Consider the following 115343-nt stretch of genomic DNA (forward strand, 5'->3'; position numbering starts at 1 on the left):
CATGCAGGGTTCATTCTCGACTACAAGGAACGGGAGGACATGCATATCTGGTTGGCAGATCACCAACAAGGAGTACCCACCGAAATCACCATTCCCTATTTTGATTCACCGCATTGGAACAGTTACCTCGAAGCAAAAGCCAAAGGAGAATCTTTTTTTGCCAACCTGCTCCCCTTTGAAGTAAAGAACAAATTCTACAGTGATCTTTTCGAATTGATTCCGGAATTGACGGAAGAAGCGCAGCAAGTCATTTTCAGCAAACCGGCACTTGCCATCTCCACCGTGTTGCTGGACAATGTGGGATTGTATATCGAGCATTATTCAGAGACACCGTTTACAGCCGAAGAGAATGCTGTGTTGATGCGCTTTGGTAAAGTATTTCAACAGACCTACACCCGCTTCCTCGATCTGCAAAAAGCCGAAGCCCTGGCAAGGGAAGCCAGGATCGAAGCGGCTTTGGAGCGTGTAAGGTCACGTTCCATGGCGATGCACAAGACTGATGAATTACAGGAAGTAGTGCGGGTAGTGGCCGAAGAGTTGAAACACACAGGTGTGATCCTCGATACATGGGGCGCTGTGATCTGTACCTATTTCCAGGATTCCAAAGATGTATTACACTGGACAGCAAGCGAGGATCCTGCTAACCCTTCAATTGCTTTTTTATTGCCCTATTTCAAAGATGAATTGTTCGATGAAGCCTGGGAATCAAAAGAAAGGGGCGATAGCTATTTTGCTAAAGTGTTTTCGTTTGAAGTCAAAAATGCCTTCTTCAATCATGCCTTTGAGCATTCCGATTACCGGCAACTCCCAGACGATTACAAAAAACAAATTTTAGAAAGCGAAACTCATGGAATAGCCTGGGCCTGGGCAAAAAATTCTGCTATTATGATACCTTCCATTCAGGGTGATCTGCCATCCGAAGATGAAAAAGAAATCCTGATTCGTTTTGCAAGAGTTTTTGAACAGTCCTTTATCCGCTTTCTCGATCTTCAAAAAGCAGAAGCCCAGGCAAGGGAAGCACAGATAGAAGCCGCATTGGAAAGGGTGCGCAGCAGGTCCATGGCCATGCATAAAAGTGAAGACCTCCTAAAAGTCATCACAGTTGTTTCAGAACAATTACAGCATCTCAATTTTAAATTCAATACTGTAAGCTTTGCCATCAATAGCCAAAAACATGACTATACTTTTTGGTTTGCGATCCTAGGAGATCCTACTCCAATTTATATTCAGGTTCCCTACATAGAAAGCCCAATGTTTGACCGCATGAAGGATGTATTGGCAAGTGGACTTGAATTCTACGCGGACACACTCACCCCAGAAGAAAATAGGAGGTGGCATGAACATGTCTTTCAACATGCAGTCCTGCCTTCCCTGACTGAGGATACTAAGGCATATATTTTACGAAGTGGTTATGCCCGGTCTATCGCAATTAAGCCCAGTATCATGTTAATCGTTAGCAACTATGCCGGCACACCATATTCAGATATTGAGAACGAAATACTCAAAAGATTTGGGACAGTATTCGAGCAATCTTACACTCGTTTTCTTGATCTTAAAAAAGCAGAAGCGCAGGCAAGAGAAGCGCAGATTGAAGCGGCTTTAGAGAAAGTCCGTGGCCGCTCAATGGCCATGCAAAAAAGTGAAGAGTTACCGGATGCAGCCAATCTGTTGTTCCGGCAGATTCAGACGTTGGGTATGCCAGCCTGGAGTGCAGGGTATTGTCTCTGGGACAAGGACAAACAAGGAATTACGGCCTGGATGTCAAGCGAAGGAGTAATGCAGCCACCTTTTCATGCCCCGCTTAACGAAGACCCTACTTTCATTCACATGAGAGAATCTTATGAACATGGAGAATCGTTGCACGTGGAGGCAGTGGGGGGTGAGGAACTCGTAACCCACTATGAGTATATGCGAACCTTGCCGGTAGTTGGCGATATTTTGGATTCCATTATTAGTGCAGGTCATCCATTGCCAACGCTTCAAGTTAATCATGCTGCTTACTTCTCACATGGATACCTGCTTTTCATTACGTATCAACCAGTACCTGAAGCGCATGATATTTTTAAACGATTTGCCAAAGTATTCGAACAAACCTACACCCGTTTTCTTGATCTTAAAAAAGCAGAAGCTCAGGCAAGAGAAGCTACCAAGCAGGCTTCTTTGGACCGTGTCCGTGGGATAATTGCCAGCATGAGATCGGCTAATGATTTGGAATTAATTACGCCCTTGATATTCAGGGAACTGACAATACTAGGTGTTCCCTTCATTCGCTGTGGGATATTTATCATTCAAGAAAAGCAAGAGATAGTCGAAGCCTATCTTTCCTCACCGGATGGCAATTCGCTTGGTCTTTTGCGGCTTCCCTATCAGGCTAGCGAACTTACTAATCAGACTGTGGAGGCCTGGCGAAAGGGTGTGGTTTACAGACAGCATTGGAATAAGGAGGATTTTGTCCATTGGATCAAACTGATGATGGATCAAGATCAGATCCAGGACAGCAGTACTTATCAGGGAGCTGCAGCACCTCCGGAATCTCTGGACCTCCATTTTATTCCTTTTACCCAAGGGATGCTTTACGTGGGTGCCGAGAACCCTTTGGATGTAAAGGAATTAGAATTGGTGCAGGCTCTGGCCAAGGCTTTTTCCATCGCTTATGCCCGATACGAGGATTTTGTGAAACTGGAGCAAGCCAAAGCCGAAGTAGAATCCGCCATGAGCGAACTCAAAGCCACCCAATTCCAACTCATCCAACAGGAAAAACTCGCCTCTCTCGGCCAACTCACCGCCGGCATCGCACACGAGATTAAGAATCCGCTGAATTTTGTGAATAACTTTTCGGAAGTGTCTATTGAGATGATAGAGGAAGCAAAAGAAGAAAGGAGCAAGAGCCAAGAATCAAGAGACGAGACCTTGGTGGATGAAATACTGGAGGATATCAAGTCTAATCTTGAAAAAATACACCAACACGGCTCACGGGCCAACGGCATAGTGACCTCCATGCTACAGCACTCCAGAGGTGGATCAGGGAAAATGGAACCCACAGACTTAAATGCCCTTGTCAAGGAATACGTCAACCTCAGCTTTCATGGGATGCGGGCCGGAAAGAATCCGATCGATGTGGATATCCAATTGGATTTGGATACTGATTTGGGCATGGTATCCTTGATCAAAGAAGACTTCACTAGGGTAGTGATCAATCTTTGTAATAATGCTTTTGATGCATTGCGGCAGAAAACCTTCCAAGGGTTGGAAGTTTACCATCCCAAACTAACCGTTCGAACCAAATCTGAAAATGGCACAATCCTCATCGAAATCGAAGACAACGGACCGGGCATTCCTGATGAGATCAAAGACAAAATCCTACAGCCCTTCTTCACCACCAAAAAAGGAACGGAGGGAACGGGATTGGGGCTAAGCATTACCCATGATATCATCAAGGCTCACGGGGGAGAATTAGAAATCGAAACTTCTATCAACAAAGGGACAACTTTTATAATCAAACTAAACAAATGAAACAATACAAACTGACATACACTAGACGAAAGATAATTAGGGGATTCCATTCCGCTAAGGCGGAACAAGTCGTGACAATTAAAAACTATAATAATGAACACCTGAAATCGAGCCTGACGCAAGCGACACACGGAGGAATGATTATAAACCATGCGAGATTCCATGTGACCAATAAAAATCAATTATAAACACATGAAAGCAAAAAGCATACACGTCCAATCGCCGGAGAACCTCAATGAATTCTTATAATCGCTTAATTGGAGATATTTTAGAGACGATTCATTATTGCATAAATTCATCTTCATATATAATTATTCAGATACCTATAATTTTTCAAGATTATTTTATACCTTATATAACCTCTTTTGAGGCAAAAAATTTGCATTTTGTTCTTTTTAAAAAATTTAGTCTGCGCTAAAAACGATTAAATTTTTGTATTTTATCAAGATACTTTCACTTTTAAATATTTATCAACCTTTTGAAGATTAAATAGACTTCCAATGCGTACACTTTTCACATTCGGCAACAGGCTGGTATTAGCAATACTACTAGTTGCAAATTTTTCTTTTGCCCAGACGGTTAAACTGGAGCAAGGCCAGAACGGCGGGGTTGATAAAGACCCTGTAAGTCCTGTCACCTGGGCTTCAGGAAATTCTAATTCCGGCAACAGCCATTTTTATGAAGGTCAATCAATTCCTTATCGATTGACCATTTCAAAGCTGCGGTCTGGAAACCATACAGTTGAAATTGAATGGGATACTCGGAAAAACAACAAAAGCGCTATCGACTACATTACAAATTTCAATAGAATCTGTGAGGATGTAATTCCAAGTTCTGGCACTCCAAGTTTTGGGACCTTATTACCACCTAATGGAATACCCCAACCATCCACTAGCTTCAATAAACTAACGGGTGATGAAAGAAAAATCGCGATCTACGGCGGTACCTTAGGCGAAATAAAATATGTACTTCAGGAAGACATTTCAACGACCAGCGCAGTCACAAGATTAAGTATATCATTTACAGCCAGCGGTAACAACGGACCAAATAACACGGTTGTAATTGCATGGGGAGGTCACATTGCCAGTTCACAGGATTGGGGTCAAGGCAATTCTGCTTCAAGTATCACCGGATCACCCTACCATACCAGGGTAGTTTCACTAAATGGAAAATCTGTTGGAAGTCAGAGTCGTTCGGTGCAGGCTGCTTCTGAAGTCATTGACCTCGATACAGATTGTAATATAGTGGGCGAAAGTGAAGTGTGTGCTGGTTCTTTGGCATCTTATTCTGTACCTGCCGGAGCATCCGCATACACATGGTCAGTTACTGGCGAAGGAGAAATAACTTCCGGACAAGGTACTAATTCAATCATAGTGAACTGGACAAGCTCTGGAACAGTATCAGTGAATATAGACAACCAGGCGGCTTGTTTTCCTACTCAATGTAACCTAAATGTTACCCTTAACACCCCACCAACTTTGTCAGTGGAAGATGCAATACTTTGCAGTAGGGAGAATGGCGGGACAACAGCCATAGCGGATTTGACTCAATTTGTTAATGTTAGTTTTGGAGACCTGATTTTTAAACGAGGAGGTGTAATAATAGATACTCCCGAGTCCATTCTGGTTACTGATGGCGATGTGATTGAGGTTTCCCCAGCAGGTAGTTGTGGCAGTTTAGAAACATTTACAGTTACTGTCAATGACCGCCAGATTTTTGGTATATGCTCCCAAGGTAAAGTATATGAAATCATTGGTTCTGAATTAACATCTCTACATGAAATCTTCGAGCAGGGTCAAACAGTTGAATCCAACGAAGTATTTTATATCAGTGGAAACGAGGTACTCGTCGAAGTCATATACATTAAAGATAAGTTTGCTGAAGCCAAAGCAATACTGGTAGGTTTAGGATTTGTAACACCTACAGTAGAAGAATTAAAACAAGATCCAAATTCATTGATAATTGCAGGTTTTCTTCCAATAGAAAAATTATTGGATTTAAATCAGTACCCAGAAGTAATAAATTACGTCCGCCCGGCAATTCCCGGTGTCCCCAATAAAGGTGCAACTACTACACAAGGTGATCGTGTCATGCGTTCCAACCTTGTAAGAGCCGGATATTCTCATTTTGAAGGCGACCAACCCATTGACGGAACCGGGATTAAAATAGGTGTGCTTTCTGACAGCTATGCAACACGTACCGATGCCGGAGTCAACACATTGGCAACAGATATTTCCAATGGAGATTTGCCTGAAAGCCTCTATTTTTTCCGGGACTTGCCTAGCCGATTTGGAATTGGTACTGATGAAGGACGTGCGATGCTACAGATTGTTCATGATGTAGCACCGGGTGCCGAACTTAGTTTTCGAACAGGAGTAGTAACAGCCGGAGATTTTGCACAAGGGATCCGCGACTTAGCTGCCGCAGGCAGTGATATTATAGTAGATGATATTACCTACATCACAGAACCTTTCTTTAGTGATGGAAAGGTGGCAAATGCGGTAAATGAGGTTGCGGCAGCTGGTGTTTCATATTTTACCTCCGCTGGAAATTTTGGAAGCAAATCTTTTGAAGGTGTATTTACTCCCGTTGATGATCCTTCCATTGACTTACCTCTGAATAGCGGTGAATGGACAGAAAGTGGCCGTGTACATCGATTTAATGACGGTAATACTACGCAATCCATAAAAGTTTTTCCAGGACAAAATGGTCCTGCTGTCTACATGATTGCCCTTCAATGGGATGATCCACTCTATTCTGTAGACCAGACTGGAAGCTTATATGACTTGGACATTTATCTTAAAGACTTCGGTACCCCCCTATTTGGCTTTAACCGTAATAACGCAAATGGTGACCCTATTGAAATTCTTTCATTCACCATTACGGAAGAAACCATTGTTGATCTTTTGATTGCCCGAGAATGTGAAAGCTGTAATGATCTGGATTCCAATATTGGAATTAAGTTTAAATATGTTGTTTTCAGGGGTGAACTTGACCCGAACGATCAGAATTCAATAAATTCCTCTACCATTGTAGGTCACGCCAATGCAATCGGTGCCATGACGGTTGGTGCGATACTTTATGCAAATACATCTGTTTTTGGATTTAACCCTGCACTTGTTCCGGCTGGAACAGAACCTTTTACAGTTGCCACGTTCTCGTCCCGAGGTGGAACACTAACCAATGGAGATCTTCGAAACAAGCCCGATTTCACAGCACCAAATGGTGTGAATACTACGGTCAATCTTGGTGCGCCTGAATTGGAAGGTGATAATTTCCCAAACTTTTATGGTACTTCTGCGGCTGCACCCCATGCTGCTGCACTGGCAGCATTAGTCAAGCAAGCCCGCATAAAGTATTATCCTACATCAAACCCTACAGGTTGGCTGGGCGAGCCCGGCAAAAGTTTACCAGATGACATTCGTAATTTACTAAAAGCAACTGCACAGGATATGCATGAACCCGGAGATGATTTCAAGTCAGGTTCGGGACTTGTTCGGGCTGAAAGGGCATTACTTGAACTCGCCGCACCTAATCCTGATAACATTGAACTGGTTTATGATGATGCTGTTAATCCCGGTGAAGTTGAATTTAAGCTGATTATTAAGGGGACTAATTTATATGAAGGCTCAAATGTTTATTTACGAGAAGAACTGTTGAATTCATCCTATGAAATTGATGAATTCGGATTTGGCTATCTTGAGGTAACGATCCCCCCTTTTATAGGAAATCCAGGTGTAACAGTAGTTAATAATGCCATTTCGGATAGTGGACTGGATGGTGGAATTGCCGGCCCGGAATTTTTCTTTGATATAGTTAAAAAAACCATTGCCATTCGTGCAGATGATCAGATCAAAAAGTATGCTCAGGTCTTAAAACCTTTTACAGCAAGTGTATTCGAAAGAGTTGACAATAACTGGGTGCTGAGTGCCCTGACTTTGGAAGAGGTTGGGCTTACGTTAAATCCCGAAAATGTGGATAATTCATTGGAACCACTTACGCTTTCCAGTCTAATCAGTGGGGATTTAGCCGAAGTTGGTACATATGTTATAACAGCTTCTCATCCTAAAACGGGTTTTGCTTTCTCTGACTTTTACAATTATGTAGGGGTAGTTCAGCAGGATGGAAGTCTCCTGTATGATGGAACAAATGATGCCTTGGGAAACTATGGACCTGGCATTATCACAGTTGAAGCACTGCCCATTACAATCAAACCTATAGACCTTACTGACCAGTCAGCCTTAGTATATGGTGAATCAATTAGCGATGCTTTACAATTTGAAGTAATAATTGCTGATGCGCTAATTGAATTAGAGGGCGAGGTAAAAATAGAGGAAGTTCAGGAACTGAAAGATGCCATTCTTTCACAATATTTCCAGGATCTTAAATTGGCCCAACAACCGGAAGACAACAGTCTGCCATTGGGCATTTTTAATGGTAGGACAATACTCAATAAAGATAATTTCATCAACAAAAGCTTTATGGTAAGTTCTCGTACGATGATCAATGGCCGCACACTCATTAACGGACGTACCCTCATCAATAGCAGACCTATAATCAATACAGCATTTGATGTCCCTGCAGATTCCTTCCTAGAATACCTTGAAGATCAGGATAATCAGGACCTAAAGCCTATAAGCATCAATGGGAGAACAATGATTAATGCACGGACTATGATCAATGCACGTACATTAGTCAATGGACGTACTATTATTAATGGACGTACGATAATAAATGCCAGAACAATCCTAAATGGAAGAACCATCATCAATTCAAGGACAATTATCAATAGCGCTGGTGGTGAACAAGACGAAGTGGAGGATAATAGCTTGGTGATTTTTGGTGAAAAAGATCTGGAATTGGCAGAAGAAGGCGAAAATGCAGAAATCGGAAAATATTATGACTTCGGTGAAGAAATCGGTGAAAATGACGATGACTTCAATCTTGAATTCTTTTCTATCAATATGGTGACAGGAACAGATGTTGGCAGTCATTTTATAATTCCAGGAACCTTTGAATCCAGAAACTTTATTTCGTCCTATCTGCCGGCTGACCTCACTATTACTCCTGCTACACTAATTGCAACAACAACTGCCAATCCTGATGAGATTGAGTTTGGTGATCCTGCACCGGAATTTGCCACGGAATTCGAGGGATTTGAAGTCAGTACAAAGTTCCTGGATAGTGAAGGAGCAGAAGTGACACTTGAGGAAGAAAAGGACTCAGTGGTAAAGGGAATAGAGTACTCACTGATCAAAGAGGGATTAGAATACCCAAGCACCGGAACAATCGCTATTGGAACTTATAGCATCCGTCCTGATGTCACCTTGTTTACTCCTGCCAATTACCTTGTCGATTTGGAAAACTCCACTTTTGGAAGCCTTTCTGTTATAGGATGTGTGAACGAAGCACCGGAAATAGGTGAGTTTGAAACTGCCATGGGCGCAGGTAATACGAGTAATCCAGCGACTATAAAAAGACCTGCTAATACTCAAATCGGAGATTTGTTAATTGTAGGCTTGATGTTTGAAAAAGGTCAATCTCCTTCTATTACTCCACCAGATAAGGATTGGGTACTCATTCAGCGGGTCAATCAGCAAAATCAAGTTGCAATGGCCACCTATTACAAAATAGTGAAAAGCATTAATGAGCCGGAAACCTATGGATTCAGAATCAAGCAAAGTCCTAAATGGACTATGGGGATATCAAGAGTGAGTGGTGCTGACATCAATCATCCTGACGGACCTATCGTTGCATTTAGTGGAGCATCAGGATCCCAGACACAAATTGCGACTGCACCTTCCCTGACCATCACTGATTGCAATACCATGGTGATGCTTTTCTACACCAATAAGAAAAATGCTACGTGGACTCCACCATCAGGAACAATTGAGGTCTATGATGATCCCAATAATCAACAAGGCTTAACTTCTAATATGATGTCATATTACATCCAGAGTGAACCTGGCAAAACAGGGAATTTAAGTGCCATTGCTTCGATTGGTGAAAACTGGGTTGCTCAGTCAATAGCAATAAGACCTATTTCGAACAACTTGGAATCAGCTAGGATTTTGCCATTGTCCTATGAAACCCTGTTAGATTTGTCAAGATTAGAAGGACTTTCTACCCTCCATGGGGAGGAGGTAGCTAGTGAATTAATAGCTTATCCAAATCCAGTAGAAGACAGACTGAATATCAGCCTAAAAAGCTATGTGGAAGAAGTACCAAATGAGTCGACTTTGATCCTTTCAGATGCAATGGGGAGAAACCTTCCTTGGAAAGGAATCTGGCATGAAAATGAAAGCCGCCTGGAGTTGGATTTTTCGCAAATGCCTATCGGGTTTTACCTCATCAATATCAGAACCTTCTATGGTGTGAAAACCATTCGAGTAATCAAAAAATCACAGTAAACGAACAATCCTTTGAATACTAAAAAAGAGTGGACGTGTTTTCCATTCTTTTTTGTTTTACCCCAATTCGGTTATCAGGATATTGTTGCATTTTGTTAAATTTAATCCTTAACGCATTTTCAGCCAATACAATGTGATAGTTGAAGTTTAAGTGATATTGAGTCTAAAACATAAGAATAATAAACATGAATTAGAAAAATCCGTTTTTCGGATACTCTTCAAAAAATAATTGAATTGTTAGAAAATGCCAATGAAATCCAGGTTGATGAAATGGGTAAGTACTTCGCTAAAGGATGATTTTAAGGAAAATTCCCTATCTGACAAAGGCACCGCAACTAGCGTTCACATAGGTATATAAACCGACATATGAATATTTTTAAACACATCCTCTTTTTACCTTTATTCTCTTTTACTCTTTCAAACGGAAGTTTGGCCCAAACTACCAGGGCAGATAGTTTATTGAATGCTATTACCCAATTAAATGACGATAGTGTGAAAGTTTCTCACTATGTAGATTTGGGTCTGGAATATCTTGGTTCTGATACCAAAAGTGCCATTTATTACTTTGATGAAGCCATCTTACTGGGAAATAAAATAAACTTCAAAAATGGGTTGGCAAAAGCTTACAATGCCAAAGGTCGAGCTTATGCCCAACAAGGAAATTTCCAGGAATCGATTTTAAAGTTTCAAGAAGCATTAAAGTTTTTCCGTGAAATAAATGATAAAACGGGTGTAGCTAATATTCTAAGTAACCTTGGTTCTATTTACTATATGTTGGGAAACAATACTAAAGCGTTGGAACTTCATTTTGAATCCCTAAATATTTCAGAAGAACTCAATAACAAGTTAAGAATAGGAACTTCCTTAAATAATATCGGTACTGTTTACCAAAATAACAGAAGCACTACCAATGAAGCTTTGTCTTTTTTCAAGAAATCATTAGAGGTGTTTCAAGGAATAGAAGAGGAACAAGGGATGGCTACTGCATCCATGAATATAGGGGAGGTTTATTTCATAGAATCGAAATATGATTCAGCTATATATTTTCATCAAATGGCATTGGAACTATGTGACGGTACCATTGATGCTACATTTCCTCTTACCCAACTAGGAGAAATTAATGCCGAATTGGGCAATTTCCAAAAAGCAAATAGTTTTCACAGGCGTGCTCTGGAAATATCCGAGAGATTGGATGCCAAATTTGAATTAACACAAAGTCTTATTGGTTTGGCAAAAACCCAAAGAAAACAGATGGAATTTGAAAGCGCGATCAATACATTGGAAAGAGCCAAATTACTGGCAATCGATATTGATGCTAAAAATGAATTGGTGGATGTGTATTTAAATTTGGCAGAGATACAAGCTCTTGTTGGGGATTATAAAGCTGCCTATGAAAATGAAATAAATACTAAATCTGTAAAAGAAGAAATTGCAAAATCCAGCACAGAACAAATGATCCAACAGCTTCAATTTGAGTTTGAATTGAACAAAAAAGAAGCTGAAATAGAACTCCTTCAAAAAGATACCGAATTAAAAAACGCAGCTGTTTTCAACCAACGGATAATCATATTTACTTCTTTGGGAGGATTATTGATGTTTGTTATTATCAGCATTTCTCTTTATAGAAACAACCTAAGTAAGCAAAAAGCAAACAGATTACTCCGGGTGCAAAAAGAAGAAATCCGTGTCCAAAGGGAAAACGTAGAATCTGCTTATGATCAACTGAAATCTACACAGGCACAATTGATACAATCTGAGAAGATGGCAAGCCTTGGAGAACTCACAGCAGGCATAGCACATGAGATCAAGAATCCCCTAAATTTTGTCAATAACTTTTCTGATGTATGCACGGAATTAATTGACGAAATGAAAGTTGAACTGGCCGGAGGTAATCAAACAGTGGCCATCGAGATCGCTGATGATATCAAGCGAAATTTGCAAAAAATCAACCAGCATGGCAAACGGGCGGATTCCATAGTCCAAGGAATGCTAGAACACAGCCGAACCAGTATTGGAGAAAAAGTGGAAACGGACATCAACGGACTAGCAGTTGAGTATCTTCGATTGTCCTATCTTGGACTAAAGTCCAAAGATAGCAGCATCAATGTTGACTTGTTGATGGATTTAGACCCTAATCTCCTTAAAATCAATGTCGTCCCCCAAAAAATTGTAAGAGTTTTACTGAATTTGTTCAACAATGCCTTTTATGCAGTAATCGAAAAAGCTAAAATCGCTTCTTCAGAATATAAACCACAGATAAGTATCAGCACCAAAAAAACGAAAAATGGAATCCAGCTTTCCGTCAAAGACAATGGCAACGGAATCCCCGTCTCAATCAAAGAAAAAATCTTCCAGCCATTCTTTACCACCAAGCCTACCGGACAAGGGACAGGATTGGGGTTGAGCCTGAGTTATGATATTGTTAAAGGACATGGTGGAGAGATAAAAGTGGAAAGCAGGGAAGGCGAAGGGACTGAGTTTATACTATTGTTGCCAGTTTAATCAAACTTTTTCGCCAACCTTAATTACTTAAAAATCAACACGAATACCCGAAAAAATCACGTCTTAACTTTCAAAACCTAGAATCTGCTAACAAGCTTTCCATCAGGGTATAACCTTCGTTATTTAATCCCTGGAAAATAAGATATCAAGAGGTGGTCATAAGAAATACTTTTTGTAATTTGTTTTGAGTTAAAAATTTTTACCAACTATTATCAGGTAATATCCCAATGTCCTGTAGGGGAATTAGGGTTTTTTGGGAACTACCGAATCGATTACCGAATCAGACTCTCGATTAAAACAGATTAATTAATTCTTTTAATGAAATCAGTGGGTTTTCGTCTTAGCTGATAAGTAGCCCAGTCTCTATTTTCAAGGAAATACTAACACAGCCGAGCACCTTTAGGTGAGAAAAAACTAACTGATTAATTTGTCAGACTTTCCTACCAAAGGCTTCGAGCAACAGAAAAAAGTTTTAATTCGGATTTTAGGCTACAGTTAGATGCAGACCTACCAAAGATAAATATCGTCGCTAAGGATATAGGAAGGGTGATTTTGAATTTGGTAAACAATGTTTTTTATGCTGTCAATGAAAAAGCGAAAGAAGGAGCTGTTGATTTTCAGCCCCAGGTAATTTTATCTACTAAAAGATCTCTAAACGGAATAGCACTTTCTGTGAAAGACAACGGTAAAGGAATCCCTGATTCACTGAAAGAAAAAATCTTCCAGCCTTTTTTCACTACCAAGCCAATGGGACAGGAGTAGGGTTGAGGTATGATATTATGAAGGCGCTTAGAGGGGATATTAGATTGGAAAGAGACGCTGGGGAAGGAACTTTATTTAGCATCCATATTCCAATTAACAATAATAAATATGAAACTGACAAAAAAACTAGAAGCAGAACTGAAAGAGCTTTATGTTAAATACTTTGAAAGTTTGTTTAGTGCTAATGTGAAAACATATGAATCTTTTTTTGCTGATAATTTTATACAAATAGGCACAACACTGGAAGAAGTATGGTTTAGCAAAAATGAAGCGGGAAAGTATTTAGAAACACATGTAGAACCTGTAGCGGGAAAGATTGAATTAAGAAACAGGGATATCAGAATGGAAGCTATCGATAAACTCATTCTCATTATAGAGCAGGCAGATTGTTTTGTAAATATTGATGGAGTATGGACCTACTACGATAGAGCGCGGGTATCGTCTCTTTTGAAAAAAACGGTTATAGGCTGGAAATTTGTTCAGCAGCATATTTCTTTTCCCGATAGCAGGACTGAGGAAGGACAAACCGTTGGGCTGGAGAAAATTAAAGTTGAAAACATTCAACTGAGAGATGCTGTAAAAAGAAGAACAGTTGAATTAGAAAATACAAACCTGGAACTTGAAAATGCCATTTTGAAACTCAAATCCACCCAAGCCCAACTCATTCAATCCGAGAAAATGGCAAGTCTTGGGGAATTGACCGCAGGCATCGCCCATGAAATTCAGAATCCTTTGAATTTTGTGAATAATTTTTCTGAGGTAAGCAGCGAGCTCATGGATGAGTTGAATGAAGAGTTGGATAAAGGGGACATTCAGGAAGCAAAAGTCATTTCAACTGACATCAAAGAGAATCTATCCAAAATTACTCTCCATGGCAAGCGGGCGGATGCAATCGTCAAAGGAATGCTGGAGCATAGTCGGGCTAATAAAGGAGAAAAATCTACGACAGACTTGAATGCGTTGGCCGATGAATTTGTGAGGCTTTCCTACCACGGACTTCGAGCCAAAGACAAATCCTTCAATGCCGATTTCCAGCTGGAACTCGATCCGGATCTTCCAAAAGTGAATGTAGTGGCTTCTGATATCGGAAGGGTGATTTTGAACTTGGTAAATAATGCTTTTTACGTGGTAAATGAAAAAGCCAAAGAGGCAATAAAAGGATATAATCCTGAGGTAGTTGTAAGTACCAAAAGGTCTCTAAACGGGATAGAGATTTCTGTGAAAGATAACGGCATGGGCATTCCCGACTCAGCCAAGGATAAAATCTTTCAGCCTTTCTTCACTACTAAGCCAACTGGCTCAGGAACTGGTCTAGGTTTGTCTTTGAGCTATGATATCGTGAAGGCGCATGAAGGAGATTTGCGTGTTAACAGTAAAGTAGGAGAAGGAACAGAAATGACCCTCTTTTTGCCTGTAGAAGAACGAAATTCATAAATTATAGTCGAATTAAACTCCGAACTTCCCTACTAGCTTGAATCCTATTGAGATACTAATTTGAAATGTGATTTTGAACTTCGGCACATCTTCTTTCAGAAACAATAGTAGTATATCGGTAGACTATTCAGCCCCTTTTGTAGAAATGTACTAATCTAATGATGGTCAAATAACTCTACAGATGTTCATTAGTGGCACTTTACCAGAACATCATTTCAAGACAATTTTGCGGGCCTAAACAATGCGATAGGGGAAATTAAACTAATCAAACCCGCTATCTTCAACGCTAACTTATTTACCCAAACCTAATCTATGATTAATCGCCGTGATTTCATCAAGCAATCTGGACTTGCTCTTTCAGCCGCAGGCTTTGCCCTTTCCGGTTTCCGCCTTCCACAACTGAAGTCCTACAAAATGGGTCTGCAGCTATTTACGATTAGAGCCACTATGGCGGAAGATCCCAAGAATGCGCTTCAAACGATAGCAGAATTTGGCTATCAGGACACTGAAACCTACGGATATGATGGTCCCTCAAAGAGCTTTTACGGCATGCCCGCAATTGATTTTAAGAGAGTGTTAGAGGATAATTCCCTTGACAGCACCAGTGGTCATTACGATTTTATCAAATACTTCAGAGCCACCGACGATGAACTTATTCGCTATACAGATCAAAGTATAGAAGGTGCTCATGCCTTGGGACAAAAATACATCACCTGGCCGTGGCTTGATCCAGAGTCCCGCTCTATAGAAAGTTTTAAAATCCTGACCGATAAGCTGAATTTGATCGGAGAGCGCGTGAATAAAGCCGGACTTGGATTTGCCTATCACAACCATGATTTTGAATTTACTGATCATAATGGTGAAAATGGCTATGACATCATTCTTCAGAATACTGATCCAGAACTAGTCAAACTCCAAATAGATCTCTTTTGGGTAGCTCACAGCTCTCAGCGTACAGCGCATGAGCTCTTCATGGAAGCGCCTGGCCGATTTGTCATGTGGCACATCAAAGACATGGATAAGATCAGCAGAGACTATACCGAGATGGGTAATGGCTCTATCGATTATACCAAAATCCTTCCGGACGCATCTCTATCAGGAATGGAATATTACTACATAGAGCAAGGCGGAAATTTCGCTCAGAATCCCATTCAAAGTGTAAAAGACAGCGCAGAATATTTTAAGAAAAACCTGATCAACTTATTTGAATAGCGGTATCATCACACCTCTTTAATTCAGTAGACTAACTTTTCAATTCCCTTAAACCTATTTAAATCCTGTAATGAAAAACAAATTTCCCATACTGCTCGCACTTACTTTTCTGCTATCCCTGAATGTCTTCGCCAGCGTGGACACCGTGGCCACCTTCAGTTCTTCCATGCAAAAGGAAATTAAGGCAGTAGTGATTACTCCAACGGATTATTCTGAATCCAAAGATTATCCAGTCGTCTATTTGCTTCATGGGTATTCAGGAAACTACTCCAACTGGATCACTAAAGTCCCTCAATTAGAATCCTACGCAGATCAATATGACATGATAATCGTAAATCCAGACGGAAATTTCGGAAGTTGGTATTGGGACAGCCCGGAAGTGGAGAGTTCTAAGTATGAGACTTATGTGGCTAAAGAACTTGTAGAATTTATCGATAAAGAATACAGCACGATTCAAGGCCGTGAAGGAAGAGCAATCACGGGTTTGAGCATGGGAGGACATGGAGCGCTTTACCTCGCTTTTCGCAATCAGGATACGTATGGTGCAGCCGGAAGTCTTAGTGGCGGAGTGGACATAGCTCCTTTTCCTGAAAACTGGGAGATGAAAAAATATCTTGGAACCAAAGCTGAAAATCCTGATCGCTGGGAAGAATACTCTGTGATGTACCAAAGCAATAGACTACTACAGAATAAACTGAAGTTAATCATCAGTTGCGGCACTGAGGATTTCTTTTACGATGTGAATGTAAAACTCCACGAAAAACTAACTTACAATAACATCCCACATTCATTTATTACTAGGCCTGGAAGCCATAATTGGGAATATTGGGCAGATGCCGTTCAGTATCAATTACTGTTTTTTGATAATTATTTCCGCTATGAACATAAAAACTGAAAATCCTTTTTTGGTCGAAATTCTAAACTCATTTCTTTCCTAAATCCACCAACGGCGTGGAAATGAGAATAGCAAAGCATATTTTTAGGATTAAACAAACCAAATATGAAAAAGAGATACTTATTAGGCGTAGGGCTGATGCTGCTTCTGGGTAGCAATGTCCAAGCGCAGGACGAAGTGATTGACAAAATTATTAAAGAGGAAACTGAGAACTCTCAGCTGAAGCTGATCGGACATGAATTGATGGACGGCATCGGACCAAGATTAGTAGGATCTCCTCAAATGCAAAAAGCACATGATTGGGCTGTAGCAAAATATAAAGGCTGGGGAATAGAAGCTAGAAATGAGCAATGGGGAGAATGGAGAGGATGGGAAAGAGGAATCACCCACATCGATATGGTAGCTCCTTGGACTAGATCTCTTGCTGGCACTCAACTAGCTTGGAGTCCATCTTCACCACAAGGTGGAGCTCAGGGGGAAGTAGTTGTGATTCCAGATTTGGCTGATTCTTCTGCTTTCGCAACATGGCTTCCATCTGTAAAAGGCAAATACGTAATGATCTCAGCTCCTCAGGTGACTGGTCGTCCAGATTACAACTGGGAAGAATTTGCTACTGAGGAGTCTTTCGCCAAAATGAAAGAAGATCGCATGGCTTTAGGCAGAGCATGGAATGAAAGACTTCAAAAAACAGGTAAAGGAAGAAGAGAATTGCCAACTGCCCTAGAAGATGCAGGTGCTTTGGGCATCATTACTTCCTACTGGTCTCAGGGTTTCGGAGCAAACAAAATCTTCTCAGCATCTACTAAAAAAGTGCCTACTGTAGATCTGTCATTGGAAGACTATGGTTTGCTTTTTAGACTTGCTGAAAGTGGCCAGAAACCAATGATCAATCTAAATGCACAATCCAAAGAAAATGGTATGGTACCGACATTCAATACCATTGCTGAAATCAAAGGGACTGAGAAGCCTGATGAGTATGTAATGCTTTCTGCTCACTTTGATTCATGGGATGGCGGTACAGGTGCTACTGACAACGGTACAGGAACGATCATGATGATGGAAGTGATGCGCGTTTTGAAAGAAGTATATCCAAACCCTAAGAGAACAATCTTGGTGGGTCACTGGGGTTCTGAGGAACAAGGATTGAATGGTTCAAGAGCTTTCGTAGAAGATCATCCGGAAATGATGCCTAAGATCCAAGCGCTTTTCAATCAGGATAACGGTACTGGCCGAGTAGCTAATGTATCTGGACAGGGATTCGTAGACAGCTATGAATACCTTGGAAGATGGATGTCCAAAGTACCAAGAGATATCACGAGAGATATCGAAACTAGTTTCCCTGGTAACCCGGGTGGCGGCGGATCTGACTATGCTTCTTTTGTGGCAGCTGGCGTTCCCGCCTTCTCGTTGAGCTCTTTGAATTGGTCATACTTCAACTACACTTGGCACACCAACTTGGATACTTATGATAAAATTATCTTTGACGATGTGCAAAATAATGTGATCATGGCAGCAATTATGGTCTATATGGCAAGCGAAGAAGATAATATGGTTTCCAGAGAAGTAAGAATTCCAATAGGAAGAAACGGTGAACCGGCAGAATGGCCAGCTGTGCGTTCTCCTACCAGAAAAGGCGGAGTAGAATAATCATAAAACCTTATGCCATATAGTTAAAACCACGGGAATTCCGTGGTTTTTTTATTTGAACGTCTTTTAAATCAATACGTTATTTATATTGCACAAATAACCATGCGTCATAGCATCAAAAATCATGAGAACAACATTAGATATTCCAGCTGAATTATTAGAAGAAATAATGGAGCTCACAGGAGCCGCTACAAAAAATCAGGCAATCAAAGAAGTACTACAAGAACAGATTAAGTTAATTAAACGAAAACGGCTTTTGACTATGAAAGGGACAATTGATTTAGATTTAGATCTCGACAGTTTAAGAGACAGGGATTCATGAACAAGTACAGAGTATTGGTTGATAGCTCCGTGTGGATTCAATATTTCAAGTTTGGAAATATTGAATATCTAGATCAACTAATTGAAAATGACGTTGTCTGTATTAATGAGTTAATTTTAACAGAACTTGGTCCAAAACTTATACACCAAAAAAGGTTAGATATTTGGAATAGCCTAAATTCACTTGAAAAGGTAACGACTCGTATTAATTGGGATGTGATCAGAAACTATCAAGTCATGAATCTTAAAAATGGAATCAATAATGTTGGCATACCTGACTTGATAATCCTACAACAAGTGATTGAAGAAAAAATCGCTCTTTTTACTCTCGATAAGCACTTCAAATTGATGACTGCTTTTTTAAAGTATGAACTAATCCAATTCTAATCCTGTCCTAGCAAGTTTTAATCTCAATTCACCTTTTCATCCCATTAGTGCAAAAGGTTTAGTAATTTCCTCTTAAATCCCCTATGTCATGAACAGATTCCTTTCATTCATCCTTTTGGCTTTTATTTGCTTTCAGATTAATGTGCAAGCTCAGCAGAAAATCCTCAAAGAGGCAGTTGACAGAGCAGAAAACGAAGGTTTTTCCGGAGTAATTCTCATTGCGGAAAAAGGAGAAATACTTTTCGAAGATGCTATGGGAATGCGGACCTATGAAAATCGCATCCTGCTTCATGAAGGTGATATTTTCGAGCTGGCCTCCCTTTCCAAACAGTTCACGGCTATGATGGTGATGATGTGCAAAGAAAAAGGGCTTTTGAATTTTGATGATCAGCTTTCAGAATACATCGAAACGCCTTATCCAGGGATCACAATTCGAAATCTCCTCACACATACCAGTGGGCTTCCGGATTATCAAGCTATCATGGATGAACACTGGGACAAAAGCAAAGTGGCTGGAAATCCCGAAATTCTTGAATACCTAAGAGAATATGCTCCCCCAAAATCCTTCGAGCCAGGTGCAAAATATGAATACAGTAATACCGGTTACGTTTTATTGGCAAGTGTGGTAGAAAAGGTTACTGGTGAAGACTTTGTGAAACTTAGCAAAGCCTGGATCTTTGATCCATTAAAAATGAAGAGTACTGGCATTAGGGCACTGGAAGAAAAAGCCGGGGTCATGACATTCGCAGCAGGGCACCTTAAGAACGAGCAGGGTAAATTTGTAAACGCCAATACATTTCACTCTTCCGATTATACCGTGTGGCTCGGCAATCGTAAAGGCCCAGGTAGAGTCAGCAGCAATGCGGAGGATTTATTGAAATGGGATCAGGCACTTTATGAAGAGAAGCTGGTTTCAAAAGAGACCTTGGAGACTGCTTTCACTCCCTTTAAACTAGATGACGGGTTTTTAAGCTACTACGGCTTTGGCTGGGAAATTAAGCCCCAAAGCCCCTTCGGCAAAATGGTAATGCACACAGGAGATAACCCGGGCTACAAAACAATAATCGTCCGGTATATTGACGAAAATAAAACCATTATCATTTTGAACAACAATGCCTATCCGGACATGATGAGACTCGTAGAAGCAGCAACTCTCTCTCTAGGAAAATGGTGAATGGATTAAAAAATTAGAAGATTTAAAAAATTGAAGGAATCTAATCCTAAAGTTGATTTATAGCTGCCACCGCAGTTTTTAACCTTTTGTTCCGATCTCCGGAAATAATCAAATACTGAAACCCACTGTTCATTGCTAATTGAAGGTATTTTTTGAAAAAATACTGCCGCATTTCCAGTTCAGGATATTCTCTCAGCGGATCCGGTGTCCACGGTAAATCGGTGTCTGTAAGCAAGATCAAATCATACATTCTCCGGTCGATTTCTTCCAATACCCATGGATCGGTATTCCCAAATCGGTGTTCCGACCAAATATGGATAACACGCAGATCAGTATCACAGAAAAGAAATTTTTCGGCAGTTTCCGCTAATCTATCCTCCAAAGCTACTTGCCCTTTACCTATTTCAACCAAATCCTCGAAGCGGTATTCTCGACCCAATTTTTCTAAGTATTCCCGTGCAAATTCCGGAACCCATGGCTCTCCATAATATTCGGCCAAGTCTTCCGCCAACGTACTTTTTCCAGTAGATTCAGGGCCGAGGATTAAAATTCTTTTAGGTTCAGGCATTTTTTCTTGCTGATTTGATCCAGGCAATTAGGCCCATAATTGCCAAAATGGTGAAGAAAAGGTATTGAAATGAGGTTAATATTAAGCCCTTATAAAAGTACAGAGGCACAGCTACCAAATCCGTCAAAATCCAGAATATCCAGTTTTCCACTTTTTTCTTGGCCATCAGCCACATGCCCACAAAAGCCGATGCCGTGGTAAAGGAATCCCAATATGGCACATCGCTATCGGTAAAATTCAAAAGCACATAAACTAAAATGATATAGGAAACCACAAAAATCCCAAGTGAAATTCCCCAGCCGCTTATTTTTAACCAAGTCACTGGCAGCTCCGTCTTTCCTTCCTTGGGATGAGTCCAAACATACCAGCCATAAATAGAAATGCTAAAATAATAGGCATTAATACCCATGTCTGCATAAAGTTTATACTGCAAACAAATCCAGACATATATTAGCGTGGAAACAATTCCGGTAGGATACACCCAAATATTCTCCCTCATGGAATAAAATACCGAGGCAATGCCTAAAACTACTGCAAAAGCTTCTAGCCAAGTCATTTGCTGCAGCCCCTCCGCAAAACCATCAATTAAAAATTGAAAATCCATGGTGCGAAGAAAAGGAATTAAATTTTAAGATTGGAAAATTGAAACAACTTGCCGCTGTGGCAGATTGAAAAATTAATTACTGAAAGGCACAAAGCAGGCTCGTCTTCGAGATTGCTTCTGTCGTTCCTCCTTTGCGTTGCAAGTTCAATGCTTTAAATCAGTCAGCATTCCGAAGAGTTTGGTCAAAGGCAACATTAAATAAACAACCTTCCCAACTTTTTCCAGACTTTGGCTGTTCCTTTCGTAACTTTGCCAGCTATGACTTTGAGCACTTTATCCGCTAAAACAGACATCGATTCTCTCGATCCCAAAGAATTTATAATCATCAAAAACGCCCGGGTGAACAACCTGAAAAGCCTGAGTGTCGCGATTCCCAGAAACAAATTTGTCGTGGTCACGGGACTTTCCGGTTCGGGAAAATCTTCCCTTGCCTTCGATACGCTTTTTGCGGAAGGACAACGGATGTATGTAGAAAGCCTCAGTTCCTATGCCCGCCAGTTCTTGGGCAGGATGGAAAAACCTGATGTAGAATACATCAAAGGCGTAGCTCCCGCTATCGCTATCCAGCAAAAAGTCAATACCAAAAATCCCCGCTCCACAGTAGGAACCACTACAGAAATCTATGATTATCTGAAACTCCTTTTCTCCAGAGTAGGGAAAACCATATCGCCGATTTCCGGCAAGGAAGTAAAACACCACACTGTCACGGATATTGTGGATTATGTTCAGTCTTTTGAAGAAGGATCAAAAGTTATGATCTCCTGTCCTCTGCAAATCGAGCGTGGAAGAAAAATCAATCAAGAACTAGATTTACTTTTGCATAAAGGCTACACAAGGATTTTGATCGACGATGAAGCATATTTTGTAGAAGATTTGCTTCAGGAGAAAAAGATACCCAAAGGAAAGTATGAGATCCTGATCGACCGAGTAGCGGTGCAAAAGGAAGATGAGGACAACCAGTTTAGAATTGCTGATTCTGTACAGACGGCACTTTTCGAAGGTCATGGAGATTGTAAAATCACTGTACCGGGAATAGAGACCAAAAGCTTTTCTGATCGCTTTGAACTCGATGGAATGCAGTTCGAAATTCCATCAGTAAACTTCTTCTCTTTCAATAATCCCTATGGAGCATGTAGAACTTGCGAAGGTTTTGGCAATGTGCTGGGAATCGATCCGGACTTGGTCATCCCTGAGAAAGACCTTTCTGTTTACGAGGGAGCTATTGCACCTTGGCGTGGAGAATCCTCACGCAGTTGGCTTGAGCCTCTTTTGAAAAAAGGAATTGAGTTTGATTTCCCAATCCATCGGGCATATGAAGATTTGAATGATAAGGAAAAATCCCTTCTCTGGACTGGAAACAAGTATTTCAAAGGACTGGATGATTTTTTCCAGGATTTGGAAAGCAAAACATATAAGATCCAATATCGCGTAATGTTGTCTCGCTTTCGCGGTCGTACTACCTGCCCAGATTGTAAGGGAACTCGCTTGCGCAAAGATGCCTCTTACGTCAAAATCGCAGATAAATCCATCATTGACATTGTCTTGATGCCTATTGATGAGGCATTGCCATTTTTCAATACACTTGAACTTCCTCCACATCAGGCGAAGATTGCAAATCGTCTTTTGAAAGAAGTCCAGAGTCGATTGGAATACATGGATCAAGTTGGCTTGGGGTACTTGACTTTGAATCGCTTGACTTCCTCACTTTCCGGGGGCGAATTTCAACGCATCAAACTTGCCACTTCCTTGGGATCAGCGCTGGTTGGATCAATGTATATTTTGGATGAACCCAGCATTGGACTTCACCCTAGAGACACGGATCGTTTGGTGGAAGTATTGAAATCACTTCGTGATATGGGTAATACAGTGATTGTAGTGGAGCATGAGGAAAAAGTGATGAAAGCTGCCGATCAGATCATCGATATCGGACCGGATGCTGGGGTGAATGGCGGAGAATTACTTTTCCAAGGATCTATCGAAGATCTTATGGCTTCAGCACAGACTTATACTGCGAAATACTTACGCGGTGAGGAACAGATTTTCAAAAAAGATGGAAACCGAAAGTGGAAAGATTCCATCAAGGTAAAAGGTGCTAGAGAAAACAACCTTAAAAATATCTCTGTCAAATTTCCGCTTAACACACTTACGGTTGTTACTGGAGTTTCCGGTTCAGGAAAGTCCACCTTGATCAAAAAAGTGCTTTATCCAGCGCTGGGCAAAATGCTGGGAACGGTCATAGATGAAAGTGGAAAATATGACAAAATCGAAGGTGATTACAAGTCCATTTCCCAAGTGGAATTTGTAGATCAAAATCCCATCGGTAAGTCTTCCCGCTCCAATCCTGTGACGTATGTGAAAGCGTATGATGCAATCAGGACTTTGTATTCAGAGCAAACTATTTCCAAACAAAGAGGCTACAAACCTGCATTTTTCTCATTCAACGTAGACGGCGGACGCTGTGAAAATTGCGCCGGAGAAGGAATCACCACGGTAGAAATGCAGTTCATGGCAGATATCCATCTGACTTGTGAATCCTGCAAAGGAAAGCGATTTAAGAATGAGATTTTGGATGTCAAATACAAGGAAAAGGACATCTCGGATGTGCTGGGTATGACTATTGACGAAGCACTGGAATTCTTCAAGGGAAAAACCCAGATCATCAATAAACTGCAGCCGCTGCAGGAAGTTGGTTTGGGCTACATAGGTATGGGACAAAGCTCCAACACACTCTCAGGCGGGGAAGCACAGCGGGTGAAACTGGCATCTTTTCTGGGAAAAGGCGGCACCAAAGTCGGTGATCGCATTCTTTTTATCTTCGATGAACCGACAACGGGACTTCACTTTCATGACATCAAGAAACTCCTCCACTCCATTAATGCACTGATCGACCAAGGTCACTCTGTGATTATCATCGAACATAATACCGAAGTGATCAAATCCGCAGACTGGGTGATTGATCTCGGACCGGAAGGTGGAAATAAGGGCGGATACCTGACTTTTGAAGGGACCCCTGAGGATATGATGAAGGAAGAAGGGAATTATACGGCAAAGTATTTAAGGGAGGCTTTTGTTTAACCTTTGAGGTTTTCCAAACCTCGGTTTACTATATTCGAATTAGATTTTGGGATCTTAGCTCAGTTGGTTTAGAGCGCTGCTTTGACAGAGCAGAGGTCATGGGTTCGAATCCCCTAGGTCCCACATCTTCTCTCCGGATTTTATAACAACTTACCTACTTTTTTCCCCAGAGAGTATAGCAAAGTTACATCACTGAGTAAAATCTTATTTTGTCATCGGTGCAATGAGTCAAGCACAAGTCTTCAGACTTGTGCTTGACTCATTGCAGTCTTTAAGCGGCATTTTTATAAATCCAACTACTAAATGGCCACCTTATTAAAAAAAACATCAACCATTTTTTGATCCTGCGGGAAATTGAAAACCTCAACAATCTTACTATCCTCAATCTTCCATAGCAAGCAAGACATTGCATTCAATACTACAGAGCTGCTGGAAGTGCTCCAGTTTCTGTGACAATCGATTACATAATTGTCATTCACACCCATTACAATCTGCTCAGCTTTGAAGCCAAATTGATTGAGCTTTTCCAAATACTCCATAAGCTCCGTAATTCCATTTTTCGTCCCGCTAAATGGGTGCTTGCCTGGAATGTGCCACTTGATATCTGCAGACATTACCTGCCTCATTCCTTCAAAATCAGCAGTTGAATATGCTTTGAAAAAGCTTTCGATTAATTGAATGTTTGGGTGCTTTCCAGTCATCTTTTCACAGTTAAGTTGAGCAAAACTACATCGGCAAAATCCTGGAAAACTTTAACTAGATTAAGTTTTATGAGATTTCTTTCTCTTATCGATCTGATTGAAATATTCCGGAGAAATCCCTAAAAAAGAAGAAATCCTTTTCTGAGATAAGCGATCTTTGATCACAGAATATTTCTGGCAAAACAACTCATAACGCTGTTCCGCTGATTGTGACAATTGAGTTATAATACGATCATTGGCAGCAATACTTGCATTCTCACTTAGAATCCTAAAATAACTTGCAAATGACTGAGAACTTGCCAATAATTCATCGAGAGAACTTTTTGATATTTCAAGCAAAATAGAATCCTCAAGGGCTTCGATTCGCATAATTGAGGGCGATCTGTTACTAAAACTTTTGAAATCACCAGCCCACCAGTCTTCATGAGGAAAATTCAGTGTATATACTTTTCCTGACTCGTCTAACACTGAACTTTGAAATAGACCGGAAACAACAAAGTTTTCGAAGCGGCAAATATTTCCCGGTTCAAGGAGGTCAGTTTTTCTTCCTATTCTTTTAACAGAAAAGTAGCCGCTAATTACATCCATTTCTGGGTCTCCGATTTTGACATATTTTTCAATATGTAACCTGAATTTCTTAAAATACTTCTCTGCTTCCTTATCCATAAAAGAAATTAACTTGCTTAATTTTAATTACCTGTCTTATGCCGAGAAGATCTACAGCAGGGAAATGGAAAGGTATTCCGGAAGCAATGGGGAAATTAACTGATCTTTTACCATGAAAATCGAAAGTTTGATTTACGATTTTCATGGTAAATAATAAAACATATCTGTCATAAACATCAAGGTATCTGACTGATCCGTAGAGATCTGATGCAAAGAAGCTCCCTTGCAAATTCACTTATAAGAGTTATTGCTCTGTCAAAGTAGTGTTTTAAAGCTGTAGGATTTCCTTATTCCACAGACTTAATGAATTCCTCTAGCTTATATTTTGGCGTTCCGCCTTGCTGAGTGGCAACATATGCTCCCATTTTACAGGAAAAGTCTAAAATTTCCATTGGCTTTTTACCTTCTAAATACATCTTCACAAATCCACTTAAGAAAGCATCTCCTGAACCTAAAGTATCTTCCACCTGTATCTTGTACCCATCATGTTTTGTGATTTCTCCTTGGCAATATATCATAGCCCCATTACTTCCAAGTGTGATACAAATGATTTCAATCGGATATTGCGAAACCATAAAATCACAAAATACTTGTACAGAATCCATGTGGTTTTTACAGCCATTTACGTTCTTGACTTCAAAATAATCAGCTAGAAATGCTAATTCATCTTCATTGATTTTTAAAATATCAGCATAGCCCAACAAGCTTTCTATCTTGATAAAATCAATGAAAGGTTCACGTAGATTTATGTCAAAAATGGTCAACACAGGTTGTTGAACGAGGTGATAGAGTGTTTTCCAAGACAATTCATTTCTTACTGCAAGACTGCCAAACACTAGGGCATCAGCTTCTGAGACGGCCTGTAGATTTTCTTCTGTCAGACATATAAAATCCCAAGCAGATGGAGCTACAATATCATATTTGATATTTTCCTTATTCGCTTTATCGACCATGACCATACCGGTAGGATGTTCCAAATCTTCTTGAATTAAATCCGGTTTCAGGCCATAGCTTTTGACAAAACCAAGAAGTTTACTTCCATACTCATCATTCCCTAATCTTGAGACCATCTGTACTTCCAGCCCCAATTGCTTCAAATGCAAAGCGACATTCATCGGTGCGCCACCTGCTGTTTCACAATCCGGAAAACAATCCCACAGCATCTCTCCAAAACAAATAACTTTCTTAGTCATAGTGTTTTTGTAAATCATTCTGAATCTTTTCCAGAGATCTTCCTTTGGTCTCAGGCATCTTCGTCGCAACCCAAATGAGCTGCAATACCATCATCAATCCAAAAAAAGCGAAAATGCTCCCCGCTCCATAGCGATTTGCGACTAGTGGGAAAATATTTGCAATCAGCGCAGCTAAAATCCAATGGGTGAAGGATCCCATAGACTGGCCAAAAGCCCGAAGTTCATTGGGAAAAATCTCCGAGATAAATACCCATATCACAGCTCCCTGGCCAATCGCGTGGGCGGCAATAAAGGCAAATACAAAATAGGGCAATAAGCTACTTTCTATCGCTCCTCCAAAATAGCTATAAGACATCAAGGAGAGTGAGATAATATAACCTACAGAACCAATATACATCAGCATTTTTCTGCCGATTTTGTCAATCAGATATAAACCTGCCATGGTTGCAACCAAATTGATCACTCCGATTCCTATGGTAGAAATCAAGGCTGTCTCATTTGCGATACCAGCTGATTCAAATATCCTGGGCGCAAAGTATATAATCGCATTGATCCCCGACAGCTGATTGAAACATGCCATCAAAATTGCCATAAAGCTGATGTTTCTAAACCTAGTACTAAAGAGCATCGATATGGTAGCCTTTCCCCTGATCTTCTTGCTTTCTTCAATAGCTAGATCCATCGCTTCATCAACCCCTTCAGGATCCGTTCTGGTCAAAATAACCCTGGCTCCATCAAAATCCTTCTTCTTTGCAATCAGCCACCTTGGGCTTTTTGGCACTTTAACAATCAGCGCAGTATAAATTAATGCAGGCAAAACTTCTACCCCCAGCATCCATCTCCAAGCATCATTGAGGTTCGCCGTACCAATAAGGTAATTGGAAAAATAGGCCATCAATATCCCGAAAACGATGTTGAACTGGTAGAGTGCAACCAGCTGACCACGTCTGCTGGCTGGAGCGATTTCAGATATATACATAGGAGCCACCACAGAGGAAGCTCCTACTCCCAGTCCTCCCAAAAATCTAAAAAACATAAAGGAATTGATATCCGGTGCCAACGCAGATCCCAAAGCAGACACGAGGTAAAACACCCCTATCCAAAGTAGCGATGCTCTCCTCCCGAATCTGTCAGCAGGGATAGCTCCGAAGAGCGCCCCTATGACCGTACCGTATAGGGCAATAGCTACAGCCAGGCCATGCTTAAGGTCTGTCAATTCCCACAACACCTGAATGTCCCGTTCTGCTCCAGATATCACAGCGGTATCAAACCCAAATAAAAACCCACCCAATGCAGCTGTGATGGAAAGAAAAAGCACGTAGTTTTTGCTTTGCATTATATTTTATTTTTCTGCTTTATAAGTATTTCATTCACCAAGCTGAACTTAGTGTATGAATATTTACTGTTTCGTTAAATCCACTTGTAGTTAGCTTGGTATAAGGTGATTCTGGAAATATAATCTCCGTAATGACAAGCTCGCCGTTATTGAAAAACAGCTCCAAAGAAGACCTGTCTATAAATACTCTGAGAGTCTTCAAGTCCAAGTCCAAATCAGGAATGGTGTGGAGATTTGCAAACTCTTTGCTAAACTCTGTCAGGCCGGACAGGCTTCTATCCACAGAAATCTCATTTCCCTTCTTACTTACTGTTACTTTTTCGCCATTATCATTGGACAAAATCAATTCAAATTCATCTGAATCCAGTTCTAGCTCTATTTCAGCCAGTTCATTGGAAATACTGATTTCCTTTCCTTTGAGCGATTCAGATAAATCCCTGATTTTTTCAATCTCAACTACAGGCCTTGACGCTAATAAATAATTGCCGTTGTTACCAAAAATCTCCAACGATCTCGGCAAGGTAGTGGCAGACCTCCAGACCTCGGTAGGTACCTCGTTGGCATACAACCAATTACTCATCCAGCCAATAAACAACCTTCTTCCGTCCTCTTTAGGTACATTGGACCAAGTCACTCCCGCATAGTTGTCCGCTCCGTAATCAAGCCATTTTACCTGCTCATCATCTGCTTTAAAATTTTTCCCATCGAAATCCCCTATAAAATATTGGGTACCAGAACCTCCATTGGGGCCGCCTGGATTGATACTCACAAAGAGTACCCATTTGTCATTACCATCAGGAGTCTCCAGCTTGAACAAGTCCGGGCATTCCCAGACACCTCCATATGCTGCCCAAGAAGGATTGTAATCACTTTGGTGTGTCCAGTCTATCAAATTTGGGGAACTGTAAAAGGAGACCTTATCCTTAACAGCAAGACTCATGATCCACTGACCGCCACCATTTTCGTCTTCGACCCAATCTACTTTTGGGTCACGGAAATCTTTTATTCCAGGATTCTTCAATACAGGATTCCCATCATACTTCTGCCAAGTCCTTCCCTTGTCAACACTATAGGCTATACCTTGTGTTTGGAAGTCAATTTTTCCCTCTTTCTCTGCTTCCGCATTATGATAGGTGAAAATTGCTACCAGAGGAGGGTTATCCTCAGTACCTAAACCAGAGGTGTTTTTGAGATCAGCAACAGCAGATCCTGAAAAAATAGTCCCATGCTCATCAGGAAAGATTGCTATTGGCTGATGCTCCCAATGTACCAAATCCTTGGAAATCGCATGACCCCAATGCATCGGCCCCCAGGTATTGCCCTCCGGATGATGCTGGTAAAACAAGTGATACTCTCCCTCATAGTAAACCATACCATTGGGATCATTCATCCAATTAGCAGGAGGAGTAAAGTGATATTGGGGACGAAAAGGCTCGTCAAAGGCTTTTACTTCGCCTTCTATAGCGGATGCGTCCTTTTCCTGAGGCTTGCAGGAAAACTGTACTATTGCCAATACCGCAAAAAGGTATTTAATATTCTTAATTTTCATAATGTTTTTATTTGAATCTTAACAGATCATGAAATTCCAGATAGGCAGTGATGCCTATATATCAATAGACTACATACCTATGGGTAACCAAAAGCATGTAGTCTATCAATTTTATCAGTATCCGGGATTTTGAGTATATACCCCTTTAGTAAAGTCTATTTCACGTTGGGGGATTGGGTAGTATTCATCCCTTCCTGCTGTGAACTTTGCGTTACTTAAGAAGTCTCTTCTCTGCTTCTCTGTATCCAAATATGCGTTTAGCACAGGAGCGGCTTCTCCCCACCTCACCAAATCGAAGAACCTATGGCCTTCCATGGCAAACTCAAGCCTTCTTTCAAATTTCAACACCTTAAGTGCAAAATCTTTACTTGGGAAAGAAGTGTAAGGGGATACCTTATAGACATCACTTGCTCCGGCAGCCAATGGTCTGGATGTACTTTGACCGGCCCGTTCTCGAATTTGATTGATAATTGGTAGTGCATCATTCCATTGATCCAGTTGGATCAATGCCTCAGCTTTGAACAGTAACACATCTGCATACCTGATGAAATCGATATTTTTGGATGTCCCCATGAATGGACCTTCCTTTACATAACAGCTACAATCTGGCGCTTGTTGCTCTTTCATATTTCCGAAATACCCATAAACTCCCGGATCTCTAGCCCAAGAAAAGTTGTAAACCATATCTCCTTGGCTATTGAGCGTGTTCCTGTACTTAAACGGTCTACCGGGAATACCTACTGTATGATCGAGTCTAGGATCTATTGTCACGCCTGATGCCAATGGAGTGGTTCCGTTCGGACTCACAGCATCAAATATGTTCTGGCTGTTGAAGTCATCCAATAATGGAAGACCCTGACTTGTTGTTTTGAATGCATTGACCATATTTTGGCTGGCAAGATGGAAGCCACAGCATCCATATAGATCCGTCCCGTGTGGCGAGTTCAATCCTGTCACATAACTAACTCTACTCACTGTGGTACCGTCATTGATTGAAAACTGGACTGCCCAAATGGATTCGGGACCATTATCAAATCCGTCCAAAAAATTATTCCCATAATCAGGTTCCAAAGATCCCTGCACTTCATCTGCATATCGGATCACTTCTTCCAATCTTTCTCTATTGATATTGACCACTTGGTGTTGGTCATCCTGCTCATATGCTTGATAAAGTCTCAGTTTAGCCAGATAGGCAGCAGCAGCGTTTTTGTTTGCACGTCCTGCTTCATCCTGAAACTGTGGCAAATTATCGTAAGCATACAAGAAATCCTCGGCAATTTTATTCCACAAATCATCATTCGGTAAGTCATTGGTGACTTGGGCAATTTCTTCCTGAGTCAGATCCTCTGTAATGATCGGGATTTTTTTGAAGAGCATTTTTAACATAAAGTGGGAATGCGCCCTCAAAAATCTCAACTCTGCCTGGCGGATTGTCTTATTTGGATAATCTTCCAAAGGGATATCGTTGATTACCTTCAAAGCAAAATTTGCTCTGGATATGGCCTTGTAATAATTTGTCCAAGTCCTTGGAGCCATGGCATCTCCCATGTCGGGAATAGTCAGGTTATATTGCTCATATCTGTCAATTTCGTTCACATCCCCTCGGCCGCCTCCACCCTTGTAGGCATCGTCAGACCTGACACTGCCATACACCCATAAGCTGGTGATAGACCCAATCATCTCGTCATTGCCAATCCCTGCATACGCAGAGATCACCAGTGACTCTGCATTGGCAGGTGTGCTGACATTTTCACTGGACAATACTCCGCGTGGTTCGTACTCAAGAAAATCTGAGCAAGAGAATGCGCTCATAAGAAAAACTAAGAAGAAGCTATATTTTAATGATTTTTTCATGATTTCTGTTGGTTAAAAACTGATACTTAAACCCAATGAATACACTGAAGGAACAGGGATTCTATTGACATCTGTACGCTCTGGATCCGAACCTATATAGTCCTTTGGAGTAAACCAGAAAAGGTTTTCTCCCTGAAGGTAAGCTCTCACACTACCCAAACCACTCACCTTTTGTACCACGGATTCCGGTAAAGAATACCCCAACTGTAGGTTTCTTATTTTGAAATACGAATTGTTTCTAAAGAGGTAATCCGAAGTCTGTGTGTCATTAAATGCTAGGGATAGTGCTGGAATATCCGTATTGGTATTCTCCGGAGTCCATGCATTCAGTACCCCAAGTCCTGCATTTTCTCTTCCCTGAGTGAAATTATTCCAGAAGATGTAGGGATCTTGACCGATTCTTCCTGTCACACCAGAACCGAAGATTGCAAAATCAAAATTTTTGTAATTCAAATTCACCCCAATGCCGTATTCCAATGCCGCAAGGGTGGTCCCGATGAAGTCTCTATCGTCAGCGTCGATAATTCCATCACCATTGAGATCAACAAACTTGATCCCCCCAGGTCGGGCTCCTATTTGGGTTGGACTACTGGTTACATCTTCCTGATTTTGAAAAAGTCCGTCAGCTTTGTATCCAAAAATCGAGAATTGGGACTGTCCAATAATGGAGTTTTGAGCTGTACCGGGAAAGGCCGCCCTCACTTCTTCAGGCAATTCTGTAATCTTATCCCTGAATGCACCAAAGTTGGTATTTACCGTCAAATTTATCCCATTGGCAAACTGCTTTTGATAACCCAACATCAGTTCCCAACCTTGAGTCTCAGTAGATGCGCCGTTCAGCACTCTTTGCTGCCCTTCTCCTATCACCGACGCAATCGGCGGCGTTGTCAGAATATCACTGGTATTTCTATGGAAATAATCAAAAGAACCTGTAACCGCATAATCAAATAAACTAAAATCCAAGCCTAGGTTTACTTCTTTAGTCGTTTCCCATTTCAAGTCAGGATTTTCTGCCTGGATGGAAACAAAACCGGAAGGGAGTGTACCAGTATCGTTTCCAGCGATATCATAGGCTGTACCCACATTGTAATAAAACTCAAAAAAACCTCCACCATATAGCGCTTGATTAGGCCCATATCTGGCTTCATAAAGACCAAACCTTGCCAAATCTCCAATCTCCTGATTACCCACTACACCATATCCTGCTCTAAATTTCAAATCCGAAATCTGAGAGATTTGCTTGATAAATTTCTCTTCACTTAATCTCCAGCCCACAGTCATAGCCGGAAATACACCATACCGGTTGTTTCTGCCAAATCTTGAAGAACCATCTCTTCTAATGGTGAAAGAAGCTAAATACTTATCAGATAAAGCATAGTCAATTTTCCCAAACTGAGATAACAGCCTATTTCCCGTAGTTCTTCCATTATTTGTTCTTGCTCCTGTTGCAGCATCCAATACAAAATAACTATCGGTTTCTACAGCAAAACCATCCGAAGTGGCAATTGTTGATGAGAAATCATCTCTAATTGCTTCTATCCCAGCCAAAATATCTATCCTGTGTATCCCTGATACTATTTTGTAATTAAGTGTATTGGAAAAGACCAGGCTAGAAAACTCATTGGTATCATGGATCAGTCTATTGTTTGATCTAGTAATAAACCCATTTTTTACCCTAGGCTCAATGTCTCTTCTGAAAAACGAACCATAATCGATCCCTACACTGGTTTTGAATGTCAAATTTTCAAGAATGTCCCACTCAGCAAATACGTTCCCGTAAAAATTATTCTTACGGTTATTGTCCCAACGATTTAAATACTGCATTAATAGGGGATTATTCCTATCAGAATAACCTGCTCCCAACGGCCCCGCAAACTCCCCATTTAAATCTCTTACCGGAATGGTTGGAGCTAAAGTAATAGCCAAGCCGGGAGTCGGTGCATTTCCCACATCTCTTGCTGCTGGTGTTTCATTTGAATTAGTGACCTGCATATTGATTCCAAATCTCAACTTGTCATCAAACAGGTAGGTATTGGCATTGATCCTTGCACTATATCTTTCAAAGTTTGTGTGCTTCATGATACCTGTGTTCTTCAAATGCCCCAGATTGATCATCAGTGATGACTTTTCAGTATTGGTTGACACAGTAACTTCATTGTTGAACACGTACCCTGTTTCATATATCTCATCCTGCCAATCGGTATCCCCAACAGGGACATTTGGATCACCTCCAACAAATGGTCTTTCAGATACAGAATTCAATACAGGGTTATCAAAATCACCGTTCCAATCAAAATTATAAATCTCGCCATATCCGGAATTGGGATCTGCCCCATCATTCACCATCGCCCTCCAAAGTACCTCTCCCCTTTGTCTTGAATTCAGCATTTCGTAGCGTTGCTGCTTTTCTGATTGTATGGAAAAATTGGAATTGATAGTCACGCTTAGGCTTTCTCCTCCTGACGCCCTCTTTTTGGTGGTCACCACAATCACTCCATTTGCTGCTCTAGATCCATATATGGACGATGCAGAGGCATCCTTCAATACCTGAATCGATTCAATTGCCTCTGGATTGAGACTTGCAAATACTTCAGGCCTTTTGGTAGGCACACCATCGATCACGTAAAGCGGGTCATTATTTCCCAGTGTAGAAACTCCCCTGATCAGGACTCTTGAACTGGCCCCAGAGGGATCACCGGATTTCTCCACCGTCAAGCCCGCCACTCTTCCCTGCAATGCTTGCATGGCATTACCGGAACTCATACTTTGACCTTTAACAGGCCCTAAATCTACCGATACAATTGCTCCTGTTACGTCTGCCTTTCTCTGACTGCTATAGCCTACTACAACGACCGCATCTAAATCAGAAATACTCTCTTCAAGTGTCACATCAATGATACTTCTATTGCCTACTGTCTCGGTCAATGAAATGTATCCTATAAAAGAAAACACCAAAGATTCTTCACCGGAAACAGACAAGCTATATGTCCCATCAATATCTGTCACAACTCCTCTTGTGGTCCCTTTCACAGAGACCGTCACCCCAGGGATCCCTTCCCCAAAGGTTTTGTCAGTTACCGTTCCTGTCACCTCTCTTTGTTGAGCCAAAAGAGGTGAAGCAAACAGAAACGCCAGAATGATTAGTAAAATTGGTTTTTTCATAGAATTAAGGGGTTTATTGTTGGATTAATCATTTTTAAAGACACGCACGGAGATCCGCTTTAGATTTATAAATAGGTTGAGTGTAAGTTGTTATAAATTCCTTCTGAATACATTCGAGTGATCTGCTCTTGGTTTCTGACATGATCTTCCATGGCCCTATGATCATGCTTGTCCCGAACAGCATAATAGCCGTTGCCAATCCCCAGTTAATTCCAGAACTAAATGATTGTGCTTTAACCCTTTGCTTATTGGGGAGTATTTGTAAAATAAATTGCCGGATAACAGTGACTTCTCCTAAAGCATGTATTACTATAAAGGCGCTTGTTAAAAATAAATTGAATACTGATGAGGCTTGTCCAAAAAATCCATACTCCATCATCCAGAGACTTAACATATAGCCTAGGCCAATCAACATCAGATGTCTTCTGCCTATCTTATCGATCATTGACAAGCAAATCCTACCTATCAGATTTACTTCAGAAATGACCACATTGTCAAATCCAGAGAGAAAGCCACTAGACGGCTTTGCCAAAGCATAATATATTGTTGTTCTATTCATTGGGCTTATTATTGAAGCCAATGTAGACCCATCACAAAATAAAATACTTTGAATGTGTGTCTAAAACTTACAAATTTGAATCACAGCACGATTTCATATTAAAAAATGGCCTATAGACTCTATGCAATCGATTTCGGGAGCTAATATCAAAATTCGATGATTTCAAATTTGTTCCAAAATTTCAAATTTGTTTCATTTCTGACCCTGGCTTTCCCTGAATTCACTTGGAGTATAATCAAATGCATTCTTGAAAACCGTCGAAAAATAAGCGGAAGTCTTAAAACCTGTTTTAAAGGCAACTTCTGCAATGCCGCAGTTGTCACTGATCAATAAATACTTTGCCTTTTTTAACCTGATTTTGACGATGTAGTCATTAACACTGTAGCCTAAGGTAGATTTGACTTTTCTATATAATTGCCCTCTTGATAAGCCCATTTCCTTGCCGATCTCGTTTACACCAAAATTTGGGTCACCAATATTCCGCTCTATCAAGGAAGTAAAGGCATTGACAAATTTTCTTTCTGACCTGTCCACTTGAGCTGTAGGATCAGACGCAGGCAATTCATGAAGATAATGAGATTTGATTTTTGACCTATTTAAAAGTAAGGTTCTGATGCGCTCTTTGACAAATGCCATGTTAAAGGGTTTGGTAATATAATCGTCAATGCCTGTCTTGACCCCTTTCAATTGATCATCATGAGAGGTTTTGGCAGAGATCACAATAATGGGAATTGGGGATGTCTTAGGATCAGCTTTCAGCTTTTTTATTAAATCCAGTCCATCTTCATTTTTCAGCATCAAGTCACAGGTGATCAGATCTGGTACTACGTCCATTGCGATTGAAAGTGCGGTTGTACAATCCCCTGACTCCAAAACCCTGTATTCCCCAGAAAGTCTTTTTTTGAGGTAGTTTCTAATCTCCGGATCATCCTCCACTATCAAGATTGTCTGCGCTAGATCAGGCTGTCTTTCCTCTTCCTCCAAATCATCATATTCAGAAATATAGGATTCGTGATCCAAAACTTGGCCGAGTGGGGAATCTTCTGATAATTCATCTGAAGTGAAATGCCCATTTCCCATCTTCAACCTAATTTCAAAGACAGTATTTTCTCCTTTGAAGCTCTTAGCTATAATCTTACCATGCTGAAGCTCTACCAACTCTTTGGCCAAGGCCAACCCCAAGCCGGTTCCTACCTTCCTCACTCCTGAACTCCCCTGATAAAATCTGTCAAACACATGCAAAACCTCCTCATGGTTCATTCCTTCTCCATTGTCCACCACCTCTATTACTACTTCGTACCTTGGCAGATCCTGGGAGACTTTCAGATAGACAAAACCCTTTCGGGGTGTAAACTTAAATGAGTTCGACAGCAAATTAAAAATCACCTTATCCATCATAGCAGGGTCAAACCAAAGCTTTATATTTGGCTCCTCACACATCAATTTGAAGCGAATTTGGTTGTCCTTTGCGGTTTTACTAAATACTGACAAGATGTCTTCCAAAAAAGGGATCAAGGCTTGTTGGGAGGCATTTATGGCCATTTTATCTCCATCTATTTTCCTGAAATCCATCAATTGATTCACTAATCTGAGCAACCTGTATGTGTTCTTCCTGATCAAAAACAAGTCACTTTTGAACACCGAGGCATCCTTATTCTGGAGCATTTCTTCAATAGGCCCTTGAATCAGGGTTAGCGGCGTTCTAAACTCATGTGAAATATTGGTGAAAAATTCAAGCTTTTGTTGGGTAGCATGTTCTGCCTGATTAGAATAGTCCAAGATTTTCTGTTGCTGCTCTAAGACTTCGTCATTTCTATTTTGAAGTTCTTTATTGATTTCCTGTTTGTCTTTCAGTGACTTGAAAACATAGGCCAAAGAGACTATAGCTACAAAAAGGGTAATCCCAAACACAATCAATAATCCTTTTTGGCTCTTGTAAATTTCAATTTGATTATCAATCATTTCACTTTGCCTGGAAATATTTGTCTGCTGATTGATAATTCTGTCAGTCTGCTGTTTCATGATCCTCACATTCGAAGAATCCACCGCAGCTGTTTGTAATAAATTTTCCTTCTGAAAGCTTTCTCTTTGTAATATCTTCCAAGCTACTTCTATCGCTTTATCACCCCCGGTTGGGTAAAAAAACGTTGCATTAAGAATTCCGTCAGTCACAGCCTGTAAGCCTGCATATGGCCCTGGTAAGGCATCAATCCCGATTACTTTTTTACCCTTTATCCTAAGTTCATCACAAATCTCCCTTGCTGAAATCGCCATCACATCGTTGTGGGCAAATATCATATCAAAGCCATGATTTGCTTCATCTGACAGATAGCTGCGCAGTCTCTCTTTCGCTACTTCCTTTTCCCACTCTCCTTCAAGCTGGTCTACTATCACATACTCTGATCCAGCTAAAGCATCTATCAGGCCCTGATGCCTATCCCTCGCAGGAGAACTTCCTCTGAGCCCCCATATCTCCAGGATTTTAATCTCTTTGTCAAAAATATTTCGAAGATATTGACCGGCTGTATAACCAATCTCATAATTATTGCCCCCTATATAGGCTGAATACTGATTAGAATTAATCTTTCTATCCACCACGATAACAGGAATGCCCGATCTAAAAACTTCCTCTACTATAGGAGTGATCGGCTGAGATTCATTAGGAGATACTATCAGTAAGTCAACTCCTTGCTTTTGAAATTCCCGGATTTGTGCTATTTGCAAATCATTATTCCCTTCTGCATCCTTTATTTCCAAACTGAGATTCGGATAAAAAGATAACTCCCTAAACATCTCCTCGTGCATTGCATGTCTCCAGGCATCATTAGCGACACATTGAGAAAATCCTATTACAAATTTCTCATCCCTTCGCTCTTCACAGGAAAGAAATAGGATAGATGTAATAGAAAATACCAGTACACTTAATGTTGGATAGAGCGAGCTCTTCATAAATAGTTTAAGGCTAGTAAAGCAAGTAAAGATAGAAAAGAATATAAAGGGAATATAAACACTCTTCTTGTCGAGATTCAGGTTTTTGACGAGCGTAGTTTTCCCTACCTGTCTTGGATCCGAGAGACCAACAGCTGAGAAAATGGAAGGTACTCCTGAAGCAATGGAAAATTACCGATCTTTTACCATGAAAATCGAAAGTTTAATCTACGTATTTCATGGTAAAAATTACAAAATAAGTGAAAGTCATGAGACTAGAAGTATACTAGATAAAATAGAAAATGCCTGATAAGATCTACCAGGCATCTATTTCCAAATGACGAAAGTTCCATTGTCAAAAACTCTGTCAACCCATCTTTTTGCGAGTACTAATCCTAAATGGTAAGTATAAGGGACAATAACTTATAAATGCGGTAGCTGCAAAAATCACCGCCAGAATACCCAATACTATTGCTAATGTTCCAGAAATTATCCCTGTGAAGTACAACACAGCTATGCTAACCGCAATTAGCAAACGAATGATTTTGTCAGCAGACCCCATGTTCTTTTTCATCTATTTATAATTTGTTTTTAAAGGCCACATGCAATCTTGCAAAATTGATAATCATCCCTCTGTTTATCGCTTGAGTTATGCCTGCCTGTCCGGTAGGGAGGCTCGATTTCATGACTGTTAGTATTGATTCACTAAAACCACCTCACATTAATCCAAAAAGTAATTGAGCGAATTTCTCGCCCAACTGCCTTCTCAAATACTTTGACTGACATTCTGGTATGTTCCGCCATTGATGACATTTTGGAAGCCGTTCTGCTCCAGAATGATTTTTGCCTGACTGCTTCGGTTGCCACTTCGGCAGAATACCACAATGTTTTTCTTTCCTTTGAACTTTGACAATTGGCTGCCAATCCTATCTAAAGGAATATTGACAGCGCCTTTCACACTTCCAGACGCAAACTCACCAGAAGAGCGTACATCCACTAGAAATGCTCCTTCTTGTATGACTTCCGACAATTTACTATTGTCTGTAGTTCCGAATATTGCTGAGAAAAACCCCATATCTATTATTTGTTAGTTGTTACAAAATTACGAGTGCAATTTCCGTAGGAAAGCTCTAGTAAACAGCGACTTTTGTCACATAGAGCGCATAGAGTGATCTTACCTCTTAATTGGAAAATTTGATTCACTGATTTAAACCAATATTCTTTATCCAAGCTTTTTTTTAATCGGTGTGAAGGGGAAAGGCAAATCCTTTTAACTTTCAGGATAGCATTATACCTCTACCTTATGAATTCGAGCGTGACGATGAAAGTCACACACTTGGATGATTATCTTCCAAGCGAGATTCATCCCGATGGCTATCGGGATGACCTCTAAAAACAATTATAAACACATGAAAAAACTATTACTCTTATCATTATTCGTTTTTTCGATCACCACCAGCTCTTGGGCGCAGATTCAAACCCCTGAGCAGTTTTTGGGCTACAAACCAGGAGATCGGTTCACTCCCCATCATCGCATGGTTGTTTACTTTGAGCATATCGCAGCAAACAACCCCAATGTCCAGCTCATTCAATACGGAGAAACCAATGAAAAGCGACCGCTAATAGTCGCAATTCTATCCAGTGCTGAAAACATGGCGGATCTGGAGCAAATCCGTACTGACAACCTCAGGCGCACAGGCATGATGGACGGCGAGCCTTCGACTTCTGTTCCGATCAACTGGATGTCTTTCAATGTCCATGGGAATGAGTCTGTGGGAATGGAAGCCGCGATTTCATCATTTTATACTTTGGCAAATCCTGAAAATGCTACCTCTCAGGAATGGCTAAAAAACCAGGTCGTAATCATCGATCCCTGTATCAATCCCGATGGCCGTGATCGCTACTCTAACTGGTACAACCAGAAAATGAATACAACGCTTCAGCCGGATTTGCAATCTGTGGAGCACAACGAGCCTTGGCCAGGCGGACGTGCAAATCACTATTTGTTTGATTTAAATAGAGACTGGGCATGGCAAGTGCAAGTAGAATCTCAGGCAAGAATGAAGCTTTACAATCAATGGATGCCGCAATTGCATTTGGATTTCCACGAGCAGGGAATCAACAATCCGTTCTACATGGCTCCAGCTGCTGAGCCACTTCATGAGCAGTTGACCCCGTGGCAGCATGAGTTTCAGGATACTTTTGGAAGAAATACTGCCAAATACTTCGATGAAGCTGGAAGATTTTACTTCACAAAAGAACGCTTTGATCTGCTATATCCTTCCTATGGTGATTCCTACCCAATGTTCAATGGCGCTATCGGAATGACCATCGAGCAAGGCGGTGGCGGTCAAGCCGGGATTGGCGGATTTAATGCGGTGGGAGATACAGTGACGTTGAGCTACAGAATCCAAGGCCATTACACCGCGGCGATGTCCGCAGCCGAAGTAACCAGCAAAAACGCTGAAAAATTGCTTTCTGAGTTTCAGAAATTCTTTGATGAGAGCTTTACAACTCCAAAAGGTCAATACAAAAGCTTTGTGATCAAAGGAGAAAGTAATCAAGCCCAAGTAGCAAAACTCCTTGAACTCCTGGACAAAAACGGAATTAAATATGGCAAAGCAGGTACAAAATCAGGCCTAAAGGGTTTCTCTTATGGATCCGGGAAAAGTGAATCTTTCTCTATCGGCGAGGACGACATTATTATCAATGCCTATCAGCCAAAGGCCGTTTTGACGCAGTTATTATTTGAACCAAATCCTGCCTTGCATGATAGTATCACTTACGATATTACAAGTTGGTCTATGCCGTATGCTTACGGGCTGAAAGCTTATGCGCTAGAAACCCGTGTCAATGCAGCTGGTGACTATGAGAAACCTGTGTTCTCCGAGAACGTCACCGGCAAAACACCGGTAGCATATATTGCGGCATGGGAAGGAACCCGTGACGCTGCATTTCTTTCTACTTTGCTGACTGCGGATATTCGGGTGAAATACAATGAATTTCCTTTCGAATTGGAAGGAAAAAGCTTTCCGGCAGGATCACTGCTGATCACCAAGGGAGGCAATGAATATGTACCGAACTTCGATCAGAAAGTAGTTGAGATCGCCAATAAATTTCAAGTCACATTGGCCACTACCATGAGCGGCTATGTTGATAAAGGCAAAGATTTTGGCTCACCAAATATCCGTATCATCCAAGCACCAAAAGTAGCCCTAGTAGGTGGGGAAGGTTCAAATTCCCTGAATTACGGAGCTATCTGGCACTTTTTCGAAAAGGACTTAAATTACCCTTTGGTGAATCTGGAGCTGAATAATATAGCCCGTTACGACCTGAGCAAATACAATGTACTCATCATGCCCTCCATGCGAGGTGGGGGACTAAGCGAACAAGCCCAGAAAAATTTGATGGAATGGGTTCGCGCTGGCGGAAAGTTGATCGCAATTGATGGAGCACTGAACCTCTTTGCCGATAAAGAAGGCTTCGGGTTAAAGACTTTTGATAGCGATGATGACAAAAAAGCAGCGGAAAAAGTAGCAGATTCCCTGGCCAAAGCCGAACGCCTTGCTCCTTACCAAGAAGGTGAACGCGTAGCGATTTCAGGAGGCGCAGCGGGAGCAATCTATCAGGTGACTATGGATGAAACTCATCCACTCGGCTATGGAACTGGAGGAAAATACTACACGCTCAAAAATAACTCAAGCAAATTCGCTTACCTAAGCAATGGTGTAAATGCTGGAATAATCGCAAACAATGATGCCTATAGAACTGGATACATCGGCTTCAAAATCAAATCAACCATGGGCGAATCTATGGCAATTGGCGTCGAAGACGCAGGTCGTGGCGAAATCGTTTATTTTGTGGATGATCCGATTTTCAGAGGTTTCTGGGAAGCAGGAAAACTGATTTTGAGCAATGCGATCTTTATGGTCGGACAGTAAGATAGATACAAGAGCTTAGATTCAAGAAGCTAGAATTAAGTGAGATTTTATATTTATAAATATCAAGACCGGCTGCTGAAAAGTGGTCGGTTTTTTTGTACTTCCAATCTATTTTTTCATTTTGAAACAATATTTGTTCACTTAAATAATACTGCTCAGAGAATTATCCCCGAACTGCATTACTTAAGAAATACCTCAGTATATTTTGCTCACAATCAAATCTTTACGACAAACCCAAAATCCATGAAAAATAATAGACGCGAATTCTTTAAGAAAGTCGGTGTAGGTACTGCCGGATTCGGTTTGGCCGCTACAGTACCTTTTCCCTCACAAGCCAATCCAATTCTCAAACCCATTGCCAACGGCGACCAATTTCTTCAAATCGGAGATGATATTGCCATAGCGAATACGGATTCAGGTAAAGTCAGAGGCTACATCCTCAATGATATCTATACTTTTTTAGGTGTTCCCTACGGTGCAGATACTTCTGGTAAAAATCGATTTATGCCTCCCCAAAAGCCTGCTCCTTGGACGGATGTGAAACCAACCATCTGGTGGGGAAATACCGCTCCTCAGATTATGGATAATCGCTATGCTAGCCCGGATTACTCCTTTGCCGATCATTGGAATTATGATGATGTAAGTGAAGATTGTCTCAAATTAAATGTCTGGACCCCTGCTCTGGACAGCAAGAAGAGACCTGTTTTGGTTTGGCTGCATGGCGGTGGATTCACCAATGGAAATGGGATAGAGCAAGACGGTTACCACGGTGAAAATCTCAGCAAAAACGGAGATATGGTATTCGTCTCCATCAATCATAGACTTGGACCAATCGGCTTCACGGATCTCTCCGGCGTAGGCGGATCCAAATACGCTCACTCTGGCAATGTCAGCCAACTGGACATTATCGCTTCCCTTGAGTGGGTACGCGACAACATAGCTAATTTCGGAGGCGATCCGGGAAATGTCACTATTATGGGCCAGTCTGGCGGCGGTGCCAAAGTTACTACGACAATGGCAATGCCTGCTGCAAAAGGACTGGTGCACAAAGGTGTCGCACTCAGTGGATCCATGCTTCAGGCTTCTAATCAGGAATATTCCCAAACTCTGGGAGAATATGTGATGAAAGAGGCAGATCTGACTCCTGAAACTGTGGATAAGTTGCAAGAAATGACTTGGAGAGAGTATATAGACATCGCGAATAAAGCCATGGCAAAAATGCGCAAGGATCATCCGCTGCCTGGTTTCAGAGGTGGCTTTAGCCCAACGGCGGACGGGGTAAATATTCCGAAAGGTGAGTTTTTCTCAGAAGAAAGTGGATTGGCTTCCGATATCCCATTGATGATCTGCACCACGTTCCATGAATGGAATCCTACACGGACATCACCGCAATTGGAGGAAATTGACTGGGCGGGAGTAGCTGAGAAATTGAACCCTAACTTTGGCGAAGCCACTGACAAAATAATAGCAGCTTACCGCAAAGACTTCCCAGAAGCCTCTCCTGCTGATCTTTGGGCTATGATTTTGTCGAATAGAAAAGGGGCAATCAACACCGCAAATGCGAAATCCAAGCAAAACGCTCCCGTTTATTTAGCGTGGTTTGGCTGGGAACCTAAGTTGTATTCAGGTAGAATGAAAGCATTCCATTGCATAGATATTTGTTTTTGGTTTGATAACACCGACCGAATGTACACTCATACCGGTGGTGGAGATCGACCTAGAAAGCTCTCCAAGAAAATGTCTGCCTCGCTCTTGGCTTTTATGAAAACCGGTGATCCTAATGCTGGAGCACTTCCCACATGGAAGGCATATTCTCCTGAAAACGGCGAAACGATGATTTTAAATGACACAGCCGTTCTGAAAAACAAACCGGATGCGAATGGGTTGGCAGCTTTGCCAGCTTAATTTCTCTTTTATCTAAAGTTGAAAGCACAGAATTGATGTAGTTCTGCGCTTTCATTTTGCACATCTGCATGTGCATATTTGTATTATTTTGCATATCTACTTGTGCATTTATTTATATATTTGCACAAATGATTGTGCAATGGAAGAATTACTGGATGTTTCTAATTTACTGATTGACAATTCGAGGATTGATTTCAAGCGGTATTTATACGAACAAATAGATTGGAGTGAAAGACTCTTAGGAATAAAAGGTGCTAGAGGAACAGGAAAGACGACTTTAGTATTTCAATACCTTAAAGAGAAAAAATTGGAAGGAGTTCAAGTTTCCTATTTCTCATTAGACGAGCTGTTTTTCCTCTCCAATAGCATACTTGACACAATCAAGAGATTTTATCAATCTGGAGGGAAAATCGTTGCGTTAGATGAAGTTCACAAATATCCCACATGGTCTAAAGAAATTAAAAATCTCTACGATAGATATCCTGACTTGCAGATCGTTTTTACAGGGTCGTCGATTGTTGATATAAGCAAAGAAGAAGGTGATTTAAGCAGAAGAGCTGTGATGTATGAACTGCATGGTTTATCTTATCGTGAATTTCTAAGGTTATATCACGATCAAGATTTACCAATAATCAATCTTGATCAAATCCTTGATCCTGACATAAATATCAGGACATTGCTCCCAACGGGTTTCAAACCACTCCAGTATTTTTCTGACTATCTCAGAAGTGGCTACTATCCTTTCTTTGGCTCAAATGAAGAGATGTATTTCCAAAAACTACGACAACTCATACGTGCAATTGTAGAATATGACATGGCGGAAATTCGCGGTTTTGATATTAGAAATGGAAAAAAAATACTCCAACTTCTCTATATCATAGCTCAGCAGGGTCCTTTCAAACCCAATATTTCGGCGTTGGCAGAGAAAACACAAATTCACCGTAACTCCATGGGCAGCTACTTATTATATCTTGCTGAGGCAAGGCTCATAGATCTCCAGTATCCAGCGAGAATCAGCGTAGCCACTCTTCAAAAACCGGAAAAAGTATTCTTGAACAATACCAATTATCTCTATGCAATGAGTGAAGTAAAACCAGAAATAGGCACAGTAAAAGAGACCTTTTTCAATAGCATCACTAAAGTGAATCACAGAGTAAATTTTTCCAAAACCGTGGACTTTTTAGTTGATAATCAATTTAATTTCGAGATTGGAGGAAAAGGAAAATCAACTAAGCAAGCCACAACAAAGAGCACGTGGATTGTCAAAGATGATATTGAGTACCCAACAGGACAAAGTGTGCCTTTGTGGATCTTTGGGTTTTTGTATTGACACATATGACATTTTCAAAGTACAATCAACTAAAATTTTAACAAGTCACTAACCTGATTTTTGTGCCCAGTCATTTGATTTCACCTAAATTGAGAAAATTAAACACATACCTATGACTGATTTCAGAAATTACAATGTCCCCTATGAGATCTCTCCTGCGTTCTCTAAAAAAGTCGCTTATTTTTCCATGGAATTTGCCGTGCACCAACCTCTGAAAATCTACAGTGGGGGGTTGGGTTTCTTGTCTGGATCACATTTGCGCAGCGCATACGAACTCAAGCAAAACCTAATAGGAATTGGTATCCTGTGGAAGTACGGTTACTACGATCAAAGCAGAAATCAGGATCAGACCATGAAAGCGGAGTGGTATGAGAAAATCTATAGCTTTCTCGAAGACACTGGTATCGTGTACCAAATCATAATCCACGGCAGCCCTGTATGGGTAAAGGCCTGGTATTTGGCTCCCCAAACTTTTGAAAGTGCCCCGCTCTTCCTTTTAAGTACGGATTTGCCAGAAAACGACTATTTAAGCCAGACGATCACACATCGTTTATATGATTCTGATACTGCCGCAAAAGTTGCCCAATTTATACTGCTGGGAATAGGCGGAGCTAGATTACTAGACGAATTGAATTTCAACCCAGATGTCTATCATCTCAATGAAGCACATGGCTTGAGTTCTGTTTTTCACCTTATGCGGAAATTCGGTTCCAAAGAAGAAGTGAAAAAACGATTGGTATTCACTACCCACACTCCCGAAGAAGCAGGAAATGAAAAACATGACATTTATCTCTGCGAGCAAATGGGCTACTTCAATGGCTATAGTATTGACGAAGTCCGTGAGCTGACAGGAATGGAGGGAGGTCTTTTCAATCACAGTTTGGCTGCATTTAGATTTGCCCGCAAGGCCAATGGTGTGAGCAAACTGCATGGTGAAGTGAGCCGACAAATGTGGAGCAAATACTCTGATATTCCAGAGCTCACCTCGATTACCAATTCCCAGAATTATAATTTCTGGGCAGATAAGCAGCTATATCAGTATATGAAAGAAGGCAATGCTGAAAAATTTGATGACAGAAAAAGGTTTTTGAAAAAACGTGCATTTGAGATTGTAGCTGATCAGACCGGGCAGCTTCTTAATCCGGATGTGTTGACTGTTGTCTGGGCGAGACGATTTGCTGAATATAAGAGACCTGATCTAATTACCCGTGATTTGAAAAGATTTGAAGCGCTTCTCAATAATACCGACAGACCTATACAGGTAATTTGGGCAGGAAAGCCCTATCCGTCAGATTATGGAGCCATTTCCATTTTCAACCAACTTGTGCACCTAAGCAAAAAATATCCAGGTGTAGCTGTTTGTGTTGCGTATGAATTGAGTCTCAGTAAGAGACTAAAGCAAGCCGCAGATATTTGGCTGAATAATCCCCGAGTTCCTCGTGAAGCAAGTGGCACTTCAGGAATGACAGCCTCAATGAACGGCGCAGTAAATTTCAGCACCTATGATGGATGGATATGCGAGTTCGCAGAGCATGGCAAAAACAGCTATATCGTCCCAGCAGCAGATTATCATAACATCAGCATTCCAGATCAAGATGCTTTCGATCTGGAGAATCTCTATCAGGTACTCGAAAACGAAATTGTCCCAACATACTATGATGATAAAAACAAGTGGAGATCAATCCTTCAGCAGGGTATGAAAGATGTAGATGACACCTTCGAAAGTAATAGAATGGTAAGGGAATATTATGAGCTTATGTATAATTCTTAGCCAAGGGATTTAAACTAGCGAAACAAAAGTGGGGGGGGGGTTTGTCGAGGCCGCGGTTTTTTTTTTTTTTTTTTTATTATTGTTACAATTGTTTTTTAAAAACGCAAAAAAATGGGGCGGTTTTCATAACACCCCCCCACTTTTTGATTTTTTTTAATCTGTATGTCCTTATAAGTGCACATTCAAGAATTATGACATGTTTTAGCTGAAAAATCCCCCTTGCCCCCTTTTAGAAAGGGGGAATTGCCAAATTTGAACCTCGTGCATTGATTCCAAATATAACTTTCGATTTGGCGGATGCAATCATTTCTTAATACCCCGGATTTTGATCTGTTTGTGGATCTAGGGATTTGTTAAAATTCAGTTCGTCTAGGGGAATAGGCCATAGATAATGCCTCTCTGAGATCGTGATACCTTTGTTTTTCATGACAAATTCTTCCGCTCTTCTCGTTCGCTTCAGATCCAGCCAGCGCTTACCCTCAAACTGCGTTTCGTATGCTTTCTCCTGAAGCACTGCACCTATAAATTCATCCACATCAGAAATAGCTAAATCCTTTTCACTTACTTCATTTGGATCTAATCCGAAAGCCCTCCTTCTCACCATATTCAATGCTTCCAAAGCTTCAGGATTTACAGCTCCACTGTACCGAGCGTCGGCCTCTGCATAAATAAGTAGCAGTTCCGGGTAGCGATAAACAGGCTGATTGTTCCCTGCACCTGTATTATCAGGTGCTTGGGGTTCTATGTATTTCCCATTCACAATGGTAGAATCCCCAAGTCCAAAATCTATTATCTGCCAAAGCTCCTTTCGCAAGTCTCCATCTTCCCATTCCGCATAAAACGGGTTCCGAGCATCTCCATAATGGGCATATGCACCACCAAAATTATAGAAACCAGTACTCGGGTGATTCAGAATCCAAGGCAAACCATTGCCTTGACCAGTCTGCCGTGCAAACTGAAAAACAAAAATTTCCTCCGATGTAGTAATCAAATCAGGCCCGAATATTTTCACTTGGATATCTTCTACGGTTTCTATTGGTACCAAAGAATAAACCCCAGAATTAATGACCTCATTAGCCAATTCAGCAGCCATATCATATTCTTCCAGTTGAAGATATACATCTGCCAAAAGTGTTTTAGCGGCCATTTTACCAGGTCTTCCAACAATAGCTGGCACATCTGGAAGATTCATTTCTGCATCTTGCAAATCTGCAATAATGAGCTCATAGATTTCTTCCGGACTGGCCTTCGGTACATCCACATCTTCCAAATTCAGGTCTGTTCTCAGCGGAACTCCGCCCCAATTTCTCACTAAATCAAAGTAAGTCAGAGCCCTCAGAAATTTGGCCTCAGCAACAAACTGCATGCGCTCATCTTCGGCAGCTTCAGTAGCTAAAGGTGCATTTTTGATGACTAGATTTGCATTCCTAATTCCCTGATAAAAGCTGTTCCACCTACTTGCGGCAGCATTTATATTTGTAGGGTTGAAACCCTCAAAATCATTGTACTGTGCTCGGCTCCCTCTGCCGTATCCCCAATCTGTATGCACACTGAGAATAGCAATCTGCTCAGATCGTACCATTCTCAGCGGGAAATAAACAGCATTGACAGCTGCCTGTAAGTCTCCACGCGTTTGATAGAAATTCTCTATGACGATGGTTTTTGGCTCTTCTTCCAAAAGAGATTCACATGAGGAAAATAACAACATGGAGCAAATGGCTAAGCAAAAGATGTTGGAATTGCTTAGCAGATTTCGATAGAAATTCAATTTAGAAAAGTTAGTTAGCGTTTGCATGTGATTTCTGATTTTAGGGTTAAAAAGTCGCGTTTAAACCGACCGTGTAGGACTTTGGAATAGGATAGCTGAAGTGATCAATTCCCATTCTATTATCGGCTCCTTTGCTGTTGACTTCAGGATCCCACCAGGAATAGTCCGTGATTGTCCACAGGTTTTGCCCACTGACATACAGCCTCAAGCTTTGCATCCACTTCGAGTTTTTTATCGGGAAGTTGTAGGCAAGCAGTATGTTTTTCATACGTAAATATGAACCGTCCTCCACGAAGCGATCTGAAACTCTCGCGACAGTTCCGCGACTGATCAATGGATATTTAGCATCTGTGTTCTGGGGAGTCCAATGATCCAAAAGCACTTCTTCAGGCATGTTCAATCCCTGTCCATAATCCATTGTACTGCTGATCGCACTCACATTGAATATGTCATTTCCTTTTGTTCCCTGAAAAAACACATCCAATTGGAATCCTTTGAATGTCATGTTTGAGTTGATCCCATAGAAGAAGTCTGGGTTTGGATCTCCAATGTAAGTCTTATCATTTTCGTTGATTTCACCATCTGAGTTCAAATCCTTATAGCGGATAGCTCCACCCTCAGTGTAACCATCTTCCTGGTACCCCCAGAACTGCCCTAATGGCCTACCCTCTTCCATGATGGAGAAATTGTCTGCCACTGTTACCACATTGATGAAATTGGTAAGTAGAGCCTCCCCGTCATTCAAACTCAAAACTTTATTTCGGTTGAATGAAATATTCCCGCTCAGATTCCATCGGAATGCCTGATTCAATACCTGCGCATCTAGGCTTAATTCCACTCCTTTATTTTCTATTTCTCCTACGTTAGCTATGGTGGTGGTGTAGCCAAAAGAACTTGGGAGTCTTACAATGCTTAGCAAATCGCTGGTGGTTTTTTGATAATAATCCGCTCCTAGCATAATTCTATTTTCCAATAGACCAAAGTCTAACCCCAGATCAAACTGCTCCGTGGTTTCCCATTTAAGATCTCCCGGCAAAGTAGACCCAGGAGCAAAGAAGCTGTAAAGTTCATTTTCGAATGGAGTATATCCAGGGAAAAGTCGGTTGAGAGTGGAATATGGACTTATAGCTTGGCTTCCGGTTTTCCCCCAACTTGCTCTTATTTTTAAATCAGAAATGGTTTGTTGCTCACGCATAAAACCTTCTTCAGAGATTTTCCAAGCTACAGCTCCTGAGGGAAAATAACCCCATTTGTTACCCTCGCTGTATCGGGAAGATCCGTCCGATCTAAAAGTTGCGGTGAATAAATATTTGTTACCAAAACTGTAATTCAATCTTCCTAGATAGGATAGCAATACTGATTTGGCGTAACCAGATGTAGGAATTCCTGGCACATTGGCTGCTCCTAGATTATCTGTTTCGAAAATATCACTTAAAAATCCTGATCCGCTTCCTGCTAAAAAAGTGGTTTTGAAATCCTGATAAGTAAAGCCTGCCAAGACAGAAAGTACATGCTTTTCATTGAAGGTGTCTTCGTAGGTAATGGTGTTTTCATTTAGATGGCTTAGGTATTGGCTGGTGCTGATGCTGGCATTTCCATTACTGTTAATAAAATTTCGTGTACGGTAGGTATCTGTTCTATCATCACGATTTTCGATTCCACCTGCGATTTTGATTGTTATCTCAGGAATCGGATTATAGCTAATTGCTGCATTTGCCAAGATTACATTGGCGTTGATGACGGTGGATTGCTCATTGATGAAATTCATCGGATTGATGATATCGGGAGAAATGAATGGAAAATCATCAGAGAGGACGTTGATGGATCCATCAGGGTCAAACGGGGATGAGAGCGGAGAGGCCATCAAAGCTGAGCCAATCATGGAATTACCTCTTGCTCCTCCTTCACTATCTCTTCTTGCTGTAGTCAATTTGGAAAGTGCTGTAGAAAAATCCACTTTGAATTTTTCGCTGATGTCATGATGAATATTTGATCGGAGGGAATAGCGGCTATAATCACTTCCTTTGATAATGCCATCTTGGTCAAAAATACTCCCACCCACTGAAAACTGCGTTTTTTCACTTCCTCCTGATATGCTCAGGGAGGTAGATTTAATTGGGGCTTTCTGAAATACCTCGTCTTGCCAATCAGTTCCTTCCCCAAAACCATTAATTTGTCCCTGATCAAAATAAGGATCCAATCCATCATTTCCAGCCTGAATGTTCATCAACTGAGCGTACTGCTGCCCATTCATTAAATTGAGTTTTTTACGAAGGGATTGCATAGTATACGCAGCTTCAAATTCTACTTGTGATTGCTCCGATCTCCCACTTTTGGTAGTAATAAGTACAACCCCATTAGCTCCACGTGAACCATAAATTGCCGTTGCTGAGGCATCCTTCAGTATTTCAATGCTGGCTATATCTGAATTATTTAAGTTAGTTGGGTTACCTGAGAATGGAAAACCATCGATGACATAAAGCGGATCATTATCTCCTTGGATGGAGTTTGCTCCACGGATTCTAACTGATACGCCCCCACCTGGAGCACCGTTATTTTGGATTACCTGTACCCCTGGAGCTCTTCCGTTAAGTGCTTGAAGCACGTTCGTGGTGGGGAATGCATTAATTTCATCTGTATTCACTTTGGCTACAGAACCTGTGAGGTCACTTCTCCTTGTAGATCCATAACCTATAACTACGATCTCATCTAATTCTGCGTCCTCACTTACAAGCGTGACGTTGATTTCGCGCTGATCACCTACATTTACTTCTTTAGTAGCAAAGCCCAAGAAAGAAAAAACAAGGATCATATTTGATTGATTAGTACGGATTCCAATTTTATATGTACCATTATTCTCGGCTACTGTTCCCGTATTACTGCCTTTGATTTGCACAGTTGCACCAGGAAGAGGATTACCATCTTGATCCGTTATAGTTCCTGATACCGAGGTCTGAGCGCTACTTATAGAAGGAATTGGAATTGTGTCTTGCACTTCTGGCTTGGCTATGCTAATTAGAGGATAGACTAAAAACAATAGCATTGTAAAAATGAGGACGAGTGGTAAATCATTTTTCATGATCGAAAAGCATTGGTGGGAAATAGTTGGCGGAATTATATTACTTAAACCCTCACATACCTTATTCCAAAACCCAATGGCAACTTCACAACAGACTAAAAAGTCAATTAAGTGCGTTATGTGGTTGTTTTAAATAGAAATGGTCAATGAGCAAAGAATTCCTCCCTTTAAAAAAACGCATAGTATTTGCGCAGAATGCGGAATATTAACACCACTTTGGGTTCTACTATTCAAAAGAAATAGGGGAGAATCTTTACAAATCCTACTTTTTACACTCATCCCCTCTATGGGCAGTTTAACCAAAAAATCAACTGTATCTTAGACGTACTAGCGATATTTGAACAAATAACTTTAGATGACAAAATCCTTACAATACATTCTTACTGTTACTATTTTAACTGGCCTATCCTGCTCTGCTTTCGCTCAGGACATAATGCCCCCATTGATGCTCTGGGATGGAAAAAGCAAAGAGCTGCTTGTAAGTAAGTCAGATAAATGGGTGACACCTTTTGAACTTTCTGATGGTTTCGAATCTCCTACCTATACCGAAACTATGGCTTGGATAGAGAAACTAGCAGCAGCATCTGAATATCTTGAACTAATCACTATTGGAACCAGTGAACAGGGAAGGTCAATCCAAATGGTAATTGCATCAAAAGATAAAGACTTCAATTCATCTACGTTATCCACATCTGCAAAGCCATTGATTTTATTTCAAGGGGGAATTCATGCGGGGGAAATAGATGGCAAAGATGCTGGGATGATGCTACTACGGGATATTTCCCAAGGGAGTAAATTATCACTTCTGGATGAATCAAACCTGCTTTTTATTCCGATTCTAAATGTAGATGGTCACGAAAGAAGAAGTAAATATGGCCGGGTAAATCAGCGCGGACCAAAAGAAATGGGTTGGAGAACCAATGCACTAAATTTGAACCTCAACCGTGATTATACCAAATTAGAAACTTCAGGAATCACTGCTGTTGTCAACGTTATCAACAGCTACGATCCCGACCTTTACATTGACATTCATGTCACTGATGGAGCAGACTATCAATATGATATTACTTATGGATATGTAGCTACTGGGGGGTATTCTCCTGAGATTTCCAACTGGCTAGGCACGTACTTTAAACCGGAGGTCGATCAGGCATTGAAGGATCAAGGTCATATTCCAGGACCTTTACTTTTCGCAGCAAATAATGAAGACTTTACCGAAGGGAACGTTGCGTTTTCTTTCAGTCCGCGTTTTTCTCATACTTATGGAGATATTAGGCATTTGCCATCTATTTTGATAGAAAATCATTCACTAAAGCCTTTTGAGCAGCGAGTGCTGGGGACTTATGTATTCTTAGAGCAAGCAATAAAGTCGTTAGGCGCGCATTTTTCTGAGCTTAAAGCTGCAGTCGATGCAGATAAAACGCAGAAGAAGGATTCTGTTATTGTAAAATATCAGTTCAGAGATACTCCTGCAGATTCCATGGATTTTTTGGGGATTGCCTCCAAGAAAGTAACTTCTGAAATAACAGGAAATGAATACGTGGCTTGGGAAGGAAAAGCTATTACGCAGGTAGTTCCGAACATTCTGATGGACAAACCTGCCGCTTCGGTCCCTGTGCCTAAGGCTTATTGGATTCCTGTAGAATGGTCGGAGATCATCGATAAGCTGAAAACGCATGGCTTCGACATGGAAACACTGGAAGTAGCAAAAGAGGTAAATATGGAGTTATCAACAATAACCGAATACAAACTCAGCAATCAACCTTACGAAGGCAGATTCCGATTTCAATCTTTTGAATTAGAAAAAGAATATAGAAAAGTGATACTCAATCCAGGTACTGTGCGAGTGAAAACAGATCAAGCTTTAGGTGAATTATTGGTTGTTTTGATGGAACCGGAATCGGTTGATAGTTTTTTCCAATGGGGGTATTTTCACTCCATTCTCTCTCAGACAGAATACATGGAAACTTACATCATGGAGCCATTGATAGCAAAAATGCTTTCCGATGATCCAGATCTAAAAAAGCGATTTGAAGAGGAGAAAAGCTCCAATCCTGATTTTGCCAAATCCCCGAGACAGATCTATCGCTGGTTCTATGAACAAACACCTTATTTGGATCAAAACTGGAAAGTAATTCCTATCAGTAGAGAATGGTAAATAGACATAATTATGAAAATTGAGCATCTCGCGATCTGGGTGGACGATCTGGAAGAAATGAAAGACTGGTATTGCGATGCTTTCGATATGTCCGCGAGTGATAAATATGAAAATGTCACCAAAGGGTTCAGCTCCTATTTTCTTAGCTTTTCACCAGGAGCTAGAATCGAACTGATGAAAAAAAATAATATCCAGGAAGGCTCATCTCCAAGAGGACTGGTTTCGGGGCTTGCGCACTTCGCTATTTCCACAGGATCCAAAGAAAAAGTTCTTGCAATGACTGAGGAACTACGTGATCAGGGATGTAAAATAATCGGAGAGCCCCGCCTTACCGGAGATGGATATTTTGAAAGTGGGATTGAAGATCCAGAAGGCAATTGGATTGAAATCACGATTTAACTATTTCACTTCTTTTATGTGATGATTTTAAACTTATGAATTATGGGCCATCATAAAGTTAAAACTCCAACTCTTCACATGAGCTCTTCTAGTACCAATCCAAAGTTAACTTCTATAGAATTCCTCACCTTAATCGTTCCTAGTAGCTTCACAGGAGGATCGATTTCAAAATCTGTAAAGGCCAATTTACGTTCGCCGGCCAAAAGCGCTTTTCCTCCATTTTTAGCAAGGAAAACGCAAGAAATCGGATAGATTTTAGATACTCCAGCTAATGTGATTTCTACTTCTCCACGGAGATTTTCCTGATTAATATTTTCTGAATCTTTGATCAGATTCAGAAAGCGCACACTGATAGTAGGATGATCCTTTATCTGTAGAGTTTCTCTAAAATCATTAGTCATGATTGCATTGAAGCAATCAAAATTTATAGTTTGTAGAATGACCTCACCGCTCCATTCAGACATATCGCGATCTGGGAAATACGTTTCTGTGAGAACATCGCCTCCTTGATATTTCTTCGATTCGCATCGAAAATTGGAGATATTAGTACTCCCTGCGATTTCGATGACACTACCTGAATCTATTTTCCAGGTCTTTACTTCAAACGCTTCATTTGTAGTGTTTAGCAAGGACAAGAAGCCGATGATAAGTACAAGTAATATCTGCATGATTTTCAATGGAAAAGCCTAGTCGGAATTAGAAAATAATTCGACTAGGCTATGTAATGTAGAAAGTTTAGAAACTGATAGCAGCTTCAAGATTCACTCCATCGAACTTCGCACCATTATAAATGCTAGCGGCAGCATAACCACTTTTATATTCCTGATTCATATACTCCAGCTTGACAATCACATTTTGAGTCATGAACCACCCTCCTCCTACATTCAATCTGCTAATTTCAATCTCAGAAGAATCCGAGTCATTGTTTTTACCTTTAACGGTATTGTATCTTCCACCTAGGTAGAATTGCTCAGTACCTCCGAAGCGGTAAAGTAGCTCTCCTGAAAGTTGGGTAAAATTACCGTTGCCTTGCTCTTCGGAATTACCTACAGATTCTACAATACCAAAGAACTCCAGCCCTTTGTACTTAAGAAATGGATTTAATTGGAAAGCAGTCATTTGCTTGAAGCGAGGATTGAATCTTCCTTCAAAATTATTTGCCGTTCCCTCTAAAGGTTGCAAAATGCCATAATATCGCCCTCCGGCTCTGTCTCCACCGTACAACCAAGATCCGGTCGTGGTGCCATTATTTAAATACCATGAACCTGTAAGTCTGAACCTGAAATCTTCATCGAGTTGCTTATCCACACCCAGTTTTCCGTAGAATGACACTTTGTTATCCGTATTATCATTCACAATTACATTTTGGTTCAGCTTACCATTCGAAAGACCAAGGACAGCGATCAGCCCGTCTTTTTGAACAGTCACTTCTCCAAATGCTTCTGTGGAAAATGAATCCATGATGTAGTTTCCTATAAACGGATTAAAGATTACTCGAGCATTGTCGGATCTTCGAAAATGTGCGTCACCATAATTAAACTCATCCAAACCAACGGTAAACGTAGTATAATCCATGATTCCATCCATGAAGCCTTCTTTTATAAATCCAAGCCGGTCAATTTGAAGATAACCGCCCTTTACCCATGATTCGTTATGATGCTTAGAAGATAAGTAGGTTCTCAAGTGCAATCTTACCCCGTCTGCCAACTGTGTATTGATGTTAAGATTTGCAGATGGCAAGTTGAAGTTGGAGCCCAGTTCTACCAGATTATTCAGTGAATTGGCATGATTGATCGATTGAAATTGCAATGCAAAATCACCCCCCACGAAAACACGAACTTTTTCAAAATCGCCTCCTTTTTCTTTAGGACTTTCAAAAACATTCAATCCCTCCTTGCTGTTTTGGCGAAAATACTGAAGCTCTGTTTTTTCTTGAGCGATAGCAATACCGGATGTCAGCATCGCGCCCAGAAGGATACATCCCCCTAAGGTGAAACTAGATAATTTCATAATGGCTTAGTTTAGATTAATTTTTTGGTGAAAAACTAGCTTCAAAAGCTAGGGTTAGTTCATCACCGGTTTTTATTGTCCCGAAGACTGCTGTAGGAGCATCGACATTATATTCACTAAAAAGAACAGGGTGGGATCCTTTGAATTTTACGACATTTCCGCTCATAGAATAGGTCACCTCCAAGGGAATAATCTGTGATTTGCCCGCAATAGTCAATTTGCCTTTAGCTTTGACCTTTGTGCCGATAACACCCATAAACTCCGTCAATTCAAATTTGATAGAAGGATATTTTTCAGTAGTTAGCGCTTCATAGGCATTTTTATCCATAGACCCTTTGCCGCTTTTTAGGCTTTTCACTGGCATCTCAATAATAAGAGAATTGATTTTAGATAGTTTGCCATTTTCAAAACTAAGCTGGGCTGATCCGGTGCTTCCCTCCTTGGCTATCATCTCCCAGTCATGTATAGTGGAAGTGCCGGCTACTGTGAATTGCTGGGCTCCGGTCAGATGGTAAGATTGCTGCGCAAAGCTCGGAAGCCACGTCAGTAGCGCCATCGGCAGTAATAGACAATGGGTAATTAGATACCTGTTCATTTCGTCTTTTTAGTTGGTTTGTGTTTTTAATAATCGGACAAAAGTAGGCAGTATAGTAAGGGAAGCCTGTGAGAAGAATCTTTATGGAAAGTGATTTAAGTCACATTTAATCAATTATATAAAGTTCATTAAGATCTTACAGAAACAGTTACATATCCGTAAGAGGGTTTTGCATAAATCACATGTTAAATGTAGGGAGCAGTTTTATCATTTCATCTGACAGGAGGCCAGGTGTGCTTTTTTTCCGTAAGCCTTGTTAAAAGGCGGGCCTCTAGCACTTCCGGAAGCTGTTTTTACACTTCAGTCTCCCATATCTACACTTCAGTCAGCTTTAATTTTTTGAGAAAGATCTGATTGCAACATTTGATTCAAATCTGAATCGAAATGACGCCAAGACTTTTACTTTTTATCGCTTTTATACTTTTGCAAACTCAGGCTTTTGCGCAAGCAACTCTCCAGGGAAAAGTGCTGGATGAAAAGGGACTGCCCCTACCCGGAACAAATATCCAGATCAAAGGAAGCTACGATGGAGGCACGAGCGATGAAAATGGAAGCTATCAATTTGAAACTGCTGAATCAGGTTCTCAAGTATTGGTTTTTACTTTTCTAGGCTTCAAAACACAAGAACTAGCTGTCAACATTGAGCCAGGATCTAATGATATTCAACTGATTAAAATAATCGAGGAAATCACAGAAATGAATGCTGTGACCATTTCCGCAGGGGCAATGGAAGCGTCTGATGAAAGCAAATCCGTTATCCTCAAACCACTCGATATCGTAACCACCCCAAGCGCTATGGGTGATATAATGGGAGCTTTTCAGACTCTTCCCGGCACGAGTACCGTGGGAAATGATGGTCGCCTTTTTGTGAGAGGCGGGGATGCCAGTGAAGTAGGTATTTATATTGACGGAATGCGGGTGGGAAATGCCTATGGCACAACCGCTGGAAATGTACCTACCCGAACAAGATTCAACCCTAACTTATTCAAAGGCACATTTTTTAGCACAGGTGGCTATTCAGCAGAATATGGTCAAGCACTTTCATCAGCTTTGGCACTTAATACTAAAGACCTCTCCATCAGAAGTCAAGGAGACTTAAGCATGATGACCATCGGTGGCGGATATTCGCATACGTTGGCTAATGAAAACCAAAGTATCACGGCAAGTGCCAACTACTTTAACCTAGGTCCTTACCAAGGTTTAATCAAACAAGAGATTGATTTTGAAGCAGCTCCAAATGGATGGGATGTGGAAATCGCTGCTCAAAAGAAAACTGGAAAGAACGGATTACTCAAAATAATGGCAAGAACAGAGTCTGGGGGAATGAGCCTTTGGCAACCACTTCCCGGAACTGAAAAGCGGATATTGGTTGATCTGAAAAATGATTACACCTATGCTCAGACGAATTGGAGAACAGCTTTGAAAAATGACTGGACGGTTTTCACTGGAATATCATATTCTAAAAATCAAGATAAAATCGCCTATGATAGCCTAATGATTGAGCGGAGAAATGAACTCATCCACATCAAAGGAACCGCCATCAAAGACTTTTCAGATCGCCTTTCCACAAAGTTTGGTGTAGAGCACTTTATTCATCCTTATTCAGAAAAACTAGTCAATGAAGGCTGGGTAAGAGAATTTGACGATCATGAGACCTATCTATTTTCCGAGTGGGATTTCTATGTTAGCAAGGACCTGGTATTTCGAGGAGGATTAAGAGGTGGAGCCAGTTCCGTCTCAAATGAAAAATGGTTGGACCCACGGTTCTCAGTAGCCTATCAGTTGAACGAAAAGGGTCAGCTATCTTTTGCCGCCGGCAGCTTTCATCAATTGCCTGCGGAAAACTTCCGTGTGTTGAACACCAATCTCCAAAATTCAGAATCAAATCACTTGATTTTAAACTACCTTTTTTCCAAAGAAGGATTTACATTCAGAGCGGAAACATTTTACAAGTCTTATGACCAACTTGTAACTTTTGAAGGCTTGCCAGACAATCCGGAAGTGCTCAAAAATGACGGAACAGGCTACGCGAAAGGAATTGATTTTTTCTTCAGGGATCGTCAGACCTTCAAAAATACGGACTACTGGATCACTTACAGCTTTGTGGACAGCAAGCGTAGCTTTAACCAATTTGAAACTCAAGTTCAACCCAGCTTCGCTCCGAAGCACAACCTCTCTTTAGTAGTAAAGCATTTCATAGTTTCGATCAAATCCCAAATCGGAGCCTCTTTCGCATTCAATGATGGCTACACCTACACAAACCCAAATTTGGATAACTCGAAGATGAATGCGAAAACCAAAAGCTTTCAAAACCTAAGTCTATCCTGGAGCTACCTGCCTAAGCCAAACCTCATTATTCATCTAGCATGTACCAATGTGTGGGGCAGAGATAATGTTTTTGGCTACACATATAGCCCAAAAACGAATTCTCAAGGAGTATTTGAATCTATTCCTCAGGGGCAAGTCGCTCCGAGATTTCTTTTCTTAGGAGTTTTTCTAACGCTATCCAAAGACAAAACAGCAAATAATTTAAACAATCTATAATCATGAAAAAGTCAATCCTAACCTTTGCTTTAACTTTAATTTTCATCGCTTTAGCGCAAGCGAATGACCCAGCTTTTATTGCTGCTATGCAGAAACAATTAGCTGCAAAAAACACTATTGAAACCTATGAGCAATCACAAGCCGTCACCAATGGATTTATGAGAATTGCTGAGGCTTCGGAGGCAGAATGGCTTCCCTACTACTACGCGGCCTTATTGAAAACAGAGGCAGCTTTTCGCTTTGATATCGATAAGGACAAAAGCTTAGACGAAGCACTCGACCTAGTGGAAAAAGCAGATAAAATAGCTCCTGAAAATTCTGAAATCACAGCTTTACATGGGTACATCTTAATGGGAAAAATAAGTCTTGATCCAGCCGGACGAGGACAAACTATGAGTCCTCAGGCTATGCAGCTGTTCGGAAAAGCAATCAATCTAGATCGTGACAACCCGAGAGCAGTATCTCTAATGTCACAAATGGAACTGGGAATGTCTCAATTCTTTGGATCTGGACCAGAAAAAGCCTGCGGAATGGCGAGGATGAGCCTAGAACTTTATACAAAAGAAGAAGCCAAAATCTCAGATGAGTACATACTTCCAACTTGGGGGAAAACACAGGCTGAACAGGTCGCTTCTAAATGTAATTGAATCTTGACGCAACTTGGCCATTTCTTTCTTTCGCCAGAGAGAGAAAGAAATTGCCTCATTTTAATTAATTTCCCAATATGCCCGAAGTAAAAACTCAAGTGACCTGTAAGAAAGAAAAGGGAATTTGGAATTCTATTCCGAGTTTTATCATCATTAATTTGGGGATAGTTACGGTATTGATGTTATTTTTTTGCCCCAAATGCTTTCTCAGCTGGAGAGGTCTCCAAAGTATGTTTCCAGATTTCATTTTTTCTTTGGCCATCACAGTAGCTATGAGTTTTGGGGGTAATGCTGTAGAGACGTTTTACGACAAGCGTATTTCATGGATTCACTATCCAGCCAAACGACTCCTGCTTACCAGTGTTACTTATCTCAGCTATGCATTCATCGTTTCGTTTACCCTTGTTTTCCTTTATTTATGGATAAGAGGAAATTTCACCCTTGATAATATTCCTGTAGGCAAACTTTTTAACTATTCGCTGATGCCTATGGGAATAGCTTTAGGATTCATGGCGCTGTTTACTACACGATCTTGGTTACTAGAATGGAGAAAATCAGCGCTGGAAGCAGAGATTCTCCGAAATGAAAAATTGTCTAGCCAATACCAATCTCTACGAGACCAATTAAACCCACACTTTCTATTCAACTCTCTAAACGTACTATCCGGATTAGTATATGAAGACGCAGATCGATCCGCAGCATTTATTCAGAAATTATCAAAAATCTATCGCTACGTTTTGGAAGTTCAGAAGGAAGAAGTAGTAGAAATGGAAAGGGAAATTTCATTTGCCAAAAACTACCTTGAGCTCCAAAAAATCAGATTTGAAGAAAGCCTTCAATTTAAAATTCAAATAGATGATCAAATTGGATTTTTGCCTCCCTTATCTCTACAACTATTGCTTGAAAATGCTATAAAACACAATATAGCAAGCGAAGCAGACCCGCTATTTATCCACATTTATAGAAAAGACAATAACTTATGGGTTAGTAATACATTTCAGCCGAAATCTAGTCAAACTGAACCTTCAACGGGCGTAGGATTGAGTAATATAAAAATGAGATATCAACTCATTTCAAATAAGACTTTAGAAATTATTCAAACTAAAGATAAGTTTATTGTCAGCCTGCCAATTCTAGAGTTATCCACATGAAATCAAGCATGACCAAAAGGACACACAGAGGCTTGATTATCAAGCCATGCGAGCTTCCTCCCGATGCCCCGATAGTTATCAGGGGGGTGACCTTTAAAAAACAATTATAATCATATGAAAATATTAATCATAGAAGACGAAAAACCTGCAGCCAAATTACTTTTAACGCTAATTAAATACCATTTTACAGATGCTCAGATATTCGGAAATTTAGATAGTATCTCTAAATCAATTTCATGGTTTCAACAAAATTCCGCTCCCGATTTAATTTTTTGTGACATACAACTGGCGGATGGGATAAGCTTTGAGATTTTTGAAAAAGTGAAATTATCCACACCAATAATTTTCACCACAGCTTTTGACCAATATGCAATAAAAGCTTTCCAAGTAAATGCTATTGATTACCTTTTGAAACCTATAGATCCTGAAGATTTTGCACGCGCTGTGGATAAGTTTAAGTCAAATCAGATTAGATCTACTATTGGGCTGGACGTACTGAAAAGCTTACTTGCTCCCACCAAAACCAGCTACAAATCCAGGTTTTTGGTGCGTTATGGAGAGAAAATTCAAAGCATTTCTATAGGCAATATTTCCTTTTTCAACAGCGAAGAAAGAGTCACTTTTATACAAACACATGATGGAAAAAAGTATGTGATCGAAAGTACTTTAGAGCAAACAGAAGCTCAGGTTAACCCTGCCAATTTCTTTCGCCTCAATCGAAAATACCTGTCTAGTATGGACGCTATAGATGGGATATTTTCCTATTCAAATAGTCGCTTAAAAGTGACATTGAAAAATTGTGCCGATCAGGATATTTTAATTAGTCGTGAAAAAGTTAGTGATTTCAAAAAATGGCTTGATCAGTAATATAATTTTATGGAATTTCTAATGTGTTTTTTGTGAGATGAAATCGAGCATGACTCAAGTGTCACACAGTGGAATGATTTATATTGGAAATCTCATTATGAAAAAGTTTAAATTATTTAGTTTTTGCACTTTAATAGTTCTTGGTATTTCATGTAAGTCAAAGCATGAAAAACAAATTCCAATCCTCGATTTGAAAGATCTCGTAGTGGATACCTTGTATTTGGAGAAGGATACACTAACCAAGAATCTTGGGGCAAATTTTTCCTATAGCAAAACTGATTCCGGAGAAGTGTTAGCCACTTTTATTAACCATCAGTTCCTAGTTTATAGTTACCCCGAAGGAAAACTCCTAAGAAAGCAGGAGTATGAAAAAGAGGGACCAAATGGTATAGGATCATTTATCACTGGAAATTTTATTGATGATAAAAGCCTCTATTTTCTTTCTCAACAGAAAGAATTAATTCAATGCAACTATTATGGAAAAGTGCTTGCTAGATGGGATTTGCCAGAAGTAGATAGTGAAAGGAAGTATGCGAACTATTCCGGCTACCTATACAATAAGCTGTATAAGTCTGGAAATGAGCTATATTTTGTCGATATCCCGTTTGTTTTTCAGGAAGGTTTTGAGGATTATGACAAATGGGGAATGGTTTTCAATAAAGAATCACATAGCTTCTCACATTACCGCTTCCTCTATCCTGAAAATATACTAGATTATACTCAAGATGATCAATTGGGCCTCTTTAGTCATGTATATAATTCAAATACACAAGAACACCTCATAGGTTTTTCCATTTCTGACTCAATTGCTGTTGTAAAAAATGGTGAGCAAACCTGGAAATGGGCAGGGTCCTCCGAATCCTTAAACTTTAAAAAAGGAACCACCGTCCCAAGCGGAGAATACACAGTCTTCCAACCAAATCATGAAAGCAGTAAGTACAATGGGCTTGATTTTGATTCCCAAGCTAAAAAAATTCTTAGATGGGTAAGAATAAAAGGACCAACTCAAGATAATCCTGATCAGCAAAAGAACCGCCTATTGATTTTTGATATGGAATTTCAGTCAGAAGCTGAATTAGATTTCAGCACAGATGAATTCGGCTTGTATGGATTTAATACTCCAAACGGCTACGCCCTTAGTCTTCATACCCAAACAACAGATGATATAGTAGGATTCGCATTGATAGATTTCTCCAAAATCAAGACTGAATAATACGACACCCTTTTTAGGACCTGTTAGCTCCAGGTCTCATTTGCAATTGTTGAAGAAAAATTATTTGTACTGCTTTGGGGTCTTAACGGTTAAAAACAAGCTATAAAAAAAGCGAGACTATTCAGTCTCGCTTTTTACTAGTAGTTCGATTTCCTCTCCAGATTCATCTAAGAATCTGTATTCCGTCACGGGTAGGGAAGAATCTTTGATCAGTTTTATCCACTTATTATACTTGAAAAACCACTTAACTCTTCGGCTTATTATGCCTGTAGTGAAGTATGCGTGCAGGTAGGGATGCAGCCCAATTTGTATTTTACTCACATTCTGGATAGTAGCTATATGCTCTACGTCTTTCTCCAACTTATCGGCTATCAAAATTGAAGCCTGAATTTTGCCGGTGCCGTTGCATGCCGGGCAGGTCTCTTTGGTCACAATGTTGACCTCTGGCCTTACCCGCTGTCGGGTGATCTGCATGAGCCCAAATTTGCTCAGGGGCAAAACAGTATGCTTAGACCTGTCAAACTTTAGCTCGTGGTTCATCGCTTCGTAGATGGCCTTTTTATTCTCGGCCTTCTTCATGTCGATAAAATCGATCACGATGATTCCTCCCATATCCCGGAGGCGTAGCTGTCTGCCAATTTCTTTAGCAGCGACCAGATTGGTTTTCAACGCCGTTGATTCCTGGTCACTTTCCTGGTTGGACTTATTGCCACTATTCACGTCAATGACGTGCAGGGCTTCAGTATGCTCGATGATCACATACCCTCCTTGCGGAAGGCTTACCGTCTGTCCAAACAGGCTTTTGATCTGCTTTTCTATTCCAAAACTTTCAAATAGTTTTGCTTTACCGTTGTAAAGCTTGACAATTTTTTCTTTTTCAGGGGCTATATTCCTGATGTAGGATCTGATCTGATCGTAAGTAGATTCTTCTTCTACGGTGATTGCGTCGAATGATTCATTGAGCAGGTCTCTCACAAGTGAGGAAGCCATACTCATCTCTCCGATAATTTTGTCGCGACTCTTGGCTTTCATCAATTTGGCCATGCCTTCTTCCCAACTGGTGAGAAGATTACGAAGGTCTTTGTCTAAGTCACTAACGGACTGACCTTCTGCCACTGTACGGATAATTACACCGAAATTGGCTGGCTTGATAGAATTGATGAGTCTCAAGAGACGTTTTCTTTCCTCATTGCTTCGGATCTTCTTGGATACGTTGACCGAATCCGAAAAAGGCACAAGCACGAGGTAGCGACCTGGCAGAGAGAGCTCACAGGATAGTCGAGGCCCCTTCGTGGAGATGGGTTCTTTGACGATCTGAACTAAAATCTGTTGATTTTTCGATAGCGGATTGGATATTTTTCCAATCTTGTCGATTTCAGGATCGTTTTCAAAACCCTTCAAATTGTAATTGCCGTAGTTGTTGTTGCGCACCATTTTGGTGAACTTCGTCAGGCTGTTGAAATTTGCCCCGAGGTCTTGGTAATGAAGAAAGGCGTCTTTCTCATACCCTACGTCAATGAATGCTGCATTGAGCCCATTGACGATTTTGCGGACCGTACCGAGATAAATATCTCCAACTTTGAACTGATTGTCCATTCCTTCGGAATGCAACTCAACCAGACTCTTATCATGAAGGAGGGCAATTCGACTTCCGTTTTGAGCAGAATCGATTAACAATTCCGTACTCAAAATCTCGTCTTATTATTATGTAAATGAACGTGTAATCAAATAACAATAAGAAGAAGTGTATTACTTCTTCTTATGTCTGTTTTTTCTTAGTCTCTTCTTACGCTTGTGCGTAGCGATCTTATGTCTTTTTCTTTTCTTTCCGCAAGGCATAGTCTTTGGATTTAGTAGTGATACAAATAAATTATAGCTTGTCGAGATAGCCTTCGATGCTTCCAAGGATCATTTCATCATCGGTCATCGCTTTTACTTTCTCAAACTGAGCTTTCGCTTTGTTTTTTTGTTTGGCTTCAAAATAGCTCACTGCCAGGTAAAACTGCCCCTGAAGATTGTCCGGGTGATATTGGATCAATTCTTCGAATCGTTCGGTAGCTCGTTTGTACTGGCCAGATTGCATAGATAGCACACCCATGTTGAACAGTCCTTCCTCATTTTGCGGATCCTGCTCCAAGATTTCTCTTAGCATAGTGATTCCCTGCATTGGGTTGGACGAGGACACATAAGTCATCGCTACCTTGGTTTTCAAATCCAATCGGGTGGGATCATAATCCAACACCTTTGTCAAATACTTTCGGGTCTGTTCGGCAGTGTAAGTTACTTTCTCTGGATCTAATGCAAAGCTGAATGCTTCATAATAAGCGTTCCCTGCTTTTTCCGCTAGTCCCAGGTCTGACTGCTTATCAGCTGCCAAACTAAGATAATATCCTGCACTATCGTACTTCCCAAGTTCCTGATAGATCGCAGCAATTTCTTCCGAAGAAGATTTCAATTCTTCATTCGAAGAATTTTCAGCTATCTGAAGCTTCAGCGTATTTATCTGTAACCTCTGATCAGGACTTAACTCAGCCTCATGCATTGCTACTGGATCGGTGGACGAAGGTGAGTTGGATTCATTTTCCTGAGAAACTGAATCTGCCTTACTTTCATTGTCCACGACCACACTAGGTAGGACATACAATCCTGCGATTGCGATGATCCCTATTGCAATAAGTATGAGTTGAGATCTTTTCATGTCAAAAACTCTTCAGGTTTAATCCTGAGGAGCTAATTCCTTGATTTTTTTACTGTTTTTGATCTTCTCTACAAACACCTTTGAAGGCTTGAAAGCCGGGATATAGTGCTCGTCGATGACGATCGCTGTGTTTTTGGAGATGTTTCGGGCGATTTTTTTAGCTCTCTTCTTATTGATGAAGCTACCAAATCCTCTCACGTAGATATTGTCTCCATCGGCCATTGAATCCTTCACTACTTTGAAGAATGCCTCGATGGCTTGTGTAACATCATCCTTTTGGATGCCTGTTTTGTCCGAAATCTTAGTGATTACTTCTGCTTTAGTCACTGTAATATTAATTTAGAAATTACGAAATAAGCTTAACGACCTATTAACCAAGTGTTTTTGGGACTGCAAATGTACGAGAACCATTGCAATTAAAAAACATATTCACAAAAATTAGCTTGATTTGTATGATAGATAATAATTGACTATGGATCATAACACCACTGAATATCAGGCTTTTTCGTATCAAATACTAACTTGGTATCGAGAAAATCCAAGAGATTTACCTTGGAGAGGAACGCTTGATCCTTACAAAATTTGGCTCTCTGAGATTATTCTTCAGCAAACTCGGGTGGCTCAGGGGTTACCTTATTATTATGCTTTTGTGGATGCTTACCCCACAATCAAAGATCTTGCCATGGCACAAGAAGAAGAAGTCCTAAGACTATGGCAGGGACTGGGGTATTACAGCCGGGCTAGAAATCTCCATGCTTGCGCAAAAAGTATCTGGTTTGAAATGAATGGAGAGTTTCCTATGACTTACGATGAACTCATCAAACTAAAAGGAGTCGGAAGCTACACCGCATCTGCAATTGCAAGTTTTGCCTATGGTGAAGTAAAAGCAGTAGTGGACGGCAATGTCTTTCGGGTGCTGGCGCGATACTTTGGGATCGAGACCGACATAGCAAGTTCTAAAGCTAAGAAAGAATTTGAAGCGCTAGCGAACCAAATTATCCCAAAAGACCAACCCGGAGAATATAACCAAGCGATGATGGATTTTGGAGCGAGACTATGTACACCCAAAAACCCAAGCTGTGATACATGTCCCTTAAAGGAATCATGCTTTGCATTATCACATAATATGGCGTCAGATCTCCCTGTAAAGATCAATAAAGTGAAAATTAAGGAAAGGCATTTCCATTACTATGTCATTAAGTGCGGGAGCAACTGGGTTTGGAAAAAACGATCTTCCGGAGATATCTGGGAAGGATTATTTGACTTCCCTCAAGAAGAATCAAGTTTGGATACTCAATCCCAAATTATTGACATACCCTCTTCTTCAAAGGAAAAAATTCATCCTTTCCCGAAAAATTACAGACACATTCTGTCACATCAACGGCTTAATGCAGTTTTTTCAGAGGTAGAAATTGAAGAAGAAAATTTGGATAAACTTGAGGACTGGTGCGAAAAAGAGGGTTTTATGTTGGTAGCTGAGGACAAAATCGAATATCTAGCCAAACCAAAGTTGATCGTAAACTTTTTGAACGATCAAGGGATTTGAGTACCTTCCAGTATTAGACTTTTTTAACCTTAAATTTAACTAACTATGGCAGGAGTAAATAAAGTAATCTTAGTAGGAAATCTTGGGGCTGACCCAGAAGTAAAGTATTTGGAAGGAGACAATACAGTAGCAAATCTGCGGCTTGCAACTACTGAAGCTTACAAAAACAGAAACGGTGAGCGTGTGGAGCAAACAGAGTGGCACGACCTAGAAATGTGGGGGGCACAAGCAAAAATAGCAGAGCAATACCTTAAAAAAGGAAGCCAGATCTACGTAGAAGGAAAAATTAAAACAGATAGCTGGCAGGATGAGCAAGGTCAAAATCGCTATCGAACCAAAATCCGAGTACTAAGTTTTACTATGCTTGGCAGTAAACCAGATGGAGCTGGTAGCTCTGGCTCTCCTCAACAATCCACCCAACAAAGGCCGGCATCGGCAGCACCTACTTCAGCGCCTAAAGCACAAGAAATGGTTTCAGATACAGAAGATGATGATCTCCCATTTTAATAATCTATTCCCCTGGAAGCTATTTTCAGGGGAATTTTTTAATTTTGCATTAACCTTTGCGGTTTAATACATGGACGATCCCTACCCGAGTTACCATTTACTCGCTCAGATTAACGTACCCTCGGTAAGTTACCTGATTCTAAATGGGTTGTTTTTTATACTATTACTTATAGGCTCTGCCCTAGTTTCTGGTTCAGAGGTAGCTTTTTTTTCTCTAACCAGCGAAGACTTAGGAAATATAGAGGAGGAGAATACAGCTCACGGCAAAAAAGTGATCAGCCTAGTAGAAGCACCAAAAAGCCTCTTGAGCACCATCCTAATTCTCAATAACCTCATCAATATTGGGATAGTGACGCTGACCACTTTTGTAGCATGGACCATGTTCGGGAAAAATGCAACAGGAATAATTATAATCCTAGTTCAAACAATCGGAGTAACCTTCGCAATTGTATTCTTTGGAGAGATCGTCCCAAAAGTCTATGCTAATAAAGCAAAGGTGGAATTTAGTCTCATAATGGCTCCAACTATTAGCTTTTTCTCTACCATTCTGAAACCATTTTCCTTGTTTTTGATGGCTTTTAGCAACCTGCTCGAAAAGCGTATTGAAAAGAAAGGGTATTCACTTTCTGTAAATGAGTTGAATCAAGCTTTGGAATTGACTACAGAAGATGCTCCAAATGAAGAACGGGAGATTCTGCGTGGAATCGTAAACTTCGGCACACTCACTGTAAAACAAGTCATGCAAAGCCGTATGGACATCACTGCAGTTGATATGGCGATAGACTTCCATGAGCTGATGGACAAAATCAACAAAAGCGGATATTCTAGAATCCCTGTGTATGCAGAAACTATAGATAATATTGAAGGCATACTTTATATCAAAGACCTTCTCCCATTCATAGAGAGAGATGAAGATTTTGCTTGGAATGAGCTGATCCGAAAGAGCTTCTTTGTGCCTGAAAACAAAAAAGTAGACACCTTACTGAAGGACTTCCAATTAAAACGAGTCCATATGGCCATCGTGGTGGATGAGTATGGCGGAACTTCGGGGCTGGTCACTCTGGAAGATTTGATTGAAGAGATCATCGGGGAAATCAATGATGAGTTTGACGATCATGACGACATCTTCTTCCAAGAGCTTGATCCTTCTACCTTTATCTTTGAAGGCAAGGTCTCTCTGAATGATTTCTGCAAAAAGCTAGATTTGGACGGCCAGTTATTTGAAGATGTGAAAGGCGAAAGTGAATCACTCGGAGGATTGCTCTTGGAACTTAATTCCAAGTTACCTAAGAATGGTACCAAGATCAAGTTTGAAGATTTCGAGTTCACAATCTTGGCAGTAGATGCCCGAAAAATCAAAAAAGTGAAGGTTCATATCAATTCATTGGACAAGGATTCGCTTGGACCCCATACCGATTGAAAAACAACTAATTACATTATTTTTAGTTTCGTTTATTTTTCAGAATAATATTCTTTACACTATGCACTAAGCAGTGATTAGCAGATTATTTACTAAAATTGGCGAAAAATAATTTTATTTTTTTTTAGTGATATTTATTAATAGCTGGAAATCAAAATTTTTTCAATATTTATCTCATAACATAATGAAAAAGCACCCTATTTCTTCAAATACTGCTAAATTTTTCACCTTGATGCTTAGATTTTGATAGCAAAAAGCTAATTGCCAAAATATCAAAAAAGTCAAAATCCATAAATAATAAGGCACTAAAGCAGCCGTTTTATTGCCGTAATTTTAATAGGACAATTTTTTTCTGTAATTTTTGGAAATTTTGAACCTAATAAATTCTATAAAAATGCAAGAAGGTTTGTATCGATCGGAGTTTGAGCATGACTCCTGCGGTATAGGTGCGGTTGTCGATCTGAGTGCAGTTCCCTCACATGAGACGATTAGCGATGCCTTATATATGCTAAGCAATATGGAGCACCGAGGTGGTCGTGGATCTGATCCTAAGACTGGGGATGGCGCTGGCATATTAATTCAGGTACCACATCAGTTCCTTAAGGATATTACTGCGCGTACAGAGGTCTCACTTCCCGAAGCTGGATCTTATGGTGTGGGTATGACTTTCTTCCCTAAGAATAAGCAGTTATTCCACCGATCAAAAGAGCTTCTCAATCAGCTGATTGAAGAGCTTGATTTTGAATTGATCGGCTATAGATCTGTACCTGTGGACGAAACTGTACCAGGCTCTGGAGCGCTGGAAGTAATGCCGAATATTGAGCAGCTTTTTGTCAAGCATAAAAAGGGGCTTACCGGAATTGAATTGGAGCGTAAGCTCTATATATTAAGAAACTACTCTACATCTGAAATCAACACCAAGATTCCGGGGGTGAATCAGTCATTCTATTTCGCAAGTTTAAGTAGTCAGACACTTATATATAAGGGTCAGTTAAGAACTGACCAGGTTTTGGCTTTTTACAAAGACCTTCAGAACTCCAGAATTGAGTCTGCCTTTGCGATAGTTCATTCCCGATTCTCTACTAATACATTTCCAAACTGGAGACTAGCTCAGCCATTCCGCTTCCTTTCTCACAATGGTGAGATCAATACGATCAAGGGAAATCTGAATAAGATGAAGTCGAAGGAAAACCTCATGAAATCGAAATATTTCACAGATGAGGAGCTTTCCAGGTTGATGCCTATTACCGATAAACAAAAGTCGGATTCAGCCAACCTTGATGCAATGGTGGAACTGCTCACATTAAGTGGTAGATCCTTGCCGCATGCCATGATGATGCTCGTGCCAGAAGCCTGGCAGGATAATGAAGTCATGGATCGCGACAGAAAATCATTCTATAAATTCCACGCATCACTAGTTGAGCCATGGGATGGACCTGCAGCCTTACTATTTACCGATGGAAAATCTGTGGGAGCTACATTGGATAGAAACGGACTTCGTCCACTTAGATATTTTATAACTAAGGATAATAGACTTATTCTTTCCTCTGAAGCTGGGGCTTTACCTATACGGGAGGCTACTATCATCGAAAAAGGCAGAATTAGTCCAGGAAGAATGATATGGGCTGATTTGGAAAAAGGTCGGGTATTATTTGATGAGGAAGTAAAAGGAGAGATTTGCCGTAAACAGCCCTATGAACAGTGGGTAGCGGATCAGCGAATCAAACTTCGTCTAGAGGATGCGCCGAAAACGCTGACTCATCCTTATTCTACTGAGAATATTAAAAAACAACAAACGATATTTGGATATACTTCTGAGGAACTGAAAGTGGTATTGAGCCCTATGGGCGATACTGCCTATGAAGCAATCGGCTCTATGGGAGCAGATACTCCTCTTGCAGTACTATCCAAAGAAAGCCAGCATATTTCCAATTACTTCAAGCAGCTATTTGCGCAAGTAAGTAATCCGCCGATTGACCCTATCCGTGAACGATTGGTGATGTCCCTTTTCACACGTCTAGGTGTAGGGCAAAACATTTTGGAAGAAAGTCCAAAGCATACCCGTCAAATCCATATTTCACAGCCAGTTCTTCTGAATGAAGACTTGGAAAAAGTCAAAAATATGGAAGGGCAAGGTTATAGATGTGCTACACTTCCGAGTCTTTTCCTAGCAGACCATAAGTCAGGAAGACTTTTGGAAGCGCTGGACAAGCTTTGCAATGAAGCGGAAAAAGCCATCAGTGAAGGGAAAAATATCATTATTATTTCTGATCGCAACAGCACAAAAGAATATGCACCTATTCCATCTCTATTGGCGATCGGAGCAGTGCATCATCACTTAGTCAAAAAGAAAATAAGAACGAGTGCAGGCTTAGTACTGGAATCTGGAGATATCCGCGAGACACATCATTTCGCAACTGCAATTGGTTACGGAGCATCGGCAATCAACCCTTACATGGCATTGGAATCACTGCTTGACTTGTATGAAAAAGGGGAGCTACAAAATCCCAAAAACCAAAAGAAACTATTCTCAAACTATCAATCTGCGATAGGAAAAGGACTGCTAAAAGTTCTTTCTAAAATGGGTATTAGTACGCTTCAGTCGTATCAAAGTGCTCAGATTTTCGAAGCGATAGGCTTAGGCCCGGAAGTTATTGACAGATGTTTCAAAGGCACCATTTCTAGAATCTCGGGTATTTCTTTTGACGAGTTAGCAGAAGAAGTATTGATTCGCCATAGAGCTGCCTACGAAACTGAAACACCTATTCTTGAGCAAGGAGGAGTGTACCAATGGAAAAGAAGAGGTGAAAAACACTTATTCAATCCTGAAACGATCCATTTACTTCAAAAATCAACCCGTTTGAATGACTTTGGACTGTATAAGAAATTTGCATCCAAAATCAACGAACAAAGCAAAGACGCCTTGACTTTGAGAGGCTTATTTGAATTCAAAAAGCGAATTACAGTTCCAATAGAAGAAGTTGAGCCAGCTTCTTCCATCATGCGAAGATTTGCTACTGGGGCGATGTCATTTGGATCGATCTCACATGAAGCACACTCTACTTTGGCGATAGCCATGAACCGAATGGGTGCTAAGAGTAACTCTGGAGAAGGAGGAGAAGATGAGGTTCGATTTGCCAAAAAAGAAAATGGGGACTGGGAGCGCTCAGCCATCAAGCAGGTAGCCTCAGGTCGATTTGGAGTGACTAGCAATTACCTAGCTAATGCAGCAGAACTTCAAATCAAAATGGCGCAAGGAGCAAAACCTGGAGAAGGTGGACAGCTTCCTGGACATAAAGTAGATGATTGGATAGGTAGAGTAAGACATTCCACTCCTGGAGTAGGATTGATCTCTCCTCCTCCCCACCACGATATATATTCTATCGAAGATTTGGCTCAGCTGATTTTTGATTTGAAAAATGCGAATAGAAAAGCAAGAATCAACGTGAAGCTAGTGTCTCAAGCTGGAGTAGGTACTGTAGCAGCAGGAGTGGCAAAAGCGATGGCTGATGTGATCCTAATCTCAGGCGCAGACGGTGGTACTGGAGCATCTCCATTGAGTTCTATCCGTCATGCAGGATTGCCATGGGAACTTGGCCTTTCTGAAGCGCATCAAACTTTGGTTAAGAACAACCTTCGTAGCCGTGTAGTACTTCAGACTGATGGACAGCTTAGAACTGGACGTGATCTTGCGATTGCGACACTTTTGGGTGCTGAAGAGTGGGGAATTTCCACTGCCGCTTTGGTGGTAGAAGGATGTATTATGATGAGAAAATGCCACCTGAACACTTGTCCAGTAGGTATTGCGACTCAAAATCCAGACTTAAGAAAACTATTTACCGGTGACCCGGATCACGTGGTGAATTACTTCCAATTCCTTGTTCAAGATCTGAGAGAAATAATGGCATCACTTGGATTCCGTACCGTAGATGAAATGGTGGGGCAAAGTAATGTCCTTCAGTCTACTGGTCATTTGAATCACTGGAAGTGGGATAAAGTGGACTTGAGCCCTATTTTCCACAAGGTGGAAGTTCCAGATCACGTAGGCATTCACAAGCAAATCGATCAGGAATTCGAACTGAAAAGAGTGTTGGATCGCCAATTGATCAAAGCTGCGCATCCTTCCCTAGAGCAAGCTATGTCATCATCTGGGAGCTTCCAGATCAAAAATACAGACAGATCGGTGGGAGCAATGCTTTCCAATGAGATTTCCAAAATATACGGTAGCCCAGGGTTACCTGAGGACACAATCAACTTCAAATTTACCGGTTCTGCAGGTCAGACTTTCGGAGGATTCCTTACCAAGGGAGTCAACTTTGAACTTGAAGGAGAAGCAAATGATTACTTCGGTAAAGGTCTTTCTGGAGGAAAACTGATCATATATCCTAGCAGGAACGCCAAATTCGTTCATGAAGAGAATATTATCATCGGTAACGTAGCTTTCTACGGAGCCACTTCTGGGGAAGCATATATTAATGGAAAAGGCGGCGAGCGATTCTGTGTTAGAAACTCGGGAGTACAAACGGTAGTGGAAGGAATCGGCGACCACGGTTGTGAATATATGACTGGTGGATTGGTAGTAAACCTTGGAGAAATAGGCAGAAACTTCGCTGCAGGTATGAGTGGCGGAATAGCTTATATTCTCAAAGAATATATTACTGAAATCAATCCAGAATTGGTAGATATAGATATTCTGGAAGATGAGGATTTCAACACGATCAAGACATTCCTCAAAAGACACGTGAAACTGACCAAGTCAGGTCTAGGAACTAAATTTCTTGAAGATTGGGATAAATCCAAAGAGAAATTCATTAAGGTAATACCTAGAGATTACAAGGCAGTTTTAGAAAAAAGAGCATTAGAACAATCAAAATCATTGGCGTAAAATGGGAGCGAAAGAAGGATTTATTCAATTCAAAAGAGAAACCCCGGTTACCCGTGACGCGAAAGCAAGAATAGGTGACTACAAGGAAATATATGAGCCATTTACAGGCGAAAAATTAAATAATCAGGCCGCACGATGCATGGATTGCGGTGTACCGTTTTGTCATAGTGGATGTCCACTCGGTAATATAATTCCAGATTTCAACGACGCGGTTTATAATAACGAGTGGGAGCAAGCCATCAAAATATTACGTAGTACAAACAATTTCCCTGAATTCACCGGGAGAATTTGTCCTGCGCCATGTGAGGCTAGCTGTGTACTAGGTATCAATAAAGATCCAGTTGCGATCGAATTAATCGAAAAAAACATCGCAGAAAAAGCTTATGAACTAGGGCTTATCAAAGCAAACCCTCCAAAAACACGGACAGGTAAGCATGTGGCCGTGATTGGCTCAGGCCCTGCCGGGCTAGCCGCTGCAGATCAGCTTAATCAGGCAGGTCATGAGGTGACTCTTTTCGAAAAAGATTCCAAGCCTGGAGGTTTACTTCGCTTTGGTATCCCGGATTTCAAGTTAGAAAAATGGGTGATTGATCGCCGAATTGAATTCATGAAGCAAGAAGGAGTGATATTCTCTTGCGACACAGAAGTTGGCTTCAATATCAAAGCAGAAAACATCCTCAAAAACTTCGATGCTGTTGTACTTTCTACAGGAGCTGGACAACCTAGAGGGTTGAATATTAAAGGTTCAGAAGCAAAAGGTGTTCATTTTGCTATGGAATTCCTAGGTCAACAAAACAAGGTAGTATCTGGTGAGATCAAGGAAAATCCAATCTCAGCAAAAGGAAAACATGTTATTGTAATTGGTGGTGGTGATACAGGAAGTGATTGTATTGGCACATCCAATAGACATGGAGCCGCGTCCATTACCCAACTTGAGTTGCTACCAAAGCCTCCTCAACAGCGAAACACACTAAATCCATGGCCAGAATGGCCTATGACCCTTAGAACTTCCAGTTCACATGAGGAAGGTGCTGAACGTGTATTCTCCATATTGACCAAAGAGTTTGTAGTGGGCGAGGATGGCCAAGTGACAGGATTAACCCTAGTTGATCTGGAGTGGGTACATAAAGATGGGCGAATGATCTTTGAAGAAATTGGCGGCACAGAACGAACTGTTCCGTGTGATCTGGCATTTTTGGCTATTGGCTACACAGGGCCTGCTCAAAATGGTTTGCTTGAGTCATTCCGTGTAGACACAATGGAAAATACACTTCCAAAGTCTAAAAATTATCAAAGTACTAATTCAAAAGTATTCCTAGCTGGAGATATGCGCAGAGGACAATCTTTGGTTGTGTGGGCTATTTCCGAAGGCAGAGAGGCTGCTGTGAAAGTGGATGAGTTCCTTATGGGCGAATCTAATCTTCCTCAGAAAGACGAATCTTTCTTCCAAGTGGAAGAGCATATTGTAGAATAACTTAGAACTATTACATTCTTCTGAAAGAGTCATAAAACTAAGAAGCCTTCCGCATGCGGAAGGCTTCCTTATTTTTTAACCCGGACTATGCATTAGGATTCGTAGCGAGGGTTCAAACTGCAAGGAAATCAGTCACTTTGGAGATCGAGTCGTCCCGTACGTACGGGGCGGTGAGCCTGCCTGCCGGCAAAGGCAGGAGCGAAAAGTGAAGCATAGCGACTGATTTTGAGGCGGTTTGAAGCCGTAGTAGATTTGTTAATGCATAATTCCATCTAACTTCTCCTGCAGTTAGCCGCTCTACGTTACTTTTCGCAAGTCTTAGAATGCGGGTTTAATTATCACCAGACTTTCTTCCCTTACGAGGATCCCCTTCTATCTGCGCATTAGGCCTGCCTCGTCTACGGTCATTCATTCTCTCAGCTTTAATTTCAGTCCATTTTGTTCTTTGCTCCTCTGTTAAGACAGCCTGTATTTTAGCGTCTTGCTCTTTAAGCTCTGCTCTTCTGGCTTCCATTGCTGCTTTTCTAGCTTCCATCTCGGCTTTTCTCTCAGCCATTTCAGCCTCATTTTTTTTAGCATACTCCAGATTGATATCTAAGATTTGCTTCTTTTGAGCGTCAGTTAGCGCAAGCTCCTCAGCCATTCGCTCTGTATTTTTTTGGGCTCTTTCTTCTGGACTTGGTCTTTCTCCTCCTTTATTCTGGGCAATTGTGCTTAAGCTGATCATTACCATCATACCTGTTGCGAAAATCCATTTGTTCATGTTTTCTGTTGTTTAGTTACATGAATTAGACCCCGCTTGACTGCATCAGTTTAATCAATCTTAAAATAGATTTTGTTAACAAATCTAAAGAGCCTATTTCTCCTCTGTCAGTTCCTTCCGCTCACTAGCTCTCACTACCTTAGGTTTGATCAGTAGTCTCAGGCTAGGATCAAAACTTAGGTAGTTCCAGGACCAATCCAGAAAAATAAAGACTTTATTTTTGACACCAAGAATTGCCATCAAGTGAACAAATAGCCATGTGAGCCAGGCTAAGACCCCCTGGAATTTGATAAAAGGTAAATCAACCACTGCAAGCTTTCTACCTACTGTAGCCATAGATCCTAAGTCCTTATAGCTGAAAACCTTCTTGTCTTTACCTTCTTCAATTTTTTGAAGATTGTGAGCAAGGCAAACTGCCTGTTGAATTGCTACTTGTGCAACTTGTGGATGCCCCTTGGGATAAGTCTCCTGAGTCATCAGACTGATGTCCCCAAGTGCATAAACACTAGGGCATCCTTTAATTTCTGAATAGTCATCCACGAAAATTCTTCCATTTGGCGCATAATTATCAGGCTCAAGCCCTCCTATCCTGTTTGGCTTAATTCCGGCAGCCCAAAGCAAGGTCTGGGTCTGAATTACCCCCTTATCTGCTAGTATTACCTCATTGCCATTGTAATCTTTTACCATGGTCTTTAGCATCACTTCCACACCAAGATCCTGAAGGTATTTCAATGCGCTTTCCTTAGACTCTTTGGACATGGAACTTAGCAATTCTGGACCGGCCTCGATGAGTACAATCTTCATATTGTGAAAATTCAACTCAGGATAATCCTTTGGCAACACAGTATTTCTCAAATCCGCCATTGCACCAGCTAGCTCCACACCAGTAGGGCCTCCACCCACGATTACCACATTCATAAGAGATTTGCGGTCTTCAGCTTTCTCGATATTAATGGCACGCTCGTAGTTAGAAATTATCTTATTTCGGATATAAAGTGCCTCAGCTACCGTTTTCATAGGAGAAGCAGATTCTTCTATGCTTTTAGAGCCAAAATAATTGGTATCTGCACCCATCGCCATCACTAGATAGGTATAATCTATATAGCCCATATCTGTATAGAGGCGCTTGATTTTGGGGTCAAAGTGATCTACTTCAGCCATTCGGAAAGTGACATTTTTAGATCCGTGGAAAATTTTGCGAAGCGGAAATGAAATAGCACTAGGCTCTAGCCCAGCTGTAGCAACCTGATAAAAGAGCGGTTGAAACTGATGATAATTATGTTTATCCAATAAAATTACCTGAAACTGCTTATTCATCAACTTCATAGCAAGTTTCAAGCCTCCAAAGCCAGCTCCAACGATTACTACTTTAGGTAAATCAGATTTAGGAATATTTGGCAGTGGATGATATAGAATATCCGACATTGTAAAAGTGTTTTTAGTGCTTACGGTTTACAAGCTATTCTGGGCAGATTTCTACGGGGAAATTACCAAATCTTTGCTTGGAACTATTCATTTTTCAGCCCAAACGAAAAGAATTGTTAATTTTACCACGTTAATATTTATAACCATGGGAAGAGCATTTGAATTCAGAAAAGAGAGAAAATTCAAGCGTTGGGACAAAATGTCCAAAGTTTTTACGCGTCTAGGAAAAGAAATCGTCATGGCAGTGAAATCGGGAGGCCCCGACCCCGCTTCAAATCCTAGGCTTCGTACAATAATCCAAAATGCCAAGGGTGCCCAAATGCCCAAGGATAGAATAGAAGCTGCGATCAAACGTGCCTCTAATAAGGACGAGAAAGATTACGAGGAGGTAGTTTATGAAGGTTATGGTCCTTTTGGAATTGCCGTAATAGTTGAAACCTCTACAGACAATATCAACAGAACTGTTGCGAATGTGAGGAGCTATTTCTCTAAAGCTGGCGGATCATTGGGAACTTCTGGCTCAGTGGTCTTTATGTTTGACAGGAAAGCAGTATTCCGCTTCGCAAAAGCTGACTTTGACTTGGAGGAATTAGAGTTTGAGTTAATTGATTTCGGATTAGTTGATATCGATGAGAATGAAGGCGAAATTTTCGTTTACACCGAGTTTGAGGACTTCGGAACTATGCAAAAAATACTTGAAGAAAAGAATATAGACTTAATCAGCGCAGATTTTCAGCGCTTCCCATCTACACTTACCGAGCTCGACGAAGAGCAAGAAGAGATTATCAATAAGATGATCGAAAAAATGGAAGAGGATGATGACGTAAATCAAATTTTCACAAACATGGCCTAGGCATCCGCCTAGGTTTTTTTATTCTATGAATTTCCCAAAAAGAGAAAATTTCAAGGCTTCAGAAAAGCCATTAGTAATCGTTGGTAGTAAAAACCCTGTAAAAGTCTCTTGTACCGAGTCAGCTTTTACAGATGCATTTTCTAAAGGGTTTATTGTAAATGGCATCACTGCAGCTTCGCAGGTGCCTGATCAACCAAAAGGCGATGAAGAAACTTATCTAGGAGCTAGAAACCGTGTGATCAACTCCAAAAAAACTTTCCCAGAAGCAAATTATTGGGTTGGAATAGAAGGTGGTATTGGAGAAGACGCACGCGGCATGTATGCTTTTGCCTGGATCTATATAGAGGATAAATCAGGATTACATGGCAAAGCAAAGACAGGGACATTTTATCTTCCTGAAGCTATCACCACATTAATTCACAAGGGAATGGAACTTGGTGAAGCAGATGACCAATTTTTCTCACAAGAAAATTCCAAACAAAGTGGAGGTTCCGTTGGAATCCTCACACATGGTGTAATTACTAGACAAACCTATTATAATCAAGCGATTACACTAGCTCTAATTCCCTTTTTAAATAAAGAGTTATTTTAAAGCGAATGATTTTTGCGATTTTTTTACATAAGTCTGTTTTATTCGAAAAAATTTTGACTATTATTGAATAATTGAAAATAAAACCTTTGATTTATCCAAAAGACATGGAATATTCCAAATGTCTGTAATAAATCAATAGTAGTAAAAGTTGCTTAAATCACCCCTATCATTAAGTAGCTGTAGACCTCTCTCATGAGAGGTCTATTTTTTTAAATTCTTCACGAAATTATTCAAAGCTACTCTCCAATTTGGATCAGCATCCCATTCAGGGCCAATATAAAGTTCGTCTCGAACCAAAAGTTTGATGTAATATTTTACCACTATACGAGAAGCTGAAGAATCTGTCTTTGGCTCAAGCCCCATACTTCTCATCAAATCCGCCTCTCTTCCCTCCACTTTCATTAAAAGAAATTGCACTCTGTCTCGAATCAATTCCTCCTCAGATTTTGCCTCTGTTAGCCACTCTATCTGATACGGATACTCTTGCTTCAATACTTGCTCTATTCCAGCTTTCTGGGCAGCCTGCTCCGCCAAGATCCCTTCCAGAGACTTCCCATACATATCGTATCTAAAAAAGCTAAGTAATCCTGTTTCAGCAGATGAGCCCTCAATCGGAATTCCCAATTTGAATGCATCAAGATTTAAAGGATTACTAGCTAAAAATTTTTGACTTGAAGAAGTTTCTGTGGTACTGATTGTAAGAAACTCTGGCACATCCAACACCAATAAATTATGCGATTCTTGGTTCTCACCTATCAATCCAAACTGACTAGTCGCAGCTCCAATATCTTCAGCACTTACTCCAAACAAGGCTGTACTAGGTATAATTTTTTCGTCCCCCGAGAAAGGGCCGACATGAATACTCATCAGATTTTTCTGCCGTGTTACTAAAATAACATTTTTAATAAGTCGTTTCCGAAAATTGTTAGCGTAATCCGCCTGAACCGCCTCTGAAAGTGCCACTTTTTCCAATTCAAAATATGCCACAGGATCACCGCCAGCCTTTACTAACGAATTATGTACACTATCAGCCACTTCTCTCCAAGTCATCACCGGCCTAGCACCAGGATCTATTGAAACAAAAACCACTGATTTCCCATCAAAAAATGACTGAGGTAAGCTCCCCTGAGCTGAAACAAGTTGAAAACTTATTGAAAGAATAAAAATAAGTAAGATATTATATTTCATGAATTCAGAGGTGCGATCCATTAAGCTTATTAGTTTTACCAAAATATATAACGCAAAATACTTTCCTTAATGCAACTCACAATCAAAAATGCTCTAAGTTGTTTATTCTTTTTACTAATTATTCAAGCTAATGGGCAAAGTATTGCTAGCAAGAGCCTTCTTGCAAATATTGAGTATTTGTCATCTGATGAGCTAAAAGGGCGAAAAACAGGCAGTGAAGGAAATGCTAAAGCGCGATCTTATATACTGGATCAATTTAAAAGCATTGGGCTACAAACACAATATTCTGATTATAAGCAGAGCTTCAGTTTTGAAAATAGAAGAGAAAACAAGAACTATGAAGAAGCTGTAAATATTGTAGGGTTTGTAGCTGGAAGTGAATCGAAAAAATTGATTGTAATTACCGCCCACTACGATCACGTAGGCATAGGCAGACCAAATGCTGAAGGTGACTCTATTTATAACGGTGCGGATGACAATGCTTCGGGTACGGCTGCGCTGATCGAACTGGCAAAATATTTTAAGAAAAATAGACCCAAGCATTCTATGATTTTTGCGGCTTTGGATGGCGAAGAGATGGGGTTGCAAGGTGCTAAAGCATTGGTAAAAGACTTTCCATTTGCCTTGGATCAAATTGTCTTAAACATCAATATGGATATGATCTCCAGAAATGAAAATGGAGAATTATATGCTTCAGGCACGTATTATTACCCCAGCTTTAAGACCATTTTAGAAAGCATCTCGGCAGGTGCTACTCCAAAATTAATGTTCGGACACGATAAACCTAATACCGGACGAGACAATTGGACCCAGTCTTCGGATCACGGCCCTTTCTTCGAAGCCCAAGTTCCTCATATCTATTTTGGCGTAGAAGATCATCCTGATTATCACAAGCCAAGCGATTCTTTTGAAAATATTGATGAGCAATTTTATATCAATGCGGTCAATCTTATCTTGAAATGTACCTTGGCATTGGATTCAGAATTACACAAAGACTGAGACTTCTCCTTTTCATTGATTCACATCTTACTTACATTAGACTTTAAAGCACGCTACTAACGCGAAATTTTGGCTAAAACAGACTTGATCACCAGGCTCTTGATATGGAGGCTCAGGAATATGAGCAACCAGACCTTTATCCTAATTCTTAGCGGGATAATAGGGGTGCTATCTGGGCTAGCCGCGGTAATTCTAAAACAAGGCGTGCATGCTATCCAGCATTTTCTTACAGAAGGATTCTATAAAGAGTATGCTAATTTTCTTTATATCATTTACCCACTCATCGGTATTTCTGCTGCTTATATGTTGGGTAAATTCATTTTCAAAGATGGTGGTGGCCACGGAATTCCAGATATACTATTTACTATTTCCAAGAAGCAAAGCATCATTGCACGAGTAAAGACTTATAGCCGTGTGTTTACCTCTGCCATTACAGTGGGTTTTGGTGGATCGGTTGGCCTTGAGGCTCCTATGTTAGTAACTGGTTCAGCTATTGGATCAAATGTAGGCTCCCTAGTGCATTTGAATGCTAAAAAACGTACCCTATTGATAGGCTGCGGTGCAGCTGCAGCGATTTCTTCCATATTTGGTGCGCCTATTGGCGGAGTAATTTTTGTCATCGAAGTAATTCTGATGGAAATAAGCACTGCAAGCTTTATCCCTCTACTGATTGCATCTGTGACAGGTTCTTTGACGTCAATGATCCTTATTGGAAAAGACTCGGTTTTCAATTTCAAACTGACAGATACCTTTCAGGCATCACATATGCCTTATTACCTACTGTTGGGAATCGCATGTGGCTTGGTTTCGGTGTATTTCAGCCACGCAGTGAGAAAAACAGAATCTCTCATGGAAGGTTTAGAAAGCCAAGCATTGAGAATACTTTATGGTGGAGCTATTTTGGGAATCATGGTTTTCTTCCTGCCGCCGATCTATGGTGAAGGGTATGACACGCTCAATACATTGATAGATGGAAATTCGAGTCAATTGCTTGAAAAAAGCCCTTTCTTCTCGATTATTGAGAATCCGTATCTCATCATCATTTTCCTAGCCTTTATAATCCTTATTAAGCCGATTGCAGCAGCAGTTACACTTGGTGCTGGTGGCAGTGGGGGGATATTTGCACCGTCGTTATATGTAGGGGGAATTTTAGGATTTCTATTCGCTTACTCTAGCAATCTTTTCAATTTTACAATTCCATTACCCCTTGCTCACTTCACTTTGGTAGCCATGTGCGGTGTAATGGCTGGTACTCAACACGCTCCACTTTCCGCTATATTCTTAATAGCAGAAATCACCGGAGGATATGAGCTGTTTGTTCCCTTGATGTTCGTATCTGCCATCTCCTATGTGACGAAAACAGCCTACCAGAAAGACAGTATCTATATGATACAACTGAAGGAAAAAGGAAGACATCTGCCAGAATCTAAAGATCAGGAGCTCTTGGAACTCATCTCAATTACCAATGTGATTGAACGAGACTTATTACCAATCCATCCTGATTCGAAATTGAAAGATCTGATAAGTCTGGTGAAAATATCTAAGCGCAATATTTTCCCGGTAGTAGATGAACATAAAGCTTTGCGAGGGATAGTAACCTTAGATGATATTCGGGACATCATGTTTGATCGGGAAAAGCAGGATAGTCTTCTGATAAAAGAGCTCATGCATAGTCCTCCAGAAATCCTATTGGCTACTGAAAATATGCAAAAAGCAATGGAAAAATTTGAACTATCCGGCGCCTGGAACCTCCCTGTAATCGAAGATGGCAGATATTTGGGTTTTGTTTCCAAGTCCAGAATCTTCAATGCTTATCGAAAACGCCTTATCAAACAAAAGCAAGATTAATCGAAAAAAGAATAATATTTGGAAGAGGAATTTATCCACTTTTTTGCACATTCTTTTTCAATACTTTTTTTAAGTTAGGCTTCTTTATCCACAAAATTACCTTTAAAAATTACCCCGTAAACTTCTGTTTTACTGATAGTTAGGGGATCAATGTTAATAAGTGTGGATAAATTATCGAAAATGTGGATAAAAAAGACTTGCATTTTTTAAACCGCAAATGGAGCTCATAGACAAGGATTTTGAAGATGCTAATTAATGATGATTAAATGCAAAAATTGGGTTTCAAAATGTACAGTTCCGCTCAGTTCTAAAAGAAAATTTTGTATTCCTGTATTGGTGACTTAATAAAAGTGAAATAAATGGCTGAGATACTAGAGTTTTTAATTGTACTCTAATTTTAACATTAAATAATCCAATTTTAACAGCACAAATCCAAACGCTAAATACCCATTCCAATTGGGGCGAGATTGTTCATCTGTCTGAGAATCCAGCTTTGCCGACCAATGATGTAGGAAGTTGGTTTGGCTGGTGACCATCGCCGTGGATTAGGGAGAACTGCAGCTATCATGGCTGCCTGGTTACGATTGAGCTTGGAGGCAGGTTTATTATAAAAGGTCTGGGAAGCCGCCTCTATTCCATAGATCCCGTCACCCATTTCTATCACATTTAGGTAAACTTCCATAATGCGCTCTTTCGACCAGATTAATTCCACCAATACAGTGAAATATGCCTCAAGTCCCTTTCTTATATAACTTCTAGATGGCCATAAAAAGACATTTTTAACTGTCTGCTGAGTGATAGTACTTGCTCCTTTTATCCTTTTTCCTTTTTTATTGTTTTCCCAAGCTTTTTCCATCGCTTCGATGTCAAACCCGTTATGATCTAGGAATTTCTGATCTTCCGAAGCAAAAACCGCCTGCGGCACATTCTTCGAAATTTCGCTGATTGGAACCCAGTCTTTTCGAAGTCGGACTTCTTTCTCAGGGTCAAATGCCTGCTCAAAAACCCGAATCACCATTAGAGGAGTAATGGGTACAGGGACAAAGCGATAGATTACTGTCAATCCAACTGATATAATGAAAAACCACATGGCGGCTTTCCAAATCAATCGCCAAAGCCGTCTTAAAAGTTTCATAGTAAATAATTAAACTGTAGCACTTATCTGTACAAAATGATAGAAAAAGACAGCATTCTCATCTTTAGAAATAGAATCAAGATCCTTCTCCATTGCCAAAATATCATCTTCAGAAATCAGTCCTGCATCGATCAAACCAAGGCTGGCACTTTTCATCAAAACTTTCCAATACTGCGCGATCTTATCAAGATCTTCAGGATTTCGTTGATCCAGATGAAAGCCTCCGTGAAATAATCTAATTTCTTTGTATCCAACTCTCATTAAAAGATTGCCCAAGTTCGCACCAATGTCCGGATTACCTCCCAAAGATATCTGAAGATCATTGTAATTCTTATAGTATTTTGGCAACCCTTGCAGTGGCGGGTAAAAGTAAAAGCTAGAATTGAAAACCTCTGTAAACCAAAGTTTCGAATCGGGAAGCAAATGTAGCTTAAGTCCTTCCAAAACTCGGAGCACATTAGGAATATGCTCCAAAGCCCAGCAAATGAACACCGAGTCAAATTTATCATCCAATTCAAGCTCCGTAGCATCCTGACAAACAAACCTCACCCGATTGCCTGCAAAAGCTACTTTCTGCCTTGCTCGGTCAAGTTGACTTTGAGAATAATCCACACAAGTAATCTCGAGGTCGGGAAATAGTCTTAGCAAAGTCTCTGTCTGTGCACCCACTCCTGAACCGATTTCAAGAAGCTTTTTACACCCAGAGAAATCAATACGTGGGTAAATAAGCGAACCCAACACTCCAGCCTGATCGATCAGTCGCTGCTGCTCTTCGGGAATGAATCCGTGTAGATATGCTGTCATTGCTTGGTATTTATTCTCGAAATTATTAATAAAAGAATAAATTCTTCAAGAAATCAAACTCATCAGGGATTAGACTTCTTTTTTAAGATTACCGGTTCGGAAAGCTTAGATGCTACGCTTTCCATGAAATACTTAAGGTTCCCATATTGATATGCAGGAATCAATGGAATTTTGACTTCAAATCTTGCCGTTATTTTCAACATATTATCCATCATGGTCGGTGAGTACATGAAAGTTACATACCCTCCATCAATAGTAAAACTCTCTTGCAGCGGATAATCATCGATTTCATATCCCGTTGGGATTAGTACATTTGAATTGTAGGTCTCAGCAAAAGGATATTCGAAATCAACCGGAAACACACGATATTCCTCAGGAAACGGATTTTCCGAAAATGTAGAGAACTTCAGTGGTCTGAAAGAAATCATCTCAGCGTTCTCCGACTCAGGAAATGTTAGCTCGTAACTCAGTGTGTAATAGTTTTTTTCATGCAGCGCATCATCCACTTTGAAGTTGCGGAATTCAATATCATCTTCTCCCTTGAAAAGTTTGTCGAGTGGCTCACTTTTCTTGTTTTTATAATCGACCAAATGAGCGAGATCAAGGCCTTTGTAAAAATAGTTTCTGTAAGAACTTTGCATCCAAAGTTGCCCTGATTCATTCAACCTCACCTGACTAAAATGAACAGTATTGGAATTATGTCTAATTGAAATAGGGATAAGCTTACTTTCCTTCTTTTGTAAATAAAGCCCACCAGAGACATGTTTGTCCAAATCAACATAACCAAAGGGTGCCATCCTATCGCTTAGGTCTAAAAATTGGAGAGAGCCATCAAGCTCAGTCAGAAGAAGTATTTCATCAAACTGGGTTAGGAATGGGTACTCGACTAATTCACTTCTTCCATAGCCTTTGCTTCCTATCAATACAGGATCGCATTTTATTCCTACAGATTTTAGAATCCCCATGAGCGCCAGCATCATTTCCACGGGAGTACCTACTTTGCTTTTCAACAACTGATTCAACGTTTGTTTCGGGTAAATCCAGTCTTCTCCTTCGATGAGGTAGTTATTTCTAAGATAGTAATATGCTTTCCCTGCAATTTCCTTTTGAGAACTCCCAGACAAATCGGTGTTTAAGGTTTCCTTTTCTATTGGATTACTTCGGTAAAAACCTTTATCAGAATAATAGGAAATCATATCGTCTCCCAATGCCTCCCACGTGTTCAATACCTTTTCCCACTCTACTCCTGCAGTAGATGATCGAGTTTGATATTGGGTGAGCTGAAACTCAATACGATCCACATAGTCTCTGTAATTTTTCATGAAAGGCTCTTCTTTGAGAGAATATTGATCTCTCAATGTCCAACTATAGGTGCCATTGGAATCCGTCTTCTCTACTTTGTTTGCATAGTTAGATCCCTGCCCTATTGTCCTATATCCTAAATAAGGAGACATGGTGATTTGATACTTACTGAAAAGCGTAGGAATATTATTCTGGAAAGCCCATCCATCGATAAAGGTGATATTCTTATCAGTTTTCTTATACGTATACTCTAGGATAGATCCCACCTGAACATTGGGAAATGAAATCCGCACTTCGTGGTAGCCATTATTCACCGCAACATCAAAAATGCCTTCTTTTTCTACTTTGATCTCTTCCGTTTTTGCACCCCTTACATAATTCACCGTTTGGGCTTTCACACCACTGATTTCTTCATAGCGTTTATCTCCCACATAATACCGAATGCGAACATCTGCATATTGCTTTCCTACTTCTGTCAGGATTTTCAACCGAACGAAATACGTGGTCTCAAAGACATTCCCAAAAAACTTCGATTCTCCCTGAGTCATAAGTATCACAGCAGGTGCATCTGGCTCAAAAGGTACTTCGCCCAGATAAATTTCCGTTTGATTCGCTTCTCCAAGCTTAGCTGTTTGGGAAAAAACTGCAAACGATGTCAAAAAAAGAGAGATCGAAAGTAAAGCTCTATTCATTTGTGGTTGCGGTGGTTGATTTAATGAAGAAATAAGTTTTGTTGCTAGAGGAATTAATTCGCTTTAGAAGTTCCGTTTTTTCATCTCTGGTCATTTTCTCATCCAAAGTCATCTTGATTTCTCTGACTACCCGTAGATTTCTGCCATCAAGCACAGCCTTCAAGGATAATTCAACACCCTCTTCCTTAATGATCAAGTCCTTATTTTCATTATCAGATTCCAGGGATTCTGGCAATTCTATTAGGTATTCATCAAGTTTATTTAAAGAATTATTTGTCAACATTTCTAATGAAATCTTTCCTAGAAAAGGCTTTAAAATCGTACGCTTAGCAGTATTTTGGACGAACTTCTGTATAAATCCTTCATATGCCACCTCTGCTTTCAAGAGCGAATCCTGATGATCTACCTGCAATCCATACTCTTTTATAATCAACCCTGATACAGGTGAATTGCTATTAAAAAAATCGCGCTGCTCCCGAGAATCTAAATATTGCTTGACCTCAAGCAGATTTTCAGCAAAATTACCTTGCAAACTGATTTTTGTAGTGATGGTGGCATTTCCCTGTGTATCGATTTTAACAGAATTATTGCTATGTACGGTGTTCCACGGGGCAGAATTGTAGGCAGGAGTTTTGGTCAAATACCCGCCATCTTCATTCACCACCAAAGCAAAACGATTTTTGGTGAAATCTCCTAAATAACCCGCCGGCAATGAATTGGAAGTACATTCCAACCAAACAGGGCTTTTCCCATCTTCCATTGAAACCTGTAAAATCACGTGGTTAAACTGATTTGATGGCAGGTCCTCTTCGATCTCGTCTGCGTCTTTACCAGCTAGTACTAAGGTATAATTGGATTTGATTCCGACAGTTTCCAGCATAGATTTCATAAGGTTTGTCAAGCCTTTGCAATCACCATAGGCATATTTCACCACCTCAGCAGCAGGCATTGTCTGCCACCCGCCAATTCCTAACTGAATGCTGACATATCGGTAGTTCTTCTGCAGGTATTCATAAAGAATTTCAATCTTTTGGTAATCACTTTCAGCATCAGCCACCATAGCTTGGATATTCTTCTTAAAAGCTTCCGGAAGTGTATTTCTACCGCTGTTTAGCCGATATTGCCAAGCAGCCAACCCCGACCAATCTTCCATTTTACCTTCATACTCTCCGACCTGAAATGCTACTGGAGCAAGTAGTAATCTATGATCATCCTCGACTTTCATGTTTGGTGTTTGTACTGGCAAATCTTCTTCTGTCCAAGTAATCTTCATTTTCCCATCAACCATTTTCTCCTCTCTTGTCCCCAGCAAATTAAGCTCCTTATACCGAAGTCCTAACTCAATAGGATATGTGAAAGTGAGTACAGACTTATTTAACTTTTGATTGTATCGCTGCATAGGTATCCAAGGCCTATAGTAAAAATTGTTTTTCTGTTTAGTCTCAATCTTGATATTAACTTGGATTGGGAATTTGCCACTTCTTACTTCGTAATATTTGTGTCGGTTATCATCAAAAATATTGGAGCTAGAATGGATAGATGCATCTGACATATCTCGAATTCTTGCTTTTTCAATGGTCTTCCCTGTAAGTGGATCAGCAATTTCCAGCTCAAAGTTTAAGATCTCATTAAACTTATCATAGAAAATTGAGGTGTAAGCATGAGAAAGCCCTTCTGCAGAAAGTACAGTTATTTTCTTCTCCTTTTTCGTAATTACTTCATAAGAATCCGTGACTACTATAGATGTATTCTCTGAATAAGTAGAGTATATAGAAGCTGCCTCCTTGCTTGGAATTGAGTCAGTAGTAACTTGAAACCCAAATAATAAGTGTGCAGCTACAAACAATAATAGCATATAGAAATGTGGGATAAATCGACGCAAAGTAGATGGTTTTTTTAGTAAAACTAAAACTCTATTAAAAAATAGTTTTAGTAAAAATTGCGTCTGTTTTGAGGACTTCTATTGCCATATTACCATACTATTTTACTTGCTAATTCCGTCAAAACTTCACTAATTTGGTTTTTTACAAAATAAATAACGAATGCCTCCTTTAATCATAGGTAGTTTTGAAGAGTTTGAAAAGCACAACGGACAGAGCCTAGGCACATCCGAACATTTCAAGATCACTCAGGAACAGATTAATATTTTTGCGAAAGCTACGCATGACCATCAGTGGATACACACAGATCCTACACGTGCAAAAGCTGAGGGAGCATTTGGAAATACCATCGCACACGGCTACCTCACGCTCAGTATTGTACCACATCTTTGGGAGCAAATAGTGGATGTAAGAAACCTGAAAATGATGATCAATTACGGAATTGAATCACTGAGATTTGCTAATCCCGTGCTGGTAGAAAGTGAAGTACGCTTGGTCGCAAAGCTAAAAAATGTAGCAAATCTCAGAGGAACTGTCAAAGCGGAAGTAGAAGTAAAGCTCGAAATCAAAGACCAAAAAAAACCCGCGTTCACCGGAGTTCTGATTTTCCTATACCACTTTCAGTAGGGTTTTCGAATATTGCTCTAAGAATGAGCTGTGGTTTTTGGGCAAAGTAAATCCAGATATTGAAGAGGACTTTTACACCCTTTATAAAGTGGAAATAGAATAGGGCTCTCTAATAGGATCCACTTGTAATAAAAAATAGCCAGGTGATCGCCTGGCTATTTTTTATTATTTTCTTTTGAAGGCGATAGTAGCTCCTCCCTGCTTAAGAGTCATCTCGTTCTTTTCCGGAGCAAATTCGAATATGGCCCCTACCATCGCAAATTCAAATCTGTGATCACCTTTTGCTTCCAGAGGAGCCTCTTTCTGGCCTGTCGGTTTAGCGATGAGCTTATTCCCTTCCCGTACAAAAGTAATCACTAACGGAATCTGCTCTGAAGAATATTCGCCTACATATTGATCCAATTCCTCTTCACTAAGAGAGACACTGGAAAAGTTTGGAATCTTTACCTCATTGCCAAAGTAACTATGCAGCATAGCCAACGAAATGTCATTACTATTGTAGTTTAGAGCATTATAAAGACTTACGACCGTCAGCTTTTCATTAGGGAAATAGCTCAGTTGAGAACGAAAACCATCAATTCCTCCTGAGTGCCCATATGATTTCCTATCACCATAAGGATACTGGAACATTCCTCTACCATATCCATCTTTGATCTCCATCATCAAATCAAGGCTTTCTTGTGTAATGACTTGTCCAGCGAACAGCCCCTCAATAAACTTCGCTAAATCGGTTGTAGTGGATACGATAGCTCCAGCCCCAACTGGTACAGACATATCTGTATAGGGCTCAAAAATCCATTTATCACCTTCAAATTGATAGGATTTGGCTTCTTCCTTTTCAGGAATTTTACCTACATAGGTGTTATTCAACTGCAATGGCGAAGTAATATATTCCTTGATCAGATTGTCATAAGACTGCTTATAGGCTTTCTCTAGAATGTATGTCAACAGCACATAATTGGAATTGGAATAATCTGCCTTACTATCCGGTTCAAAATCACTTCCTCCTGCCACAATTTTCTCTATCATAAACTCCTCATTTTGAGGGGCCTGATAAAAAGTCATATAGACTTCGTCGTTGGTGAAATTGTGAATCCCGCTGCGATGTTGGAGCAGATTACTGATTGTGATTTTCTCAGCATTTTCTATTTGGGGATAAAAATCCGAAAGGGGCTGATCAAGACTCAATTTGCCTTGCTCTACACCTTTCAATACCAATGAAGTAGTGAACATTTTAGTGATAGAGCCTACTCGAAAACGAGATGCGTTGGTCAATTCCTCGTCAGTCAGAATATCCTGATAACCAATTGATCGTTCATACAATACCTTGCCATCATGTGCAAGAAGTACGTTTCCCATGAATTTATTGTGGGTTTCAATAGAGTCTAAAAACTGATCAAGCTTAGAAAAATCCTGTGCTGATGCAACCCCTATGAATCCTCCAAACATGCATAGAAGGATTCCTATGTATATATTTCTCTTCATAAATAATAAATTACTAAAACATATATATCAAAAATAGCCATTCCATTATGGAACAGCTATTTATATATTTTAATCCAATCGGTTTCTCTCTTCAGAGCTTCCTGAATTACTTTTTACGCGAAAGCTTTCTCCTTTGGAGAAGTTGTATTTCAGTGTAAATCTAACACCCTGATTACTACGATACTGTCGGAAATTGGTATCTATTGCCGCAAAATCAATGTTTGCCTTAATCACTTGTGTGCGGAAAAGATCAGTACCGTTCACGGACAAGGTGAGTTTATCTTTCATGATAGATTTAGTCACGCCGGCATCCACCCAGCCAAAGCCGGCAATCTCTCCTTGTCCCCAAATCTGTGGACCGATGTATATCCCCATTACTTCCACCTTAAATCCCAATGGTAAGGTTAAGTTGTGCTGAGACCGAACCATAAATGACGTGTTCGAATTGTCAAGGAAATCATCCCCAATCTGCGTTTTATTTCGGTTGTAATTCACCTGAACCATATTAGAAGTAGCCCACCACTCTTTGATATCTACTGGGATGATAGCTCTGAAGTTGGCATTACGGATTTTGTCAAAATTATCCGAGTAAGTAGTCGTAGTTCGATCTTCTTCATTTTGTACGAATACTTGCATAAAGGCATCTTCTGTCTCGCTGTAGCCCAATGTGAATTGATACATACCTTTCACCACATGGTTCATTTCGAAGTTATTTGAATACTGAGGCTTCAGGTTTGGGTTACCAGTCTCGGTAGTCAGAGGATCAATGTAATACACAAATGGGTTCAGCAATCGATAATTTGGTCTCGTGATCCTGCGGTTGAGATTATAAACAATCTGGTAGTCATCACTGACTTTATGTTGCAAGAACGTGCTTGGAAACAAGTTGAAGTACTTTTGCTTGTTCACTTGATTAAGCGTAACGGAATTGCCAGTGATATCTGAATGTTCACCTCTCAAACCTACTTGATAGGAAAGTTTCTCAGAGAATTTCCCCTTATATGAGAGGTAAGCTGCAAGGACATTTTCATTATAGATAAAACTGTTACTGCTTGGATCTGGTACAAATGGTCCTTCCTCTTGAGACTTGCTCAGATTCAGATTATTATCCGACTTCACCCAGCTACCTTTCACTCCTGTCTCAATTGTATTTCCTTTTCCTACTGGTTTTACAAAGTCAACTTTTGCAGTGAAGATATTGTAATACATATCGTTCAGAGTTAGAATTTTACTATCCATTACATCTGAGGTGTTTTCTCCCACCCATTGCATATTTGTAAGCAAAGACTTACTGTCCGAATTCATTCGAGTGAAGTCAATATCTGAACTGATCTTTGTTCCAATTGTATCAAACTTCGCGTCGTAATGAAGGTTGGCAAAGATTCGATTTCCAGTGCCTTTAGCATCATTATTGGAATCCAAATAGCTGACTTCTGATACACCCGGAGTGATAATCTCCGTCAATGACTCGTTATCATTTTTATCATGAAAGTCGGAGGCCTGCACATTCAATGCAATGTTCTGATTCTCGTTAATCTCATAATTGGCAGCTCCATTGAAAAACATGTTTTTATTTCTAGTGGTAATTCTAGATTCTTGGCTGAATGTGGAGATTCCTTCTGGTAAACTAAAATTTCGATTGATCTCCAAATCATTAAAATTACCATAGTGATTGTAATTCAAATTGGCATTTGTACTCCACTTTCCTTTTTTCACATTCAAAGCCACGCCTGCAGTAGGCAACCACTGGCCATTATACAAGGATCCTGCTTGGATATTTCCAAAAATACCATCTACCGTATTTTTCTTTAGCTTAATATTAATTACCCCCGCAGAACCTTCCGCATCAAATCGCGCAGAAGGATTATTTATTACCTCTATACTTTTGATATTATCGGCTGGCATAGCACGAAGAAAGTTTGCAAGATCCGTGGCACTCATGTAAGTCATTCGATCATTGATCATCACAGTAACTCCGGTCCTTCCATTCAGATTGATTATCCCATCTTGATCTACATAGACCCCGGGAGATCTACCGATCACATCCAAGGCATTCGACCCTTCGGCCATCACTGTTCCTTCTACGTTGATAGTAGTCTTGTCAGGCTCGATGATGATCTCAGGACGGGTAGATTGAACAGTTACCTGATCCAATCCTGTCATTTCATCTTGGATAGATATTGTCTCGAAATCTTTCTTCAACCCTGGTGCGAGTTCAAAAACTGCTGATTCAAAAGGAGTAAAGCCGATGGAAGAAATCACCAGTTTGACTTTGGCTGTTTTCGTCGATTCAATAAGAAACCCTCCATTTTCATCAGATACAGCTCCGTCCACTAGATTACCACTAGTAGCATCTATCAAGGCAACATTTGCATAAGGTACTGGCTGTTCATTTTGGTCTGTGATTTTACCTGTAATCTGGCTGATATCCTTGGCCGCTAGATTACTCACCCCCAGTAGGTAGGTGAAAAGTGTTAAAAAAAGCAAGTTGGTCGTTTTCATTTCAATAGTACTTTGTGTGTCGTTCTGTGCCACCTATTGAAAAAGAAATGCCAAGGCTTGAAATCAGCTTAAATTAGCTTTAAGGGCCGTTTTTGGAAACCTACTAAAAAAAGTCTGTATCGAAACCGTACAGTTAAATTTCAGCTTTGGACATAAAAAAATCCTCGGACAGTGTGTCCGAGGATTTACTAATAGCTTTTAGAAGCTTACTTTTTCAAAGCCTCTATATAATTTGCATTTGCTTGTTCCCAATTGATCACATTCCAGAAAGCTGCAATGTAGCTAGGACGCATATTCTGATAATTCAAGTAATATGCATGCTCCCATACATCAAGTCCGATGATTGGAGTTCCTTTGATTTCAGACACATCCATTAGTGGATTGTCCTGGTTTGCAGTGGATACAACTTCAAGCTTATCTGCTGCGGTGATAATCAACCAAGCCCATCCTGAACCGAATCTAGTAGCTGCTGCCTTGTTGAAAACTTCTTTGAACGCGTCAACATTGCCATACTTAGCATTGATTGCATTAGCCAAATCCCCAGTAGGAGATCCACCACCAGTTGGGGACATGATCTTCCAGAAAAGGCTATGGTTATAATGTCCACCACCGTTATTTCTTACTGCAGTATTAGATCCAGCTACTTTAAGCAACTCTTCTAGAGATTTGCTTTCTAGGTCAGTTCCTGCAATTGCGTTGTTAAGGTTAGTTACATATCCATTGTGGTGCTTACCATGGTGTATCTCCATAGTTCTAGCATCAATGTGTGGTTCCAAAGCCGTGGTGGCATAGGGTAAAGATGGAAGTTCGAAAGCCATATTGTTTATATTTTAAAGTTAAAAGATTGATTAAAAATCCTATGAATAATATGCTTTAGCAACCACGGCAAGTTGAAAAAGGTTCTTAAGGAATCAATTTCCTTTCATTTTCTTAGTTTTTTGAAAAATTCCAATAAAAGCTGTTCGGATTCCTGGGCAAAGGCCCCTGCATAGATTTTAGTTTTTGGATGTAAAATACCCGGATTGCTTTGCAAATAACCTCTTTTGGGATCAGAAGCTCCATAATGGATTTCGTCTATCTGTGACCAAAAAAGCGCCCCTCCGCACATCACGCAAGGCTCCAAAGTCACGTAAAGCCGACAGCCAACCAAATATTTTGCTCCCATGTAATTGGCTGCAGAAGTGATTGCGAGCATTTCAGCATGAGCAGTTACATCATTGAGCTTCTCTGTCTGATTATATGCTTTAGCGATGATTCTATTCTTGGATACTATCACAGCCCCTACAGGAATTTCCCCCTCTTCAAAAGCAATTCTGGCTTGCTTTTGGGCTTCATTCATGAAGTATTCGTGGCTGTAAAGTTCTATTTCCAAAACGGCCTAGAAAAAGTCTAGAATCTCATTCCTCACGCCATCATTGATGATGAATGCAAGTATCAATGATACCACCAAACCTATAAATGCTTTTGACACATCGTTTCTGGCCAGCCTAAAAGCTCTAAACATCCAGGCATTTCTCTTTTCTGCTTTAGCATGTTTTCCTAGGGCGATCGCTATTTCTCTACCTCCAAGCAAACCTATAAATACCCAAGTAGTACTCATCGGTACATTGCTATAAAGCTTAAAGTAGAATAGGATAATCGCATACACAAAATCAACTATAGTTGCAGCACGAACGTCTGTAACACTTGTTTTCTCATTGACAATACCTTGGATTTTATCTCCTTTCATATAGAAAAGGAAGCCGAGCCCAATAAATACGAAACCCGCATAAATAGAGAATTCTACCGCATCTAATTGTCGGGGAAGGAACACTGCGATATTGGCAGCATCCTGCATAATCCATACTGCCCAAAGTGTACCTGAAGTAATCCACTGCAAATAGATCCAATATGGAGCAGGTTTTCCTTTCAAATAGTTCTTGACAAATCGCTCAAGAACAAACCATACTGCTATTGCTATAGAAAAAGCCAATAAGTAGCCCACAAAGCTCTTAAACATGACATCTACTATAGTTCCTGCTTTATAGGTGAATACATTGAGTAGGAGAAAAGTAGTAGAAACCGGCATTCTCAACCTAGTCATAATAAGTAAGACGATAGGAGCTGCAAGCTGAAGGAAAACAAAACTTGTAGGTGCTTTGTCCAGTCCTGGTACGCTCAAGCGCTCGTAAGTCACATCACCATTAAAAGTAAACCAGCTGTAGGTAACTGTACCAACAAAAATCAACCCCATAAATAGCCATAACCAGTACCACTTCTTGTGGTGATTAGAGGCTATGAATGTTCCGATTGTCTGGATACTATCATTTGCAATCGCAGAATAGGCGGCAAGTGCAAATCCAAACCACATTGCAGCGTAAGTGTATGGGGTAATTATAGCGGCAATTGAGATTAGAACACAGATGACAATTAGAAAGGATTTCTCTTTCTTAGTAAAATCAAATAGCGAATAGGCTCCTTTAGAGAGCTTATCCTGATTAATGTTTTGGTCTATTTTATTCTTGGCCATGATTTGGCTTTTGGTCCGTCGCGCAAAATTAAAGAAGATATGCTTCTAACCATGTTATGAAATTGTTAAGTAACAGTAATTCATTTTCAAAAAGATAGTTTTGACTTGTTTTTCGCAAAAAAATTTCAACTTTTGCCCAATATTTTATCAAAAATTTGGATTCTCTTATGGTTTCTTTCGACTTTGTAAGTCCTTATTCCTTAGGTTAAATTTAAGTAAACAGAATAAATTCTGAATCTAATAGATGGAGAGCTTAGAGCCGGAAGAAAACAAAGTAAATAAGACCAAAAGCTATCTGAAGATGCTTTTGGCACTTCTGCTATTCATCTTCGCGATAGATTTGCTCACTGTTGCAATGAGCCATCTGAACAGTCAAGTAGCAGAAAGCATTCTTATGGCTACGAGAAATCCCTTTGTTAGTCTTTTCATCGGGCTACTAATGACGGCGCTAATTCAGAGTAGTTCCACAGTGACAGCAAGTATAGTAGCTGTAGTAGCATCGGGAAATCTAAGCCTAGAACAAGCTGTACCCATGGTGATGGGAGCTAATATCGGAACTACCCTGACTTCTACTCTGGTATCTCTTTCTTATATCATGAACAAGAAACAATTTAAGCGGGCGCTTTCTGCGGGAATGCTTCATGATATTTTTAACATATTCACTGTGGTCCTTTTACTACCATTGGAGGTTTATTTTGGTTTCTTATCCAAGATATCAATCACAATAGCCCACTTTTTCACACCAGACGAATCCTACGTAGGACCCATAGTGTACAATAAAGTATTTACCAGACCAATCTCAGAATGGATCTCTAATACCATTGACCTTCCGTTCTTGACAATGATTCTTTCGATCTTCTTGGTTTTTGCAGCCATTAAGATATTGTCCACTTCGGTTTATAAAGCTTTTGTGCTCAATAGTTTTCAGGAAATTAATGAGCTGATTTTCAAGAATCCATACATGGCATTTGTTTATGGGACTTTTTTCACCGCCGCAGTACAGTCAAGCACAGTGACCACCTCCTTGGTCGTTCCCTTGGTAGCCAATAAAAAAGTTTCTGTCAAAAAATCTTTTCCTTTTATCATCGGAGCCAACATAGGAACTACGATTACTGCTGCGATTGCAGCCATTTATAAGACTGAAGCTGCAATAGCATTAGCAATTGTTCACTTCCTATTCAACTTAATAGGAACTTTGATTTTCCTTCCATTTCCTGTATTGAGAAATCTCCCCGTGACATTGGCTTTATATATGGGCAGCAAATCAGTTAAAAGTAAATTCTTGGGTTTTGCCTATATTCTTTTGACCTTCTTTATCATCCCTTTTTTGCTGATTTATTTCAGTAACGATTGAGAATTTCTCCAAGAATCCATTAACCCTTTTGCAGAGCTTGTTCCTATTCTATCGGCTCCCGCCCTGATCAGTTCCAGCGCAAAATCCAGTGTTTTGATACCTCCACTTGCTTTAATCCCTACAGAGGAAGATAAATTCTCCCGCATCAGCTTGATGTCTTCTACTTTGGCTCCAGCCGAAGCATAGCCAGTGGATGTTTTCACAAAATCCACTCCTGAATCTTGGCAAATCAAACAAGCCTCTACGATTTGTTTTTCATCCAAATTGGCTGTTTCAATAATGACTTTAAGGATTCGCTCTTCATCATGACAAATCTTTGCGATCTGAGCAATTTCGATCTTTGGCCAGTTCATTCCAGAATGGTAAGCCGTCTGCGACCAGACTAAATCCAGTTCGTCCGCACCTTGACGAATAGCCTCCCTAGTTTCAAATACCTTGGTAGCCGTATCAGAATAACCAAAGGGAAATCCGATCACAGTCACCAATTGCACATTCTCTTCGCCTAAGTCTCTTCTTACTTTTTTCAGCCAAAAAGGAGGAATACATACACCGACAAATTGCTCTTCGATCGCTTCATTTACCAGTAAATCCACCTCATCGCCAGTCATTGTAGGCTTTAAAAGAGTGGATTCTAAAAATCGATTTAGGTTATTCATGATGATTTAAGAATTCCGATAGGTATATAAACTCAATAGTCAAATCACCATCCCGAGCAATAGTCGCTCGCTCTAGTATTCCTGAGTTTTCTTCCAAAAGTGCCGGAATCACCCATTTTGTCAACTGAATACCAAACTCTTGGCTTGCTTCTCTAGGAAGCTCACAAGGCAAATTATCAATTGCCATCACAGAAATACTTGTTTGGCTGCCGAAAGCTGGGATTTTCTCACCCGTTTGCCGATCCACATCATAAACAGGATCAGTGATCGTGCTGGTAGTTATCGTAGTCGGAATAGGTCCGCCCACATCACAGCTCACATCAGCAATCACCGAAAGCTGGAAATCCTCCTCTGCAATAGCCTTTAATTCAAATAAGCGAGGTGAATCCGGATCCCAATAAGCTCCAGAAATCAGCATTTCTCCCGCTTCAGCAAACTTCTGAAAATGACTTTCATACCGCTCTGGGAAAGCATAAAACTCTTGCTTATCGAACCCTCCGTCTGATTTCCTTCTATTGTAATCCGCAGAACTTAATTTTACATAAACAGGCTCATCAAAATAAAGATGTAAAAAATCATGGACAGAGACTTCACGTATCTTCAAGGATTTCAAGATCTCCATTGCTCCATTTCCCACACGACCAGAGCCGGTCAAAATAATTTTAACGGGTGGCAACTGAACTTTAGCCAGTTCGCTATGAAGTTCATTAAGATCAGCGCATTCATTCGCACGCTTTATTTCAAAAAGATCCGTCTTTTTGCCATACGTCCAGAAAGCATTATAGGCTCCGATGATCCCCGCCCATCTTCCAAAGGCTACCACACGATTCCCTTCAGCATCCTTCAATGCTTCATAGTCAATAAGTCGGATGTTTTTGTCCAAAACAGCTTGAAGAAGGTTCCTATTATAGGATTGCTTTTTGATGGTATGCGAAAAGAAAAAATAGGTTCTACCCTCAATTAACTGGTCTACCGGCACTTCTTTCACACCGAAAAGCACATCACAGTCAGAAACATCATCAACTACTTCGATTCCAGCATCGATAAATTCCTGGTCTGAGTAGGAGCGAAATGGGCTTGATTGAACCTGGATCGTGAGCTTACCTCGATAATCTTCCTGAATAGATTTCAGCTGCTCTGGTGTAAAAGGAACTCGTTTGTCAGGAGGGTTTTTTCCTTCGCGGATTATTCCGATTTTCATAAAAATTATAGTTACTCTGAAATTTAATATACCCTGATGAATTATGTGCTGCTAACTCTTAGCTGGATCATTTTCTATACACTTCATTCTATTTTGGCTGCTTCCAAGTTAAAAAGAATTCTGCAGGGAAAATGGGGAAAAGCTTACAAATGGTATCGACTGGCATACACCCTAATTTCTGTGGTGCTTTTCATTGGTATCATGATCCAAGCGCTTTTCATTGAAAAAACTATAGTGATACCAAAAAGCGATCTGACCGATTATCTAGCATACATGTTTGCTGGATTTGGGACAATCATCGCTACAAAATCAATCAAAAACTACTCATTAAAACGTTTTCTGGGACTTGATCCTTCGTCTAAAGAAACTGAAACCTTGGATACCACAGGTCTTTATTCAAAAGTCCGCCATCCCCTTTATGCTGGATTGGTATTGATTTTTCTTGGATATTTTCTGTTTTCAGGAACAGTTGCCTCAGCAGTTCATTTCGGTTGTTTACTACTTTATTTACCTTTTGGGACATATTTTGAGGAAAAAAAACTCGTGGTACAATTTGGCGAAGCCTACCAAAAATATAAGTCAGAAGTTCCGTCAATTATCCCAAAGCTGTGGTAAGAATAAACTGAATTAGGTTTACCTCAACGAGATTTGAGTCTTGAATTAGTCCTCTGAAAATTCCGCTAGTCTAACCTCGGCAAACTCAATTTATATTTCATAGAAAGCAATCGGATCGCAATAATCACAGAGATGGAAATCAATAAATTAATATCTCTTGGAACTTCGAAAGAATTGATAATCAAATAAACTATTGCACCTGCTAGACAAGCAGAAGCATAGATCTCCTTCCTAAATAGTATCGGAATTTGGTTCGTCAAAGTATCCCGAAATACTCCACCCATCACTGCTGAAAACATTCCCATAATTGCTGCAATCTCAGGCCTCATACCTAAGCTAAGTGCTTTTTCTACTCCTAGTACAGTGAAAAATGCAATCCCAAGCGTGTCAAATAGGAAGAATGTTTTGCGAAGCTTGCTAAGGTAATTTGGAAAAAAAAATGCTGCCAAAATCCCCGCTAGAATTGCATAGAGAAACTTTACATCATCGATCCAAACGAGTGGATAACTATCCAACAAAATATCTCTAAGCGTACCACCGCCAATGGCAGTAATAAACCCTGTAAACCCAGCACCAAACAAATCATGCTCCAGCTCTCGGATAGCCAACGCCCCCGAGATCGCAAAAACAAAAGTACCAACCAGTTCTAATCCGTATTGTAAATCCATTTAAGAATTCATATTAGTATGCTCTACAATTAGCTCAAGCCAAAGATGTGAACTTATCGCCGATGTTTGTGTGACACATCCATCCAAATTTATTTCGGTTCGTGACACGAACCGAAGCAGTATGTTAGTCACAAGAAAGCCTTCTCCATCACAAAAACTCCCATTGCGCGTTGGCCATGAACCAAAACAGATTTTGGATTTTCTAGGAATTTCAATCCCATTTTTATCAACTTGTCCACATGATCTTCAGCTAGTAAAAACCTTTCAGATCCATCAGGAAGCAAGTATTTACCACCACCAAGTAATTGGCTTTTTTCTTTAATCCCACCAAAGGCGGTAGTCATCCGAAACCACAAAATCCCACCCGGCTTCAATACCCTTAGCATTTCATTCATCATCTGCCAGAAATTGGTTTCATCCTCAGCAAAATGAAGCACGGCTGAACAGATAACAGCATCAAATGCCTCTTGATGAAATGGAATTTCTTCCAATCCTGCAACTTGAAAACGATGTATATCATAGCTCTTATCCAGACTCTTTGCCATGAATCTACAGTACTGAATCGCTGTTTCATTCTTGTCAACACCAAATACTTGATAGCCCCCATTGATGAAATAGACTGAATTTCTTCCTTCTCCACATCCTGCATCTAGGATTTTCATTTCTGTCGAAAATCTACCTTTTAGAATCTGATCTAGCAGATAGATGTCGATATTGCCGAGAAGTCTATTTAATTCAGCGATTTTCATTTTCCCATTTATCTAGAGCTTGAATTGCTTTTTCTCGACCTATCTCAATCAATTCTTCGGCTCGATAAAACTCCAAGGTTCCAGCTTGATTTCTTGCAACCTGAACCGACACATCCACCTCATATTTTTCGATCAACAAGGCAGAAAACCGATCTTGAAGCAAATCAAATGAGCGAGTCATAAGACCAATCGAACTGAGCGATAGCGGCTTTTCTTCTTTTACTTGCTCAGGGAAATACTGGCGCATTTTGTTACGATAGTCAATTACCCAAGCAGGAATAGAAATGAAACTCTTGCCTGTGGAATCTTTTCTAGGCGCTATCACCAATTCTGAATCACCCGCATTCAGGCCTACAACTACAATCATATTTTCTTCTGCTTTTAGCAAAAGTGAAAGTGGTACTGGATTTAATACTCCTCCATCGATCAACTCATGGCGATGAAAGCGAGCAGGTTGAAAAACCGTGGGAATACTTCCAGAAGCACGAATTGCAGCATACAAGCTGCCTTTACGAAAAATCACTTCTTTGCCACTGATATAATCGACCGCATTACAATAAAAAGGAACACTAAGATCTTCAATTTGACAATCCATAATCACTTTTTTCAACGCGTTGTACACTTTTTCACCTTTGATAAATCCCCTACTGGAAAAAGTAAAGTCCATCAGCGAAAAAACATCCAACCTATCCAAATGGCAAATCCAATCCTTGAATTCCTCGATTTTCCCTGCAGCATACATACCGCCAACTAATGCACCAGCTGAGCAACCTGCAATTTCAGCAATGTGATAGCCACGTTTTTCTAGCTCCTCGATCACTCCCACGTGCGCTAATCCCCGCGCTCCACCGCTGCTCAAAACCAATGATACCGATTTACTTTTCTCCATATTATTTAGGGAATAAACAACTAAATTGAAGTCGAAAAACCTTCAACGAAAGTACGCATTATGAGCCAATTTAAACCTTTTCACCTTGCTTTCCCGATCAGAGATATTGCAGAAACCCGAGCATTCTATGGTGATATCCTTGGCTGCGAGATCGGTAGGAGCACTGACAAATGGATAGATTTCAACTTCTTTGGTCACCAGCTTTCCGCACATATCAAGCCTGAGGAATTGGCTCTTGCCAAAACTAATGCAGTAGATGGCAAAAATGTGCCAGTGCGTCATTTCGGAGCTATTTTACCATGGGAAGAATGGCACGAACTAGCCGATAAACTGAAAGCTCATGGGATAGAATTTGTGATAGAACCTTATATCCGCTTCAAAGGAGAAGTAGGGGAGCAGGCTACTATGTTTTTCCTAGATCCCTGTGGCAACGCCTTAGAATTCAAATCTTTTCAAGATGAAACTCAGATTTTCGCCAATTAATCAAACGCTTTGAAAAACCATTACTTGGATTCAGGAATCGGTCGAATGATCGAAATAGAAGGCAGAGAATACCTCTACTTTAGCGGAACATCCTACTTAGGCATAGCTCAGAATACGGATTTTCTGGATATTCTGGCTAATAATCTATTTGAATTTGGAGCTAATCATGGTCAGAGCAGGATCAATAACATTCGGTTAAATGTATTTGATGATTTTGAGGAATCATTTGCATTATCGGCAGGAGCGCCTGCGGCAGCGGTTTTAAGCTCAGGATACCTGGCAGGAATTGCAGCATGGAAATCTCTGTATTCAAGTTCGGATCAGACTTGGATAGCTCCAGATTCCCATTCCGCTATAATACCAGATCAACACATCGCTCCAGTTCAACTTAATTTTATGCAATGGAAAAACTGGTGTTTAGAACAATCTGATGCGCTTTCACCTCAGAAAATACTGATAATTGGAAATGCTGTGGATCCGTTCCACTGCGATATACATGATTATAAGTGGGTAAAGGAACTAGCGAAAAAACATAAAGTAAGTCTTTTAGTAGATGACAGCCATGCCTTCGGAGCTTTTGGGAATAGTATATATGGCACTTTTCAATCATTGGCTGATCCATCTCTAAACGTTCTTGTGACAGGATCTCTAGGTAAAGGCCTGGGATTACCGGCAGGAATTATTTTGGGAGAAGATTCGCAAATCAACAAAATTAAAGCGACTGCACTTTTTGGAGGTGCATCTCCTAGTTCTCCGGCTCATTTGCAAACTTTTTTGGAAATGGAAGACTTGTATCTAGACAAAAAAAGCTGGTTGGAGGATGCCTGCGGAATTTTTGCTCAAGAAACTGCCATGATTTCTCAGATCCATGGAAGTAAATACTTTCCAGTATTTGCCTACTCAGATCCCACTTGGGCAAAGGAATTTGAGAAGTCTGGAATAATCACTTCCTCATTCCCTTATCCTACGGCAGATAGCCCATCTGTAAATAGAATCGTGATTTCTGCCTATCATGAATTGGGAGATCTGATGTATATCAATGAAATAATCCGTGGTTTGGTGTGATGAAGAGATATTTAGCTCCTTTAGTTTTGCTATCAACACTTGTAATATCTTGCTCACCGGCAGATAAAGTTCCTTTTGAGGATGGGCTGGGAGATTATCCAGCACTTAAGAAAGTTCTCGATAATTTGGATAAGTATCAGGTGCAGATTATCTATACTAAGATAGAACGCAATGAGCACGGTAATCCTTTGATGACCGAATATCCCGTCAATCTAGATGATGAACGCTACTTCTATCCCGCTTCAACAGTCAAATTACCCGTTGCTATTCTTGCATTGGAATGGTTGGAGGAGCAAAATATTGAGGGTTTGACTGCGGAAACGACTATGCTGGTTGACTCAGGTCGTCCTTCACAAACCCCTGCTTTCGTGGATCTTTCTGCGAAAGATTCTCTTCCTAGCATCGCACATTACATCAAAAAGATCCTGCTGGTCTCAGACAATGATGCTTATAATCGCTTGTATGAATTACTGGGACAAGATTACATCAACAAAAAACTTAAAGAAAAAGGACTAGAACATACCATTATCAATCACAGGCTAAGTAATTCCGCCAGCCCAGAGGAGAATAGAGTCGTCAATCCAATTCGTTTCATGGATTCAGCTGGCAATGTGATTTTTGAGAATCCCGAGCGGGTAACTGAAGCCACCTATTCAAACGTGGATAACTCAATAATTGGGAAAGCTTTTTACGCTGGAGATTCCTTGGTGCAGAGTGGAATGGATTTTACATATAAAAACAAATTTGCTCTTTCGGATCTTGATGAGGTGGTGAAAAGAATAGTATTTCCCTATGCGTTTATAGAATCAGAGAGGTTTTCCATCACAGAAGATCAAAGGGAATTTTTCTTGAAATACATGAGCATGCTTCCTGCAGAGAGTGATTTTCCGAAATACCCTAAATCAGATTTTTGGGATACTTATTCTAAATTCTATTTAGATGGAAATGATAAACGTGATTTGCCTGCAAACATCCGTATTTTCAATAAAACAGGACAAGCCTACGGTCATTTGCTCGATGCGAGTTATTATATGGATTTTGATAAAGGAATTGAATTTTTTGTTTCAGCCGTGATCTACGTAAATGAGAACGAAACGCTCAATGATGACCAATATGAGTATGATAAAATAGGTTTTCCCTTCTTTGCCGAATTAGGAGACTATCTCTACCAATTGGAATCTGAACGCAAAAAGATGATTCCAGCAGATTTGAAAATGTTTAAATTAGATTATCAGGAAAATTCAGATAAATAAATCCTGAGGGCTCAATTACTAAATATGAAACAAAACAATACACCATTCTTATACCGCTCCTTTTTTAACTTTTGGTTGGTTTTTATCCTTCCTGCTGGGATTATCACCATCATCATAACTCATATAATTGCTGAAGGCTCACTTACCTTAGAGATTTTCAAGCTGCCTTCCACATATGCTAAATTTGTAATATTTCAAGTAATCTTTGGTATCTGGATGTACTTCAGGGAGTTTAAGCCTAAATCAAAAAAATTTAGAGAGGACTCCTGATGGGAATTAGAACAAACAGATTCAAGTTTAGCTATGAAATCGAGCATGACTCTAGAGTCACACACTAGGATGATTATTATGTATGCGAGATTCCATATGGCCTTTGAAAGGCAAATTATAACCATATGAAAAAACACCAACCCAAGAATCCAGTTCCAAAAAAGCCAGCGCCATTCATTTACCGCTCATTTTTAAATTTTTGGATAGCCATTATCCTTCCTATTACCCTAATTGCCTTGCTTATTACGAAGCTTTATTACAATAACACAATAAACTATGAACCTCTTACAGAGCCATCCACTTGGCTTTATTTTGTTATGCTTCAAGTGTTTACTTCTTTTTTCACCTACCTCTGGGTTTACAGAACCAAATCGAAAGAGTATAAGAGTTGAGAATGCACTAGATTTTTTATCTTGGAACAAACAACAACCCAAGATGAAAAACCTCCGCTACTTTCTATGTCTTTTGGCCTTTTTGCCAACCCTTACTTTTTCACAAAACCTTGCCGAAAAGCTCGGTTATCCCGCAGATACAAAACTTCTTATCATTCACGGTGATGATGTGGGTGTGTCTCACTCTCAGACCAAGGCTACTTTTGATGCGATGAAAAAAGGCCTGGTAAACTCAACCAGCATGATGGTGCCTACTGGATGGTCTGCTGAAGTAGGTGAAATGGCAAAAGAAATGCCTGATGCAGATATAGGAATTCATATTACGCTGACGAACGAATGGCTTAATTTCAACTGGGGTCCTGAAGCTGGTCGAACGGCCGTGCCTGGTCTGACAAATGAAAAAGGGCATATGTATCCTGACTGTGCCCAAGTCACTGCCAATGCAAGCCCGGAGGAAGTAGAAAAAGAAATCCGTGCCCAGATAAAAGCGGCCAATCAGATGGGGATCACTCCCAGTCACTTGGATTCTCACATGGGTTGCCTTTTCTATGGTCGCCCGGAATATCTGGTTTCTTATCTTAAGATTGCTCAGGAACTGAAAATTCCAGCCATGATCAACCAACAAATGATAGATGGAATAGTGAAAAGCAATCCATCGCTTTTTTCAGGAATTGATGTGGATAAATTCCCTGTAGTCGATCAGCTTTTTATGGCCGAGCCAAAACATTTCGAGTCGGGAATGGATGCTTATTATACAAATGCGCTGAACAGCATCCAGCCAGGATTGAATGTGATCTTGATCCACTTGGCATTTGACGATGAAGAAATGAACGCAGTGACCAAAGGTCACGACAGCTATCATGCGCCATGGAGACAGGCAGATTATGATTTCTTTACTAGCGAAAAGGCCAAGGAGTTATTGGAAAAGAATAATGTAACGCTGGTGACTTGGAGAGAAGTAGGCAAAACAATGTAGTTTTGAAGGTAAAATAATCTCTCCATGAAATCATCATTTCTTACACTTTCATCATTCCTTTTACTCATCAGTTCTTGCCAAAATCCTCAATCCGAGCAGGCTTTGCTTTTCGAAAGTTTGGAGAAATTACCTTCTTTTTCTATTAAAGATGGATCCGATTTCTCAATGGGTAATGAGAATATCTTGATCAGAGGAAAGCAACAGGAAATTACGTTGGAAAGTATTCAGCTATTGAGTGGTTTTACCGCAGCATTGAAAATAGAAGATGAGACTGTTTGTCTGGAAAACCCAACTTCATTTACTAAATATCCTTTTGCTGCAAAGCAATTTTATCAACTTGAAAATCAAGGTTTGGAAGTAAATCAGCTCCAAATTATCAGTAATGATAAGCTCGGAGTCACGCTACTTTACTCCATCAAGAATGTGGATAACTCCTCAAAAAGCATTCGTTTTCAGTTTCAGCCGAGCACCGATCTCAAGCCTAGTGTGTTGATGGACAGCACCCATGGAAGCAATGCGCTTGACCAAATTAGTTACGATGAAGTAACTGGAGTCTTCACTGCTAAGGATGAGGCAGACGAATGGTATGCGGTCTGGGGATCGAACACTGAGTTTTCATTGAGCCCGAATAATTCAGATTGTATGCCTAATGTTGCGGATTTGGGGGCCAGTGCAGGATTTGAAGTTGCGGTGGAGTTAGCCGCAAATGAAGAAAAAGTGATCCCAGTTTTTATCGCTGGTTCTGATCAAGGGGAATTCACCGCTATGGAGACATTGATTGATCTTCGTGCGGGTCTTTATTCGGATTGGGATACCAATTTCGCATTGATAGACTCCCTTCAAAAAACGGCGAAGATTTCGATTCCAAATCTAGAACTTCAAGCTGCGTATGATTGGAGCAAATATAAAATTGGTTTATTCGAGTTTAATGAAGCTGGAGAAGCACAAGGCTCTGCTTTCAATCCAGAGGAGCTTCATTCAATTCTAGATGAGCTGAGCAAGGATTTTATCTCTCAACTCGATGCAGACCTGTTTTTATTTGATGAATCTAAGCCTAGGCATATAGCTCCAGGATGGGAATTGATCCAACCTTCAACATTGATTTTGATGGGAATTCATGGGGATGCAGAAAATAGAGTGACCTACATTCGCCCAAATTTGCCAGCAGATTGGAAAGAAGCTTCTATAGACAATCTCTGGGTCGAGGACAATAAAATCAGTATTTCTATCACTTCTAAAGAAGATCAGATGACTGTAGAAGTCACTCAAACTCAAAAGAAAGCTGGTTTGTCTATTGAGCTTCCTGTGGAATTTTCCAAAGTGAAAGTGCTAGGAAAGGAAGTAAGCACAGATACAAAAGATGGCTATCGCAGGATTTTGATGACTGGCGATCACGTGAAGGTTGAGGCCGAAAAGAATTAGAGATTCAACCAATAATTCAATTTGAAAACCAAAGACCGCTTTTTTGGAAGGAAGCTTTCCGGGAAATAGTTATCCGTATAAACCAGGAAGAAATCCGATACAGGAGCAAATCTCCACTGCAATCGAGTATTGATATTCAAGTTCTCTATTTGATTATTGTATTGGATAAAAGTTGTCCAAAATAGTTTTTTAGTAAACGTCAGATCAATTCGAGGTCCAACCAAAATTAGATCTGCATCATTTTGTGGCTCAGGAAGTCGAATGCGAGCATAATTAAAGTTCATGGAGATATTAGCCTTATAGCCTAGTCTAAGTCCCATCTCACTGATTATAGTTTGAAAATTACCTGTGTAATATTGCCCTGCCTCAGCCGTCAGTTTAATTAAGAATGCATTTCTAGGATTACTGTTATATTCTATCTCAACTGTATTATTGGTGTATTCCGTTCCCGCCTTTAACCTTTCGCCTCCTGTTCTGGTTGGATCAAAGTCTCGGAACAAAAACACATATTTATTTTTTTGAGAGACGGTAATTGTTGAGAAGGAATTGAACTGAATATTATAACTTAACCCGATCTCTCGATCGGTTTTACCATTTGTCTCATTCCATAATAATTCATATTCCAACTTAGGCCCATGCCTATTAATCAAGCTTGAGTTTGGGTAAAATAAATAGGATACTTCTGGATTGATTCGCTTGTAATCTACCCTAGGAAGGAATCCTACTTCAGGGTTAAAGTCTTTTCCTATATCTCGATAACTAAAACTCCACGACCACTGGATATCATTGAAACTCAAAAATCCATTCATTGAATAAGGTTTCTCAGTGTCTTTAGATTCAAAAGTTCGATGATAAAAAAGATTTCCCATCCATTTTCCATCTGCTGAATTAAGGTTATAATCAACACCTACCAAACGATTGTATTCTTCAGGATTAAAAAGAGATTGATTTTCATCCAACGCTAGAGTCTCTTTATCAACAAAGATGACTCCGATATTAGATCGGGCAAACAGCTTCTTTTGGATAGCCACTACGGAGAAATTTTTACCCGAAATCCCCGCTTCATCATCTGTGGCCGTTTGCATATTCATTATGCCCAAACGCCAGTTTTCATTTATTTTACCACTCAATCTAGCTCCATAAATAATCTTACTTTGCACGTTTTGGCCTGTAGCAGAATCAATGTCTACTCCAATTCTTCTTGAGAAAAAAGGTCTTGAACGTCGTGATCCAAAACTGTCAAATAGGTCGCCATTTTCTAGGAAGAACTGCCTACGCTCGGGAAAGAAAATCTCAAAACGGTCTAAATTAGTCACTTGTTGATCTACCTCCACCTGAGAAAAGTCAGGGTTGAATGTCAAATCCAAGTTCATAGCTGGCCCGATGCCAATTTTAGCATCTCCACCGACAGCCGGAGTAAACTTTTCACTCGTATTTTCGAGGTAATTTTCAGAGGTTTTACCAGCTATATAGGGAATCAATGAAATATTCGCTGAAGTTTTTCGAATTGGCTCCTCAAAAATCAACTTTCTATTAAACGCTGTGGAAATCATTGAAAAGTTTCTTGGAATAGGCGACCAAGTACTTCTTTCTCCTAAATGACTATCTATCCTATAAAAGTTTACATTCCAGCTTTGAGCGCCGTCCTTAAATCTAATCGTCGACAAAGGGATTATTACCTCCACCTGCCAATGGGTATCAAAGATTTTGGCCTCTGTGTACCACTTATTGTCCCAAGCTAAATTCAAGTCCTCAGATCTGGATCCCCCATTTGCCAATAACCCTTCTCGCTGTACACCATAAGGATTAACCCCAAATTGAAAGGCATTGGTCATATCGTTGAATGTGTCAAATACAAAGGTGATTCCATCATTTTGCTGTCCTCGGTAATCACGTCGCAATGAAGTAGAGACATATGCTCTTGGTTCATTATTCTCCATTATTGCTGCTATGTAGAGATTGTTGTCATCAAATGCGATTTTGACACGGGTGCGCACCACAGACAGGGAAGTGTCGGAAGGAAAATATTGCATAAAATCCGTATTCCAACCCGCTTCATTTTGCCAAATTTCTTCATTCAGTTCACCGTCTAGTTCAATTGGACTATTCAATTTAAACGCAAAGGCATTTGAGCTTTGCTCTGATTGAGAAAAAGCCACATTAGATCCACAAAGAAAAAAGGTAAAAAAGAGAATATAGTTCCGCATAGTATAGTGATAGCCCACAAAAGTATCGCAAAACAGCCAGCATAGAACTTTTATTATTTCAATGGTAAACTATCCTCGCTCAAGGATCACTAACGTTTCAGATGAGTTCGCCAAAAGCTGTGAGCATCAAGCTTCTATTCCCACCATTTCTCCGAAATTCACAGAGATAAATTCCCTGCCAAATTCCCATATTAAGTTTTCCACCAGAAATGGGGATTTGTAAGCTTGTATCAAAAAAACTGGCCTTGATGTGCGCTGGCATATCATCTGAACCTTCGTAAGTGTGGATAAACCGTGGATAAGATTCTGGAATTAATTCATTTATGAAGGTTTGAAAGTCTTTTCTGACGGTAGGATCAGCATTCTCATTTATAGTTAGAGCAGCAGAGGTGTGCTGAATAAATACCTGCAAAAAGCCAGTTATAATTTGGCCAATTTCCGGTATAGCATCTTCTATTTCCTCAGTGATTAAATGATATCCTGCAGGATAAGCTGGTAAGCGAAGTTTCTGTTGGAAAAATTGAACCATGCACAAAAATAGTGTACAGTCTATGAGGACAAAATTCTAATTGAAACTTTATTGCTTATTGAAATACAATTTAGCACCATCACAAGCATCCCAAGTTCCCGTGAGCTGTCCCTGACTATTTAAGAAAAATTCCTCTTCGACATCATTGCAACTGTGAATCAGCTGATCATCTGCGTTTTCGTATTGAAAGAAAAACTTTTTCAATCCATCCTCAAAGCGCTCCTCATAGGTTCCACTGATCCGTTCCTTTCCGATAGATTTTCTAAAAGTACCGTCTGAGGAAAGGGAATACACATAAGAAGAATCCCGAACACCAATATATTTCGGGTTTGTTATGCCACCTTCCTGATAGCCTGCGATAACCCACTTTTGATCCTCTTCATGTAGGTCAGGATAGTCATTAAAATCACATGAAAATGCAATAACTACTAAGATTAGGAAGGAAATAAGATTTTTCATTGAATCAATTGGTTGCTACTTCTCTGGATAGCATTATCAAATTCAATTACTTTGCCAATATTCTGAAAGAAATATAATAGGGGTTATTTTTTACTTCTTTTTGCAAAAGGGTTGTATTCCAACGCCTTGTCCACCCAAAATTCCCAGTCTTCATCCATATCAAATCCCTCAGGATCAACGTAAACAAATCCCTTCATTGACCTTCCTGTAAATTCCATTGCCCGGCAACCTGTCCGTCTCATACACAGACTTTGCACAAATTCCCCGACTCGAACCATCATCCGGTCTCTACCAGAATTCTTATCCTGATTCAAGCCAATACACATTTTATCATCTACCATGAAAAGCATTCCTCCCATCATCTTTTTGGTGGTGAAGGTAATTCCTCTGCGAGTAAAGCTTGTAGCCAATCGCTCAACTAAAAACTCATCGTAAGCCATGATTCAATGGTCTTAGATTTTCGCAATGCTATTCTCCAGCACTCCGATTTCATCAATACCAATTCTCACTTTATCTCCGACTTCCAGTGTAAAATCATCCGGAACAATTCCAGTTCCAGTCATCAGAAAGCAACCTATCGGAAAGGTATTTGCTCGGAAAAGCCATTCTGCCAACTCCTGAGGCTTACGCTTCAGTTGCGTCAGGGCAGTTTCGCCTACAAATGCTAACACATCGTCTCTGAAAATCTCCAATCGGATATTAGAGGTTTCTTCAATGGCATTGTCCGTAAGAAAAAGACAAGGACCGATGGCTGCACAACCTGCATAAACTTTCGCCTGAGGCAAATAGAGTGGATTTTCTCCTTCGATACTTCTGCTGCTCATATCATTGCCGCAGGTGTAACCCTGGATTTTTCCAGAGGGAGAAATCACTAAAGTCAATTCAGGTTCTGGAACATCCCATGAAGAATCTTCGCGGATATTGACGGCTGCTCCTGGAGCGGAAACACGGCTAGCAGTAGCTTTAAAAAATAGCTCTGGTCGATCAGCACTGTACACTTTGTCGTAAAAATCTGCTCCACCTGCATCTTGGGATTCTTCCATTCTGGCAGTTCGGCTGCGGAAGTATGTTACTCCAGCAGCCCAAATTTCCTGATTTCCCATCGGTGCTAAAACCCCCTTTTCAATTAATTCTTCCACTTCTTCAGGAGAAATTGCCTTCCAAGATTTGGATTCAGCATTGAGATAATCCTTCAGATTTTCTTTAGCAAGTAACGCATCCCAATCTATTTCAGGGCCTAAAAATGCTTGATTGTCATGGTGCAAAAGTGTGCCCGAAGGCAATTTGTAGATTTTCATAGGTCAGTAGGATTTGATTAGAAATTTAGGAAAAAGAATTGAGAGAAAGGCAAAAGGTCATGTAGGAAAAACTTCATTCAAACTGACAAATTGAAATTTGACATTAGTATTTTTCTAATCAACAGATTTGCGAAGCAACTTTTCCCCATTACCTTTGCTCATAGATCATAGGGGGTGCCTTAATAAAACGGGCTGAGATCATACCCATACGACCTGATCCGGGTAATGCCGGCGAAGGGAAATGAACAAACGTAGCAACCAACAAAATCAAACTTCCGAAGCGGTACCCTTCTGGACTTTCGATTTTAGCATTGCAACCGGGTAAACAATAACGGGAAGCTTCCCTAGAGCTTTCTCATGTTTCACTCAATGTCCCGAAAGGGAATTATTACACATGAAAAAAGTATTTCTTAGCTTGGCTTTTTGCCTTGCTGCAATTTCAAGCTGGGCACAACAGAGTCTTAGTGGAAAAGTGCTGGATGCATCATCCGGCGAAGCTTTAGTAGGAGCCTCAGTGTGGGCAGAAAATCAGGGAAAAGGTGGAATCACAGACGAAAATGGTCTTTTCACCATCAACAAATTACAAACAGGAGAGGCTGAGATTCGGGTTTCTTACATCGGTTACACTACTATTAAGCAGACTGTAGAATTGCCTTATTCTGGTGAACTGACCATAAGATTAAAGGCCACGGATCTGATGACCGAAGAATTTATCGTTTCAGCCACCCGTGCATCTCAAAGCACTCCAACCACTTTCCAGGAGATCAGTAAAGAATATCTTGCTAAGCGGAATCTAGGTCAGGACATGCCTCAACTCCTGAACTTTACTCCTTCGGTGGTGACTTTTTCAGACGCAGGAGCTGGAATTGGTTACACTGGAATGAGAATCAGGGGTTCGGATCAAAGTAGAATCAACGTAACTGTAAATGGTATTCCCATGAATGATGCAGAGTCACATGGTGTGTTCTGGGTGAATATGCCTGATTTTGCCTCCTCTGTTGATAACCTTCAGATTCAGCGTGGTGTAGGAACTTCCACCAATGGAGCTGCCACTTTTGGCGCGAGCCTCAACTTCCAAACCGACACAAGAAATGACGATGCCTATGCGCAAGTTGATAACTCAGTCGGATCATTTAACTCATTCAAACATACAGTCAAAGTTGGGTCTGGGCTTCTCAACAACCGATTTGCGGTAGATGCCAGACTTTCTAAAATTACTTCAGATGGCTATGTGGATCGGGCAAGCTCAGATCTAAGTTCTTATTTCGTCTCAGCAGGTTATTTTGGAGAAAACCATGTGCTGAAACTGAATGTCTTTTCCGGGAAAGAGAAAACCTACCAAAGCTGGTACGGCTTACCCGAGTCAAAACTTGAAGACGATAGATCCTTCAACTATTACACCTATGAAAACGAAACGGATAATTATCAACAGGATCATTATCAATTGATTTATGCAGGTAAAATCGGTAGCAACTGGAAGACGAACGCAGCCCTTCACTATACCTACGGTCGTGGGTACTACGAGCAATATAGAGATGATGATGCTTTTGCAAACTATCGCCTTCCTAATGTAATCATCGGAGATTCAGTCATTACCAATACAGATATTATCAGAAGGCTGTGGCTGGATAATGACTTCTACGGAGGAGTAGCTTCACTTAATTATATCTCTGATGATGGCAAATGGGATGCAGTGCTTGGAGGAGGCGCAAATCGCTATGATGGAGATCATTTTGGGGAAATAATCTGGGCGAGAATCGCAGGAGATACTGAGATCCGCGATAGATACTATGATAATAATGCCGTAAAAGATGACCGTAATATCTACCTAAAAGCCACACGGGAACTAACCCCTGGTCTAAGTCTTTATGGAGATTTACAACTACGATTCAT

Annotated in this window: 86 protein-coding genes, 1 tRNA gene and 1 riboswitch (2 of these 88 running past the window's edge); of the genes, 44 read left to right on the plus strand and 43 right to left on the minus strand. The window is 40.4% G+C overall.

Annotation, left to right across the window (positions count from 1 at the left end):
- The 11 genes from SYJ56_RS00940 to SYJ56_RS00990 form a co-directional block, all read left to right on the plus strand.
- Positions 1 to 3513: the 3' portion of an ATP-binding protein gene (locus tag SYJ56_RS00940; RefSeq protein WP_323831556.1), read on the plus strand. It extends 2304 nt beyond the left edge of the window; only the last 3513 of its 5817 coding nucleotides appear in the window; its start codon lies off the left edge, out of view; it ends in the stop codon at positions 3511 to 3513.
- Between the two features lie 500 nt (positions 3514 to 4013).
- A complete protein-coding gene (locus tag SYJ56_RS00945; protein ID WP_323831558.1) occupies positions 4014 to 9923 on the plus strand; it encodes a S8 family serine peptidase in 5910 nt (1969 codons plus the stop codon).
- 366 nt (positions 9924 to 10289) lie between these two features.
- Positions 10290 to 12425, plus strand: a complete 2136-nt coding sequence (locus tag SYJ56_RS00950) for a tetratricopeptide repeat-containing sensor histidine kinase (RefSeq protein ID WP_323831559.1) — start codon at positions 10290 to 10292, stop codon at positions 12423 to 12425.
- A 552-nt stretch (positions 12426 to 12977) separates the two neighbouring features.
- Positions 12978 to 13187, plus strand: a complete 210-nt coding sequence (locus tag SYJ56_RS00955; RefSeq protein WP_416377776.1) for an ATP-binding protein — start codon at positions 12978 to 12980, stop codon at positions 13185 to 13187.
- A 108-nt stretch (positions 13188 to 13295) separates the two neighbouring features.
- Positions 13296 to 14621 (plus strand): ATP-binding protein, encoded by a 1326-nt coding sequence (locus tag SYJ56_RS00960; RefSeq protein ID WP_323831560.1) that lies wholly within the window; start codon positions 13296 to 13298, stop codon positions 14619 to 14621.
- A gap of 312 nt (positions 14622 to 14933) precedes the next feature.
- Positions 14934 to 15833: a sugar phosphate isomerase/epimerase family protein gene (locus tag SYJ56_RS00965; protein ID WP_323831561.1), complete on the plus strand. Its 900-nt coding sequence runs from the start codon at positions 14934 to 14936 to the stop codon at positions 15831 to 15833.
- Positions 15834 to 15903: 70 nt separating this feature from the next.
- Complete coding sequence (locus SYJ56_RS00970; RefSeq protein WP_323831562.1) at positions 15904 to 16728, plus strand: alpha/beta hydrolase; 825 nt, start codon at positions 15904 to 15906, stop codon at positions 16726 to 16728.
- A gap of 105 nt (positions 16729 to 16833) precedes the next feature.
- Positions 16834 to 18375 carry a M20/M25/M40 family metallo-hydrolase gene (locus SYJ56_RS00975; protein WP_323831563.1) on the plus strand — a complete coding sequence of 514 codons (1542 nt, stop codon included), beginning with the start codon at positions 16834 to 16836 and terminating at the stop codon, positions 18373 to 18375.
- A gap of 124 nt (positions 18376 to 18499) precedes the next feature.
- Complete coding sequence (locus SYJ56_RS00980) at positions 18500 to 18697, plus strand: type II toxin-antitoxin system VapB family antitoxin (RefSeq protein ID WP_323831564.1); 198 nt, start codon at positions 18500 to 18502, stop codon at positions 18695 to 18697.
- A complete protein-coding gene (locus SYJ56_RS00985) occupies positions 18694 to 19083 on the plus strand; it encodes a PIN domain-containing protein (protein ID WP_323831565.1) in 390 nt (129 codons plus the stop codon). The genes SYJ56_RS00980 and SYJ56_RS00985 overlap by 4 nt, the downstream gene beginning before the upstream one ends.
- 88 nt (positions 19084 to 19171) lie before the next feature.
- On the plus strand, positions 19172 to 20257 hold the full coding sequence (locus SYJ56_RS00990; protein ID WP_323831566.1) for a serine hydrolase domain-containing protein: 1086 nt from the start codon (positions 19172 to 19174) through the stop codon (positions 20255 to 20257).
- 46 nt (positions 20258 to 20303) lie between these two features.
- Here the strand turns inward: SYJ56_RS00990 and SYJ56_RS00995 are convergent, their stop codons facing one another.
- Complete coding sequence (locus tag SYJ56_RS00995; protein WP_323831568.1) at positions 20304 to 20825, minus strand: ATP-binding protein; 522 nt, start codon at positions 20823 to 20825, stop codon at positions 20304 to 20306.
- Positions 20818 to 21429 (minus strand): nicotinamide riboside transporter PnuC, encoded by a 612-nt coding sequence (gene pnuC / locus SYJ56_RS01000; RefSeq protein ID WP_323831570.1) that lies wholly within the window; start codon positions 21427 to 21429, stop codon positions 20818 to 20820. The genes SYJ56_RS00995 and pnuC overlap by 8 nt, the downstream gene beginning before the upstream one ends.
- A gap of 258 nt (positions 21430 to 21687) precedes the next feature.
- Between pnuC and uvrA the strand changes: the two genes are divergently transcribed.
- Together uvrA and SYJ56_RS01010 are read left to right on the plus strand one after the other, a co-directional pair.
- Positions 21688 to 24504 carry an excinuclease ABC subunit UvrA gene (gene uvrA, locus SYJ56_RS01005; protein WP_323831571.1) on the plus strand — a complete coding sequence of 939 codons (2817 nt, stop codon included), beginning with the start codon at positions 21688 to 21690 and terminating at the stop codon, positions 24502 to 24504.
- Positions 24505 to 24552: 48 nt separating this feature from the next.
- Positions 24553 to 24627, plus strand: a tRNA-Val gene (locus tag SYJ56_RS01010).
- Positions 24628 to 24803: 176 nt separating this feature from the next.
- Here the strand turns inward: SYJ56_RS01010 and SYJ56_RS01015 are convergent.
- The 9 genes from SYJ56_RS01015 to SYJ56_RS01055 form a co-directional block, all read right to left on the minus strand.
- Positions 24804 to 25205, minus strand: a complete 402-nt coding sequence (locus SYJ56_RS01015; protein ID WP_323831573.1) for a nuclear transport factor 2 family protein — start codon at positions 25203 to 25205, stop codon at positions 24804 to 24806.
- Between the two features lie 60 nt (positions 25206 to 25265).
- Positions 25266 to 25871, minus strand: coding sequence for a Crp/Fnr family transcriptional regulator (locus SYJ56_RS01020; RefSeq protein WP_323831574.1), 606 nt, complete (start codon positions 25869 to 25871; stop codon positions 25266 to 25268).
- Between the two features lie 287 nt (positions 25872 to 26158).
- A complete protein-coding gene (locus tag SYJ56_RS01025) occupies positions 26159 to 27064 on the minus strand; it encodes a carbohydrate kinase family protein (RefSeq protein WP_323831576.1) in 906 nt (301 codons plus the stop codon).
- Positions 27057 to 28400 carry a sugar porter family MFS transporter gene (locus SYJ56_RS01030; protein WP_323831578.1) on the minus strand — a complete coding sequence of 448 codons (1344 nt, stop codon included), beginning with the start codon at positions 28398 to 28400 and terminating at the stop codon, positions 27057 to 27059. Before SYJ56_RS01030 ends, SYJ56_RS01025 begins: the two co-directional genes overlap by 8 nt.
- Before the next feature lie 34 nt (positions 28401 to 28434).
- The gene (locus SYJ56_RS01035) at positions 28435 to 29949 is read right to left on the minus strand and encodes a glycoside hydrolase family 32 protein (RefSeq protein ID WP_323831580.1); all 1515 of its coding nucleotides are present in this window, start codon (positions 29947 to 29949) and stop codon (positions 28435 to 28437) included.
- Between the two features lie 114 nt (positions 29950 to 30063).
- The gene (locus SYJ56_RS01040) at positions 30064 to 31803 is read right to left on the minus strand and encodes a RagB/SusD family nutrient uptake outer membrane protein (protein WP_323831582.1); all 1740 of its coding nucleotides are present in this window, start codon (positions 31801 to 31803) and stop codon (positions 30064 to 30066) included.
- Between the two features lie 12 nt (positions 31804 to 31815).
- Positions 31816 to 34965, minus strand: a complete 3150-nt coding sequence (locus SYJ56_RS01045; protein WP_323831584.1) for a SusC/RagA family TonB-linked outer membrane protein — start codon at positions 34963 to 34965, stop codon at positions 31816 to 31818.
- Positions 34966 to 34999: 34 nt separating this feature from the next.
- Positions 35000 to 35524: an MFS transporter gene (locus SYJ56_RS01050; protein ID WP_323831586.1), complete on the minus strand. Its 525-nt coding sequence runs from the start codon at positions 35522 to 35524 to the stop codon at positions 35000 to 35002.
- Between the two features lie 192 nt (positions 35525 to 35716).
- Positions 35717 to 38473, minus strand: a complete 2757-nt coding sequence (locus SYJ56_RS01055; protein WP_323831588.1) for a hybrid sensor histidine kinase/response regulator transcription factor — start codon at positions 38471 to 38473, stop codon at positions 35717 to 35719.
- A 142-nt stretch (positions 38474 to 38615) separates the two neighbouring features.
- On the opposite strand from SYJ56_RS01055, the gene SYJ56_RS01060 reads away from it, so the two are divergent.
- A complete protein-coding gene (locus tag SYJ56_RS01060; protein WP_323831590.1) occupies positions 38616 to 38762 on the plus strand; it encodes a hypothetical protein in 147 nt (48 codons plus the stop codon).
- A 57-nt stretch (positions 38763 to 38819) separates the two neighbouring features.
- Here the strand turns inward: SYJ56_RS01060 and SYJ56_RS01065 are convergent, their stop codons facing one another.
- Together SYJ56_RS01065 and SYJ56_RS01070 are read right to left on the minus strand one after the other, a co-directional pair.
- Positions 38820 to 39026 carry a YgaP family membrane protein gene (locus tag SYJ56_RS01065; RefSeq protein WP_323831592.1) on the minus strand — a complete coding sequence of 69 codons (207 nt, stop codon included), beginning with the start codon at positions 39024 to 39026 and terminating at the stop codon, positions 38820 to 38822.
- A gap of 192 nt (positions 39027 to 39218) precedes the next feature.
- A complete protein-coding gene (locus tag SYJ56_RS01070; protein ID WP_323831594.1) occupies positions 39219 to 39527 on the minus strand; it encodes a rhodanese-like domain-containing protein in 309 nt (102 codons plus the stop codon).
- A 334-nt stretch (positions 39528 to 39861) separates the two neighbouring features.
- Between SYJ56_RS01070 and SYJ56_RS01075 the strand changes: the two genes are divergently transcribed.
- The 4 genes from SYJ56_RS01075 to glgP all read left to right on the plus strand — a co-directional run bounded on the left by SYJ56_RS01075 (position 39862) and on the right by glgP (position 47399).
- Complete coding sequence (locus SYJ56_RS01075; protein WP_323831595.1) at positions 39862 to 42393, plus strand: M14 family metallopeptidase; 2532 nt, start codon at positions 39862 to 39864, stop codon at positions 42391 to 42393.
- 243 nt (positions 42394 to 42636) lie between these two features.
- Positions 42637 to 44298 (plus strand): carboxylesterase/lipase family protein, encoded by a 1662-nt coding sequence (locus tag SYJ56_RS01080; protein ID WP_323831597.1) that lies wholly within the window; start codon positions 42637 to 42639, stop codon positions 44296 to 44298.
- A gap of 139 nt (positions 44299 to 44437) precedes the next feature.
- The gene (locus SYJ56_RS01085; protein WP_323831599.1) at positions 44438 to 45628 is read left to right on the plus strand and encodes an ATP-binding protein; all 1191 of its coding nucleotides are present in this window, start codon (positions 44438 to 44440) and stop codon (positions 45626 to 45628) included.
- Positions 45629 to 45740: 112 nt separating this feature from the next.
- Positions 45741 to 47399 carry an alpha-glucan family phosphorylase gene (glgP, locus tag SYJ56_RS01090; protein WP_323831600.1) on the plus strand — a complete coding sequence of 553 codons (1659 nt, stop codon included), beginning with the start codon at positions 45741 to 45743 and terminating at the stop codon, positions 47397 to 47399.
- A 310-nt stretch (positions 47400 to 47709) separates the two neighbouring features.
- Here glgP and SYJ56_RS01095 read toward each other — a convergent pair whose 3' ends face one another.
- Positions 47710 to 49194 (minus strand): RagB/SusD family nutrient uptake outer membrane protein, encoded by a 1485-nt coding sequence (locus SYJ56_RS01095; RefSeq protein ID WP_323831602.1) that lies wholly within the window; start codon positions 49192 to 49194, stop codon positions 47710 to 47712.
- A gap of 19 nt (positions 49195 to 49213) precedes the next feature.
- The gene (locus SYJ56_RS01100) at positions 49214 to 52246 is read right to left on the minus strand and encodes a SusC/RagA family TonB-linked outer membrane protein (RefSeq protein WP_323831604.1); all 3033 of its coding nucleotides are present in this window, start codon (positions 52244 to 52246) and stop codon (positions 49214 to 49216) included.
- A gap of 355 nt (positions 52247 to 52601) precedes the next feature.
- On the opposite strand from SYJ56_RS01100, the gene SYJ56_RS01105 reads away from it, so the two are divergent.
- Both SYJ56_RS01105 and SYJ56_RS01110 read left to right on the plus strand, forming a co-directional pair.
- The gene (locus SYJ56_RS01105) at positions 52602 to 54404 is read left to right on the plus strand and encodes a M14 family metallopeptidase (RefSeq protein WP_323831606.1); all 1803 of its coding nucleotides are present in this window, start codon (positions 52602 to 52604) and stop codon (positions 54402 to 54404) included.
- 12 nt (positions 54405 to 54416) lie between these two features.
- Positions 54417 to 54803, plus strand: a complete 387-nt coding sequence (locus SYJ56_RS01110; protein WP_323831609.1) for a VOC family protein — start codon at positions 54417 to 54419, stop codon at positions 54801 to 54803.
- A 74-nt stretch (positions 54804 to 54877) separates the two neighbouring features.
- On the opposite strand, the gene SYJ56_RS01115 is transcribed toward SYJ56_RS01110, so the two are convergent.
- From SYJ56_RS01115 to SYJ56_RS01125, 3 genes are all read right to left on the minus strand, one after another.
- Positions 54878 to 55471 (minus strand): hypothetical protein, encoded by a 594-nt coding sequence (locus SYJ56_RS01115; protein ID WP_323831611.1) that lies wholly within the window; start codon positions 55469 to 55471, stop codon positions 54878 to 54880.
- 67 nt (positions 55472 to 55538) lie between these two features.
- Positions 55539 to 56813, minus strand: a complete 1275-nt coding sequence (locus SYJ56_RS01120; protein WP_323831613.1) for a hypothetical protein — start codon at positions 56811 to 56813, stop codon at positions 55539 to 55541.
- Between the two features lie 16 nt (positions 56814 to 56829).
- The gene (locus SYJ56_RS01125; RefSeq protein ID WP_323831615.1) at positions 56830 to 57408 is read right to left on the minus strand and encodes a YceI family protein; all 579 of its coding nucleotides are present in this window, start codon (positions 57406 to 57408) and stop codon (positions 56830 to 56832) included.
- 384 nt (positions 57409 to 57792) lie between these two features.
- Here SYJ56_RS01125 and SYJ56_RS01130 point away from each other — a divergent pair, with 384 nt between their 5' ends.
- The 5 genes from SYJ56_RS01130 to SYJ56_RS01150 all read left to right on the plus strand — a co-directional run bounded on the left by SYJ56_RS01130 (position 57793) and on the right by SYJ56_RS01150 (position 63830).
- Positions 57793 to 59952, plus strand: a complete 2160-nt coding sequence (locus SYJ56_RS01130) for a TonB-dependent receptor (RefSeq protein ID WP_323831617.1) — start codon at positions 57793 to 57795, stop codon at positions 59950 to 59952.
- A gap of 2 nt (positions 59953 to 59954) precedes the next feature.
- Positions 59955 to 60599 (plus strand): tetratricopeptide repeat protein, encoded by a 645-nt coding sequence (locus SYJ56_RS01135; RefSeq protein WP_323831619.1) that lies wholly within the window; start codon positions 59955 to 59957, stop codon positions 60597 to 60599.
- Positions 60600 to 60676: 77 nt separating this feature from the next.
- Positions 60677 to 61750 (plus strand): sensor histidine kinase, encoded by a 1074-nt coding sequence (locus SYJ56_RS01140; protein WP_323831621.1) that lies wholly within the window; start codon positions 60677 to 60679, stop codon positions 61748 to 61750.
- Positions 61751 to 61864: 114 nt separating this feature from the next.
- Positions 61865 to 62617: a LytR/AlgR family response regulator transcription factor gene (locus tag SYJ56_RS01145; RefSeq protein ID WP_323831623.1), complete on the plus strand. Its 753-nt coding sequence runs from the start codon at positions 61865 to 61867 to the stop codon at positions 62615 to 62617.
- 190 nt (positions 62618 to 62807) lie between these two features.
- Positions 62808 to 63830 carry a DUF4221 family protein gene (locus SYJ56_RS01150; RefSeq protein WP_323831625.1) on the plus strand — a complete coding sequence of 341 codons (1023 nt, stop codon included), beginning with the start codon at positions 62808 to 62810 and terminating at the stop codon, positions 63828 to 63830.
- Positions 63831 to 63947: 117 nt separating this feature from the next.
- On the opposite strand, the gene SYJ56_RS01155 is transcribed toward SYJ56_RS01150, so the two are convergent.
- The 3 genes from SYJ56_RS01155 to SYJ56_RS01165 form a co-directional block, all read right to left on the minus strand.
- Entirely contained in the window at positions 63948 to 65519 is a 1572-nt protein-coding gene (locus SYJ56_RS01155; RefSeq protein ID WP_323831627.1) for an Rne/Rng family ribonuclease, read from the minus strand.
- Between the two features lie 181 nt (positions 65520 to 65700).
- Positions 65701 to 66528 (minus strand): tetratricopeptide repeat protein, encoded by an 828-nt coding sequence (locus SYJ56_RS01160; RefSeq protein ID WP_323831629.1) that lies wholly within the window; start codon positions 66526 to 66528, stop codon positions 65701 to 65703.
- 18 nt (positions 66529 to 66546) lie between these two features.
- The gene (locus SYJ56_RS01165) at positions 66547 to 66855 is read right to left on the minus strand and encodes an HU family DNA-binding protein (protein WP_086540202.1); all 309 of its coding nucleotides are present in this window, start codon (positions 66853 to 66855) and stop codon (positions 66547 to 66549) included.
- 145 nt (positions 66856 to 67000) lie between these two features.
- On the opposite strand from SYJ56_RS01165, the gene mutY reads away from it, so the two are divergent.
- The 5 genes from mutY (at position 67001) to SYJ56_RS01190 (ending at position 76360) form a co-directional block, all read left to right on the plus strand.
- Positions 67001 to 68074 (plus strand): A/G-specific adenine glycosylase, encoded by a 1074-nt coding sequence (gene mutY / locus SYJ56_RS01170; protein WP_323831631.1) that lies wholly within the window; start codon positions 67001 to 67003, stop codon positions 68072 to 68074.
- Between the two features lie 45 nt (positions 68075 to 68119).
- A complete protein-coding gene (locus SYJ56_RS01175; protein ID WP_323831632.1) occupies positions 68120 to 68581 on the plus strand; it encodes a single-stranded DNA-binding protein in 462 nt (153 codons plus the stop codon).
- 70 nt (positions 68582 to 68651) lie between these two features.
- Positions 68652 to 70001: a gliding motility-associated protein GldE gene (gene gldE, locus SYJ56_RS01180; protein ID WP_323831633.1), complete on the plus strand. Its 1350-nt coding sequence runs from the start codon at positions 68652 to 68654 to the stop codon at positions 69999 to 70001.
- A 394-nt stretch (positions 70002 to 70395) separates the two neighbouring features.
- Positions 70396 to 74886, plus strand: a complete 4491-nt coding sequence (gene gltB / locus SYJ56_RS01185; RefSeq protein ID WP_323831634.1) for a glutamate synthase large subunit — start codon at positions 70396 to 70398, stop codon at positions 74884 to 74886.
- 1 nt (position 74887) lies between these two features.
- Positions 74888 to 76360 (plus strand): glutamate synthase subunit beta, encoded by a 1473-nt coding sequence (locus SYJ56_RS01190; protein WP_323831635.1) that lies wholly within the window; start codon positions 74888 to 74890, stop codon positions 76358 to 76360.
- 331 nt (positions 76361 to 76691) lie between these two features.
- Here the strand turns inward: SYJ56_RS01190 and SYJ56_RS01195 are convergent, their stop codons facing one another.
- Complete coding sequence (locus SYJ56_RS01195) at positions 76692 to 77123, minus strand: Spy/CpxP family protein refolding chaperone (RefSeq protein WP_323831636.1); 432 nt, start codon at positions 77121 to 77123, stop codon at positions 76692 to 76694.
- A 93-nt stretch (positions 77124 to 77216) separates the two neighbouring features.
- Complete coding sequence (locus tag SYJ56_RS01200) at positions 77217 to 78548, minus strand: NAD(P)/FAD-dependent oxidoreductase (protein ID WP_323831637.1); 1332 nt, start codon at positions 78546 to 78548, stop codon at positions 77217 to 77219.
- A 145-nt stretch (positions 78549 to 78693) separates the two neighbouring features.
- Here SYJ56_RS01200 and SYJ56_RS01205 point away from each other — a divergent pair, with 145 nt between their 5' ends.
- Both SYJ56_RS01205 and yjjX read left to right on the plus strand, forming a co-directional pair.
- Positions 78694 to 79401, plus strand: coding sequence for a YebC/PmpR family DNA-binding transcriptional regulator (locus tag SYJ56_RS01205; RefSeq protein WP_323831638.1), 708 nt, complete (start codon positions 78694 to 78696; stop codon positions 79399 to 79401).
- A gap of 25 nt (positions 79402 to 79426) precedes the next feature.
- A complete protein-coding gene (gene yjjX / locus SYJ56_RS01210; RefSeq protein ID WP_323831640.1) occupies positions 79427 to 79993 on the plus strand; it encodes an inosine/xanthosine triphosphatase in 567 nt (188 codons plus the stop codon).
- A gap of 201 nt (positions 79994 to 80194) precedes the next feature.
- Here yjjX and SYJ56_RS01215 read toward each other — a convergent pair whose 3' ends face one another.
- On the minus strand, positions 80195 to 81181 hold the full coding sequence (locus tag SYJ56_RS01215) for an NTPase (RefSeq protein ID WP_323831641.1): 987 nt from the start codon (positions 81179 to 81181) through the stop codon (positions 80195 to 80197).
- A 69-nt stretch (positions 81182 to 81250) separates the two neighbouring features.
- On the opposite strand from SYJ56_RS01215, the gene SYJ56_RS01220 reads away from it, so the two are divergent.
- A complete protein-coding gene (locus tag SYJ56_RS01220) occupies positions 81251 to 82180 on the plus strand; it encodes a M28 family peptidase (protein ID WP_323831642.1) in 930 nt (309 codons plus the stop codon).
- A gap of 120 nt (positions 82181 to 82300) precedes the next feature.
- Entirely contained in the window at positions 82301 to 84028 is a 1728-nt protein-coding gene (locus tag SYJ56_RS01225) for a chloride channel protein (protein ID WP_323831643.1), read from the plus strand.
- Positions 84029 to 84467: 439 nt separating this feature from the next.
- On the opposite strand, the gene mtgA is transcribed toward SYJ56_RS01225, so the two are convergent.
- From mtgA to SYJ56_RS01245, 4 genes are all read right to left on the minus strand, one after another.
- Positions 84468 to 85163 (minus strand): monofunctional biosynthetic peptidoglycan transglycosylase, encoded by a 696-nt coding sequence (mtgA, locus tag SYJ56_RS01230; protein ID WP_323831645.1) that lies wholly within the window; start codon positions 85161 to 85163, stop codon positions 84468 to 84470.
- A gap of 9 nt (positions 85164 to 85172) precedes the next feature.
- On the minus strand, positions 85173 to 85967 hold the full coding sequence (locus tag SYJ56_RS01235; protein ID WP_323831646.1) for a methyltransferase: 795 nt from the start codon (positions 85965 to 85967) through the stop codon (positions 85173 to 85175).
- Between the two features lie 62 nt (positions 85968 to 86029).
- Positions 86030 to 87961 (minus strand): DUF3857 domain-containing protein, encoded by a 1932-nt coding sequence (locus tag SYJ56_RS01240; RefSeq protein ID WP_323831647.1) that lies wholly within the window; start codon positions 87959 to 87961, stop codon positions 86030 to 86032.
- On the minus strand, positions 87954 to 89843 hold the full coding sequence (locus SYJ56_RS01245; RefSeq protein ID WP_323831649.1) for a transglutaminase-like domain-containing protein: 1890 nt from the start codon (positions 89841 to 89843) through the stop codon (positions 87954 to 87956). Before SYJ56_RS01245 ends, SYJ56_RS01240 begins: the two co-directional genes overlap by 8 nt.
- Positions 89844 to 90003: 160 nt before the next feature.
- Between SYJ56_RS01245 and SYJ56_RS01250 the strand changes: the two genes are divergently transcribed.
- Positions 90004 to 90468, plus strand: a complete 465-nt coding sequence (locus tag SYJ56_RS01250; protein WP_323831650.1) for a MaoC family dehydratase — start codon at positions 90004 to 90006, stop codon at positions 90466 to 90468.
- Between the two features lie 165 nt (positions 90469 to 90633).
- Here the strand turns inward: SYJ56_RS01250 and SYJ56_RS01255 are convergent, their stop codons facing one another.
- From SYJ56_RS01255 to SYJ56_RS01275, 5 genes are all read right to left on the minus strand, one after another.
- Positions 90634 to 91953, minus strand: a complete 1320-nt coding sequence (locus SYJ56_RS01255; RefSeq protein WP_323831652.1) for a serine hydrolase domain-containing protein — start codon at positions 91951 to 91953, stop codon at positions 90634 to 90636.
- 69 nt (positions 91954 to 92022) lie between these two features.
- Positions 92023 to 94455 (minus strand): TonB-dependent receptor domain-containing protein, encoded by a 2433-nt coding sequence (locus tag SYJ56_RS01260; RefSeq protein ID WP_323831654.1) that lies wholly within the window; start codon positions 94453 to 94455, stop codon positions 92023 to 92025.
- Positions 94456 to 94661: 206 nt separating this feature from the next.
- Positions 94662 to 95273, minus strand: a complete 612-nt coding sequence (locus tag SYJ56_RS01265; protein ID WP_323831656.1) for a superoxide dismutase — start codon at positions 95271 to 95273, stop codon at positions 94662 to 94664.
- 104 nt (positions 95274 to 95377) lie between these two features.
- On the minus strand, positions 95378 to 95821 hold the full coding sequence (locus tag SYJ56_RS01270) for a nucleoside deaminase (protein ID WP_323831885.1): 444 nt from the start codon (positions 95819 to 95821) through the stop codon (positions 95378 to 95380).
- Between the two features lie 12 nt (positions 95822 to 95833).
- A complete protein-coding gene (locus tag SYJ56_RS01275) occupies positions 95834 to 96964 on the minus strand; it encodes a hypothetical protein (protein ID WP_323831658.1) in 1131 nt (376 codons plus the stop codon).
- 244 nt (positions 96965 to 97208) lie between these two features.
- Between SYJ56_RS01275 and SYJ56_RS01280 the strand changes: the two genes are divergently transcribed.
- Positions 97209 to 98318, plus strand: a complete 1110-nt coding sequence (locus SYJ56_RS01280; RefSeq protein WP_323831660.1) for a Na/Pi symporter — start codon at positions 97209 to 97211, stop codon at positions 98316 to 98318.
- Here SYJ56_RS01280 and deoC read toward each other — a convergent pair.
- Both deoC and SYJ56_RS01290 read right to left on the minus strand, forming a co-directional pair.
- A complete protein-coding gene (gene deoC / locus SYJ56_RS01285; RefSeq protein WP_323831662.1) occupies positions 98300 to 98974 on the minus strand; it encodes a deoxyribose-phosphate aldolase in 675 nt (224 codons plus the stop codon). The two genes, SYJ56_RS01280 and deoC, sit on opposite strands and share 19 nt — an antisense overlap.
- Complete coding sequence (locus tag SYJ56_RS01290) at positions 98967 to 100175, minus strand: NAD(P)-dependent oxidoreductase (protein ID WP_323831663.1); 1209 nt, start codon at positions 100173 to 100175, stop codon at positions 98967 to 98969. Before SYJ56_RS01290 ends, deoC begins: the two co-directional genes overlap by 8 nt.
- A 36-nt stretch (positions 100176 to 100211) precedes the next feature.
- On the opposite strand from SYJ56_RS01290, the gene SYJ56_RS01295 reads away from it, so the two are divergent.
- A complete protein-coding gene (locus SYJ56_RS01295) occupies positions 100212 to 100790 on the plus strand; it encodes a methyltransferase family protein (RefSeq protein ID WP_323831664.1) in 579 nt (192 codons plus the stop codon).
- A 65-nt stretch (positions 100791 to 100855) separates the two neighbouring features.
- On the opposite strand, the gene SYJ56_RS01300 is transcribed toward SYJ56_RS01295, so the two are convergent.
- The 3 genes from SYJ56_RS01300 to SYJ56_RS01310 all read right to left on the minus strand — a co-directional run bounded on the left by SYJ56_RS01300 (position 100856) and on the right by SYJ56_RS01310 (position 103096).
- On the minus strand, positions 100856 to 101458 hold the full coding sequence (locus SYJ56_RS01300; RefSeq protein WP_323831666.1) for a trimeric intracellular cation channel family protein: 603 nt from the start codon (positions 101456 to 101458) through the stop codon (positions 100856 to 100858).
- Between the two features lie 128 nt (positions 101459 to 101586).
- Entirely contained in the window at positions 101587 to 102207 is a 621-nt protein-coding gene (locus SYJ56_RS01305) for a class I SAM-dependent methyltransferase (protein ID WP_323831668.1), read from the minus strand.
- Positions 102194 to 103096: a patatin-like phospholipase family protein gene (locus SYJ56_RS01310; protein WP_323831670.1), complete on the minus strand. Its 903-nt coding sequence runs from the start codon at positions 103094 to 103096 to the stop codon at positions 102194 to 102196. Before SYJ56_RS01310 ends, SYJ56_RS01305 begins: the two co-directional genes overlap by 14 nt.
- 60 nt (positions 103097 to 103156) lie before the next feature.
- On the opposite strand from SYJ56_RS01310, the gene SYJ56_RS01315 reads away from it, so the two are divergent.
- From SYJ56_RS01315 to SYJ56_RS01340, 6 genes are all read left to right on the plus strand, one after another.
- Positions 103157 to 103579, plus strand: coding sequence for a VOC family protein (locus SYJ56_RS01315; protein WP_323831672.1), 423 nt, complete (start codon positions 103157 to 103159; stop codon positions 103577 to 103579).
- Between the two features lie 9 nt (positions 103580 to 103588).
- Entirely contained in the window at positions 103589 to 104644 is a 1056-nt protein-coding gene (locus tag SYJ56_RS01320; protein WP_323831674.1) for an aminotransferase class I/II-fold pyridoxal phosphate-dependent enzyme, read from the plus strand.
- The gene (locus SYJ56_RS01325; RefSeq protein ID WP_323831675.1) at positions 104644 to 105897 is read left to right on the plus strand and encodes a serine hydrolase; all 1254 of its coding nucleotides are present in this window, start codon (positions 104644 to 104646) and stop codon (positions 105895 to 105897) included. Before SYJ56_RS01320 ends, SYJ56_RS01325 begins: the two co-directional genes overlap by 1 nt.
- Positions 105898 to 106292: 395 nt before the next feature.
- Positions 106293 to 106559 carry a hypothetical protein gene (locus SYJ56_RS01330; protein ID WP_323831677.1) on the plus strand — a complete coding sequence of 89 codons (267 nt, stop codon included), beginning with the start codon at positions 106293 to 106295 and terminating at the stop codon, positions 106557 to 106559.
- Positions 106560 to 106602: 43 nt separating this feature from the next.
- Complete coding sequence (locus SYJ56_RS01335; protein ID WP_323831679.1) at positions 106603 to 107535, plus strand: polysaccharide deacetylase family protein; 933 nt, start codon at positions 106603 to 106605, stop codon at positions 107533 to 107535.
- Between the two features lie 24 nt (positions 107536 to 107559).
- On the plus strand, positions 107560 to 108957 hold the full coding sequence (locus SYJ56_RS01340) for a hypothetical protein (RefSeq protein WP_323831681.1): 1398 nt from the start codon (positions 107560 to 107562) through the stop codon (positions 108955 to 108957).
- On the opposite strand, the gene SYJ56_RS01345 is transcribed toward SYJ56_RS01340, so the two are convergent.
- From SYJ56_RS01345 to SYJ56_RS01365, 5 genes are all read right to left on the minus strand, one after another.
- A complete protein-coding gene (locus SYJ56_RS01345; RefSeq protein ID WP_323831683.1) occupies positions 108954 to 111164 on the minus strand; it encodes a DUF5916 domain-containing protein in 2211 nt (736 codons plus the stop codon). The two genes, SYJ56_RS01340 and SYJ56_RS01345, sit on opposite strands and share 4 nt — an antisense overlap.
- Positions 111165 to 111261: 97 nt before the next feature.
- Positions 111262 to 111693 (minus strand): secondary thiamine-phosphate synthase enzyme YjbQ, encoded by a 432-nt coding sequence (locus tag SYJ56_RS01350; protein ID WP_323831685.1) that lies wholly within the window; start codon positions 111691 to 111693, stop codon positions 111262 to 111264.
- A gap of 48 nt (positions 111694 to 111741) precedes the next feature.
- The gene (locus SYJ56_RS01355) at positions 111742 to 112152 is read right to left on the minus strand and encodes a hypothetical protein (protein ID WP_323831687.1); all 411 of its coding nucleotides are present in this window, start codon (positions 112150 to 112152) and stop codon (positions 111742 to 111744) included.
- 83 nt (positions 112153 to 112235) lie between these two features.
- Positions 112236 to 112592, minus strand: coding sequence for a TfoX/Sxy family protein (locus SYJ56_RS01360; RefSeq protein WP_323831689.1), 357 nt, complete (start codon positions 112590 to 112592; stop codon positions 112236 to 112238).
- A gap of 12 nt (positions 112593 to 112604) precedes the next feature.
- Positions 112605 to 113450 (minus strand): fumarylacetoacetate hydrolase family protein, encoded by an 846-nt coding sequence (locus SYJ56_RS01365; RefSeq protein ID WP_323831690.1) that lies wholly within the window; start codon positions 113448 to 113450, stop codon positions 112605 to 112607.
- A gap of 160 nt (positions 113451 to 113610) precedes the next feature.
- A riboswitch (TPP riboswitch) is annotated at positions 113611 to 113707 on the plus strand.
- A 137-nt stretch (positions 113708 to 113844) separates the two neighbouring features.
- Between SYJ56_RS01365 and SYJ56_RS01370 the strand changes: the two genes are divergently transcribed.
- A protein-coding gene (locus SYJ56_RS01370) for a TonB-dependent receptor (RefSeq protein ID WP_323831692.1) crosses the window boundary here: on the plus strand, positions 113845 to 115343 show its 5' portion. The gene runs 889 nt beyond the window's last position; 1499 of the gene's 2388 nt are visible here — the first part of the coding sequence; it begins with the start codon at positions 113845 to 113847; its stop codon lies off the right edge, out of view.

The organism is Algoriphagus aurantiacus (genome assembly GCF_035156405.1).
GTDB lineage: Bacteria > Bacteroidota > Bacteroidia > Cytophagales > Cyclobacteriaceae > Algoriphagus > Algoriphagus aurantiacus.

Coding starts and splice junctions, on each gene's coding strand:
- SYJ56_RS00945 (WP_323831558.1), top strand. CDS start 4,014: ATGCGTACACTTTTCACATTCGGCAACAGGCTGGTATTAGCAATACTA.
- SYJ56_RS00950 (WP_323831559.1), top strand. CDS start 10,290: ATGAATATTTTTAAACACATCCTCTTTTTACCTTTATTCTCTTTTACT.
- SYJ56_RS00960 (WP_323831560.1), top strand. CDS start 13,296: ATGAAACTGACAAAAAAACTAGAAGCAGAACTGAAAGAGCTTTATGTT.
- SYJ56_RS00965 (WP_323831561.1), top strand. CDS start 14,934: ATGATTAATCGCCGTGATTTCATCAAGCAATCTGGACTTGCTCTTTCA.
- SYJ56_RS00970 (WP_323831562.1), top strand. CDS start 15,904: ATGAAAAACAAATTTCCCATACTGCTCGCACTTACTTTTCTGCTATCC.
- SYJ56_RS00975 (WP_323831563.1), top strand. CDS start 16,834: ATGAAAAAGAGATACTTATTAGGCGTAGGGCTGATGCTGCTTCTGGGT.
- SYJ56_RS00980 (WP_323831564.1), top strand. CDS start 18,500: ATGAGAACAACATTAGATATTCCAGCTGAATTATTAGAAGAAATAATG.
- SYJ56_RS00985 (WP_323831565.1), top strand. CDS start 18,694: ATGAACAAGTACAGAGTATTGGTTGATAGCTCCGTGTGGATTCAATAT.
- SYJ56_RS00990 (WP_323831566.1), top strand. CDS start 19,172: ATGAACAGATTCCTTTCATTCATCCTTTTGGCTTTTATTTGCTTTCAG.
- SYJ56_RS00995 (WP_323831568.1), bottom strand. CDS start 20,825: ATGCCTGAACCTAAAAGAATTTTAATCCTCGGCCCTGAATCTACTGGA.
- pnuC (WP_323831570.1), bottom strand. CDS start 21,429: ATGGATTTTCAATTTTTAATTGATGGTTTTGCGGAGGGGCTGCAGCAA.
- uvrA (WP_323831571.1), top strand. CDS start 21,688: ATGACTTTGAGCACTTTATCCGCTAAAACAGACATCGATTCTCTCGAT.
- SYJ56_RS01015 (WP_323831573.1), bottom strand. CDS start 25,205: ATGACTGGAAAGCACCCAAACATTCAATTAATCGAAAGCTTTTTCAAA.
- SYJ56_RS01020 (WP_323831574.1), bottom strand. CDS start 25,871: ATGGATAAGGAAGCAGAGAAGTATTTTAAGAAATTCAGGTTACATATT.
- SYJ56_RS01025 (WP_323831576.1), bottom strand. CDS start 27,064: ATGACTAAGAAAGTTATTTGTTTTGGAGAGATGCTGTGGGATTGTTTT.
- SYJ56_RS01030 (WP_323831578.1), bottom strand. CDS start 28,400: ATGCAAAGCAAAAACTACGTGCTTTTTCTTTCCATCACAGCTGCATTG.
- SYJ56_RS01035 (WP_323831580.1), bottom strand. CDS start 29,949: ATGAAAATTAAGAATATTAAATACCTTTTTGCGGTATTGGCAATAGTA.
- SYJ56_RS01040 (WP_323831582.1), bottom strand. CDS start 31,803: ATGAAAAAATCATTAAAATATAGCTTCTTCTTAGTTTTTCTTATGAGC.
- SYJ56_RS01045 (WP_323831584.1), bottom strand. CDS start 34,965: ATGAAAAAACCAATTTTACTAATCATTCTGGCGTTTCTGTTTGCTTCA.
- SYJ56_RS01050 (WP_323831586.1), bottom strand. CDS start 35,524: ATGAATAGAACAACAATATATTATGCTTTGGCAAAGCCGTCTAGTGGC.
- SYJ56_RS01055 (WP_323831588.1), bottom strand. CDS start 38,473: ATGAAGAGCTCGCTCTATCCAACATTAAGTGTACTGGTATTTTCTATT.
- SYJ56_RS01060 (WP_323831590.1), top strand. CDS start 38,616: ATGGAAGGTACTCCTGAAGCAATGGAAAATTACCGATCTTTTACCATG.
- SYJ56_RS01065 (WP_323831592.1), bottom strand. CDS start 39,026: ATGAAAAAGAACATGGGGTCTGCTGACAAAATCATTCGTTTGCTAATT.
- SYJ56_RS01070 (WP_323831594.1), bottom strand. CDS start 39,527: ATGGGGTTTTTCTCAGCAATATTCGGAACTACAGACAATAGTAAATTG.
- SYJ56_RS01075 (WP_323831595.1), top strand. CDS start 39,862: ATGAAAAAACTATTACTCTTATCATTATTCGTTTTTTCGATCACCACC.
- SYJ56_RS01080 (WP_323831597.1), top strand. CDS start 42,637: ATGAAAAATAATAGACGCGAATTCTTTAAGAAAGTCGGTGTAGGTACT.
- SYJ56_RS01085 (WP_323831599.1), top strand. CDS start 44,438: ATGGAAGAATTACTGGATGTTTCTAATTTACTGATTGACAATTCGAGG.
- glgP (WP_323831600.1), top strand. CDS start 45,741: ATGACTGATTTCAGAAATTACAATGTCCCCTATGAGATCTCTCCTGCG.
- SYJ56_RS01095 (WP_323831602.1), bottom strand. CDS start 49,194: ATGCAAACGCTAACTAACTTTTCTAAATTGAATTTCTATCGAAATCTG.
- SYJ56_RS01100 (WP_323831604.1), bottom strand. CDS start 52,246: ATGAAAAATGATTTACCACTCGTCCTCATTTTTACAATGCTATTGTTT.
- SYJ56_RS01105 (WP_323831606.1), top strand. CDS start 52,602: ATGACAAAATCCTTACAATACATTCTTACTGTTACTATTTTAACTGGC.
- SYJ56_RS01110 (WP_323831609.1), top strand. CDS start 54,417: ATGAAAATTGAGCATCTCGCGATCTGGGTGGACGATCTGGAAGAAATG.
- SYJ56_RS01115 (WP_323831611.1), bottom strand. CDS start 55,471: ATGCAGATATTACTTGTACTTATCATCGGCTTCTTGTCCTTGCTAAAC.
- SYJ56_RS01120 (WP_323831613.1), bottom strand. CDS start 56,813: ATGAAATTATCTAGTTTCACCTTAGGGGGATGTATCCTTCTGGGCGCG.
- SYJ56_RS01125 (WP_323831615.1), bottom strand. CDS start 57,408: ATGAACAGGTATCTAATTACCCATTGTCTATTACTGCCGATGGCGCTA.
- SYJ56_RS01130 (WP_323831617.1), top strand. CDS start 57,793: ATGACGCCAAGACTTTTACTTTTTATCGCTTTTATACTTTTGCAAACT.
- SYJ56_RS01135 (WP_323831619.1), top strand. CDS start 59,955: ATGAAAAAGTCAATCCTAACCTTTGCTTTAACTTTAATTTTCATCGCT.
- SYJ56_RS01140 (WP_323831621.1), top strand. CDS start 60,677: ATGCCCGAAGTAAAAACTCAAGTGACCTGTAAGAAAGAAAAGGGAATT.
- SYJ56_RS01145 (WP_323831623.1), top strand. CDS start 61,865: ATGAAAATATTAATCATAGAAGACGAAAAACCTGCAGCCAAATTACTT.
- SYJ56_RS01160 (WP_323831629.1), bottom strand. CDS start 66,528: ATGAAAAGATCTCAACTCATACTTATTGCAATAGGGATCATCGCAATC.
- mutY (WP_323831631.1), top strand. CDS start 67,001: ATGGATCATAACACCACTGAATATCAGGCTTTTTCGTATCAAATACTA.
- SYJ56_RS01175 (WP_323831632.1), top strand. CDS start 68,120: ATGGCAGGAGTAAATAAAGTAATCTTAGTAGGAAATCTTGGGGCTGAC.
- gldE (WP_323831633.1), top strand. CDS start 68,652: ATGGACGATCCCTACCCGAGTTACCATTTACTCGCTCAGATTAACGTA.
- gltB (WP_323831634.1), top strand. CDS start 70,396: ATGCAAGAAGGTTTGTATCGATCGGAGTTTGAGCATGACTCCTGCGGT.
- SYJ56_RS01190 (WP_323831635.1), top strand. CDS start 74,888: ATGGGAGCGAAAGAAGGATTTATTCAATTCAAAAGAGAAACCCCGGTT.
- SYJ56_RS01195 (WP_323831636.1), bottom strand. CDS start 77,123: ATGAACAAATGGATTTTCGCAACAGGTATGATGGTAATGATCAGCTTA.
- SYJ56_RS01200 (WP_323831637.1), bottom strand. CDS start 78,548: ATGTCGGATATTCTATATCATCCACTGCCAAATATTCCTAAATCTGAT.
- SYJ56_RS01205 (WP_323831638.1), top strand. CDS start 78,694: ATGGGAAGAGCATTTGAATTCAGAAAAGAGAGAAAATTCAAGCGTTGG.
- yjjX (WP_323831640.1), top strand. CDS start 79,427: ATGAATTTCCCAAAAAGAGAAAATTTCAAGGCTTCAGAAAAGCCATTA.
- SYJ56_RS01215 (WP_323831641.1), bottom strand. CDS start 81,181: ATGAAATATAATATCTTACTTATTTTTATTCTTTCAATAAGTTTTCAA.
- SYJ56_RS01220 (WP_323831642.1), top strand. CDS start 81,251: ATGCAACTCACAATCAAAAATGCTCTAAGTTGTTTATTCTTTTTACTA.
- SYJ56_RS01225 (WP_323831643.1), top strand. CDS start 82,301: ATGAGCAACCAGACCTTTATCCTAATTCTTAGCGGGATAATAGGGGTG.
- mtgA (WP_323831645.1), bottom strand. CDS start 85,163: ATGAAACTTTTAAGACGGCTTTGGCGATTGATTTGGAAAGCCGCCATG.
- SYJ56_RS01235 (WP_323831646.1), bottom strand. CDS start 85,967: ATGACAGCATATCTACACGGATTCATTCCCGAAGAGCAGCAGCGACTG.
- SYJ56_RS01240 (WP_323831647.1), bottom strand. CDS start 87,961: ATGAATAGAGCTTTACTTTCGATCTCTCTTTTTTTGACATCGTTTGCA.
- SYJ56_RS01250 (WP_323831650.1), top strand. CDS start 90,004: ATGCCTCCTTTAATCATAGGTAGTTTTGAAGAGTTTGAAAAGCACAAC.
- SYJ56_RS01255 (WP_323831652.1), bottom strand. CDS start 91,953: ATGAAGAGAAATATATACATAGGAATCCTTCTATGCATGTTTGGAGGA.
- SYJ56_RS01260 (WP_323831654.1), bottom strand. CDS start 94,455: ATGAAAACGACCAACTTGCTTTTTTTAACACTTTTCACCTACCTACTG.
- SYJ56_RS01265 (WP_323831656.1), bottom strand. CDS start 95,273: ATGGCTTTCGAACTTCCATCTTTACCCTATGCCACCACGGCTTTGGAA.
- SYJ56_RS01275 (WP_323831658.1), bottom strand. CDS start 96,964: ATGGCCAAGAATAAAATAGACCAAAACATTAATCAGGATAAGCTCTCT.
- SYJ56_RS01280 (WP_323831660.1), top strand. CDS start 97,209: ATGGAGAGCTTAGAGCCGGAAGAAAACAAAGTAAATAAGACCAAAAGC.
- deoC (WP_323831662.1), bottom strand. CDS start 98,974: ATGAATAACCTAAATCGATTTTTAGAATCCACTCTTTTAAAGCCTACA.
- SYJ56_RS01290 (WP_323831663.1), bottom strand. CDS start 100,175: ATGAAAATCGGAATAATCCGCGAAGGAAAAAACCCTCCTGACAAACGA.
- SYJ56_RS01295 (WP_323831664.1), top strand. CDS start 100,212: ATGAATTATGTGCTGCTAACTCTTAGCTGGATCATTTTCTATACACTT.
- SYJ56_RS01300 (WP_323831666.1), bottom strand. CDS start 101,458: ATGGATTTACAATACGGATTAGAACTGGTTGGTACTTTTGTTTTTGCG.
- SYJ56_RS01305 (WP_323831668.1), bottom strand. CDS start 102,207: ATGAAAATCGCTGAATTAAATAGACTTCTCGGCAATATCGACATCTAT.
- SYJ56_RS01310 (WP_323831670.1), bottom strand. CDS start 103,096: ATGGAGAAAAGTAAATCGGTATCATTGGTTTTGAGCAGCGGTGGAGCG.
- SYJ56_RS01315 (WP_323831672.1), top strand. CDS start 103,157: ATGAGCCAATTTAAACCTTTTCACCTTGCTTTCCCGATCAGAGATATT.
- SYJ56_RS01325 (WP_323831675.1), top strand. CDS start 104,644: ATGAAGAGATATTTAGCTCCTTTAGTTTTGCTATCAACACTTGTAATA.
- SYJ56_RS01330 (WP_323831677.1), top strand. CDS start 106,293: ATGAAAAAACACCAACCCAAGAATCCAGTTCCAAAAAAGCCAGCGCCA.
- SYJ56_RS01335 (WP_323831679.1), top strand. CDS start 106,603: ATGAAAAACCTCCGCTACTTTCTATGTCTTTTGGCCTTTTTGCCAACC.
- SYJ56_RS01340 (WP_323831681.1), top strand. CDS start 107,560: ATGAAATCATCATTTCTTACACTTTCATCATTCCTTTTACTCATCAGT.
- SYJ56_RS01345 (WP_323831683.1), bottom strand. CDS start 111,164: ATGCGGAACTATATTCTCTTTTTTACCTTTTTTCTTTGTGGATCTAAT.
- SYJ56_RS01350 (WP_323831685.1), bottom strand. CDS start 111,693: ATGGTTCAATTTTTCCAACAGAAACTTCGCTTACCAGCTTATCCTGCA.
- SYJ56_RS01355 (WP_323831687.1), bottom strand. CDS start 112,152: ATGAAAAATCTTATTTCCTTCCTAATCTTAGTAGTTATTGCATTTTCA.
- SYJ56_RS01360 (WP_323831689.1), bottom strand. CDS start 112,592: ATGGCTTACGATGAGTTTTTAGTTGAGCGATTGGCTACAAGCTTTACT.
- SYJ56_RS01365 (WP_323831690.1), bottom strand. CDS start 113,450: ATGAAAATCTACAAATTGCCTTCGGGCACACTTTTGCACCATGACAAT.